This window comes from Bradyrhizobium sp. RDI18 (genome assembly GCF_043203335.1).
Classification (GTDB): domain Bacteria; phylum Pseudomonadota; class Alphaproteobacteria; order Rhizobiales; family Xanthobacteraceae; genus Bradyrhizobium; species Bradyrhizobium retamae.
In genome coordinates, this window is sequence record NZ_JBICRN010000008.1 from 6885685 (window position 1) to 6998183 (window position 112499).

The window sequence follows — 112499 nt, forward strand, 5'->3', positions numbered from 1 at the left end:
AATACGAGATCGGTGACGGTCGCATGAAGCAACAGCTTCAGATCCGAACGGCTCGTCAGCTCGTTTCGAAATAGTCGCGCCAGATTTCTCTCGCGCAGGGAGCGCGTGAGCACGACTTCGATCGCGTCATCAAACACCGGAGCGGCTGCGCGGGCCTGTTTCCAGACATCTCCGTCGCAGTCGATACCAGGCTTGACCCCGAGGAAGTCGGCCGCACGGTCATAGTAGGGCGCTATGTCTTGGAGCTTCAGCGGCCATCCGCTGTTCTCGACCCATTCTCGGTGCGCGAAATCGATCGGAGTGTAAGGCAGTAGCGTTCCGCCCCAGACGATACTGTTTCCGCCGAGTACGCGAATGCGGGCGTGCGAGAGTCCATTGTGAGGATGCCCGTCATTGATTCCGACGTTCAGTTTTTGTGCGACCGGGTCGACCGTTCTTCCGCCGGCTTCGAGCACGACCACCTCGTGCCCGGATCGAGCAAGCTGAACGGCTACAACAATTCCGATCGGGCCGCCTCCGACAACGACGATGTCACAGGCGGGCAGCTCCATGGCCGATATCTGGTCAAGCTCGAAAATCACGCCAACGGTAACCTCCGCAAGCGTGAGCGCTCGGCGCGGCGCCCTCGAACGGCGCGCACGACGGGGACGCTCAAAGGATCTGACCAGCATTCTTGGAGTAGGCCGATTATGCCAGCGTATGAACTAAGCAGCCGGTGCTCACCGACGATCGGGGGGTGCCCAATGGTGGTGAATTCTAGACGGCAGTAGATGCAAGTGATTATCGACACGACTACGCTCCAGGCGAGACTGCATGGTCAGGAGCATTTGGACTATAATTGAACCTTTAGCCGCCAATATAGTTCCACTCATGCAAAAGGGGCGGTCGCCCGTTCAGGCATGAGTGGTCGCAACGGCGGACAGGAATCTGCTCACCACGACTAGCGCCAGCGAGCAGTATCATACCGCGGATGTGCATGGACGTTGCGGTTATTGTTCGACTGTGCGCATCGTCGCCAGACCCGAGCCGGAATGTAAAGATGAACGTTTATACGTATCTGACATTAAAGGCATGGAATACCGGTCTCCAACTCGCGTTTGGAATTCTCACTACGTACGTCTTCCTGCGGATCCTCTCACCCGATGTGTTTGCCGCATATATTTTGGTTTCTGCTATAGGCGCTTATTCGAGTTTGGCCGATCTTGGCTGCTCAAATCTTATCTATGTTAGTATGCGGAAGGCGTATTTGGATGGGGAACATCTGGGGACAGCGTTGGAAGAGGCGTTGGCGGCGCTGCTTACATATGGCGCGGTAGTTCTTCTCGTGCTTTTCGTCGTCGGCGCATTGATTGTAGCGAACGTCATTGATAACCATGGTAGACCGCTGAATCTCATCCTGTACTTGCTGTTTTGGCTGCTGCTGTTGCCGTGGAACATAGTGAGGACCACGGCGAATGCCGTCGACCTTTATGTCCCTTTTGAAGTCCTCGAGTTGACGCGCCACTTGCTGGTGACCGCATTCTTGATAACGCTGTTGGCGGGACTTGAGGTCCGAGAATATCTGATCGCGGTAAACGTTGTTTGGGGGGCTTGCTTCATCATTGCGGCATTCTACGGTCGCCACCTATTTGATAAGTTCGGCGCCGGCAATGGCTCGATCGCCGCGGCCGTCGTTCGTCTATATGGTGATCGGTTGGCCAGCATGAAAGCCGCCGCTGCTTTCAACGTGAGTGCATTCACGATCTATGTCTTCCCATATTTCGTGATTCCCGTCATGTCGTTTCCCAGGGATGCTCTGGTGGTATTTGATACGTTTTACAAGGTCGGTCGCTTTGGCGCAACGACGTACCGAGTGGCCGCGGATGCTTTCCTGCCAATGCAGACACGGGCAGTGCACGAGGGCAGAACACGAGATTTGATGTCGTCGGTCGGGATGGTCTTGGCCTTTCAGTTCGTCATCTTCCTGGTTGGAGCAATTTGCTTGTTAGCCGGGTCGGATCGGATCTTTCCGGTGCTCCTCAACGGAAAAGTGGAGATCAGCCAGGCGATCGTGTTGATGATGGTGGCGATGCTCTTCCTGGAGCTCTTCCAGCTTACGCTCGAAATAATACTCATCAATTCGGGTTTATTCGAACCTATGGCAAAGTTGTACGTGACCGTGATGACCGCACTGGGCACGGTTGCTCTTGTAAGTTACCTATGGGAATTGTCTTTCCCGCTGTTTCTTGGAATGTATGTTCTGGTCTACGGGGTTGGCGCAATACTGCACGTGCCGCTTTTCCTGCACTATTTCGGTCGGCAAAATCGCGTCAGCCAGACTGACTGAACTTCCGAAATCTGCGGAGATTACTCCAGCTAGCAGAGTGGTCGGCCAAAGCTCGCTACGCGTAATCAGAGCGAAAAATCGGTCTGCGGCCGTCTCGGGAGCGGTGCGGGATTCGGTGGTTTGGATGGTGAGGCCGTGAACGGCACAACGCCAGGCTTTGGCCCAGGCCTGAACCGTCTGGGCTGGCCGAGTACAGCGACCGCGCGGTAGCAAGTTCGCGCGCTTGCGTTTTGTGCGCGCTGCCTGGAACTCGTTGGCTTCTAGCGTGTTCCCACTCCTGCATGGAGGAACATGCATTGACCTCTCTTCCGACGAAACGGCCACCGGTTGCGGCTTTTTTTCGGCCATGATGACCCGGTGCGAATTTGCGGGAGAAGATCAACACGGTGACCACCGGACAGCCGGTCGAGCGCGAATTCGTCGGCCAGTTTCACGCATGAAAGTGTATCGCATGTCCCGCGGTCTTCCTGTCGGCGCGCTGTTCGCACGGCAACAGCGGGGGCAGGAGTCATGCTGAAGAAGATGGGCAAGTTGCTGGAAGCGCTATCAAGCCCGAGTTACCGGAGCGGACTGCGACACGGGATAGCTCCGACCATCGAGCACAAGTTGGCGCTGCAGCGGTTGAACGTAAGGACGGTGCTCGACATCGGCGCCAACAGAGGCCAATTTTCGCTGCTTGCCCGATGTCTCTACCCCGCGGCGACCATTTATGCATTCGAGCCGCTTCAGCGTCCTGCTGAACAGTTCCGCGCGCTATTTGCAAATAACGCTAATGTGCATCTTTTCCAGGTGGGCATCGACGAGGCTCTGGGCGACACCAAAATGTTTGTTGCCAACGATCATCATGCCTCGTCGTCGATCCTGAAAGCGCACAAACAGTCACAGATATTCGGCTCGAGAGAAACAGGGGAGGAGACCGTTCATGTCGGCCGACTCAGCGACTTTCTACCGCTCGATAGCATACGTCCGCCATGCCTACTCAAGATTGATGTCCAGGGCTATGAGCTGCAAGTCATAAATGGCTGTCGCGAGGTACTGCCCCTCGTTGATTATCTGTACGTCGAATGCTGCTATGTCGAGTTGTATGCGCGTCAGGCGCTCGCTCACGAAATACTGCGTCGGCTGGGAGAATTTGGCTTCGCTCTCCGGGGCACCTTCAACCAATACTGCGATCCGGAGGAGGGGCCTGTGTTAGCCGATTTCCTTTTCCAATCGTTGAAATCGATGGCCGCGGTCCGGGCGGCTCAGTTGAAGTAACGACGTTTCCTCAAGAGCGCCAGGAGCGGACCCGAAATGCTCAAGAGCGACGTTCGCAGCTTCTGGGATAAAGGCTCCGCTGGCGAATTCTGGGCTGTCGGATCGGAAGCGAAGTTGCGCTTCCTTACTGAGGAAAACTCGCGTTATCAGTTTGAACCTTTCATACCCGTTTTCGCCGACTTCGCCGCCGCGGCGGATCGGGTCGTGCTCGAGATCGGCATTGGCATGGGGTGTGACCATCAACAATGGGCACAAGCGCGCCCGAGACGTCTGCTCGGCACCGACCTGAGCCGGCGTTCCATTGGCTACACGCGCGAGCGGTTCGATTTGTTCAATTTAAAGTCCGATCTAATATTGGCCGATTGTGAATGTCTGCCGCTATCGTCCGGCTGCGTCGACATTGTCTATTCATGGGGGGTAATGCATCACACCCCAGATACCCGGCAGGCGGTTCGAGAGGCCCACCGCGTGCTACGGCCTGGTGGAACCGCAAAGATCATGATCTATCACAAATGGTCGCTGACCGGCTATATGCTCTGGATGCGCTACGGCCTTATGCGAGGGCGACCTTGGTTGGGACTCGAATACATCTACGCGAATTTCCTGGAAAGTCCGGGCACCAAGGCCTACACCGTCGACGAAGCACGCCAACTGTTTGAGCAATTTTCCGACGTTCGCATCGCCATACAAGTGAACTACGGCGACCTGCTCCAGAGTGAGGTCGGCCGACGACACCGCGGTCCGCTGCTCACCATCGCAAAGAAGCTATGGCCTCGCTGGCTGATCCGCAGATTGTTGAAGCGGCATGGCTTATACCTGTTGATCACCGCAGTAAAATAGAGCGCGCTTCGTCTACTCGTTCCCTTTCGCCGATGTCACGCCTCTTCAACTGCAAATCCGGGGTCTGGCGAGTTCGCGACAAATGTGAGTGCCGGCAGCATGCTACCATCCCTTCACTAATGGCGAGGGATGTCATGAAACGCGAAGTAGGGCAGGGAGGCCCAACAGGGGAGACCTGGCTCCGGCTTAAAAGACATGGAGATCAACGCCGCTGTTCTGAATTCCCGAAGGAAAGTGCCTGTTAAGAGCAAGGCTGGCATGAGGTCGGTCGATCTTCAGGGCTGCTTGATTTCGAGCCAGACCGTTATCGTGACCGAGAACGCGCGCGATCGGCTCTTAGGGCGGAGAGCATGACCGAAATGCTCACACAATCATCGGCCGTCAACTCGGGCGCTTCAAGTGGCGTTGTGTCCCGCGGATGATGGGTCGATAGTAGAGTCCTGTCCACGTAGCCGCAGATAGTCGGGGGCAAATCCGGCGAGACGAACCAGCTCATTCCAATTGATTATCGTAATCGTCTTTGATTGCCACTGAAGTATATTGGCGCGGCGCAAGTCCCGGATGACTCGGTTGGCATGAATCGCGGAAATGCCGCAGGCGGCGGCGAGGCCCGATTGCATGAAGGGTGAGGGAATCCGAAAATCCCTGGCTAGACCAACTGCGCGCAAGCGCGCTGTGACCTCGCATAGCAGGTGCGCCACGCGCGCCAGCGCATCCCGGCTTCCCAAGTTGACGATGCAGTTGCGCGAGGCGGCGGCATCGGTGAGCAGCAAGAACAATAACGCGCGCGATATCGACGGCGACAGCGCGGAAACCTCCCGAAAGAATCTGTGCGGCACGGATGCGACCACAGCTGGCCTGAGCGTGACCAGATCGAAGTCGATACGAGGATCGTAGACCGTGTAGAGGTCTGGCACGTCGCCCGGCACGTGAATTGAAGTAATCTGTCCGTGGTGGTTGTCGACATCCTGCCAGCAAAGATAACCCTGCAGCAGTAAACAGCAATGGTTCGGGTGATCGCCCTTCTTAAGGACATGGTGACAAGTGTCATAGTGGCAAATGCTGCTCGGCATATTCGCAAGCAGTTCAAGATCACCGGGCGATAATTCGACGATGCTTGCCAAGCGATCGGCGAATCTTGAGAACGCAAATCCAGTTTGCATACTTCTTACCAAACTGCTTACCAAATTGCGTCAGCACACCGCCCTTGCCTCTACGGATGCAGAGCGGAATTATGTCCTCCACCTGTGACACCCCCAATTTCGCGATTGACCGCCGAGGTGAACGGTACGTCAATGGCCAGTTCGACGCATGGAGTAACAAAAGGTTCCTTTATACATATGAATTGATCTCTTTCAGTCGATTCGAGCGTAACAGCCGCTCTTGCACTGAACGCGGTCAGCAGGGGAACCCGCCGCGCTACAACTTTTCGCTTTCGAGAACGCCTTCTCAAGCTGAAAGCGCTCCTGCACACGGCTGCTGGAGCGCCGTCGAAGTCTTATGGAGCGCCCGAGCGTCCTTCCGGCGGCGGCCGCGTTGCCGGGAAGGCGCGGTATTGAGAATTATGGACGGTGATAAGTGCAGTTCCCAGATCGGGCGGCTCGAAGTTGTGGAGACGGGCCGGGATGCGGATCACCGGCGCGGTCGACGTAGGGAGCCGTCTTGGAATGTTCGTCACAGGCGCACCGCCGGCGCGCGGCGGTGGCGGATGCCGAGCGCATCAAGATTGTTTCGCGCTCGCCACCGCCATTGCAGACCACCGCGGCACGGTATCCTGGAACACGCCAGGCATAGGCGATAGGTTTCCGACGTAGCGGTTGACGGACAAGGAAAGGCCGGTCTTAATTGCCAGCCATGAGCGCAAACTGCTCTTTGACCTCATCCAAGTTGACGAGACAGACTTGGAGTGCATCGGCGTTGTTTTCTAAGAGTTCGTTTCACGCCGGAATCACGATGCGAACTTTGCACTAAGAGTGCCGTCTTGCACGCTTGTGTAGGTCGAATAAAGCCCCAGTTACACAACAAGAAGGAGGGGTACAGTGGTTGGCATTTCAGAGTTCAAGTATAGCGGCGGCTCACTGAACGCTTCCCATCGTTACTTGTTGCCCGCCATTCTGAATATCTTGCACAACACATCTTCAAGCGTTCGGGAGAAATCGCTATTTGACTTGGGCTGCGGTAATGGATCAGTGGCTAATGAAATTCATAAACTCGGATTCCGAGTTGCGGGAGTCGACCCTTCAACTGAAGGCATCGCGATGGCCAAGCGGCACTATCCCCATCTCGATCTAAGAATCGGATCTTCACACGATGACCTTAAGGGACAGTTTGGAACATTCTCGTATGTCATGAGCCTTGAAGTCATCCCGCTTGTTCATGATCCGAGGTCATTTTCCAGAGCCGTTTGCGAGCTTCTTACAGATGATGGCTACGCTATGATCAGCACGCCATATCATGGCTACTTCAAGAATCTGGCCATCGCTGCTGTTGGAAGCTTTGACAATCACGTCAACCCTCTGTTGGACTATGGGTATGCTAAGTTCTGGTCGGTGAATACGCTGAGAACTCTCCTGGAGGAGACGGGACTCAGATCAATCGAATTCGTTCGTGTTGGGCGTATTCCAGCGCTCGCGAAATCGATGATTGCGGTAGCCAAAAAGAAATGAGGACGCACAACATAGGTAAGCGTCGCTTCCCTTAAGCGCGTCCAGTACAGCCCGCTAAGCGAGTGTCCTAAGTTGTTTGGGTGTACGTGCTGAAGGGCGCGGCCGCTGGTGCGATGCCCGCCCGAATATGTACGAATCCGGCGACGGCCCCTGGTTGGGTCCCCTTGGGCCGTTAATGCTTGTTTGCCTTTTAAGCTGTGTGAGCGACGTTCTGAGGACGGCAGTTCCAGGGTTGAGTTCGTGGATGAGCTTGGCCGGATGAGCTGGCAGGCGGCCAAGCACGCCGGCGAGCCAATCCTGGGGATCGATGTCGTTGAGCTTGGCGATGGCGACGAGTAGATTGCGCTGATCATTAAGCGTCGATTATTTTAGACCCGCAACGTGGGAAGCATCGGTCCAGATCACGTCAAAACCGGCCTGCTGTAGAATCTTCTGAATTTCAACCGGAGCAGTTCGCATTCCGCGCCGCGCGAGAGCGAGAAAATGAACTTCTACAAAGACGCCGCGTAATCCGGGGTGCCGCAGCGTTTCTGTCATGCCTCTCAGCACTTCGAGTTCAGCTCCTTCGACATCAATCTTAATAATCGCCGGTGCATGGAGGGAACACATTGAGTCACCACGTTTGACCGAAGATCGAATGGATGCGCTGTTCCCGGAATGAACAACTAAGCTGTCTGCGACGGTTGAGCCTTTCTCAGCCACAAAGAAGTCGGCCTCTCCATCGAAATCAGATAAGGCAATTTCCTGCAAAATCACACCCGGTTCCGTTGCGAACGAGGACTGCAATTGCGCAAAGGCTCGAGGCGACGGTTCGAACGCAATGACCTTACCATCGCGGCCCACGCGATCAACAAAAAGCCTGGTGTACAGGCCTACGTTCGCGCCTACGTCCCAGACAAGATCGCCCTCCCTTATGTTGGTCAGAAGCAGATCGCGAAACTTTTGTTCATAGGCCTCGCTGAAAATCCTTCTGTAGATACTCAGTATTGGGCGAAGAATGTGCAGTTGCTGCGCGAATGCTCGAATTTGGATCAACAGTGGATTTGCGTAATTCACGGCGATCTCCTTAGTCCCTGGTTCGACCCGCCCATAGCGCGGCGGCAGAAGGGGATTTCGTATCGCTCGATGTCAAGCGGGCATCGGCGTCGATCCAAGCGCAATGCCCGGCCGCAGCTTCCGAAGAGACTTTGAGCACTGTGGAAGCGTATGATGACCAGACAAATGCGAGGTGGTTCGCTATGGATCCAATGTCGCTGTCGCGTCGTATATCCAGGCACACCGTCAACTTGCCCGGCGCCTTGATGTCTCCGATCAATAGAAATGAGGCTTGGCCATTCAGATCGATCATGTCCTGCCGAAAATCCCGAAGGCCCACTGCCTCGATCTCGAGCACGTCGCCGGCTGCCAGAATATTCTCGCCGCGCGCAGCGACATGGGCGAACAGGATCGCCATGATCATTAGAGTCGCCGAGCGGATCCCAACAGGCGCAAGCTCATTGCGTTCATCCTGCCCCTCCACCGTGTGGCCCGGGAATGGTACTTGCTACAACGAGGCCCGTCGCCGCAGAGTTCCGGCGTCAGTGTTCCATTGGAAATCTCCCCCCACGGCTCGGTGGACCGCTGATGGAACCCCACATTAAGCCCCCGGCGCCTGTTTTCGATCCCTGGAGTCAAGCGCAAGTCGCCTCTTGACCGCTCGAATTCAAGGAACCGATACCGACCGCTTCCGTTATATGCGGCGGGTTGCGACTGATCCTTTCGGTTTGCGGTGCGTGGCCATCTTGCACCTGTTCGGCCGCCCCGTGATCCGGTGCAACTCAGTGTATGCCGGAAAGGCACATGCACGCTCGAGCGCCATCACGCGCGGCAACCACCGGTCGTCTCCACGGAACGCATCTCCGCGTAGTGTTATGCGTTGCCGCGCTACTCTCGCTCTTCCTATCCATCCATCTTTCGGTCTCGGGAAGTCTTCTGTTCCCCTATGTTGCGGCGTTCGCAATATCTTTCGCTCTGATCTGCCTCGAGTCGCGGCGACTCTCGACGGGGTTGATCATCGCCGCCTTTCTTCTATTGACGGCAACCGTGGCGTTCTTCGCTTTGTCGATCCCGTACGCGGTCGACCCGTCACGTCGCCTGCTCTCGCTAGCCCAACTATACGTGGCCCTCATTACCAACTACGGACTTTTTCTCGGATTATCTTCGTTGCACTCCCGAACGATTTCCCGCCTGTTCTTGTCTGTGGCCGTCTTCATGCTGATAGTCGCGACTTTGGAGGTGTATTTCGGGCTGAGACCGTTTGTCGACGCAGTCCGGTCCGTGATTCATCGGGAGTATTACGACGACACCACACGAGACTTGGCGCTCTACGGTGCCGTGCGACCAAGTGTCTTTGCTTCGGAACCTTCGCTGGTAGGAATTTTCTGGGGCCTGTCGCTGTGTGGATGGCTTCTCGCCGATGTGGACAGGTTTGGGATCAGACGGCTTGTTGTCGCTTCACTGCTGACCGCATCTGCGGTTTTTGTAATTCGCTCGCCCACCATATTCTATGCCGTCACGATCTGCGTGATCGGGTTGATCGTTGACCGATTGAGAAGAAGCCCTAATCCCGGCGTGCGATTGATCAAATCGGTATCACTGTGTGCCTGCTTCATCGTGGTCATCGCCTCGACCTCGCTGCTCATGCATGCCGCCGACGAGTTCGGAGGATTGATCGAGAACATAGTCAACGGAGACAGCTTCTACTCTCGTCAAATTGGACCGTACCGTCTTGCGTCCAGCATGGCCGACACCAGTCCTTTCTTTGGTTTCGGATTGGGAGGTGACGCGGAAATGACGCCTTACGCGATAGACGCGTTCTCGCCCGTCATCGAAAACATGATCGCGGGTATCGACGCAGCGGACGTCGACAGCGTTCGGGGCATGGGCCTCAATTTCAGAGAGGGCAAGGCAAGTCATCTGCTCACAAACTCGTTTTGGCAGTTTTGGATTTCATTTGGCATTCTCGGCGGCGCAATCGTGGTCGCCATCGTGGCATTTGCGCTGGCGGAATTGGGCGTGAGCGAAATTGGCTTTGTGCTGCTCGGGGCGACACTTATGGGGCAAACCATGGGAGCCGTCGTGATTGCTCCGGCGTGGACGCCCCTGTTTGTCATCGCCGCCGTTACGGTTGGCTGGGCGCACGCTTCTCGCGCAACAAAGGCGAGCTAATGTTCGGATATTTCTCCGAGCTTGCTTCACTTGCAAACCGCGACGTCTGCGTTGTGGGCGGTGGACCGGCAGGTATCGCGGTTGCGCTTGCCTGCGAGGAGCGTGGGCTCTCGGTTCTCCTTCTGGAATCAGGAAAGGATAAGGTCGACGCTTTTTTTGCTGGCCTCAGCACCGGACATGACATTGACTTGGAGACGCATGCGGCCCCGCAATTGGCTATCTGCCGTGCTCTTGGTGGCGCCTCGAAATGGTGGGGCGGCAGGTGCACTCCCCTCGACGAAATTGATTTTGCTAAACGGTCTTTCGTACAAGCGAGCTGGCCTATTTCATACGCAGAATTGGCAATCTGCTATGATAGTGCCGCCGCGTTCTTTGGTGTTGCGCCCGCGGACTTTATTGCGCCGGTTCCGCCATGGGGGCGATTGGAAGGAGTACGATTTGAAGATCTAGAGCGATGGACGCCTGAAAGGGATGTAAGCAAGCGCCATCGCGAGCGCCTCGCCACCTCGAAAGACATTGTATTAGTTGCCGAAACTACCGTAACCGAAATTCACGTCTCGGAGGATGCTCGACACGTCAGCCGCTTGACCGTTCGCAGTCGGGAGAAATCGATCGCCATCTCGCCTAGATACATCGTTCTCGCCTGCGGCGGTCTGGAAACGACACGTCTTCTGCTGTGGACGCAATGCAAGTTCCCGAAGCTCTTTGGAGGACCCGACGGCCCGTTGGGGCGGTATTATTCAGGCCATATTTCCGGCAAGATAGCCAACTTGGTCCTAGGCGACCCCGCCCATTTTGCCGCCCACGACTATTTCCTCGATTCAGGCGTCTTCGTGCGCAGGCGGTTTACGTTTCCTCCGGAGGTCCAACGACGCGAGGAGCTTCTTAATATAGCCCTTTATGCAGACAACCCACCATTCCATTCTGCCGACCATCGCGACGGCGTACTTTCACTTGCCTGGCTCGCGTTGGCAACTCCGATCTTAGGACGCTTACTTGCATCGGAAGGCGTACGGATCAGTCACCTAGGCCCAGCACCTTATCAGTGGTTTCAACACCTTAGAAATGTCTTGTTGCAGCCTGTAGCAACGTGGGCGAGCATTGTAAGCATTCTGAATCAGAGATACTTTAGCTTTCCCAGGAAGCCAGGCTTTTTATTGTTCAACGAGCGCGGGCGATACGCTCTTCACTACCATGCCGAGCAATCGCCAAATCCGAAGTCGCGAGTAACGTTGAGCTCCAAATTTGACGCATTTGGCTTGCCATACTTGCGCGTCCGTCTTCGGTTTCGCGACGCGGATGCACAAAGCGTCGTCAGAGCTCATTCAATTCTTGACACGGCCTTGAGGCAATCAGGATTGGGCTATCTCGAATTTGGTGAACCCGGCGCGGAGTCTCGCGTCAAGCATGTGCTTCGCCAGGCAAAGGATGGCTTTCATCAAATCGGAGGCACGCGCATGGGCTTTGATCCTCAGCAAAGTGTCGTGAACACTGATTGCCGCACGCACGACCTTGAAAATTTGTACATTGCGTCCAGTTCGGTGTTTTCTTCAACCGGCCAAGCCAATCCAACGTTTCCCATGGTGGCTCTGGGTTTCAGATTGTCGGCTCATCTCGCAAGCCAAATGGCCAGGGAAAGGGTTGCGGGAAGCAGCAAACATCGTCTTGCTCCATGAGGCAGGTCTATTCAAAAGCGCTGGGGCGCAACGTGTCGGCAATAGGCTTCGGGTGTGCGTCCCTTGGCTCTCGGATTTCGCCAAGTGGCGGTCGCCGAGCCGTAGAAATGGCTCTCGAACACGGCGTGAGGTGGTTTGACGTTGCCCCTTCATACGGGGATGGACAGGCTGAGGAGCTACTTGGCAGTTGCCTGCAAGGTCAGCGCGATAGAGTTGTTATTTGCACCAAAGTTGGAATTGCACGTCCTAGCCTTTCTTTGTCACAGCGCCTCTTCCGGCCTTTAGCGCGAACTGTCGTATCTTGCATTCCGGCTGCACGTTCGGTGGTAAGGCACGCTCGTAAGTTTCCCCGCCGTACAGCCATTCATCCAGACCTGATCGAAGCGTCCCTTCTGCAGAGCCTACGATCATTGCGGACCGATCATGTGGATGTCTTGGCACTTCACGAGCCAACGCCAGAGGAGGCAGCAGATAAGCGCATTTTTGATGTGCTCGAGCGGTTACTGGACCGCGGACTTATCCGAGCAATTTCTGTCGCCGGACAGCCCAACAGCATCATCGCGTCAGTATCCAGACGCCTCCGCGTCGACTTCGCGCAGTTTCAGGATGCACCGCATAATGGTGTAGCCGCTAGATTGCGTTCTGAGCTGCCAAGCGATAGGCGACCTCAGTTTGTCACGCATGGCGTATTCGGGACAGAGAATTCGAACGAAATATCTATGCTGTCGTCCCGAGCATCAGAAACTCTCAAGTTCTGGCTTCAGGAGTACGATCCCAATGCAACGGAGATTGTAGCGGATCTCTTGTTGCATTTTGCGTTCTCTAATAATCCGGATGGGGTGGTAATAAGCTCGATGTTTAGCGCGCGGCATATCGAACACAATTGTTCACTTGCGGCGAAAAGCCCGACACCAGAACTCGCAGCCAAGGTCCATTCACTTCTAGGAAACAGATAGAGGAGCTATCGTAGATCTCGCCGTGGTCGCGGACCTTAAATGAGCAACGTCCCCATTGGGCCCCCGATTCTATTTCGTCCACCCTGCGAGGTATTTGTAATAGACGGCTTTTCTACCGATAGGACGGATTGAGCTGGCACGCGAGGCACGGCGCTTAAGGTCCAAAACGGAAATGCAAATACCGCATCAAATCATCTATCAAATTCGATATATCTCTTGTTGGCTTAAGTCCAACCAAGAGGCTGATCAAGCTTTTCAATTTAGACTGAATTCTCTGTTGGGCGCCGCAAGCGCCATAATACCGTTAGGGCGAGCCCGCTCCGGAATCTTTCTATTGGTCAAGCAGGTCATTACAGAAACGCGGCGCAACGTAATTATGTCGCCGTACACTATACCTGACGTCGTTAACATGGTGAAGTTTGGAGGGGGCCAACCAGTTTTTGTGGACTTTCGTCCAAATTCGACCAACGTTGATTTTGGCCATCTCAGGTCACTCATCGATGAGCGGACCGCGTGTGTTCTGGTCACTCACTATCACGTCCCCCAAGCGGAAACGAATGCGATAGCTGACTTCTGTCGCTCCAGAGACGTGAAGTTCTTCGATGACTGCGCCATATCTTTGGGCGCTAGTATCGAAGGCAAGCCAATCGGTACCGTCAGCGAAGCAAGCGTGTTCAGCTTCTCAGGATTTAAGATACTAAACTTTTTTTGGGGTGGAGCGATAGTCATGCCTCCTGGAGAGATTGCAACTGCTATCGAAGCTGAAGTTGAAACTTGGCCGCGGCTGAGGTTTTGGCAATATCGATTCCAAGCAAAAAAATTCTAACATACCGCTTTGTCACAAGTCGCTTGGTGTTTCCGCTATTTTTTGCGCTGCGGCGCTCAATAATTGAATCCGGCGAGATTGTCGACGTCCTTCCTTTGTCACGCATCGAGACGGCTCGTCTGGACGACACAATTGCCAGCCGCCCGGCCCTCGCTGTCTTAGGTGAGTGGAGCCGAAAATTTAGCGATATCGCAGACATACTCAACCACCGTCGCTCGATCGCCGCGGTTTATGATCGGTATTTTCGCCAGATTAGTGTATCGGCTGAGACACCTGAAGAATGTCGCGCGGAGGCTGGATTCGTCAATTATCCGATCATCGTCGGTCGCAATTCGCGAGATAAGATCTACAGGGCGTTGCTAGCCAATAACTACGACGTAGCTTTGTCACTTTACCCGAATGTCCATGAAATGGAGAAGTTTACCGATATACCGGGCTGTACAACTAATGTTTCGGAATTGGTGCGGTCCATTATTACCCTGCCGACGCACACGCGTGTGACGCCCGCATATGCTGAAAGACTGAGCCGGTTTCTGTTGGCATTGATCCCGAGCCACTGAATTCGAGTCTTTTGATCGATAGTGTGGATCCAATGGAAGATCGCATCGGACCTGACCGCTCGGTCTTCAACGACGTGATCTGGACCAGGATCGACATGGCCCCGTTGCAGAGCTGCGCGCCACGCGACCACAGGCTCTTCGCCAAGGTTCCGCACGGCCGTTGGCACCATGACCTTCTGACCTTCCTGGCGGCATTGCATCACAACTGGACCATCGCACGCTGCCTCGACCGCTTCACCCGCGCGAATGCGCCAACTACTTCGAATCCGGTGGATTACGAGCCACCCTGTGATCGGGAGCTACTCGAATTGCGGAACCGCACAACGTTTGTTGCTATAGCTCGCTAGGAGCACGGGACAGCAACAGGGTGCAGCCGGCACTTCAGACAGTTTCGAAGCGCACAGCTTAAGGGCGATGCACACGCCTCCAGGCGCCCCCGCTGCAATGCACGTTTTGGTTAATAAAAGACCTGTCTTGTCGTCGTGCTCACACCTTCTATCATCGAACTGCATCGCGAATTGCGAATCATCCTAGTTCCGGAGCCCTCAGTGGTCGGCTTAATGATCGTCAGCTTCGTCTTGGGTGTGTACGTGGCGCGCTTTAATATTCTGGCCGCAACCTTGGCGAGCATAGTCTGTGCCGCGGTTTCGTTACTTTACGATTTGAGTAGCGAGTCAACTCTCATGCACTCTCTTCTGGCTAGCGTCGGTACGGCATGTGCGCTGCAGATCGGCTATCTCGTTGGTCAGCTACTGCGGCTCCCGAGAAGATAGTGTTGCCGCCATCCGCAGCGCCCCTGGCGTTGCTAGTAGGCATTTTCATAGCTTTTCTTTGAAAATATCGTCATCAGGACAATTTTTAGATCGAAGCCAAAAGACCAATTATCAATGTAGTACAGATCGTGTTCCACACGGGCGCGCATTTTCTCGAAAGTGTCGGTCTCACCACGGAGCCCGTTTACCTGAGCCCAGCCCGTAATGCCTGGCTTGACGTTATGACGTCGAGATAGGCGGGCGATCTGACCTTCAAACATTTGATTGTGCCAGACGGCGTGCGGACGCGGTCCGACAATCGACATGTCCCCCCGGATGACATTGAAGAGCTGAGGGAGTTCGTCGATATTCGTTCGCCGCAATATCCGTCCTATGCGCGTGACTCTAGGATCATCCCGGGTTGCCTGACGTGCACTCGCTGTGCCCGCTACCATCGTGCGAAACTTTAGAACCATTATGGGCTTATTGTTATAACCATGGCGAGTTTGTTTGAACAGAACGGGACCTCGCGAACTCAATTTTATCAACGCGGCCACCATCAGCATCAGCGGCATGAGTAAGAGGCCGGCGGCTGCAGCAACGAACAGATCAAAACTCCGCTTGAGGAAGCGATCCATCACCCAATCGGGTCCTGACGCGCTCTCCAACACGGAGGCATGTCCGAAGCATCCAATTCGGCTACAGCGCATGAAATTCAGCATGCCAACAGGTAGAAGTTGAATCCGAACCGGCATTTCGGAGAGCATATCCACTGCGCGAGTAACCGCGTCCATGTTATCTGAATGGAAGAGCAGCAACACCGCATCACATCGGTGGGTCCGAGTGTCGCGCAGGATCGTTTGAAGCTGAAGCCAAATATTGGTCGAGTCTCAGACGATAAACTTGGCGTATCTCGTCCTGCGTGGATGATAATTGCTCGAGGAGTAGGGTCGGTTTCTCGACGTCCGGGAAAACTAGGACTACGACGCCCGGTGAGGTCCAACGGCCGCTTTTTCGGCCGACTTCGATAGCGTGCAACAATAGTGCTCGAATCATGATCTGCGTTGGTAAGGCGATGGCCAACTGCGCGAGGAACGTTCCCCTAGAGTAGCTCAAGACCGTCCCACTAATGAACATGAGAGCGAGAAGGAAAACAAAGGCTAAGGCCAATGCGAGCACTCCTCGGTGAAGCGCTTGCCGATTCCATTCCGCACCATGAAGATCGTATTGTCTGTCGGCCAGACAGATTATGCCGTACATCAGCGCCAATTGTGTGCAGATCAATCCGTACGAAATCGTGTCGGGCAGTCCGTCCCAAACAGTTAGATGATATGCAACAAAGGCCAGGTAGGTTGATACTGCGACGGCCGCCATTTCGGTTAGGGCCAGCATTGCAGCGAGCACCAGGCGATCGTCGTGGCTCTGAGCAATTTCCTTCGAACTCGCCACCGGTCCAGAAAAAGTTGGCTGTAGCATCGCTGGCCTCCGGCGAAAATCAAGCTCGTTCTGGCACTATTGTTCCAATTCTACCGGATCTCGCCTCTTGCTTCGGACCACCACAGCGCAATGCTCCCAAGAAAAACAGAGAGTCGCCTCCCTGACAGCGCGAAGCCAAACGCCGAGGCTCCAACCTGAGCCGGTAGACCCATTCCAAATGAGCCGAGCGAATCCACAATGGAGCGCAGAAGTTCGCCGGCCCATTCAAGCAATCCTCCGAGAGTGTTGCCCAGCGTGCAGCCGGTCGCGTCGATATTTCTCGTAAGGCGAAGCTCTTGGGCCGGAAAGGCAATAAGCAGCAGGTACGGCCTTGCGGATCGAATGCGCTGGAGTGGAGCGGGCGAATTGAGATCGGCGCATCCGTGTTGAACGCCCACGAGTTGGTGCTGCGAAAGGTTCTCTACCAGCGCGGACACCACCATCCACTCGTCGAACGCAAGTCATTGCCTTCGTGGCGAACGCATTGGCCGCATTCGCGAGCTTGTGAATGTTCGCCCCGTTCTCGATCCAGAATGCACCATTAAGGCGAATACGGCTGAAGAGCTCGTGGTCGGTTTGGCTCATAGCGGCGATCGAAGCGTAAACTCTCATCGACATCGGTGTGATTTCACTAAACCGGTTCGGTTCCAAGGAAGAACCAAAACAGGCATGGAAGAGGCCGCCGTGCGTCGATACAAGCAATCTGCGGCGATGAGATGCTTTCGTTACGGCAAGAAGGTTGGCGAATAAAACGGTTGCTTGGACGTGGACAATGTCAGCGCCACTGGCAGGATATCGGGGTCGTTGCCAACACAGAATCCTTATCAGCTTGACCTGATGAATGGCCTCATAGACAGGCAAACGCGCACTGGTCGTGGCGGTGTAAGAGATGCGGTCAAGCATCGGTGCCAGTGCCGCAAAAACCGACTTCATTTGACGCGCGGGAAGCTCTCGAACGACGTATTCAAACGCACCGACCGAGGCTGCAAACCGTCCAACTACGTGGACTACCGACATGGGCCGCTCCGGACTTAAGCGGCGTCCCTATTTCCCTGAGCAGTCATGAACTGCACCGGTATTCCCCACACCGTTCAACTTTAACTTAAGTTGATCGCTAGCCTTAGGCTTTTATCAGAAACCCCACGGTTGGTCGGATCCCTCGTCGGCGATTTTCAAAACGATTGACGTGGATTTATATCGGTTCCCCGTGGAAAAACGGTCTACGAAAACTGCTGTAAACCAGCAACGTCGGCCGCAAGAACGCCGATGAGACACCGCACCAGGCATTCGCGAGATGAGGATTCTCCTTGCTGCGACGCGACGCATGGCAACGCGACCGGGCTGCAGATAGGCAGGCGCAATAACAGCCATTGGTGGTAGGGGTGCCAAGTCGCAGCATGGCAGTTGGGAACCGCCGCCTCCAGTTGACAATCATGATGAGGCGACGACTTGCGACGAATTTCAGGTGCAACCGTTATTGGGCGCTCGTAGAGCGCTTCTGGCCCGTTCATCTATGTCCGCCGCGTATCGACCGGCGAATTCGGTAGTAGTCGGTCGGACTGAAGCTGGCTGGTCGAGCGCTGTTTCTAGCAAGGAACCACTTTATATTTTGTGCCGTTTCCTTGCATTCCTCGCATCGCACAGCGACTGCAGTCGCATTCACTCTTATTCTCGCATCGCCGGCGCTTGCTGATTGCAACCAGGAACTGAAAATACTGGAACAGAAAATCGTTTCGGCGGAGACGGCGCGAGCACGAGCGAAACCGAAATGGCGGCGACCAAGCACCAAGAGGAGCTTCTAACGGGAAAGCAAAAGAGCGGTGCGCCGGAAGCCACAGGAACAACGGCGCGTGCTGTGGAGCCCGCTTCACCTCATCAGGAAAAAAGACACTGGCAAACGTAGCGTCGAGGGCGGGGATCATACCGCCCAAATGATCGCCGAAGCCCGCAAGATATCCGAGGCTGGCGACGAGCAGGGGTGTATGAAGAAGGCAGCGGAACTGAAAGACGGTGCTGGGTCCAAGTAAGCGTCATTCGCGCGGCCCATCAGGAAGGGCCATCCAACGTGAAGGTTCCCGGAGCACAAGCCAGCCGCTCTCGATCGCGAGCTTGATGTCCCGCCATGAATTCAGAATCGGTGGTGCGATTCCTTCATGCGATATTGCGCGCTTAATTGGCCTTGAGCTCCAGCGCCAGCTTCACGCCAGCGCTTTATTGCCTTTTCAAATCTATCTCGAACGTGAACTTTGCCTGCAGTACGGGGCCATCTTCATCACGGACTTCGATTTCCATACCACGGCCGAAGCCGCTGAAGCGCCTGCCTCGTACCGCATCCTTTGCCATATCAACCAACGAGCGAGCCGCCTCTTCCTGCACAGCTTCAATATCGGGCAGTTCGAGCCCTTTCTCATCCACGGAAACGGCGTCGCCGTCGCGTAAGTCAAAGTAATAGCGCTTCATCGGCCAATCCCGGGCGCGTCACCTCTCAAGCTAAAACCTGGAGAACAGATATTGCGTTCCAACGCGGTCGCATTTTTCGCGGTCTTGGAATGAGACGCCCTAGGAGAGAGGACCGGTGCCAGCCCAAGAGGCCTGGAACGTTTTCTTGGGAACTATGATGCACTCGAGGATTCGCTCTCAAGCTTGCAGTTTGTGCGCTAAATGGCTCCAGCCAGAAGACAACATGGCTCCAGCCAGAAGAGCCTCGTAAGGCCAAGGACGAGGGATGCCCATTTATCGTCTGCTGCAAAATGTGCCGATGGGCCAACAGGCGACATGCCACTTCAATCACCTCATTCGCACGACACAAGCGAGAGCGGCACGGCAAGGTCGAGCGCCTTGCTTGCACGTGGGGCGCGAAAATGACCTTCACTTTTCCAAAACCCGGCTATCGCGGAACGTCATGAAGGCGAGCCGCTCGAAGAGGTCATGTCGGCCCTCAGCAGGCGTTCACTCATCCTTCTCTATCTTGAGAAGAATGGCGTCGATGCGCGGGTTCGCCTTCGCATCGAAGCTAAAGCGCTCATTGGGCGACTTGCTGACACCCATGGGCACTAGCGTAACGGTCATCTCATTCTTGAGATCGCGGCGCTCGACGAGTCGTTTCAGCGGCTCGGTCACGTCGAGGGTGATCGACGTACCAAAGTCCCCGTGACCGGCGTGACCACCCCTCGCAGAACGGCGCGATTCCTCGTCGGTACCGAAGAACGTGAGGTTGCCAACATAATATGGACTATCGGGGTCTGGTTTGCTGTCGCGTGGCAACCCCAGATAGACCTCAAAGTAGCCGTCAAGTTGGGCTTCAGTCTGCACACCCTCAAACGTTAGCGTATAGCGGGCTCCGTTCTCAATCGTCTTAGAGAGCATGTCAAAGGACAGCACCTTGGCAAGCCGTTCGCGCGTGTCGCTGTCTTCAGGTCGCAGGTCGATCCGCGCCTGGTCCGGGGTCGGTTTGACGTTGCGAGCGAGGATAAATGAGGCCATCACACGCGCCCTCTCGCTAGCCAGCATGAAGTTCGCTGATGCTATGAGATAATACCACCAGGGGGGACGCAGGTGCGTGGATCCTCATACTGGTAATTGAGCTGATTGATGGTATAGAGCACGTCTGCACCGCTCATCTGCACGAAGTTCTTGTTCTCATCAACGAAGGTAAAGTTGGTGTTCATCCATGTTGTATTCGCGGTCGGGTTGACCCGGCCCCCTCCCTGCGCGAGCCACTTTTCCCACAGGCGATCGATATTGCAGTGATGTAGCCAGAAGATCGGGTCCTGGCCAGCAGTGTTGAAGCCTCCCATGTTGCCGCCGATCGTACCATGCACAACGTTGTGCGGCGTTCCTTGGACGGCTCCCTGGAACTGCCCGCCGCCGAGGAAGGCGAGTGGCACCAGACATGTGGTCGAGTCGACCGCCGAAGCCGGCAGCGCCCCGCCCCCATTCATCCCAGGGCGAGTTCCATCCCATAGCGGATTGGTCGCGTTGTTCGGATTGCGGAACGGTGGTGGCAGCGTCCTATTCGCTGCCGGCGCATAGTCCCAATAGGGCAGTGCAAAGTCGGGATCACCGCAGGCCGCGCGCACGATCCGCTCGAAGAAATACAGATACATGCGGTGCCAGGACAGGAAGTGGAAGCCATGATCACACGTGGACCAGGGAGCCCCAGGGGGCCAGCTTCCAGCGGGCGTGTTCGTTCCGTGAATGTTGGCTTGATACAGCCAGCTCGTCGGATCAGATGCGGGCCGACCTTTCATCACCGAGACGGCCTGCCGGTATGCCTGGATGATTGGATGGTTTGGATTACTATTATATAGCGAGTAAACGTTCTGGCGGAGTTTCGGTCGGCCGTAGCACCAATGGATCTTGAGAAATTCTAAATTTCTAGGATTGTTCAGTTCCTGCGCCGATACCGGACCCGAGCCCGCGGCGGCTATCAAACCTGCAGCGCCTTTCAGAAAGTCACGCCGTTGCATCGTTACCTCCTTCATCACCTTTGATGAGCCATCGAAGAGAAAAACGGCGAGCAAAGAGTGAGCGTAGTGAGCTGAGTAGTGGCCTTGCGCTCCACGGCTCGACCACCACTTTCGTCTGGCTTCTCATCCGCGGTTGGTCGCCAGGCGGCTACTTGTGAGGTATTGTAGGTCCGTTCTGCTATAGGTGGCTCCTTGTCCCATTTGTTCGCCAATCATCGCTCTCGATTTGGTTGATCATTGGCGGCCGATTAATGCACGCGAGAACTAACGACGCTCGCTCGCGGGGAAGGCATTCTGCCCGGCTCGTTTGTACGGGCCCGCCAAGTTACCGCTCGAACGGCAGTTTGAATGCAAGATCAGCTTATTCGAAACAGAGCTCTCCAACTATGAAGTGGACCACATCTCAATGCTGCGAGCGAAGGGCACGGAACAGCCCGGCTGTTGGCCGGTTCCCGCGGAATGCCTCCGTTGGCTTGATCTCGGCTCTCAAAGGCTAGACCCGGCTTCTCAAACCTGAACCGGGCCGGTAGTCTGCTGCGCATGGACATTCGGCGCTGCCAATGCAAGCAGCGCGCAGCGGCGAGTATCCCACGGAGGGCGTTTCGCAAGTGCTTTTCGATCATGAACTCCTCCATACTCCATTGGAGGGTCACCTCTCGATGGTCGTCACCTTGGACTGATTTCCTCCACCCTCGGCATCTGCATCCTAAGGCTGGTGAACACGGATGATCGGACCGACCGCATGATAATGGTCGGGCCCCTCTGATACCCTGTGCCAAAGGTGGCCGACGTACCACAGCACGTTATCTTTCGAGATGACGTTCTCACCGTTGTTATAGCCGAGTTCTCCGCTGGCCCCGAACTGCCACGGCCCCGCTTCGTTGCCGGAATAGCGGCGGATGGCGGCATTTATGCTCGAGAAGCCGTCGTTCGGCCCATCGTCACTGCTTGGCTGAATGAATGCGCCGAACAGGGTCTGTGCGTCCCGCACGAACCAAGTCGGCCTTTCGGCTGGGTTACGCCGGCTGTCAAATTCATTCGAATAGCGGAACCAGCCCGGTCCAAAGCCTGAATTAGGGAAGCTCGGTAGGTGCAGGAAGGCTTGATCGTTGGGCGAGCCATCCATGTCAAAGTCGAGCTGCCAATAGGCATGGTGACCATGATCGATATTGCATTGCAGCCCGCGACTAAACATGCGTGGCTGCATTTCTCCGCCCCGGGTGAAAAACCAAGCCTGAACAATGTCGTACGAACCGATGAAGGCGCGGCCCGAGATTTCAAGCCACTCGCGGCCAGCGAAGGTAAAGGTCCGCTGGCAAATCTTCTGATTGTTGTGGCAACTGTTATCGGTGCTCAGATTTGACCAATTGATCCGATCCGCATAGGGCCCGCAGCCGTCTCCGTCGTACTTGACCCGGATGACCGGGATATTAGCGCGATAGAGCAGTGTCCGGTTGTTAAACCGCACGTCTCTCAGTCCAATGCCGGCATCATCGGCCACTTCCCAGCGTATCTGCCAGGGCCCCCAATTCACCTGGCCAGATTGCGCGAATGCTGGCGTATCAAGGGAGCCAATGCCGAGACATCCAGCAGTGAGCATATAAATAAGATGCCGATAAATTAGCATAGAATGATCTCCGACCAAGATTGTGAGCCCTAATTACTAGAGTCCGGCCGGACGTCCTGCTTCAAGGACGCGACCGTCAGTCAAATCAACGAGCGCCATAAACTCTGTTCTCGCTGAACCAGGTGCGAGGAAACTGACGTAGAGTACGCGGTGGCCAGCCCCCAGTTGTCCCTCACCCCGTTCGGTTACCAAGGCTCGTCCTTCGAGATCGCGCACAGCATCACGGAGATTTGGATCCCCTCGCGCCAGACGGACTGCTTGCTCGACCTCGCCGGGACTCTCCGGGGGCTGATAACCCTCAATATCCTTGACCTCTACAACCTCGCCCCCGCGCACCAGCGCGCGAACAGCGACGTTGCGCGAATAGCTGTAGAATGTGGTTTGCGCCAGTTGCTGCTCCAGCGGACGCAGCTCTTGGATCTTATCTCGCTCAACGAGATCGGCTCCGAGGAACGCGAAACGCTCGCCGAGCGCGCGATGAACGATAGGTGAGGACGCAGCGACTTCGCCGAGTCGCTCGGCGAAAGCAGACGTCAGTCCTGTGGGTGCCCTCTCGAACGGAATGATGCGCGGATCCGTGAGACCTTTAACCTGCGGCGGCCAGCCCGCTTCTGGACCGGTGAACTCCAGTGAACGCGCTGGAGGAGGAGGCGATGGCAGCGGTTGCTGCTGCGCCAGCGTCGAGCTCGCTACAAAGAAGATTGCAGTAACCGCACAGATCAAACGTGATTTACACATGTTCGATCCTCCACTGCAGTATTTCTGGCCGTAGTGGGTATCGACTAAAAACGCCGACCGATACCTCTTCGCCGCCTTTAGTATAGCACCATCTAGAGTGGAGAGAAATCTAATCTGAGGCGATTAGTTGAGGAACTCGTCGATGTAGATGTGCCCGACAAGAACGTGAGCCAGCTGCAGACTGAGGGTGAGTACTGGTTTCCAGCTTCAACGGTGGGAACGCCGAGGCCGCACAACGGTTCTTCAAGATCCATCGGAAGCCCACACGTGAGTTCGGATGGGCGTGAGCCTTGTCGTTTCATCTACGTCTTGGGATGAGTCCCCATGACGGGGGCAGGCGGCGGGATGGGAATAGCATCAAGGTAGAAAGAGGCTGCCCACATGGCAGCCTCCCTTACTCTATCGCGGAGCACCAGTGTTGACGTGGTGAGTCCTCAAAGCAAGGCTCTTCGTCGAACACGCGGGCTTCAATGTCGACTCTTCACGAACCGGACCTGACCGACTGATCTGACGATGTCTGCTTACGCGGGCAAAGCAGATCTCCCCGTTGCACCTCCGGACTTCCGAGTTTGACCCAATTGCGACATTAGCTCGTATGGGCATCCCATGTGACCTGTTGTACAAGATCGCGTCTAGGTTGGATCGCAGGCATGGTGCAAGAGCGCCAGACCGGGTCGAGCGCAGGTTGTCGGCGATATTAGTCGCCGATTGGACTGGCTATTCGCGCCTCATGCACCAAGACGAAGAGGCCACGCATGCCAAATTGACCACTCTTCTAATGGAGGCTGTCCACCCCGCAATTGCCGAACACGGCGGGCGCATCGTGAAGAACACCGGCGACGGATTGTAGTGCAGTCGAAGCGGTTCGAGGGGCTGTACAGTTCCAGACCCGCGTTGACGAACTGACAATCGGAGATGCTGAAGATAGGCGCATTGCTTTCCGTGTGGGCATAAATATTGGCGACGTAATCGTCGAGCCCCACGACATCTTTGGAGACGGCGTTAACATTGCGGCGCGGTTGGAGGGTATCGCAGAACCGGGCGGCATCTGCGTCTCGGCTTCTGCCTACGATCAAGTCCAGGGCGGCGTTGAGTTCGCCGATCTGGGCGAGCAGAATCTCAAGAATATCGACCGCCCGGTGCGGGCCTATACCGTGGTCAGGGATGGATCTGGCCCGGCCACCCAGACTGAACGCGCAAGACAAGGCGCGCTTTCAACGCCTCGTCGTTCTATGGGTCGGATCCGAGCGCGTTTGACGCCTGTCGGCGGCGCGCTTGCCTCAATTGCAGTCGTCGGTGCGGTGGTCGGCGGCCTCGTCGTCTTGAAGACGCTCCGCACTGACGTTTTGCGGGAAGGGCAAAAGATACAAAAAGAAGCAGCGGTCCGGCCCGATATCGCTCCCCGCTTGTCTCTTGTCGTCCCGCCGTTCGTGAACCTCACCAACGATCCCGAGCAGGACTATTTCGCCGACGGTATTACAACTGACCTGACTACCGACATTGCGCAAATTCCCGGCGCATTTGTGATCGGGCGCGGAACGGCCTTTACCTACAAGAACAAGCAGGTCAATCTTAAGACGCTCGGCAAGGAGCTTGGCATTCGCTGGGCCGTACAGGGCGCGGTGCAGCGGGCCGGAGGTCAGGTCCGTATGAATGTGTCACTTTCCGACCTGTCGAATGGTCGAGACGTCTGGTCGGACCGCTTTGACGGTGATCGGACAAATCTTGCGGCCTTGCAGGAGCAGGTCACGGCGCGGCTCGCCCGCTCTCTCAACGTCCAACTCGTCCAGGCCGAAAGCCGGCGCAGCCAAATGGACAGGCCAACGAATCCAGACGCTGTGGATTTCAGCATGCGCGGCTGGGCAAAACTCTATGAACCTTGGATCAGGTCAACGAACGCGCAGGCAAAGGACTTGTTCGATAGCGCGCTGCGCCTCGATCCGGACAACATTGACGCAATGCTCGGGAAAGCGTGGTGCATAGCCCATGACGTGATCTACGGATGGTCAACATCCGTCGTGGAGAACAAAAAGACGGCGATCAAACTAATTGATCAAGTTCTTGCAAAACGCCCGGCGACCGCAAACGCGCACATAGGCAAGGGAAACATTTTGAACTACGGAAATCCTGAGCAAGCCTTGCCTGAATACGACGCAGCTTTGGAAATCGATCCTAATTCGCCCGTCGCGTATGCATCCAAGGGGATCGTACTTATTACGGCGGGACGCGCGCGCGAAGCGTTTTCCCCGGTTCAGATCGCTTTGCGCCTAAGCCCCAAAGATCCGGCCGCAGCCACTTGGCGCTTCTTCCTCTGCCATGCTCATGTCCATCTGCGCCAATATAACGAAGGCATTGAGGAATCTAGGCGCTCGATCAATTTGAACAAATTGGATTGGTTTCCGTATGCGGATCTGATTTCAGCTGATGGAGCCACTGGCCAATTGGAAATGGCCCAGCAAATGTTGGCCGAATTGAATGCAATCCGACCGAACTTGACGGTCCAGTGGTTCCAGCAAATAGGCTACGCACGTTCGAGCAATCCGCAGTTTCCTCGTGAGTACGACGAAATCGTTGAGGGACTCAGAAAAGCTGGCATTCGCGAGCAATGAGACGACAAGAAGATAGCTGAAACTTCATTGCGCCCATAAGGACCGTTGCGTCGGAATGGTGCTTGCAGCGGTGGGAGCCACGTAGCGCGGTTGGCTACACTGAGGAGCCATTGGGATGTCTCATCATTCCCCTTCAGCGACCTGCAGAGACGTTCGCTATTGCGCCGGTATTGGCGGACAACGCGACATCCAGCGCGCCTTACTCAAGTGCCCCGACTCATGAGTACGCCGGCCCGAAAAGCACCTTTAGCCGCGCACCTGGCGCCTTTGCCCACCTGAACAAGATATTGAAATTGCTAACATCTTCTCCGCCCTCGGAGCGCACCACAATTACGTCCAGCGCTGAAATCGGGTTGGGTTGCGGCTTCCACGATAGTGAGTTTCGCGATGCACGAAACCCTGACTCGAGACACTGAAGTCTGATCGCTCGGCGATCGAGACTGTCATTCCGACAAAGGGAAAACCCACTGCCAATTCAATACGGGTTGGACGACCCATTTGTCGGAATAGATATTGATTTTCCAACAAGATCATACGCCTCTTGATCAGCGGGTCCCAGGTTCGAGCCCTGGTGCGCCCACCAAGCTTTTCAATAGCTTGGGGACCTCTCGTGAGAGCCGTTCCGACAGGCGGTCAGCGGCTATTCCGACAAACCGGCTGCCTTTGTTCGCTCCCCGCGTCGCTTCTTCGTGCCCGAAATCAGCTGTTTGCGCGTGCGCTTGGCATATGTCGGGAGCTGCCTCAAGGAGCGGTGCCGCCCGGCTGCGCGCAATTCAGCGTCCGTGAGGTCGCTGTCGGCTCCCTCTGTAAAGCCACCATGGCGGAACGAGGTGAACGACAGTTCTTCTCGGAGACCGGCGGACCGGATGATTTCCTTCACCACGTCACGCAGATAGCGAAGATCTTTCTTTTCGGTGATCCAGGGCAGTGGCGTGCGAGATCTACGGTGCGCGTGATCCCGCCGGAAAACGAGACCTGAGACCGTCGTCTTCTTGATTTCGTCGAGTTCGGCTATCAGCTCCGGAAAGAGCGCTTCGCCGTCCTCATCGAACAACGGCCACCACGCTTCCTCGCCGTTCTTGGGGTGCACGATCCTTACGCTGTTCGGGCGCTCCTTCGGTCGATAATGAGCGACCTCGAAGGCGCCGAAGACGTGCTCTTCCCGCTGCAGCCATTCCCAGGTTACAAGCGAGGCTGTCGCGACCTAGTTATACCCAAGGCCCTTCGCGGCGGCCCGGAATGCGACGAGCTCTTCCCAGGTCGCTGTCGGCGTGTCGCGCACCGCTTGATCGGGCGCCCGCGCCTTCAGCCCCATGCGCGAGAATGGATTGATAGCTGGGACCTTCTTCTCTTCGGCGCGCTGACCGACGAACCACGCCCGCCGGCAGGCGACCATCGCGGCGTTCGCGAAGCGGCGGCGCTCTCGCCTTACGATGTTGCCATCTGCGTCCTTTTCCTCGACGACGAGCAACTTCGCATACACCGCGTCCACGAAACCCCTCGTGAAATCCGAGATCTGCTTCGAGCCAGCTCGTGTGCCATCCTTCAGCCTGTGGTTGGCGAACAGCGACAAGCCTTGCTCGTAGAGACGCCGTGTCTTGTGGTCGATCTCCTTCCACTTCTGGTGCGCCTTGAACACACCCGCTAACCAGTCAAACGAACCCGGCGCCACGCCTGCCGGGACCATGTCCGTTAGTCCGCGAGACCGCCAGCTATCGAAGGCTGGCAAGAGGACGTTCTCCGCCCGGTCGACCGCGGCCGCGTAATCCTGCCCCAATGCTTCAGCTTCAATTTGGCAACCCTGCGTGCGGGCCCAAGTCGGCGGCTCAAAAAAGTATGCCCATCGACCATTCTTCAACGGCTTGCGCCGGCATAGCGCGGGAGCTTCAATGCAGTGCGGGGCGGTTTCATACGAGGGACGCCAAGTCTTGTTTTGCTGGACCATCCGAATCCGGCTCGATGAAGTTGTCAATGGCGGCCTTAGACCAGATTGGTTCTCTCGCGCGTCCAATTCCGTGATGGCCGATCGGTGGGGGCGCCTCACCCCGCCGCACCCCGCGTGCCAACTCACTTGTATCACGATAATCAAGGTATGCGGCGGCCATATCGGCACGCATAACCGCAGGCCATGCGCCGGTCGAAGGATAGCGGGCGGGAAGGGGAGAGCGTGGCGACATCGCGCTTCTCGGACCCGTCACGCGTCAATCGAACCCGAGGTACATGATTCTATTCTTGACGGCCTCGCTCCGCAATGCCGCGTCACTTCCCGCCTCCGCGCTCTGTCACTCGATCAATAGGGAACAGACAACAGCGTCCGTGAACAGCAACACGGGCGAGCGTGCGGGGATTAGGCTAGCGTGGAGTACTAATCGGATGGCGGCGCGAGCAGTGGCGCGTTATCGCTTGTGCGATGCAGTTGGCTGTCTGAGTACTGTACTCAATGATAAGCCCGGCGCGCAAACTGGTGCGGCTAGGTAATCTTCGCCACGATGAGCGCAGTCCTCGAACCTGCAACCAGACCGTTATGAGCGGCGGAATATCGATCAGGTTCGTTGATTACTTGCATTTTCATTCCGATTCGATCGTGTTCGTTGTGTTTCGTTCGCACCGTTTCGGGTTGCGAATCTGGTGCGGTCCGCCGGCAGCCGTGGAGCCTGCAGTCCCGCATAGTGTGGCCCAAACAGCTCGTCGGACGCTATGCGGAAATCGTTTACTCAAGTTGGGACTTCCGCTTTGAATCTTCGATTGGGAGTACTGTTGCCAACCCGGGAATGTACGACTACGCTTTCCCCCTAAATCCGCCCAAACGGTCTTTCGATTGGCCGCACGTTCATGCCCAAGTTCCTTCGCATCGGAGTCCATCAGTCGAACGTTTCCGGATACACGTCAAAGGCATGGTGTGTTCGACGGGTTGGCTCGGCGGTTTTCCTGAAGTGGGGCGCCGTGGAGGTCCATGGCGCCGGAGATGGACGAAAGGTTTACTGGACGCTTCCACCGAGGGTGAAAACAGTTCGTTGCGGCACGGCGCAGCGTGCCAAGGACTATGCAAAAGCCGCGATCGCGCGGCGACGCAGCCATCGCTACGAACCGCTGCCGGGACCTATTGCGACCCGACGCCGATCTGCCGGCCGTGGCGCCGAACTCGAACAAGCGCTCGCCACGATCCTTTTTGTCGACATCGTCCGCTCCACGGAGAGCGCTGCGCGGCTTGGCGATGTCCGCTGGACAAAGGTGATGAGTCACTACTACGCCGCCGTCCGCAGAGAGCTGAAGACCTTGCGCGGAAAGGAGGTCGTGACGACAGGGGATGGACTGCTCGCGACATTCAAGGCGCCGGCCGCCGCGGTCGGTTGCGCGACCGCGATCCGCGAGGCCGTGCGCACGCTGGGGCTGGAGATCAGGGTGGGGCTGCATGCGGGCGAATACAAAGTGAGCGGGGCTGAGGTGGTCGGTCTCGCGTTTCATATCGGCGCGCGTGTCGCGGCGAAAGCGCGTGCCGGTGAGGTCCTGGTCTCGAGCGCGGTCAAGGAGTTGATGTCGCAATCGGGAATCCGCTTCAAGCCTCGCGGCGTTCACCGACTGAAAGGCGTGCCGGAGCGATGGCGCCTGTATCGGGTCGAACATTAAGGTGTTCTGCAAGAGGCCCGGCGGGACTCGAACCTGTGTGCGAGTATTATTTGAGTGCGTTCGATAACCAGAGCGCGATCTGCGGCCACATGATCAAGGCGAGCAGGCACCGGATCTGATCACCATGTAATCGGCCATGCCCCGGTAGGTACGCCAGACGGGTAACTCACTACCCTGTCTGGCTGTTTGAAAATGGGAATACTTGTATGGCCTCGGCGCGGACCCCGCGCTGGGGCCATTTTTATTCACGATAGACAGGCTTATGACGGGCTACGCGGTCAGGATCGTCCGCCATCCTCATTAAATTTTCTTCAGTGCATTGAGGCTGAGCCTCTCTCCCATATCTCTGAAGTTTCTTCGTGAGCGATAATTCAAATGGTTTCATGATCGCCGGGGTGCGTCATGCGGAGTGAGTGGGAGCAAATGTCGATTGAGGAACTGTTCGAACTGCACCAACAGATGCAGTCAGTTCTCCGCGAAAAACTGCTCGCCAAAAGGGCAGCGCTGGAAGATCGATTTCATCAGCTCAACCAGCCGCGGAGCGATGCAGCAAGCGCGAAGCCCACTCGACGGGTGAAGCCGTCGACCTAACTAAACCGCCAATCGAGATTCGGTGTACGAGGCGGTGTCGCTCGGTGAAGGTCGGGGACGCCTTTGCGCCGTTGACGCTTGCAGCGCCTCTGCAATACGGACCGCTTCTCTGAGCTTTTGAAGTTTGGCCATGCGGTGGGAAAGATCGAGGTCTATCTGCGAGAGACGCTGCTCCGTTGAAATAAACTCATCCATCTTTTAATCCTCCTACCAACGCACCACTCAGAACTTTGCAGGTTATAGGTCTGCCCGCCTTGTTGGCGGGACATGTTCAGTCAGAAGATTTGTGGACAGGGAGGAGTAGGCGTCAATACGTGGCTGAAGAGAAGGCATTTTGAAAAACCCCTCACTAACCATTACTCATACTTCATTGTGAAGAGGGGGGACGGCGGCTTCAACAGGATTCGTCTAATTTGAGAGCCGCATCCGGAGTCTTACGGGCGCTTCAATTTGTGGGCAGAGCCTTTGCTACCTGACGCCGGACCTGAGGTAGTGGGGCACGTTATGTCGCTGTCCGTACCCTCGCTGGCGATCCTGGACGGCAATGTGCCGGCGCCGGGGCGCTCGTGTTCGGGGCAGGAAGGCCGGACTACTCGGGTGAAGTCCCAAGCGGGGAGATGGACAAGGCGGGGGTGCCACTTCAAGAACCTCAGGACCCTGCACGGACCTCCGGGACCGGCCGGACCGGGCGGGGACTCCCTTGGCGTGGCACCGCCTCGCCGACGGGCGGTGCCCGCAACCATAGGGCGAACGCAAGCTCAATGTCGTCCAAATCCCGTAGGATTAGGCCCGCGGCTTCACGCTGGCGGGCCCGCCCTTTGTCAGCGGCCGTACAGACCGCGCCGCCAGTGGCGGTTATTCTGTAAGCTCCCGGCTCCATGCCCCAAAGCCCCTAGCTGGGGGTATCTCCAGTGTCGGCGGCCCCGGTGCGTTGAGTATTGCCGGGGCCGATCGATTCAGCGCGGTACGCACAGTTGGATGTTTCCAGGGACGGGCCGGCACAGGGGCTGGCGAGCTTTCCGCGCTATGTTCACTATTGGGCAGACATTGCCACCTTTTTCCCGCTTCTATTGGCCCGCCAGATGGTTACCCACTATTTCCATCTGGCAATTTCAAATGGGAATACTTTGGAGGGCCTCAGCGCACCGCCGCGCGCTGGGGCCATTTTTATTCTGTGCCGATCACCTCGCTCAAGCGCCACGCCCTCCGGCTCAGTGCCGGTATCCATCCTTATCGAGCACCGTCTTGAAGCCGGGCGGCAGCCGAGGCCGCTCGCCCTCGGCCGGCGAATTGCAGGTCGGGCAGCGGGCACCAGCACCGCCGCAGCCGCAGGTGTGCTCACCTTCCCATGGTTGGTCCGGATGGTTCTCACAGACCCAGCCGCTACCCTCGCAGAGCAAGCATTTCATCAGGCAATCCTGTACGCCTTCGCTCTCTTCACCCTTGGCGTGACATCTGGATTCGGCTTGCCGGCGTTCAATGCGCGCAGCATTCCGATCCGCGCGTGGATCAGGAAATCCCGGCCTTCAGACGGCGCCGATCAGGCGATGAATAGCCGATTGCCATTCGGGCCGGTTCTGTTCGTCCTCTGGCAGCTTCGTGATGTAGTCGGCGGCATCCTTCAGCGTGAGCAGCTTCCGGCTGTCGGGCAATGGGACAGGATCCTCAAACGGGGTCGACCAGGGCACTACGCTACTCAGGCAATGATCTTGGGTGTTCCGCGCCAGAACACTCTATTGCTAGCGACTTGCTAAGTCGTTCACGATTTGTTCTATTTGGCCCCATGAAGAGAGCCCGCGAAATCGAGATCCTTTTCAGGCGGCTTCGCCTTTACGACCAGCTCGGGCGCCGGGGCGAAGGGCTTTGCCGAACAATCCAAAGAGAATTGAAGGAGCGCTATGGGCCTAGATCACGTCCGTTCCGAAATCGACCACATGCGCGTCCAAGTCGGAAGGCAGCGCAGGGAGATCCTGCAGCTTCAGCGCGCCGGCATCGCCACAGCGGCGGCTGAGCTCTTGCTCGGCAGGATGCTGGCGAAGATTGAAAGTCTTTGCGCAGAGCGGGACCGGCTCAGGAAGGAGCAGGGCGGACCGACGATAGGTCGCGTGCTCGGTGGCCGGAGCTGGTGATGCCAGAGCCGCTCAAATGGTACGACGAGAAGGCGGACAACTCGCCATGGATCAGGGCGCTTGCTGAAGTGCGCCAGCGGGCTGCGCGTGAAGGCTACTGTTATCAGCACGTCCAGGCGATCACAGTCGCGATCGACCAGTACGCGGAGAAGCCGCTCGGCAACCGCGACTACTTTCTCAAAAAGCCCTACGGCGTCGGCTAGCTTGGAAAAATCAAGCCGACGGCGCCACCTGAGCGGATGACCCCGACGACAAGGGAGGGTGTGCTGGCATTGCTTGCGCGCCCCATAGGTCCATAAGGGTGGGCAGATGAAATATCGGGGTAAGCAGTACGGCGTCGTCCTGAGCATCGGCGGGAAGTGGAAGTGCAGTCGCGCAATCTCAGCTATATTTAATGCCGATCGGTACACAAAGGCATGCACATGAGCGCCATGGCGGGCGCCCGCCTTACTGCGGCAAATCCTTGCAGAGCTTAATCGCGACCATGACCGTCGAGCCGATTGCGACTACCACCGGGCAGACAAACGGCAACTCCTCCAGCAGGCCGACAAGGACCACTCGGACACGGAGAGTTCTCTTCACATTCGCGAAGCGCCAGCCTGCCACACCCATCGGACATCTCCGGTTTGGCCCCCAGCAGCAGCGGTCTGATTTTCAATGCGAAGCGAGCCCCGTCTATTGCCAATTCGGGTGTTCCCAAGATCAAGGTGAAGGAACCCTTTAGTCATAGGGATGCGTTGCCAAGGCAGGCTCAAGAATGACGCGAGCAGATTGTGCCAGTCGTGACAGCCACGCGGCTTTGATTGGACACCGCACACACCGTGGTCGCTGATGTGATCCGAAAGCTGGTCGCCTGCTAGGAATATCGCAGCATGTGGAACTGGATGATGCTGGGCTAGAAGGCAATCGCGTGATCGGACTGCGCATGGCGAAACTTATGCGCGGCGGCAAAGCGGCTCAACGAGAACCTCGGCGAATGGTGAGCGAAAAAAATGCTTGCTGCGGCGAAGACCGGTACAAGCCTGATGGCTGGCGCATCCGGAGACAAGATTATTGAGCAGTATCGAAGAAAGGTGGCGGCAAACGCCAAGCGGCTCAGCCGCAAACGAACACGGCGCAAACGAAAATCACGCTGATCCTTCTGCAGGGCTTACTTGCTCTGCTGCTTGACAACCGATAAGCCTCGTCCTCGAACGGGTCCGGCTCTGTCGGCGGCGGCACCAGCTTCGCGCCTTCGCTGCCGAAATGATCGAGGCCACGGCCCATCTTTTTCCCGGCGGTGATGTGTTGATCGAGGGCGAAATCGGGAATGGTCGGCACGAAGTACTCAAGCAGCGACCGCATGCCGATCGCGGCAGCGAAGTGGCAGCCCGCGCGAGACTTCGGCGCGCGGCACATCAGGTGGATGCAGTTGCCAACCATCAGCCGGGCTTCGCCGACCGATCTCGAATAGCGCTCGCTTGATGCCGCGAGCGACGCGGCGACGAACGGGAACACGTGCGGCGCGGCCAGCGTGTCGAGGTCTTCATGGCAACTGACCTCCAATCGATTGCAGACCATCGTGTGGAAGGCTTTCGACGTGTGCAGCAGCTTGCACGCGAACTCCATCGCTTCCTTTTTCATGCCGCGTCGGATGCACTTTGAAGGCAACGATTGGGACGGCATCTACGTCGGCCGCCGCAAAGGCAACGACCTGATTTACGCTGGCAAGGTGGATCATGGGTTTGACAAGAAATCCGCCACCGACCTGCGTGAGCGGCTGACGCCGCTTATTCGGAAAACCCAGCCCTACAGCAAGCGCATCGCCCACAAGGGCATTTGGGTAGAGCCGGAGCTGACGGCTGAGATCGAATATCGGACGAAGTCGGCCGAGGGCAAGGTGCGGCATCCCTTCTTCAAAGGGGTCCGTGAAGACATATGAGTAGACATATGAGTAATGCCGTTGCACGCGCTGAGCCAGCGAAGCGATCCAGAAAGATCAATTTTGGTGAACTGCGTAGCTCGGGCGTTCGGGGCGTCGTCGTGTTCTGTTCGGATTTCAAGTGCAGCCATTCGACAGGATCCGCGCCGATCAATGGTCCGATGATATAGAAAGCCAGTTTGTGTGCACAGCATGCGGCAAGCGCGGGCCGACGTCCGGCCGGCCTTCGCACGGTCCTTTGTAGAGCGGGTTGGGTCTCTCGACAGCGGTGATGTGCAGCGGTGCCAGACCGTTTTCAGCGTCCTACAGATTGGTTTTTTCGCACGAGGTGGTTCAATCGCCCGGGGCGTCTACCATTGCAGCCGTTTTCTGGCGTGTTGGTTTTGTCGGCGGTCGAGCCCGCATAGAGTTATTGGCTGCTGGTCTCGGCGGCGAACGCGAGGACAACGAGCGCGACCACAATCTCCGAGATTAGCGGTAAATAACCCATAGCGATGGTGCGCCTAGCGTCAGAATATTCGCTTCGCTACAAACAAGCACAGCAGCACTGAGCCTGATGTGGCCGCAGTCAGGGTCATGTTGATTAAGCTGCCCACTGCGATTGAAATTACCGGCATCGGCCGATCTGGCTGCCGTAGCGATTTCGGCTTACGCTTCTTAGCTGCCATGGTGATCCTTGGACGGGTCAGGCTGCTTGGCAGCCTGACCCTGACGCTTCCCTGTCGGGCTGATCGCCCGATCATGAACACACCATCGCACCGTTGCTCGATGAAATGCTTAAGCTGAGTGGTCGATCAGACGTTACCAAGGGGGATGGTTTACAGAAAAGGCGGATACGGACCGGAAGCTCCGGGGAAGGGTCCTGACGATTGCCAAGACTTTTCAAGTCAGGGAGGGACAGTATTCGGAGAACGGCTAGATCGCTTCCCACTGCTCAATCGGAAGCGGGCCTTTGTAATTGGTCAACATATCGGTCGGATTGATTGACGTTGCGGTGCCTGCTTGGGAAGGCGCGAGCACAGTGTGCGACCAGGAAAATGCCAACATGAAAGCAATTGCGATTGCTCCCATTGAAAAGACTAGCTTGCGCATCGTTGGCTCCTTCGTGTTGCAAAATCGATGCGGAGATACTGCACGCATCGTGTTTCAATAGTGTGCCACCGCAAGCCAAGAATGGTGTCGTCACAGGATTTGCCGGTGGCGGTGGGGAGCCGCGCGCGAAACGACTTCACCAACTCGCGAGGAGAATGTGAGTTGATCACCCGAACGCCAGCAACCAACTGCAACCGGGAAACGTCACTTTGCCTGTCCCTTTATTGGAGCAAAGCGGATTTCCCCGGTACGGGTCATTAATACGCCAAGGTGTCAAAAGCAAAGTCAGTCAATCAACAACCTGTTGCGAGAACGCCCATGCAGCCGCCGCCGCGTGATCCCGATATCGCCGATACTGCGCCCTCGTGTAGCGTGTTGACCTCTTACGACAAGGAGCACCTCGTCACGCATCTGCGCTTACTCGACGCGCATGCGGAAGATGCGGACTGGCGCGAAGTCGCACGAGCGGTGCAGCATCTTGATCTGGAACATGATTGTGATCGGGGCCGGAAGGTGTTCGAGAGCCACCTCTCGCGTACCAGATGGATGACCGAGCAGGGTTATCTTCACCTGCTACGTGGTGGCGCGTCGGCTTGAAGCGACGCTGCCATTGGCCACAGCGCCATAGGAAGAGCACGACGCACCCTCGGAGGCCGGCTTGGCACGGCGTCTATTGCACTTTTGAGACATGCCCCGCCTGTACCGAATGTCCGTTCACAGGGGCCGGAAGTCGCCGCGGTCCCGCCAAACCGACGCGATTGACCCTAACCAGACCTACGGACGGTCGTCCAATGATCGCTCCATGATGATCGTGCGCTCTTCACCATAGTAGCTATCGCGCACAGCCTTGAACCCGAGCTGCACGTAGAATGTTTCGGCGCTGAGTGAAGAAGGGACAGCCAACTTAGGGATATTTCTCTCGCGTGCCGTGCGCTCAACCTCGGCCATCAACAGCTTGCCTATACCCCGGGCCTGAACGTCAGGGGACACGAAGACCGTACGGACTACGCTTCCATCGAGGCTTGCTGTTCCAACGACACGACTACCAATCGCGGCAACAAAGACGGTGCGCTTGGCGATTAGCTGCAGAACGGCGCTCGGACTAAAGCTGTGCTCGATCCTCTCGATGATCTCACTTGCATAATCCTTCGCATTGGTTTCGCGCAATGTACGCAAAATGACCGCGCTTATTTCGTCGGCGTCATCTTCACGCGCCGGCCGGATCGTGCATTCCATCGGTCGCCTCCGCTCGCCCAAGGGTCGCATTAAGTCCACAATCACTACTGTCGCTTTTGACCCAAAGCGGAAGCTGCTCCAAGCGCGTATGAAGCATTCGCTTCGCTGTCACTCAACGGGAAAATTGAGCAGAGAGGAAACTCTGCATCTCCTGGACTGCCCTCCTGGCCGCTTTCGCATCGTACTTGAGCCAGTGCCCGTGCATTTCCCTGCCGTCGGCGAAAGCCGGGACGTTAAAGGCGTGATAGGCACCGGGATAGACGACCAGCTTAACGGGTGCGCCCCTGTCGGCCCGCCGCTTCATCCAAAGTTCGCAGTCCCTCGCAGGCGTCCAATCGTCGAGTTCGCCGATCAGGATCAATGTGGGAACGATGAGTTCCTCGGAAGCAACGCCGCACAGCGGATAATAGGCCACCGCGGCCTTGAACTTCAGATCCCGAGGAGCGTCGAATGTTTCCACGTGGTGGGTCGATGCTAATTGCAGCGCAACCATTGCACCCATCGATCCTCCCAGGACAGCGATACGTTGAGGATCGACAAAAGGAAGTTTGGAAAGATAGGATAGAGCGCCTAAGGCATCACCTTGGCGGGCAAGCATCAGGGCAGGCATCGGTTTGGTGCAGGCGTCCTTGATGCCACGGGTCGCAAAGCTATCGACTGCAAGTGACACATACCCCAGACCGGTCACGAATTGAGCGATGAACTTTGGGGCATCTTTCGAAAGTCCATCGCATCCATGGAGATACACAATGGCCGCGAATGGGCCGTCGCCGTCAGGTTTCGCGAGGTAGCCCTTGATCGTATCCCCCGCCTTCGGCGCTTCGCCACGCTCGCGCGCCAAGCGCTGCTGGAGCTGGCCAAGGCGGACTGGAGCACTGTCGAACCTGACCAACTCTTGTGCCATGGTGACGGCGTTGGTGCAAACGCACGTAACCAATACTGCTAAACCAAGACATGCTCCGGGTCGTGTGCCCATTTTACCTCGCCCCGTCTTCGTAACAGGGTCAACGTAGCAGGTTATGTCAGTCCATCCATAGCGTAAGTTCAGGACTGCAGACATCCCTCGCTTGAGCCATTGTTAAGCTTGGTACCGCGAAGTCCGTTTTTGGCACGAAACCGACATGCTGAAGTAGTCGCTGCGTGTCCGTTGTCCGAGGGTGAGCGGACCTAGCTCAGATGCCGCCCGAGGACCGTTGATGACCCGCAGGCGACATTCGCCTAATCGAAATTCGTGGCCCAGGAGTCTCGTGCTGAAGCTTCGTGTGCTATCGCTCCGGCCGAGACCAAGGATAGGCTAGTTTCGCCAAGTGCCTGTAGGCCTTGTCCGTGAGGGACAGACTTACAGTCCGCGAGTCATCGCTCACCGCGGTTCGCCGAACAAAGCCCTTCCTTTCTAGAAGTCTCGACTGCGTCATGACGAAGGTCGGATTAACGTGTAGCATTGTAGCAACTGCCATCACGGGCGCTCCCTCGCCGTGGTCGAGCTCTTGCAGAGCTACAATGATCATCCACTGCGGGCCACGGATGCCTAGAACCTTAGCCCAGTAGTTACGAACCTCTTCCAAGTTCATAGTGATGATCCCCGAATTAGATCGCCATGCTATTTCTCATCCGTCCCAATCGATGTGGTTCGCCTTCCGATCATAGTCGCTTTCTGCAACGATAGACCGACCGGCGATGGGCGACAACCGCTCTAGGGGCATGCAGAGGACGATCTAAGTGCGACCCGCCTCACTCCCTGACTATGCGCTCCGATCGTTGCCGAGCTGCCACCAAATTTGAAACCGCTGGCACGCCAAGAATGAAGATGCCACCGAATGTCGCTCTGCAATGGCGGGTGACTGCTGGTAAAGCGCATAGGCGCATGCATCTCAAGCAATGGTGTCACTACATCGAATCCCTGATGATATAACGCAGCATTGCTGATTAGGAAATTGCGTTCGTGTCGTATTGGGAGTTGGCGAAATTGATTGCGACGGCGCTAGGAATCTCGACTGCCACCACAGCCATAGGTTTCTCGCTCTGGTGGTGGCTGATCAAATAAGGACATCGCCACTACGGCGCTGCGCGAAACGTGGAGTGGGCCCCGAGGCTGGCCAAATGCCTCCATCTCCTGCGGCGTTTGCTGGAACAACAGTGACGCGGCGACAAAGCCGAAAAGAGTCCGTTGCGCACAGGTCGCCTATTGGCACCTTTGAGACATGGCGACCGACCCTGACGATGTCCGTTTCCAGGGGGAAGACCGGAAGTAGTCGGCCGACGACCAAAACGACGCTTTTGACCCAATTCGAACATCGGAAGCGAAAAATGTAACGCCGCGTAATGAGAGTGACAGTGAACCCTCACGTCAAGGGCACTTCCCTTTCACACAATAGCCGCACCGATGTAATGAAAGCCTGGGCAAACAAAGCGTAGAATGCGCGGCCAGAGGGGGCAGTGTTCCGGTTTGTATCAGGGGCGCAGTTGATCCAACTACGACATAAGGCGCAAGCGTAGATAAATCTAAATGGGCGTAACAGCGGATTTCCGGCTAGGCCCCGACGCCGAATTTTTCTTGTGCGATATTGAACATCGGGCGTCACACGCGGATGGTTATTTTATTGGTCTCTATAAGACTCATGGGGCAGGTCAACTCAAACGGAGAATGACCATGAGCGATAACGTGACGTTATTTCCGAACATCTTGCAGCCAGCAGCTGCTTTGAAGGCCTATGCGCCGATAGGCGTCAAGTTCTGGGAGAACCAAGAAACCGCGCTCGAAGGCTTGAAGGAATTTGCGGACGGTTGGTTTGCCCGGCGTCATAAGGGCATGCAAGCGGCGCTTGAAACGGCCAAACATATTGGCGATGCCGAGACGCCCTCCGATATACTCCGGGAATATCAGAACTGGGTCACGCGAGAGATGGAACTGTTAGCGGAGGATGGGAAGGCCTATCAGCAACAAGTACTGAGGGCCGGAGTTCAGCTGAGCGCACCGCCGGAAGCGCCACAGGCCGACGAGCGTCGGACCGGCTAACGTCCCCCTTGTCATAAAAGCGGCCGTCCCGCGCGGCTCCGGACCTTCGCCGATCTCAATCTCGGCGTCGTGAACATGCGCCAGCACTTTGAGTCAGGTCGCGCATGTCGAGCAACGCTCCGCAGATCGGGCAATTGCCGAAATGATCGGCCTCGGTTTCGGCAACGCCGTCGGGGTCGATGCCTCGATAGCCGCCTGCTTTCGTCATTGATCCCGCGCGAGCTTCCGGCGTCCCCAATGCTTGTCCTTCCGGACGAGTCGAACACACGTTCGACGCGGCGGTTCAAGGCTCTCATGACGCAAATTCGTCCAAACATCGTTGGCCCTCCCAATTCCGCGACCAGCATCAGGCCCTCAATCGCGGCTGGCCATTCAGGGGTGAATAGCAAACGGCTAAGGCATATTCGTTTCCCCCTTGGGTGGCACAAGTCGCACCTTTTTTAGAGCGAGTGCCCGGTCAATCGCTTTCTCGGCTTCGACCACTGCCGCCGATTTACTGTGCGCTTGGCCCGTGATCACCACGTCCGCAACCGACGCGGACCATTTCCACAAGTCCCGTCCGATGCCTTGAACGACCGTATATTCGATGTCTCGATATTTCATCATTGTCCGCACCTAAGCTGGTTAGCTGCGTCTCTGGTATAGCTTGGGATTCAAATAGGAACTCGAGCAGGCAACCCTCAAGAACTCGGTCAACTGTAACGGGAATTGCGTAGGCGCCTGTCCCTACTATCGGTTCTTGGCGGATGCTGCGGGACCGATCATCGGCACGTCGTGGCCATCTGTAATGCATGCACATGAAGGTTGTGGCCACTTCCGTTCCTGGCACAAAACGGACATGCGGCCATAACGCGCGATGTCCGCACCTGAGGATAAAACGGGCATCCACAATTAGGCCATGACGCCTTCCAGCCGAGTGTCTTCCCCTTGATAGCAAGGTAGTGGCAGAAGCGATCACGTCCCCTGATTGTTCGAGTTTTCTGAGAACTGCGTAAGAATGCCCGCTTTCCGGCGGGCTTTTTTGTGAGTTGAGTTATTGCCAAAGCGTATTCAGATGCCGGGCTTCATTAAGCCCCAGCTCGCCACCCTGAAGACCAAGGCCCCGAAGGGTGACCAGTGGCTCCATGAGATCAAGTACGACAGCTACCGCGTGCAGGTTCACGTAAACAGTGGACGGAAGAAGGTCTACACCCGCACCGGGCTGGACTGGACCAAACGGTTCTCTGTCATTGCTGGTGCCCTCGATATTCCGGGCCAAGCCATCATCGATGGGGAGGTCGTCGTAGTTCGTGAAGGCCGCACCAACTTCTCCGAACTCCAAGCCGAACTTGCAGCCGGTCGGCAAGATCGACTGATCTTTTATGCGTTCGACCTCCTCTGGCGCGACGGAGACCTTCGGAGGCGACCGCAGATCGAACGCAAGCAGCTCTTGTTAGACCTGCTCCGCGAAAACGACATCGAGCTGCCAGTGCTGTTTTCCGAACATCTCGTCGGAGACGGGCAGAAGATGTTTAAGCATGCCGCCAAGCTGGGCTGGGAGGGCATCATTTCCAAGCGAGCGGATGCGCCGTACCGATCGGAGCGAAGTGAAGCGTGGCTGAAAATCAAAGCCGTGCAGAAGGGCAAGTTTCCGGTCGTCGGGTTTGTGAAAGATCCTAGCGGCGTCGCGGCCCTTTACCTTGGCAAGCAGGAGGGCAACGAACTCGTTTACATGGGTAAAGTGGGGACGGGCTGGTCGCGCACTGTCTCCAGCCAAATCCGCCGGCAGCTCGATACCGTGGTGAGCCCGAAGTCGAAGCTCACCAAGCCTATCCGCAAGCCCAAGGCCACATGGGTTGAGCCGACCTTCGTCGCTGACGTCGAATACCGCGACATCACCTCAGAAGGTCTTTTGCGGGCGAGTTCGTTTAAGGGGCTGTTTCGGAAACAGGATTGAGAAAGGGGATCGGGTGGCAACCGAACGGATCGTCACTTGTCCGTAACGTCGTCCGCTTGAGCTGCCGTATAGGATATTGCCATTGTGAGTAGGTGCACAGCCGCAGTCCCTAGCTGCTGCATCTCCTCATCAACCGTATAGGCTGTGGAGGCACGGCGGTATGCGATGGCTACCGTTGCGTACGCATCAGTGATCAATGCCGCCAATTGATCGTTGTCATCGATAGCTTGGGGCTCACGCCCTTTAACAACCTTGAGGGCAGCTTCCGCGGCTGCTTCAGCGAGTTGCACATTTTCTAAGGTCGGGTCAGAAACATCAGGCTGACACGCTGCAGCTGCTCCAGCGATCACTTCGTAGTACTGTTGCTTTCGCGGGCCATCCGCAGACAGGTAACTTTTCAATAGGCGCCGGGCCCTTGCTTCAAGGTGCTTGCGATCCTCTCGGATCTTCTCTCGCCGCCTATCGGGCTTGAACCAACTAAACACCGTTGTCTCTTTGCACGGTTTCGAGCCGTTCAGCAGGAGTGGACAAAAGAACGGCCCCAGCCGGGTGGGGAGGCGATGGCTAGGACCGTCCAGGTCGGTGAATGCCTCGGCGGGGAGACACCCACCCGACTATCCAAAGAGTTCTATCGCGCAAAGGTTCCGGAAAGCGTCACCGGTCGGTATCAGGTTTGGCGTTTGGAGTGCCGTCCCCACCACCATTGCCGCGACCATTGTTTCCCGATCCGGCAATCGCATCTGATGTGAGAGACGTCGACAGCAACAGCGTAATCGCTGGAGGCGTTACAGCCGCAAACCTGCCAGCCGAGATCAGAAATTTCCGGCGGTCTTCGATCTCTTGTTGCTGGCGGTCATGCATGGACTGTCTCCGGTATTTAGACGGGGGATTTTTCCTCAATTAATTGAAGGATTGAATAATATTTAATTCGCTCGGTCTGCCCGATAGGCGACATATTGTACAGATTTTGCCAGTTTTTCCCGCTTCGCTGAGTAGGCCGGATAGGTACCCACTACACTGTCTGGCTGTTTGAAATAGGAATACTTTGATGGCCTCGGCGCACGGCTCGCGCTGGGGCCATTTTTACGATCGAACAATCAGGTTAAGCTCCGCCGACTATTTAAGTTACCCAGCTTATCTCTGTTCTCAATTGCCCGGTCGACGCTCGCGAACATTCCCAATACACATCTTCGTGCAGCCTCGTGGTACTTGCCCTCGCTGCGTACCACGCTCTTGGCGATCTCATTCCTAGTTTCTTGAGTTTTGAAAATCTTGGGAAGCCGGGCGAAAACCGCATCAACTGCAGCCTGCATTTCGTCTGCTTTCTTACTATCGAGCAACATGCGCCATCTCCTTGCCTGCATGGCCTGCTTACAAAGTAAGAGGGCCTGCCAATATATCAGGACGCCCTGAACCCTCGATGAATGCCCTCGAATTCAAAAAATGGCCGTACAAAAATTAATCGTTCTGTCGGGTCCACGACAGAGAGGAGAGCCCGCCAGCATGGTTCAACGACCGCGCGCTAACCCCTCGGGCACTTCGCCTGAGCATGCTTTCAACATCATCGGCGCGCGGCGGTGACAGATCGTGCTGCCGGGGCTGCTGCCTGCATCTTCCCCGGCATTGTGCGAGGCGCGAGGGCGTTTCGAGCATTGTCCGCCCTCGCGCCACCTCTATTCACAGAACACGCCCAGCCGGGAAACCTGATGCCCGGCAGCACGTCAGGGCGGCCACCTCGCTGGCGCAGGGTGTGCCGCCGTCCCAACCGCGACGGTCACGATGGCTGATGAACGCCGCGCCGGACGGGGGTGAGCAGGCCGCCCTCGTCCGTGCAAATGTTCGCACTTCCTCAAGTCGATGACATCGCTGGGTTATTGACCGTTGCGAGGGGTGCCAGAATGGTTGATCCATATCAACGCCATCGCTCGTCTGCCGCCAACGATGGGGCATGGCATTTCACCTAAGACGGACTTCCATTATCGAAGTAGCCGGGATCGTGACGGTCATTTTGAGCGTGGCTCTGGTCGCCTGCGTTCTGATTTCCATTTTGGCGACATCATGAAGGGCTAACGCCAATCCTCTTCACGCTCCCGGCCAGTTCGGCTGGACCGCATTAGGAACGATGTCAATTATCCTGCGTAGGGGCGGCGACGAAGCGCTGCCCCGTCAACGCCAAGGGAGGGGACTATGCCGATTTCGATTTCTGCGATTGTCGTGGGAACTCATCTTGTCGTCGCAGTGGCCGATGGAGTACCTGCGTTCGACATCTCCCGAAGCTGCAAACTTGACGTGGCGGCAACGACCGGCCTTTCAGTCGATCAGTCCCTCAAGAACTGTGTGAGCGATGAAAACAGGGCTCGGCAAGAATTGGTGAGCCAGTGGCCCAAATTCTCGGCCTCCAGCAAGGCGCAATGCATTCCGCTGGAGGGTATCGGCGGCGATCCGAGCTATGTGAGCCTTTTGACCTGCCTGCAAATGTATTTATGGGACCGATGACGGCGATGTTCGGACGTGTCATGCTGCCGCCGCGCGATCCTCCTTGTCCGCCCCACGCATGACGACCCTGAGCGCATCGTCCGGCAATGGCCGCTGTAACGACTTAGCTTCATCCCATGGGGCGCGCATCCAGACGTCGCGCTCTTCATCGGTCGTCAGGATCACCGGCATCGCCTTGGGATGGATCGGCTCAACGATAGCGTTAGGCGATGTTGTGAGAAATTGTGCGGTCCCGGTACCGGCTTCGATTTCGTACCACGATCACCCTTGAACTCCGTCCAGATGCCCGCCAAGCAAGTTAGCGGCCGATCATCATTGATTGCGAACCAGACGACGTCCTTTTTCTTGGTGTCAGGGTTCGGTTCCGGTCCGTACTCAGCGAAGCTGTTGAACGGCACTAGGCAACGGTTTTCCGGCTTCAGCCATCCGCGCCAGTGCGGCGAGGAGGTGTTGCGGATGTTCGTGACCGGCGGGCCGCCAGTGCGCGGCGGTGGCGGCATGCCCCAGCGCATCAGGACTAGCTCGCGTTCGGTGCCCGCATTGCGGACGATCGGCGCGGGATAGTCCGGGAAGACGCCCGACATAGGTGCTAGGTTGCCCACGTATCGGTTCATGACGCGGAACAGCGCGCGGATGGCTTCTTGGTTGGTGGTGATGCTGTAGAGATTGCACATTTATCGAAAGCCGTCGCGATACATCGTCCAACCGCTAATCTCTACCACGATGCACTTCTCTTACCTTGCGCATGTAGTAGCCCTGCATCTGAAGAGCTGACCTAATCTCCTCGCTGACTTTGGCAACCCTCTTCTTGCTCTTGCGCCATTTTCCCAGCGTCGGAACAGGCGGTATCGGGCATCCCTTCTTCACAACGAGCAGATCACGTCTGGTGTTCAAATACACATCCATATGTCTTCTCCCAAAAACGACTGAACTTAGCGTTTGTGAGCGGAGCATGGGTTACCGAAACGCAACACCAAGCCATTGTTGTGTGCCTTCCTACTTTATCGCTGGCAGGGAGCGCAGCGAAGCGCTTGACCAAGTCAAAGCGGCACAGGCCCGATAAGCAGCTAAATCTCGTGGATTGCTCAGAGGCTTCGGTGACGCTGTAATTGCCGCCCATGAGCACCAAAAAGCGCGAAGTCATCTGGGGCGGCCGGATCATGGGCGCCGACATGCGCGCCCAGACAGCCCGCCAAAACGCTAAGAAGGCCGCCCGTGCCGCTGATCGAGCCGAGGCAGAAGCATGGTCGGTCCGCATGGAAGGCTATGGCGGCCCGGCCCAGCCATCCCCAACGATCGGCCAATGCCTGAACGGCGGATACGGCTGGCTAGAGATCGAATGCTGCCGATGCAAGACACGGGCAAGCCTGCCGCTTGATGCTATCCGCAGGGCGCGTGATACGCCGATCTGGAAGCTAGAGCCGTCCTTTCGATGCCGGTCCTGCGGGACGCGTCGATACAAGCCGCCTGTCCGCATGATCAAGTTGACCGAGCAGCGGGAGATTTCGCCTTATAAGTGGGTGCATCCTGATGAGGAGCGGTGAGACCGCAGTGCAGGCAGAAGCGAACCTCGGCGTCAGTGCTTTGCATGTCCGCTCCCTAAATCATAAAAATGCGAATGGATCAGGAGTTGGTTGCTTAACAATTTTAGATGAAATTCCGATTTGCAAGGCGACCAAAATGAAACCTCGCCTCGCCCGAGGATCGAGGAGAGAACGCGACGATGCATGTGCTCACGATGCTCCTTCCCGTCTTCCTCGCGTTCGCGTTGATGTTGTGCAAGCTGTTCAACAGTTTGAGGACGATGGAAGTACAAATGGGCATGGGCGTAGTGCTGTTGAGATACGAGAGCCCATCGCTGTTCTGGTTCGTGATTGCGTTTCAGTGTTTGGTGATAGGCGCGCTACTCGCGATCATCTATTGCGCATTTTTTATTCTTTCGAACCAAGTCATGAGCTGAAAGCGCCATGCAAACGATGTCCGCCCTAAAGCGCACCAACCCAGCGGTACACCCCATGATCCCAATGATGATCGGATTGGCAGCCGTCAGCGGCATCATCGCTGCGACGGAGTTCGGGCCAATCCTCGTCGGCTGTTCCATCAAGGGCAACATCAGCAAGAACACGGGCGAGCGCATCTATCACACACCGGGGCAGGAGTATTACGCTCAAACGCGGATTAACTGGTTCTCAGGCGAGCGATGGTTTTGCTCCGAGGCAGATGCGCGCGCGGCAGGATGGCGGAAGTCCCGCAGTTAGGTGTGAAGTCTGTGTCCGCTTTGGGGGCGAAAGCAGACACGCGCTGATCACGAAGAAACTTCGCCTTTTGACCCGGAGCAGAAGTCGCAGATCTCCGTACTTTTTCTAGGCCAACTCGGCGAGTAGGGCGGCGGCCTCTTTGACGTCGGTGATATCGAACCTCTGCGTGAAACAGCCGTAGATTGGCGCCAGCAGGTTACGAGCTTCGGTGCGCATGCCTTGATCGCGCCAGAGTCGGGCAGCGCTGGTGGCGGCGCGCAATTCCCAGAACCTCGCGCCCTGCTTCTGCGCTGTTTGAAGCGCGCGGCGCAGCCATCGTTCCGCATTGTGTCGATCGGACCTAGCGATCATCGCCTCCGCCATGAGGCGATAGAGCTCTGCCTCGTACCATCGTTCATCGGTCCGCTCGACCAGCTCCAGCGCTTCATTTAACAGACTCGTGCCGTCAGCAATCCGGTTCGCTCTCCGGTGCGCTTCCGCCAGAAGACCGTAATAGTAAGGCACCATGAGCTCTTCACCGGTCGCCCGCTTGGCCGCCAAGCCCCACTGTATCGTGCTGATGGCCTCCTCGATGGATCCTCCCATCTCGAGTATGGCCCATGCTCGGAAACACGTCCCTGATCCCACGAAGAGGGGAAAGCCATGCTCGGTAGCGATCGCCACCAGTTCCTCGGCTCGTTCCTGAAGAATAGCCGCGTCGCGGCGAAGTTGGTGAAAGATAGAGTTGTTGTGCAGGGCGACCGCCAATGTATAAGGATGCGACAGCTCGCGTGCCCAAGCGAGCGCGCATCGGCTCTCGGCCAGCGCTTGATCCGGCTCTCCCAGCAGCAGATGTGTCCAGGCGACGAAGCACTCGCAGACAACGCGCCCATCGTGAGGCGTCAGGTTTGGAGGTCGGTGCGCCGCTGGGTCATAGAGCTCGAGCGACCGTCGCAGATGGGGGAGCGCACGGCTGAATTCGCCACACCACACAAGGCTGACACCAAGGTACCGGTGCGCTATCAGCTTAGTGTCGCTGTCATTTCGGCTTTGAGAAAGCCGAAGCAGTTCGTTTGCCAGTTCATGACTGGCACGGATCTCCGCGCTATTGAGTAGGTATGCGAGGGCGCCGGCCCAGGCGCTCGCAACCTGTGCTCCCTCCGGCGCATCGCGGCACAATTCGCGGGCACGGGCATAGGCTTCACCGGCCTCCAGCGAGGCCCATCCCTTGGCTGCCGTGATAGCCCCGGCGAGCGCAAGCTGAAGTGAGCGTTCATTGGATCGACGCTCCGGACTTGTCGGCAGGCTGCCGAGCAGCTTGAGTGCCTTGCCAAAGTGGGCGGCGGCCTCGACCATTGTCGAACGCTGGATGGCCAAATGCCCAGCCTTCTCCCAATACTCGATGGCCTTTTCAGTCAATCCAGCGCTGGCGCAATGATGGGCCATAAGCTCAGGCTGAGCCACTGCGATCTCCGGGAACTGGCGTTCCAGCGTGCTTGCAATGCGGCCATGCAGTTGCTGCCGCCTCATGCGCAGCAAGGTGCTGTAGGCGGCGTCCTGCACCAGCGCGTGCTTGAAGGTGTAGTTCGCATCAGGCGGCGTACCGCGTCGGAATAACAGCTCCGCGCGGATGAGCTGCTCCAAAGCGTCCTCCAGCCGTGGTGGCGACATGTCGGCTACTGCGCTGATCAGTTCGTGGGAAAACTGACGCCCGAGCGTCGCAGCGATCTGCGCCACTTCTCGCGTTGGCGCCAATCGATCGAGCCGGGCTAGAAGTGAGGCCTGCAGCGTCGTTGGGATCGCGACATGCTGTCCGGCATCGGTCATCCCTTCGCTCTCGATCACCGACTTGGTCAGCTCCTCGATGAATAACGGCACGCCATCGGTGCGATCGATGATCTGATCGGCAATCTCCTTGGGCAATGTCTTGCCGCCGGTTACGTGCGCGATCATCTCGGCACGGTGCCACGGCGGCAAGCGGTTGAGGCTGAGCAATGTGACGTGAGAGCGCCCGATCCAGACCGGCGCGAATTCTGGCCGGAAAGTGATGATCAACAAGACCGGGAGGGTGGCCACTTGTTCGACGATGAGGTCCAACAGGTCGAGCGAGGTGGGGTCGATCCAGTGCACATCCTCGAACACCATCAGCACGGGCTGGCGCGCCGCCAGTCCCTTGAGCTGGGCCAGGAGGGCCCGAAGCGTCTCCTCCTTGCGCTTCTGCGGAGAGAGGCTGAGCGGTGGATAGCGATTGCCGATCGGCACGGACAGCAGGTCCGCGATCAGCGGGACCGCCTCGCCGAGGTCCGCGCTTGCCTCGCCGAGCAACGCCTCGAGCTTGTCCAACCGTTGCTGGTCCGTATCGTCACGCCGGAATCCCGCTGCCCGCTCGAGCTGTGAGATGGTCGGGAAAAGCGCGCTGTCCTGATGGTGCGGCGAGCAGAAACGGCGCAAGCGGATGTGTGGATCATCGCTCAGCCGCTCCACCACGGTCTCGGCGAGGCGCGATTTGCCGATGCCGGGTTCACCCGATATCAGCACGACCGAGCCATCGCCGCGTTTTATCTGCTGCCATCGGCGCATCAACAGCTCGATCTCCTCGTCGCGGCCGAGCAGGGGCGTCCTGGCTACGTGCAAGGCCTCGAAGCGGCTATCGATCGCGCTCGCACCGATGACTCGCCAGACCGGCACCAGGGCGCTGAAGCCTGTGATGAGCACGCTCCCGAGAGCGAGATACTCGAAGAGTCCACCGACGAGGCGGCGGGTGCTGCCGTCGATGACCACCGTATCCGGCTCGGCCAGCGCCTGAAGCCGCGAGGCCAGATTCGGAGTCTCACCGACGACATCGTGCTCCTGCGACTCGCCCTCCCCGATGACCACCAAACCGGTGGCAATGCCAACTCGCACTCGCAATCTTGCCTGCGGACCGGCATCGAGTCCCGCCACGGCCGCGACCAATGCCAGCCCGGCATATATCGCGCGCTCAGCATCGTCTTCATCCGCCCGCGGATAGCCGAAATATGCGAGCACGCCGTCGCCCATGTATCTGGCAACGAAACCGCCAAACTTCTCGATTTGCTCGGCACAGCAGCGGTGGTACGCGCCAATGATTTCCCGCAAGTCCTCAGGGTCGAGCCTTGTCGAGAGCGCAGTCGAGCCAACAAGATCAGCGAACATCACCGTGAGCTGACGTCTCTCGGCCTCGGCCCGAGGAGCAGGCGCGGGTCTCGATCCGACCTCATCGAGTTCCGCAATCGCGCGCAATATCTTCCTGCGATGGCCGAGCGAGACACCGATTTTTTCGAGGTCGTGGTCGGTCAGATCGCGCAGAACGTTTGGATCAATGTCGTTCTCGGCGAAGCGCTGCGCGTATTGCCCCAGGCCAAGCTTCTCGAGCCACTCCGCAACCTGCTGCATTGGCTCCACCGACATCTGGTTGGCGGTTGGCCGAATTTTAGACCCACGGCGAAGAAAGAACAACTGTATACGCCCGATTTCGGCAACAGGCAGCGTTGCGTAACGAGACCAAAGTGCTGGCGGCTAATTGGGCGGATCCATGAGCCGGCGACAGAGGATTGCGCGACGTCCGGTTCTGGCACGAAACGGACATGCTGCTGCAGCCCACGCGTGTCTGCTGTCGGTGGATGAGCGGACTCTGCCCGGATGTCCACAACGGTTATGGTGTGACAAGTGCGGATATCGCCCGAGGAGGACGTTCTAACGCTGCACCTTGCTGCCCCGCGGATTCGCCAAGGAAGCGCTGCTGGAGGCTGGATGCTCCATCGTTGCAGACGATCTCCCCGAGCTTCTAACGAGCCTGGAAAGTATGCGCGATGAAGATTCTTTGGACCGCTCAGGAAGCCCAGTTTGCTTTCCATAGAGCAGGCATCCGATGACTTACTGTTTCGCGGCATCGCGTGGCTCGCGTTGGAAAGGTCGGCGCCGCATCCATGCCGTGCGCCTATGCGAGAGGCAGCCCCCGTCCGCCGGTCACGTTTTCATTGCGGACGTGGCGGTGGTATGGCCGGCTTACCGGGCGCGGGCCTAGCAGCGTCTGTCGTTCCGGATAGAGAGGTACCGCCCGGATCGAAACCTGCTCGTCGGCGTTTATTGGCCATGAGAACGGTCGGCGAAAGAGTGCATATCCGAAACATCGAGACGCTCGTGCAAAGCAAAAAAGGCAAGCTGATGAGCGTCAGTTATATCCAGCGCAGGCGCGATGGCGAACAGCAGCAGCGCAAGCGCGAGATTTACGATAGTGGAAATCCTGCTGTCGTTCTTCCCTATGATCCGGCTCGCAAGACGGTATTGCTGACCCGGCAATTGAGACTGCCCATATTCCTTCAAGGTGGACAGGAGATCATGCTGGAAGCGTGCGCCGGGAAGCTCGACGGTGCAACAGCTGAAGAGCGAATCCGGAAAGAGATTGAAGAGGAGCTTGGTTACAGAATTGTCGAGGTCGAACGATTGTTCGAACTCTACGTCAGTCCTGCATCGATCATGGAGAAGATTTTCTTCTTCACTTGCTCCTATTCGCCCGCACAAAGAGTTTGCGGAGGCGGCGGAATCAAGGAGGAGGGGAAGATATCGAGGTGGTCGAGACGACCCTGGAGAACGCTGCGAACAGGGTTGCGATTGGCGAGATCATTGATGAAAAACAGTCGTGCTCATTCAGTATCTGAGCGCCCGCGTGCAGGCCCCGAGGAGCGTATAGCACAACGTCGGGTGTCTACCCGTGGATCTAGGTTAGGCGATTGAGACTACCGAACGGATTGAGGTTCCTAGGTTCACTGTGCAGCTTTTCGTCACCGCGTTGTTCTGCCCCGATGCTTACCTCAGCCAACGAGCCGATGGCGGGACCGTTGAGCGGTGTTCCATCGATCGCGAAGTGAGATCCGTGGCAGGGGCAATCCCAGCAGATCTCGAAGGAATTCCAATGCAGGTGGCAGCCCACATGCGTACAGGCTGCGGAGCGGGCGTACAGCGCGCCGGAAGGGTCACGATAGGCTGCGATCTTGCTTGTACCCTGCCGGATGATGGCGCCGTGCCCGGCTTTCAGGTCGCTGACATCGGCCAGCTCGCCCGGCGCGAGGTACTCGGCGAAGTTCTTGACGGCGGTTACGTTCTCTCTCAGGAAGTTGCTGATCGCGGGCGTTTTGCGCGAGGGCTCATACACGTCGGCCCATTTGGTTTCCCGCCCCACGATCAGCGCTGAGTTGATCATGGCGCCCGCCACGCCGTGCGTTATGCCTTGGCCAGAGTCGCCGGTATGCACGTAGATTTTGTTGCTTCCCGGATTTCTGCCGATGAAGCCAGCGTAATCGATGGTCTCGAGGACCTGTCCCGACCACCGGTGGGTGACGTCTTGCGCGGTTGGAATGAGATTGCGCGTCCAGGCTTCAATGGCCCGAAAGCGGACCTCGGCGTCATCGGCTTCGCCGCTCTTGTGGTCGCCACCGCCGACGATGAGGAAATCGGTTCGATCATCACCGGGCTGCAGCCGTACGTAGTGGTAGGGATCCAGCGTGTCCCAATACAGCGCATCCGGGATAGCTCCCTTCCTGATCGAAAATGCCATCGCGTAGGTGCGATAGGGAGCCATTTTGGTATGCAGCGCGAATCGATCGACGATCGGAGCATTTGTAGCCACGACCGCAGCTTGGGCAGTGACTGTACCGCCGCTGGCCGTCACAACAACCTCGCCGTCGTGCTCCTCGATCCGTTCGACGACTGTGTCACAGTGGAAGCTGCCACCCTTTGTCTCGACGACCGCGACAAGACCCCTGAGATATTTCAGAGGATGAAACGTGCCTTGGCGCGGATAGCGCAGTACGTGCTGCTGCGCGCAATGGGCGAGGGGAACGCCGACCAGCCGATGGACGGGCGCGCCGATCGCGCGGACCGCATCCAATTCATCCTCGATGACCTTCGCATCGGTGTCGCGCGCCTGAAACAGAAAGCCGTCCAAGCGTCGGAAATCGCAGTCGATGGATTCCCGCTGCTGGATTTCCTCGATGCGATCCACCGCTGCGGCCTGACTCTCGTAGAACAGGCGGGATGTGTCCTCCCCGCGCAGACCGATCATCGCGGACGTCAGATCATCGCAGAGCGGCGCCAGATGCGCAGTGGTGCGTGCCGTTATGCCGCCCGCGATCTTCCCACGATCGAGCACGATGACGCGCGAGCCTCCGAGGGCAACTTCATAGGCCGTAGAAATCCCGGCAATACCCGCGCCAATGATTACAACATCGCATTTCTTGTTGCCCTGGAGCCGTGTCGCGTTTGGGGCAACTGCAATGTCCATCCAAAGCGATTGGCTACGCCGATCGATGAAAGGATCCATCCTGAAAACCCGATCAGTCGACAATGACCATGAATGTCAAAACGGCCGATCGGGCGACTGGTTCCTATTAGTTCCGCCGTCATGGGCCCGGCCGCCATCTCGCTCAAGCGTCTGGCATGGGCCGGCGCCACGCTTTTCTGGTCGTCGTCGAAATAGACGAACACGTCGCAGCCTTGCCGTTTCCATTCCGAAAGGGTTCGCGGACGATAGCCCGTGGGGCCATCGTAACCGGCGCTTCCAACGGAAATCGCGTTGGAGCTTGCAAAGTGCAGCGTCCAGAACAATTTCAATCTGTTGATCGTAACGGATGAACTTCAGATCGAAGCCGCGAGGCAACATACGGGGTTTTGAGCAGGCATGCCCCCATGCGAAAGGCGGGCATTTCTGCCCGCCTTGGACTCGCAGTTAACCGTCGGATTTAGGCCTCCAGAACCGCCACGATCTCGTAGGTGTTCGGATCGACGATCACGATCTGCTCCTTGACGAGGATGTACTTGTACCTGCGCCATTCCGGATAGATCGTCACCACTCGTTCCGGCAGCGTGTGGAAGGTCACGTCGCGCGGTACCTTAGTGCCGACCGAAATCGAGAAGTTCACGTTCGTCACCGGCTGAACGCGGGTCTCCTTGATCGCGCTGGTGATCTGGGTGCGCTGCTCGGTCGAGAGCTTCGCGGCGGCGCCAGCCTGGCCCGTCGTGGTAGCGGCTCCGCCCTGCGTCTCAGTCTGCATGCGGTCTTCCTTGCCCTGGGCCTTCTGGTCCTTCTGCGTCGCAGGCTGGTCCTTCTGCGTCGTAGGTTGGTCCTTCTGGGTCGTGGTCTGATCACGGCCTTGGTCACGTTGCTGGCCAGTCGTCTGCTCACGATCACCCTTTTGTTCGGCCTTCATGCCGCCGCGGTCTTCCTTGCCCTGGGCCTTCTGGTCCTTCTGGGGCGTGGTCTGCTCGCGGCCTTGTGTCGTGCTCTGATCACGGCCTTGGTCACGTTGGGTCGTGCCCTGGCCGGTCGTCTGCTCGCGATCACCCTTTTGTTCGGCCTTCATGCCGCCGCGGTCTTCCTTGCCCTCGGCTTTCATGCCCTTCTGCTCGGACTTCATGTCGGACTTCTGATCTGTCGCGCCACCCTGCTGGGTTGCGGCACCGCCCGACGGCGATTCCCGGCCCATCCCTGCTCCCTGCGCATTGGCGAAACCGGTTCCAGCGATCAGGGTCGCCGCAGCAACCGAGATCAAAAAGCGTTTAGTCATGGAATCCTCTCCTCCACAGTTTGCACTGCCCTCGGCAATTAACGAAAAGGAGATTATGACGTTCCGGGTGCGTCCCCATGACCGCCTCATGTGTTGGAACAACAGTTCCAACCTTGGCTTGTCTTTCTACTCTGCGCACATGCGGAATGGAGAGGATCCATGTCGATCAGTACAATCATCCTGATTATTTTGGTGATTGCCTTGTTGGGTGGCTTTAGCGGTATTGGCGGCGGCCCATTTTATGGGACCGGCTACTATGGCGGCGGTGGATTGGGCCTCGTAATTATTATCCTGCTGATTTTAATTCTGATGGGCAGAATCTGAATCGTTTTCGGGCAAACTCTTTTGCAGTTTGCCGGCACGAACAGGTTGCACGGTTAGGGACTATAGAGGACCGCTGCGGTCGTTCCTGGAGTATGCGCCTGCCAAATCCGGTTGCAGCAAAAAACCGCCTCGCAGGGTGGCAAGGCGGTTTAAGTTTAAGAAGAGCGACCGGTTTGAGTTTGTCCTAAACGTGAGGTTCAGGGCAATGTCGAAAACCAATCGTCCACGTCCTTACGGGCTTGATCCTTGGCGTAGCCGTAGCGCTTTTGCAGCCGACCTTCGAGCTCATCGCGCCGGCCGTTGATGGCGGTCAGGTCATCATCCGTCAGTTTGGCCCAGTTCTGTTTGACCTTGCCCTTGACCTCGTTCCAATTCCCTTCAATTCGGTTCCAGTCCATGATGGATCCTCCGGCTTGCCTGAATCCGCAAACGCTTGGACCAGCGTCTCGTTCCTACTCGTCGCAGCCGCGGAGTGGCGTGCAAGCGGGAAATGGGTGCGTCCGGAGAAGCCCTGAATTTAGCACAGAGCTTTCCGAACTCCGAACTAAAGCGCGAGAGCACATGCAGCCCTACATGCGTAGCTAATGGAACGATGCTGTGGTGGGACTGCTCAAATCTTCTCAAGTATTTTCCCTGTCGTGCGAACAGGTGTCTGGGAACGATTCTCCGTTCCAGGCGTCGATCTTCCGCGTTGCCGTGGAGAGCTCAGATGATCGGTGAAAGTATCGATGGCGCAAACAAGCTCGACCAGGCCAAAGAGGCCGTTCAGGCGGCTACCCAGAGGGTCAAGGAAACCACTCAGTCCGTCGCCGACGCCGTCGAAGCAGGCCGGCACCCAGGTGCGCCTCTCGACCGCTTGGCGCGTTGGACTCAAGAAGCGCCCCTACACGCAGTCACTATAGCGTTCTTGGTCGGTTTTCTGGTCGGGCGCAGGTAACCAGCCAATACATTCAAACGGTCGGCCCCCGACCCCCTGCAGGCGCGATCTTCACTCACACGGTTGCACAGCGGCCGCGAACTGCTCTCATAGGCTCGCGCCATCCGATGCGGTGAAAAGAGCTCTTCGAAACGCTGGCGCACTTCCTTCTGTGCAATCGCGCGAGTTGGTGACCGCGTCGGCCTATTCCTCGCTCTTCACGATGAAGCCCGTGAGCTGCCTAATTCGCACACGGAAACTCGCGAGCGAAGGCTTCATCTACTAATGGATTGCATTGCCAGGACCAGCGTCGCTGATAGCAGCGACGAAAGGGCGAGCAATGTCCAATCCGGTCTCGCGCTTCCTGCTGCTATCTGTCCGAGCAGCAATTCTAACCGCTTTATCATTCGTCGCTGGGAAGCCGGTCAAGATAGGCGAGTCCAGAACACGTGAGTTCTTCAGTCTCGCTTTGGCTGGCCTCCAAACTCCCTCGCAAATGGCGCTCCAATAGGCATCGTCGACCGTCCGCAACGTCGACATCGCGATGCGTCGCCAGATAGACGGTCCAAGCCGTGTCGACCGCCTTTCGAAGAACTTCATCTACCATCCTCCAACTCCAACAAGTGTGACCGCTGGGAACCCTCGGCGTGCTGCGGCTTCGCCGCGTGCATCTGGCCCACCGCCGCGTGACCTGCAGCGATCCGTTGGAAAGCCGGATGCCGAAAATCGGCACGTCCGATTTGACAGCAACTCACGTTGTCTTTGGAAGTTTCCCATTTTTTCCGGTACGTCCAAGGTTCAGCGGCAACAGATATCGCACGTTGGAACCTGTCGGGGGCGGTGCTCGCGCGACCCGGGATCGACTGAAAACAAACGTCAGGGTCGCCCGCAGAATTCAACTAAGGACTGCCCGTCGAGCGGTCGCGGAAAATCCTCTGCCTGCTCGTTCTCGCCGTGCAATTCAGGATCGCGGTGGCACGACTTCGATCGAGTCGTGCCCAATCGCATTTGAGCATGCGCATTGTTTCGCCGAGCGGCATGCACCCCACGGCAGAGCTCGATTTGGTCGGGTCGCACCTCAGTCGCCACAGTAGCTGAGAGCGCCAAGGTATCATGCGATCGGGATCAACACGTTTCGAGCAGCTCCATTACTCGTCCAATAAGCGCGATGAACAAATGTTCATCTAGTTCAACTTCTCGACCAACCTCCAGCCGGAGAAACTTCTTGGCGCTTCCAGACTTATTGCAAGGGAAAAAATGGAAGAAGCGTCCTGGAGGGGCGCTGATTAACTTTTCCTGTGCCGTTGCAAGTTTGCGGAGTTTGTAAAATCCGACGAGGCCGCGTTCCCGCGCTCGAGAACTGTAAGGGCGACCCTTCGATGTCTATGCTCAGCTCCGCCGTTCAACGGTCCACTCTCGGGCTTCATACGCTCGAACAGTACGAACCGCTCATCGGCGCTGCGACGGTCGAGCGCATCGCGGCGAAGGCGGATCGGGTGCGCACGATGCGCGTCGCCCATATCAGTTCGACATTCTACGGCGGAGGCGTCACCGAACTTCTCACGCCGCTCACGCTTATGATGAATGCGACCGGCATCGAAACCGACTGGCATTTGATTCAGGGAACGCCGGGCTTCTTTGGCTGCACGAAGAAACTGCACAATACGCTACAGGGCACCAGCCTGGAGTTTTCCGACGCTGAAAAGACGATCTACGAAGAGGTCGTGTTCGAAAATGCCACGCGGCTTCATCTTGACGACTGCGACGCAGTCATCGTGCATGATCCTCAGCCTCTGCCGCTCATCACGCATTTTTCCGATCGGGAAATGCCGTGGCTCTGGCAATGTCACGTCGATCTGTCGTCGCCACACGCCTCGGTATGGACCTATCTACGCCAGTTCATCGAGCAATATAACGCAACGATCTTTTCGCTGCCCGAATACGGCCAGGATCTCCAGGTCGGTCAGCATTTCGTCACCCCGGCGATTGATCCGTTCTCGGCGAAGAACCGGGAGATGTCCCACCGCGAGAGACGGGAATTCCTCGGCAACTACAAAATTCCGACAGATCGTCCCTTGGTAACGCAGATTTCCAGGTTCGATCGGTGGAAAGACCCGATGGGCGTGATTGAGGCTTTTCGCAAGGCGAGAGAGCAGGTCGACTGCACGCTCGTGCTCGTCGGCAATAATGCCTCTGACGATCCCGAGGGCGGACAAATCCTCGAGACGATCGAGAGCGTCGCCGATGAAGGCATCATTGTTCTCAGCGTCGACGATCCAACCTTGGTGAATGCACTGCAGCGCTCTGCCGCCGTGGTCCTGCAGAAGTCGATCCGCGAAGGCTTTGGTCTCACGGTCGCCGAGGCAATGTGGAAGGGCGCCGCCGTCATCGGCGGCGACGTCGGAGGCATCCGGCACCAGATCAAGGACGGATGGAACGGATTTCTGGTGAGCACGCCCGATCAGGCGGCGGCGAGAATGGTCGAGCTCTTGAAGAATCCGAACTTGCGGGAGGAGCTCGGTGCGCGTGCGAAAGAAAGCGTGCGGCAGAACTTCTTGATGAGCCGACTATTAGAGGATTGGCTCGACCTGCTGTCCAAATACGAACGGCCGGTGGTTTGACGGTTCGGTTCGATCTCGATGGTAGAAAGGCCCATGCGGATTGCCCAGATAGCGCCTCTGGCCGAAAGCGTCCCTCCCAAGCTTTACGGCGGCACCGAGCGCGTGGTGGCGTGGCTGATCGATGAGCTGGTGAGCCTCGGACATGAGGTGACATTGTTTGCCAGCGGGGACTCGGCAACGTCCGCCCGGCTTCAAGCGGTTTGGCCTCGGGCGCTTCGCCTTGGCCGCCCGCGGACCGACCCGATGGTTGCCCAGACGGCGTTATTGGAAGCGGTAGCCCGCAATGCGACCGAATTCGATATCATTCACGCGCATATCGATTGGCTGCACCTGCCACTCCTGAGCCGGCTCGGCGTTCCGTTTCTAACCACCTGCCACGGGCGCATGGACTTGCCTGGCTTTCCGGACGTGGTCCGCAGCTTTCCCGACGCGCCGTTCGTTTCGATATCGGACAATCAGCGCGTTCCCCTAAGCGAGGCCAACTGGATCGGCACCATTTACCATGGCTTGCCGGCCGACCTGTTTCGACCTTCGTTCGAGGCCGGCTCCTACCTTGCCTTCCTGGGCCGGCTGACGGCGGAGAAAGGACCGGAAGCCGCCATCCGGATCGCGCGCGCTGCCAGAATGCCGCTTCGTATCGCCGCAAAGGTCCCGCGCGGCGACAGAAGCTACTTCAAGGAACAGCTCGAGCCGCAGATCGATGGCGAGCAGGTGCAGCTCACCGGTGAGGTCAATGATGACGCGAAGCGGCAATTTCTGGCAGGCGCTGCGGCGCTGTTGTTTCCCATCGATTGGCCGGAGCCGTTCGGGCTCGTCATGATCGAGGCCATGGCGTGCGGCACGCCCGTCATCGCGTTCAGGTCAGGCTCGGTGCCCGAAGTCATCGACAACGGCATTACCGGGTTTGTCGTAGCCGATGAAACAGAAGCGGTCGAAGCGATCGGAAGGCTCGCCGAACTCGATCGAAGCCAGGTGCGCGGGCATTTCGAGAAGAGGTTCACCGCCAGGCGCATGGCGGAAGAATATCTTCGCCACTACAAGGCACTGATTCATCCTGATGTGAGCGAAGTTCATCCCGGCATCAGGCCCGCCTTGGTTCCCTCAGTGCCCGATCGCCGTCCGGCCCCGTAACAGGCAAGCGGCCGCTAGTCTCCGCGTGCGTGCCGACCATTCCGGCCCCGCGGAAGCAAAAACGGCCATGTCGCTCTGACGTCCGGCAGAATCACGAAACCGTCGCGGTAGTCCATCAACGACTTGAGGATACGCGAGGTCCGCGCGCCGTTCGCCTGCTTCGGTGCAGGAACCAATCTGCAAAACGGGGGTTGGAAGGCAATTGCGATCAGAGAGAGGGGCAGCCATGCTGAATTTTCCCCGCCCTCCGTTTCCAAACCAACACCAGCCGATGCCCGGCAAGACTGCCGCGATGAAGCCGGCGCCGGATCATGGCGAAACGTCCTACAAGGGCAGCGGTCGCCTCAACGGCAAGAAGGCCGTCATCACCGGCGGCGACAGCGGGATCGGCCGCGCGGTTGCCATCGCCTACGCCAGAGAGGGAGCTGACGTCTTGATCTCCTATCTCGACGAGCACGACGATGCCCGGGAGACCGAGCGGCTGGTGACGGAAGCCGGCAGAAAGGCCGTCCTGCTTCCCGGCGATCTACAGACCTCCAGTCAATGCCGCGCCGTCATCGCGAAGGCCGTATCGGAGCTGGGCGGTATAGATATCCTCGTCAACAACGCGGCGCATCAGGCGAGCTTCAACTCGATCGACAACATTAGTGACGAGGAATGGGAACTGACGTTTAAGGTGAACATCCACGCGATGTTCTATCTTACCAAGGCCGCGATAAGCCACATGAAGCCGGGTAGCTGCATCATCAACACGGCGTCGATCAATTCGGATGTCCCCAACCCGACGCTTCTGGCCTATGCAACGACCAAGGGCGCGATCCACAATTTTACGGCCGGACTGGCGCAGCTTCTGGCGAGAAGGGCATTCGTGCCAATGCGGTTGCTCCGGGGCCGATCTGGACGCCGCTCATCACATCCACCTTGCCTGGGGACTCCGTAAAGAACTTCGGCAAACAGGTCCCGATGAAGCGTCCCGGTCAGCCCGTCGAACTGGCGACCGCTTATGTCATGCTGGCCGATCTTTCAAGCTACGTATCCGGCGCGACGATTGCCGTCACCGGCGGTAAGCCCTTCCTGTAAAAAAGGCGTCCCGCCGGTTCCTTGAGGCGTGCCAAGTCCCCATTCTCCCCGGACCGGCACCCGTGCTGAGTCAAGCGGCGTTCGACGCCTTGATTGTTGACGCCCTTCCGAAACGCGATGGTATTGAGCTTCGTGTTCGCCGCCTTTTCCTCATTGAGGTTAGTGGTCAGGAAACGCACGATCTCGTCATGGCCGAGTTCCTCGTCCTAGGTTATCAACGTCCCATATCGGCAGCTCTCATAGTGATCGACGGCCCAAGCGGCGGCGACGATCGCAGATCAAGTACGGCCCTGTCCTTCGATTCGCCCGCGTCCATTCGAGGCCTGTCCGCTAATCAGCTCGCTTGCACGCTGATGTCCATGATGGCTCGGAGCACCACACGCTCCAATCAGAGGCCGGATACATTGATGCAAGACCGCATCTGCCAGGTTGACGAAACCTCTTGCAACGCGCGGCCGGACCAGACATTGGGATCATTCGCGTCGGTTTGGCCGCATCACGGCGACTTCCGGGCTACCCCGGTGAACGTACAGTCTCAGGATAGGCTGGCATGTCTCAAAGGTGCCAGGTCCGGACGCGAGCAGCGCGCCCGTCACGATGGAGTCGATACCGGACTCGTGCGCCGCTAAAAGTGGCTTCGTTAGCTCGGTCAGATGTTTATCTGCTGATCATGTAACCACCGACGAGCATGAGGCAAATTCCCAAGCCCTTTTGTAGCATCTTCGTGCGATCTAGCGATTCCTTGGCCACGCGAGGGAAAAACAGGGTCAACAAGATACCGAATGCAAAGACGAAAAGTGGCTGGAACGAGTTCACGAGAAGAACCAATGCGACGGGCGCCAGGAGAGTCGCGTAAAGCGTGACGGCTTCGCTGACACTGAACAATGTTTTGCTCAGTGCGATGAGGCCAACAGCGGCGACTTTCGATTGCTGGAATAGGTCGAGAAAATCTCTGCGGTAACTTGGAACGATGACCAGGAAAGCCAAACCGGTCATCGTTTGGCCGACGAATCCCCAGGAAAGCGAAACCCAAAAACCCTTGTCCACGGCGATCAGCTTGAAAATGACGCCATTGACCGCACTCAAGAAAGAAGCCCCCAACATCAGTGCCACAACGTTTCGCTTGAACCGCATTCCCCGCCGACCAGACTCAAACGACAATGCAAGCGCACCAACAATAATAACGAACGAACCCAATCCTTGAGCAAGCGTGATCGTTTCACCGAGGATAAAATAGCCGAGGAAGTAAGCAAAGATGGGCACCGTCTGATAAAAAGGTGTGACGAAAGATGCCTCATCGATGTCGAGTGCGTAGAGATAGCAAACACCGGCGAAGACGCTCGACACCCCGGTCGCTACAAGCGCAGTTCCTTGAACGACGCTGACGTCGTCCACGTCCGGCTGAATGAACAACAAGATCGGGATCACCACGCCGCTGAACAGCGAAGAGAGTATGACAATCGATCCGATACTTTTCTGCTCGAGGTATCTCGACAGCAAAAACTTGTCGTTGTGATTGGCGCAAGCAAGTAGGAATGGCGCACACAGGGCGATGAAAAACCAACTCATAATCGACACTCCGCCAGAAATTGCCTTCAGTTCTGCCATGGCGGAGACTGTGGCTGATCCCGATTGACGGCCCACTCGTGCGTTCTACCGCGTCAGAACCGAACCCCAAGAATTCTGCGATGTTGATCCTATTCCTTTTCCGGACTCTCAAGCCTAGCATTTGCTGCCCTGCCAGGCGATGCGGCCTGGCATTCAGCGTCTGCGAAAACTCGGGCTGGGTAGCGACTCTGCAAACCGATCGCATCGACGCGCCAGGTTCCGAACGAGAGGCAAATGCGGCGCGCCCCACCTCGATCCGGGGAACCTAAGCGAAGCAATTAAATTGTTTTGTCGTCTAGAGTCGGTAGCTGCCATGCCGATGATACAGAAGCGGAATTCGATTAGTCCTGCCGATCTCGCAGGCCGCCCACTGCGGGAACAGACGCTTGGCACCAAAGGACGAAGGCCTTGGTCAACGTTTCGCGGTGTCAGGACCACGCCCTCATGCAACACCGCGGATATCAGGTCCTTCTTTGATCGATGTGCATCAACAGGATCTCCTGAGCAGCACGGTGATCCGCAACGACTGCTCGAATACCGAATCGCGCTTGTGCGAAACTTGGCTCGAATCCGGCCCTCTGATGTGGTGCTGGACCTCGGTTGCGGCAACGGCCATCACCTGTTCGCCCTTGCCCCTGAAGTAGCTCGTGGCATCGGGATCGATGTCTCGCCGGGCATGATCGCATTGGCGCGCGCTCGTCTTCGGAACTCAGCCTGTGCCAACCTTACGTTTGAGGTGGGCAACGCCGAGGAGCTGAACGCAATCCCGGACCAGTCGGTCGATCTGGCGATTTGTATCGGTGCCTTCGAGCATATGCTGGACAAGCGAGCGGTGTTGGCCAGCGTCTACAGGGTGCTGAAGATTGGTGGCCGTTTTTTCTGCCTGACACCGGATGCCGATTACGTTTGGTATCGAACGATAGCACCTGTGTTGGGGTTTGGCACCAAGCACCTTTCCAGTGACCGAACACTGACTCGCGAAGAATTTTCCGTGCTGCTGGACCAAGCGGGGTTTCGCTGCAGTCGCTCTGGTCCCTGGACGTTCGTTCCCAAAGGGGACGTGCCCGCCCTCGTTGCGCTACTGCTCACAATGCTTGATGTCATCGGGCGGCACGCTCGATTAGATTCCTTTCGCGGCGGCCTCTCGCTGTGCGCCTGGAAAGAGGCGAAACCTACCTAGCAGTGAAAGGAATAGCCGTCATGGGGAGGTATATTGTTGAGCTTGCGGCTCACGCAAATCCGTCTCACTTGGCGCAACCATCGCTGGATCCGCACCGTGCGCACGTCTCCATGCAATGAACCGCACCTTGCGTTCGCCGTGCCGGGTGATCTTGCCACGCCGACTGGAGGTTATCGCTATGATCTACGGATCATCCAGGAGCTTCGGCGGCTCGGTTGGCACGTCAATGTCGTCAACATAGGCGACAGCTTTCCATTCCCGAGCATCGCGCAGCGCGCGACCGCGCTGGCGATACTGTCCACGGTGCCGGCCGGCTGTCCGATGGTCCTGGATGGGCTTGCGTTCGGGGCGCTGCCCGAGGCCGGCGCGCTCAATCCCGCACACCGCTCATCGCGCTGGTGCACCAACCGCTTGCTCTGCACTCCGGTCTAGACAGAACGCAGGCAGACGTATTCCGCGAAAGCGAGCGCGCTGCGCTCGCTGCTGCCGCGCACGTCGTGGTCACGAGTGAGGCAACCGCCCGGATCGTGATCGCTGATTACGACGTCCCGGCTCAGCGCGTCAGCGTGGTCCGACCGGGTAATGATCCTGTTCCGTCAGCGCCCGGCAGCAACGATGGCGTCGTCCGGCTTCTCTCGATTGGTTCGGTGGTGCCGGGCAAAGGATACGATCTGCTGATTGCTGCTCTGGTCACACTTACCGACATGCCATGGCGGCTGACGATCGCGGGTGACCGGACCCGCAACCCGGCCGCCGCCGCGCAGCTTGACGCCGACATCCAGGCCTCCGGCCTCGGCAACAGCGTCGCGGTGCTCGGCGCCGTGCCGGCTGAGCGAATCATCGAACTCTATTTGGCATCCGACATATTTGTTCTCGCGTCGCGTTTCGAAGGGTATGGGATGGCGCTCGCCGAAGCGATCGGGCACGGGCTTCCAATCGTGTCTACCACGGCGGGCGCAATCCCAGAAACAGTGCCGGCAGAGGCCAGCCTGCTGGTGCCTCCGGAGGATACGATCGCATTGGCGCAGGCACTGCGCCGTCTGATCGGCGATCCGACTGAACGACGGCGGCTTGCCACTAATGCTCGCGCGGCAGCGGCTCAGCTGCCCACTTGGCAAGATTCCGCCCGACTGTTTGCCAGCGCAATCGAGACGATCGGCTAATGAGTTGGAAGCACGTAGATCCAGCTTGCTCGGTGAGCGCGCGCACGTCGCAGTAGCAAGGAGGGTTATGGCTTCTCATTCGCCGGCGGGCGGTGCAGACTATCGCTTGTCAAGCCGCCGAGAATTCCAGTTTGAGATCTTAGAAAATGGCTGTTAGTGCGAATGCCGATATCGCTTCGGCCCTATGGTATCGTGGTCCCGGACAGGTCGAAATTCGCCGGGAAGAGATGGCTCCGCCCGGCGCGGGCGAAGTACGCGTGAAAACCATCTATAGCGCAATCAGTCGGGGCACTGAATCACTCGTGTTTGGCGGGCGCGTTCCCGTCAGCGAATTCGAGAGGATGCGCGCGCCGTTCATGGCGGGTGATTTTCCCTTTCCCGTCAAGTACGGCTACGCCGCCGTCGGAAGAGTCGAGGGCGGCGAAGGCGGCTTGCAGGGTAAGAACGTCTTCGCGCTCTTCCCACACCAGACCGCTTTCAACATCCCTGCGAGCGCAGCGGTCGCGCTTCCGGAGGACGTGCCGCCGCGACGCGCGGTGCTGGCGGCCAACATGGAAACCGCGCTCAACGGCGTGTGGGACGCTGCACCTGCACCAGCCGACCGCATCGCTGTCATAGGGGCTGGCGTAGTAGGTTCTCTCGTCGCGTATCTGTGCGGGCGGATTCCTGGTACGGACGTCACGCTTGTCGATATCAATCCAGGCCGGGCGAAATTAGCAGGAACGCTCGGGGTTAGTTTCGCTGAACCCGGGAAAGCAAGGGGTGACTGCGACCTCATCGTTCACGCCAGCGGTTCGCCGGATGGACTACGGACGGCGCTCGAACTGGGCGGAGACGAGGCTACTGTGCTCGAGATGAGTTGGTATGGTGACGCGGCAGTGACCGCGATGCTTGGCGGCTCCTTCCATAGCCGCCGGCTTCGGCTGATATCGAGCCAGGTCGGGCGCGTTGCCCCATCGCACCGTCCGCGCTGGACGTGCGTCCGCCGTCTTACGTCCGCCGTCGCACTGCTCAACGATCAACGGCTCGACGCATTGCTGGCACCGGTGGTTGCGTTTGGCGATTTGCCGCATCGACTTCCGGGAATTCTCGACGCCAAGACCGGCATACTCTGTCAACCCGTCGTTTACTCGTAAGGAGCCGCCTTGTTCACCGTCGAAGTTCGCGATCACATCATGATCGCTCATTCTTTCCGGGGCGCGGTTTTCGGACCCGCGCAGACGTTGCACGGGGCGACCTTCGTGGTCGATGCAGCCTTCATCGCGGATACCCTCGATAACAATGGAATTGTCATCGACATCGGCCGCGCCCACAATGCGCTTAAGGTGGTGCTGGTGCCACTTAACTACCGCAATCTCGACGACATACCCGAGTTCAAGGGCACCAACACCACTACGGAATTTCTGTCCAAGTATATTTTCGACGGGCTGGCGAAGCCGACCCGAGCTGGCGAACTCGGGCGTCCCGGCCGGGAGCTCAAGGCGCTGCGCATCACACTCTCGGAGTCACACGTCGCCCGCGCGCAGTACGAGGCGCCCTTGTGGTGATTACGTCGTCTTCGCCGTGCCCCGACAGCTTCGTGTGCGAGATCGAACCGCTATCACGCCCGAAATCCACCGCTGGCTGGTCAGACGAAATGCCGCAATCAGCAAAACCGTTTCAGCGGTGCGCGTAGTTCACGTCGACTTCTTTGGCACACCGAGTGCCACGCGTTGAGCTGAGAGGTCGCAATCAAACAGAACATCATCCTCGATCATGTGCACGCGCACGGGCATACGGTGGGCCTGATCGGCCCGCTCGAGCGGCGGCAACTGGATGCCAGGACCTCCGGCGCCCAACATGACGGGTGAGACAGTTACGTGTAGGCGATCGAGACATCGGGCCGCGATAAAGCGCGAAACAGTGTCAGCGCCGCCCTCGATCAGCATGCGACGCATACCTGCCCGCGTCAGCGAGGCTACGATGGTGGACGGAGCTATACTTCCATGTTCGGCCGGCAAGGTCACAACTTCAACCCCGGGACGCGGCGTACAACGTGTGCCCTCTGCCGTGATTAGCAGTCGGCGAACGCCATCATCGGCGAACAATCTCGCATTGGCCCCGAGGCGGCCTCTTGGATCAATCACGGCACGCGCCGGCTGAGGGCCAGCTACTTGTCTGACCGTCAATTGCGGGTCGTCAGCGACGGCAGTGCGAACGCCAACGACGACAATGTCGACGAGCGCACGCAGCCGGTGAAGGTGCTCAATGCCAGCCGGGCAATTGATATATTTTGAATGGCCAGTAGCCGTCGCGATGCGTCCATCGAGCGATTGGCCGACTTGCCCTACGATCATGAGATCGTCCACTTCCCCGTTGCGCAACGGACCAAACAGATCCGCCCAGGCTCGAGGAAGGGGCTGCTGCCCTCTACGAAAACGCTGGACAAAGCTCTCCCATGCATCAGGAGACGCGAATTCACGGGTGCGTAATTTGCCAAACTGCACGGCAGAGATCAAAATTCGGAACCTGTGAACGATCAACGCTACTATCGACCACTCGGCCGCAAAAATCCATCTGATTCCTAGCGGAATGAGTCAGGACTTTCCGTGTTCTACGAACGCGCCCGATAAAGAAGGTCACCCGCGAATGAGCGCCGCGCATTCGTCTGCAAATTCAGCCCTGCTTGGCAACAAGGAATGCCTCAATGTCAGCCGCGCATTAAGCGAGCTGCAGGCGCGAAGACCGATTCGTATTAGCGCATCTGGCGAATCCTTGCTCGCGTTGCCCGTCGACGGGCTTGACGAACAACGCCTGGATGATTTTGCGGTCCTGTGCAGTCCGAACGCGCCGAAACTCGTCGTCACGCAACAGCGAGCGCGCTCGATCGGCATCAAGACATCGACCGCAATGGCGTTACCACTTTCCCGAGCAGTCGGCGTGAGCACCATCTTCAACCTCGCTGCCAGCGCCAAAAACGAGGGGCATTTTGCAGGAACGGCGGAGGCTGCAAGTCATGCCGCCATGGCGGCAATCCGGCTCGCTAAATTGAGCCGCAGCCTTCCGGCGGCTCTCGTAGCGGACGTGCTGCCGAATCTCGACGACGACCTGATGCAGTTGATCGCTACGGTCGAAGCGGACGCGGTCAATCGGTTTGCCGCGGACGCGACAAATACTCTTGCGCTCGCGAGCGAAGCAACGATTCCACTGGCGTCGGGCAGAACGGCGCGCTTTGTCGTGTTTCGGGATGCTCTCGGCGTGGACCAGGTCGCCATCATAGTTGGAAAGCCAGATTTTACCCAACCGGTGCCGGTTCGGCTTCATTCGGCATGCTTGACCGGAGACGTGTTCGGCTCGAGGCGATGCGACTGTGGCGACCAGGTTCGGCTGGCCCTCGCTCATCTAGAAAGCCTCGGCGGCGGCGTCATTCTCTATATGGCGCAGGAAGGCCGCGGTATCGGCCTTGCGAACAAGATGAGAGCCTATCGACTGCAGGACGGCGGGCTCGACACGCGTGATGCCAACACGACGCTCGGCTTCGAAGACGACGAGCGCGACTATGGCGTTGCTGCGCTGATGCTACGAACCCTGAATTGCACGCGGATCGTCCTGCTCACCAACAATCCAGCCAAGCTCGATGGGCTCACAAAAGCCGGAATCGAGATCGCTGCCCGCGTCGCGCTGGAAGCGCCGGTCACCCCCCACAACAAGCGGTACCTAACGACGAAGGCGGTACGCTCCGGTCACCATCTCAGGGGCGATCTCCAGCCGGACCGCCGGATTGAGCGCGGAGATTGACCGGCTGACGAGGTAATCGAGAGAGCGGCTGTCTGCATAATCGAGAGAGCGGCTGTCTGCATGTCGCGGATGGGTCAACGGACTAAACCGCTCGCGCGGTAGGGCACACGGCTGGCAGCGGAGCCCAGGCGATAGCGCAACGGGGGGGCCGGTCTTGAGATGAGGGGTTCGCGACCTTCACCCAAGACAGGAGCATCCCATGACCGACGAGGCAATGAGCCCGTTGCGCCGGCGCATGATCGAAGACATGACGATCCGCAAGTTCGCGCCGAAGACTCAACATGACTACGTGCAAAGGGTCAAGAATTTCGCTGCATTCCGGTCATCTCGTCGGGCGCAGCAACACTTCCCGCCCAGCTCTGGCTGGGCGGGACCGCATGGACTGAGCAGCACGGCAGCTTCAGCCGCGCTTAGCGGCCGCGACGTAGCCGGCCGTGACCTCGTCCTTGTGGGCGGCGAAGGCTGTCAGTACCTCAGCCTTCTCGCGTCGGGGGACCTTCGCGAAGTCCAGCGTCCGTCCAAGTTCGGCTGCGACCTCATCGAATTCGGCCGGAGAGATCCTGAGATTCCGGTGGGCCTCCTCTAGGCCAACAGGCGTCTTGCCGGGCTTGGTGGCGGTGAACTGGAAAGGCCCACCGGAAACGTTGCAGACCCACAGCGTCCGCATGAACTTGAGACCGGGTAACCTATTTAGGTTCTTGGTGTGCCATTCCCGCAGTTGCGGGTTCTTGGACTTCTGGCCGACGATGGGATTCTTCACGACGGCGTCGCTGAAGTGATCGATCACCGCCGCGATGGCGAATGCGCCCCCAAGCCGATCATACAGACTTTTCTCAGACGTGGGTTCCTTCGTGGTTTGCTTTGCTTGCGCGTAGGCGTTATCAGCCCCCGCTAAAGCGACTGGGGCGGCGCTCAGCGCCAGACCAGCGACCAAGCAGCTTCGTCTTGTGACGGAATTCGAAAGGTCCCGTACCATTGGTTGTCCTCCTTGGTTATGTTCGAAGGCATTCCCATCTCGCGCCGCGTGCGCGCCGCACGAACTCGGTATTGTCCGGTGCCAACGGGTTCATCCGCAGTCGCTGAACCTGTCGCTTGGCGCTTGTGCCTCGCTGCCCACCTTGGATGGTATTGAAAGGAAAAGGTTCCCGTCAAAAACTGGAGGAGTGTCTCACCCAGAGGACTGCAGGACGCAATGGCGAAACGTTCGAGAACGTCTGCATTGGTCCAAATTCGGAAGTGTCCCTGCTTGAACAGCAGGTCCGTTATACTCTCACGAACGTCAGGCCGCCCCCGGCTGGTCCGTGCCGTACGGCCTTGAAAAGGGATGGCACCTATTATTGCTGCGACTACTGCGGGCTGGAGGTTGTTAGAGTCAGTGTCGGCGACGATAGATCGGTGATGAGCGCTACGGCGGGCGCTTTCGTTGTAAATGTCCTTCGGAGCGCTAGGAACGACCACGTAGTGGCCGAGTTAAGTCGCCAAAACCCACTGAGGGAGGAAGCCATGGCCCGCGCTACAGCCCATCCGGATCATCAATGCATCTCAAGCGAAGACATTCATGGAACCGAGGTTTATGGGGCAGATGGAAAGAACATCGGTGAGATTGATCACCTCATTATCGACAAGGTGTCAGGTCGCGTGGCCTATGCCGTCATGAGCTTTGGCGGATTTGTTGGGTTAGGCCACAGCCATTACCCCATCCCGTGGGGCGCTCTAACATATGATACGTCGCTCGGTGGTTTTCGAACCAGTATCACCGAGCAACAGCTGAAGGATGCGCCCGAGTTCAGTGATGACTCCTGGCAGGATAGAGACTGGGAAACGCGTACCCACCGGTACTACGGGATGCCTACGTACTGGGAGGGGCGCGGTGGCCTATAACGCTAGGCAGCGCTCATTCCCAGTTGCCAATTGAGTCGTTGAAGAACTGGTCGACCGGCCCCGGGGAATCGCTGAGAAGCGGGAAGTAGCCTAGCCCCAATCGGGCAGACCCGCCGGGCGTGTATCGCCAATCGAGTCAAGGACGTCCTTGACCGGTACAAGAGCTTCGTTCGGTGAAACGCCAGAGGGCCGATCCTGGCACGCGACGATGAGCGCCATCTCGCGGGAATGCGGATCTGCATGGTCCGTGCTCCTCGCGCGCCCGTCTCCTGCACCACCGAGATTGCCTAGCCGCGTAGCGTCTGGAGGGCCGGCCGCCGTTCGTTCTTCATCATCAGCATCGAGATCATTCCTGCCGGACGAGTCCCTTGGCCCATCGCCCGCTCCGGCTGCTAACACAGGGCAGGGCTTCGAATTAGCCGGTCAGCGGCTTCCCACATGTTCCGCCGCCCTGGGCGCAACGGCAATCAGGGACGGTCGCCATTTTCTTCGCTCGCTGGGTCGGCGGCTTGAGGAGGAAAGACGGTTGGGGTTCTTCAACGGAAGGCTTTGCATGCATCGCCGCTCTTGCTCTCGATCTTCGGCATGGCGCGTGGCCCGTGGTTGTGGAGTGCCTCCCGCCTGCCAGACAACACTTTGGGATCGGCGCTCTTCGGCTGCTCGGCTACTTTGGCGAGCCGGGCGCGCAGTAACGCGAGCACGGCGGCTTCCTCCGGCTTCAGATTTTCGACAGCGCTCCGAAGCTCGCTCTCGGCTTGTAACTTGGTCTCGAGGACAACGTTTCCGTCCATGTAGACGTTCAGCACCTCCGGATGGATGTAGCACTTCCTGCAGATCGTCGGCGTATTGCCGAGCCGTGCGGAGACTTTTTCGATCGCGCTGCGAAGATTGCGCTTGGCCTGAGCGGCACTGTCGAAGCTCTCAAGTTCGCTCAAGGCCATGGCCGCCAGCACCGTCCCCGCCCAGGTTCGGAAATCCTTTGCCGTAATGTCTTTACCGGTAATTGCCTTGAGATACTCATTCACGTCGGTCGATGTGACATTCTGGCAATTGCCTTGTTCATCGATGTACTGAAGGAGCTCCTGCCCGGGGAGCTCCTGACAGGCCCTAATGATCTTGGCGAGCCGCCGGTCTCGTACGTGCAGCGACCATTGTTTGCCGCCTTTACCAGTGAATCGGAAACGGACCTCGTTTCCCTCGATGGCCACGTGCCGGTTCTTCAACGTGGTCAGGCCATAGCTGTTGTTCTGCCTGGCGTAATCGTCATTCCCTACACGTATCAACGTGGTCTCCAAGAGATGTACGACGGTTGCCATAACTTTTTCGCGCGGCAGACCGCGCAATGCCATGTGCTCGCGTACTGTTTCCCGAATGGAAGGCAGGGCGTCTGCAAATGCGACCACATGCTCGTATTTCGTGCTTTCCCCGCACCTCGCGGAAGCGCGCATGGTAGCGATATTGCTTGCGACCCTTTGCGTCACGCCCGGTTGCTTGGATGTGGCCATCCGGAAACGGGCAGATCCACACGTCAGTCCAGGCGGGCGGGATCGCGAGTGCTCGTATCCGCTTCAGCGCGTCAGGCTCGAGCCTCGAGCCGTCGGGTCGTGCGTAACTGAATCCCGTCCCCGCCTTCTTGCGCCGAATACCGGGCCGTTCGTCGGAAACATAACTCAGGCCCGCAGATTCGGCGGCATCCCGCGGGTCGACGATCGCCTGCGCGCTATTCGGTGGCTCGACCAGCGACACACCGCCTCCTATCCTGCCTCCAAATGAACCTTTCTGATGAAAGGGGTTCCCTGAGGGGCATAAGCTGTCAGACAACGCCACCCTTTGCACTGGCTCGAAGAGCGGGCGCCGCTGAAGCTATGGGTCAATCGGCTCTGCGGTAGCGCCCGCCGCGCCTTCCCGTGGCCGGTTTCACCCCGCCACTCCGGCGGGTAGGCTTTGCCGGGCGCTCGGCGGCGACGCTTCGCCGGAGCGCGTCCATGAGGTTGACGACGTTCTCGCGTAACGGCTTGACTGGAGGGGCCTGTGCGGGACGCTTCGCCTGTTTCCTGCGCAGGATGCGCACCAGCGCGCTGCGATAGTGATCCTCCAGCATAGCAGGATCGAAATCGGCCGACTTCGTCTGGATGATGTGCTGCGCGAGCTTCATCATTTCGGGCGGCAGCTTCATCTCGGGAATCTCGCTGAAATATTCCGACTCATTTCGAATCTCGTGCGCGAAGCGCAGCGTTGCGCCGCGGAGGCCGCGGCCCGTCGGCTCGAGTAGAAACGGCCGCTCGCGTGAGGACAGCACTACGCGCGCAAGGCCGATAACGGCCTCTCGGCTCATCGCATCTCGGATCACCGCAAACGATTCTTGACTGATCTCCTCGCGGGGCATGATGTAGTACGGCTTCTCGAAATATCGCGAGTCGATCTGCCCGGCGGGAAGGAAGCGCTCGATTTGAATTATGCGCGTGTTCTGCGGCCGCGGGAAAGTGACGGCTTCCTCCTCCTCCTCTTCTTCACCATCATAGTCGGCGGTGCCCTCTTTGGCGGCCTCGTCGTGAAGGCTGCCGGGAACGGTTGGCGGCCTTTCACGGCGGGGCGGGGCGGCAAGCTCCACCTCACCAGCCGCCGGGCGCTCGCGTCGCGCCTGTTCAAAGGTCTCGGTCCTCGACCAGTATAAATTCCTTCTCGCCGACCTCATAGCCGCGCGCCTTGTCCGCTGCGTCTATGGCTTGGCCGGTAACGGAATCGATGAGTTTCTGTTTGAGGCGATGGCCTGTTCGCCGGTTGACCTGCCGGAAGGAGATCCGCTCGACGGCCGAGCTTGCGGGATAGAGCGCGATAGGACACGAGACGAAGGACAGCTTCAGATAGCCCTTCCAGTAGGGTCGGGATGCCGGCATCGGAAACCCCAACGCACAAAGGGTACAATAGCCGATGGCCAAGCCCGCGGTGTCAACGGACGGAAGGGTCAGGAGTTTCAGGGTGGCCCGTGTTCCACGTCTCTTACAGGAATGTTCCGATGGTCCTGCGGAGATTCGAGCCCGCCGCTGCTACGTCCTGCGTCAAGCAGGCTCGATGCTCAAACGTCGAGTTTCAACGGCATCGGACAAACACGAGCTCAGGGCAGGACCGCTTTTGAATCAAGGCAGACGCGCTCAATAGCGCACCAAACAGCTCTTTAAACCGTCGGACTCCGCGCTTCAGCCGCGTTACCTGAGAGCGTGGGGCCCGCGCTCAGGGACAACGTCTCCACCGAACCGTAGCGAAGACTTGTTCTCGTTCAGAAGCTGGCTTCCTCGCTCGAGGAACTAATTCGGGCGCGATCACGCAACTATCGGCGGCCGTTCAACTGCGGCGATTCGGCAGGCGCGAGCGGAAACGAAATCGTGATCTTGGCCGTTGTCGGGTGTGGCGCGTCCTTGCCACGTTGAAACCACGAATCGGCAAAACCCCATGCGCCACAGTTCCGACTTGCAGGATGGTTCTGGAGAGATTGTGCGGCATGCGGCCAACGCGAACGCCAGCGACGCCGATTCGGAACAGCGCCGGCCGGCGGGGGTTTCCGAGCGTAACAGGTCCGATGGGCCCCCGTCTCCCGAGGCCGCCGGCGCGCGGCAGGACCAAGCGGGAAGCTTACGCAGTGCGACGGCTGGGCGGGCCTTATTCAGTGCCATCAAGTCGGACCTGATGACGTTTGGGCAATATCTCACGCAATTGCGGGGCGCAGCCCTGGCTAAGTGGCGGCGGAAGGCGGACCAGTGCGGCAAGCGCACAGCGATGAAAGGTGAGGGGGAAGTGAAGCGCCGCAGTATCGCCATCGTGGCGTTCATCCAGGGCATGGTCATGGCGACGCTGGTTGTGGCCATCGTGATCACCGCTGGCATACTGTGGGCGCTGTACAGCGCGCCCTCCGCTGACACGCCGGTGCGCTTCGACCGGCATTCCCTTCTGCTGAAAGCGGCGGACGGCCGCCCGATCGGACGCGCCGGACCTCTCGCCGACGCAGCTGCCCGCAACGCCTTCCCGGACCTGCTCGTCAAGGCGGTGCTGAGCATCGAAGATCGCCGCTTCTACCAGCATGTCGGGATCGATCCCCTCGCAATGCTGCGCGCGGCGACGGTGAACCTCGATTCCGGCGGGGTCATCCAGGGCGGGAGCACAATCACCCAGCAGCTCGTGAGGCTGCGCGGTCTAGTCGGGCGCGAACAGTCGATCAACCGCAAACTGCGCGAGGCATTCGCAGCGCTATGGCTCGACTTTCACATGGATAAGGACGCGATCCTCACCGAATACCTGAACCGCGTCTATCTTGGCGGCGGAGCCTACGGAGTATCGTCCGCCGCGAGCGTGTATTTCGGCAGGAGCTTGGCCGGGCTTTCCTTGGCTGAAGCCGCCATGCTCGCCGGTCTTATTCAGGCGCCTTCGGGGTACAATCCAATCCGCAATCCTGAAGCCGCGCGTCAGCGGGCCGCGCAGGTGCTCGATGCCATGGTCGCAACCGGAGCCGTCGACGAAAGGACCGCCTCGGAAGCCAAACGCGCGCCGGCCGAGGCAAAGACCGTTGCTGAGTTTGCGCCCGCCACCTCCTGGTTTGGCGACTGGATCGCCAGGCACGAGTATCCAAAAGTGGCCGGCAAAGATGCGCGCACCGTCACAGTGCGAACGACGCTGGTGCCCGAACTGCAACAAACGGCGGAACGGATCATCGCAGACGCGCTGAAGACGCCGGGGCGCGGCGGGCCATCACAGGCCGCGCTTGTCGCCATGCGGCCCGACGGTGCCGTTGTCGCCATGGTTGGCGGGCGCGATTACGATGAAAGTCAGTTCAATCGTGCCGCGGACGCGCGGCGCCAACCCGGCTCCGCGTTCAAGCTGTTCGTCTACTATGCTGCCCTGCGTAACGGGTTTTCGCTTGGCGACGTCGTTGATGCCTCGCCGCTCCGGGTCAAGCGCTGGGAGCCGCAGAATTTCGGCGGCCGCCACTACGGCAGGATGACTCTGGAGCAGGCTTTCGCGCAGTCCGTCAACACGGCGGCGGTGCGGCTCGCGACCGATATCGGACTCGACAAGGTGATTGCTGCGGCGCGGGATCTTGGCATTGACGCGCCGCTGCCCTCAGTCCCCAGTCTCGCCCTTGGCACCGCCGAGCTGACGCTCGTCGACCTTGCCGGCGCGTTTGCATCAGTGCGTGCAGGCCGGCGGGTCGACCCGTTCGGAATAACGGCATTCGGCCCGGAGAACGAGGGACTACGCACACTCGGCGCGCCTACGGGCGCTGAGTTGGCGCTTCGCGAAGAGCTGGTGACACTCCTGCGCGGCGTGGTGACGGGCGGCACCGGCCGAAGCGCTGATACCGGCGGCTTCGTTGCCGGCAAGACGGGTACCAGTCAGGATCATCGCGATGCCTGGTTCATCGGTTTCAACGAAGCGCTTGTCGTTGGCGTGTGGGTCGGCAACGACGACCAGTCTCCGATGCGGGGCGTCACGGGAGGATCCTTACCGGTGCAAATCTGGAGCCGTTTTGTGGAGGCGGCGGGCGCGGTCGCGCAGAAAACCGGACCGCGCGTTGCCGCCGTGGAGCCTGCGCCGGTTACCGCACCGGAGGGGAGCTCGGCTACGGAACGCCAAGGCAGCGCGGATCCGGTTCAATGCGATGTCGAGATGTGCGCGAATGCCTACGACGGCTTCCGCGAGTCCGATTGCACGTACCAACCGCGCCGGGGCCCGCGAAAAGTGTGCGCGATCCCGCCGCAGTCGGCGGCGATAACCGCGGAGACCAGGGCCCAACTTACGAGCAACCCCTCCTGCAACGTGGATGTGTGCTCCCGCCGGTACCGATCGTTCGACCAGACGGACTGCAGCTATCAGCCGTATGGCGGCGGCTCGCGTCGTTTCTGTGACGCAGAGCGATGAGGAATCCACGTGGAGACATCAAGAGTCGGCGCTAACTTTCGTGCGCTACTAACCTGTTTCGGAGGTTCGCTCGATGACTCGCCGCAACAAAAGCGGAGCGCTGAACGGCCAGCTCACATAGCCGGCAAATTGTCATGGCATCTGAAAGTCTGCGTATTATTCGTAAGGGCTACTCGTCCGCTACATTGCAAGCACGGCGTCGAGAGGCGGTCGAAGCCTGCCATGGCATCCACGCCTTCACGCGCTCGCTCCCTACCCACCTGATCCCGAAGAGCATTCGCGTCAATGCGGTTGCGCCCGGGCCGGTGTGAACCCCCTTCAATCCCGCAGACAAGGATGCAGACAGCATCGCCAAGTTCGGCGGAGACACGCCCATCCGGGATGTGCAATAGGCCCCAGCGACGCGCGAGGTAGGTCCGGCCCAGAGATGAAGGGTGCCGGAGCCATCACCTCAGCGAATCGTATCGTGTTCTGGCTCATGAACATCGTCTTGCAGCCGTGTGGTGCACCGCGTGGCGGCCGCCTCGATTCACGGGATACCTTGTTCTCTCGCTGTCAAAGGACGATTTGTCAGCCAGCCCGGCCCCGCGCCATCGCGATGGCGACCGCCCTCGCAGGCCGTGAACCACGCCACCACGGCTCCAAGCAATATTGAAGCCGCGACCGAAAATGCCGCGATGATGGCGCTGCGCCGCGAACGGGCAATGGCGCTCTTGGCGCTGGCGATGATATTGTCGACGCGGCGTTCGACGTCGGGGCCAGCCAGTCCGGTAACGCCGTTCACCAGCTGCACCAGATAGGTGCGGTCCTCGGCCGCGACGCCGCTGTGGCTGGAGGAGGCGAGCAGGATTCGTCCGGCTTCGGCACGCTCCATCGCCGTCTCAGCATTGGGCGTTCGTCGCGCCGGACGGAACAGCCGGTCGAGTTCGTAACTCAACATCGGCTCCGCCGCGCTGGCGGCGGGCACGGTTTGGGTGGAAGGCGCACGCGCGAGGGTCGCGCTTCCGACCAGAGCGGTGATGAGCACGGTCATGACGACGGCGATGGCCCAGGCAGCCAGGCCGTGGAGGCCGTTCCTGAACTCGAGATCACCATCAGCGGCAGGCATGGTCGTTCGGATGCGGCCGGCGACGTAGCCGCCGACGCCGAAACTGACCAGCGACACTAATATCAGATAGACGCCCGATAGCAGCCAAAGCGCCACCGAGGCGTCGCGCCAGGTCGGCGCGGAGGATGCCACGCCCAGTCCGATGGCCGTTCCGAAGGCGATCAGAACGGCGGAAAGCGCCGTTGCGATCAACGCTCCTGCGATGGCAGGCGTCCAGCCTAGATATCTTGGAGCTGCGATATGGCCGGGATCGATCCGTTCCTCTTCGATCGTGTTCATAGCAATCGGCTCAACGAAGCCCAAAGAAGGAAAGGATGGCGAGGATTACTACGATCAGTCCAACAAGATAGATAAGCTGGTGCATGTCCCGCTCCTGGTTAATGAATTGGCTGGAATGCAGGCGCGGCACATCGTGGGCCACGCCTTCAGCGCAGTCTCCATACGCTTCCTCTAACGTGCACAATTCGGGAGAGCGAACCCTGTTCCAAGCCGGTAAGGGGACGGGGCTTCTCCATCGGCCGCCGGCCGGATCGATTGGCTAAATAGGAAGGTGCTTAGCGCAAGCCGCCGCAGAAGCAGTTGTCAGCGCTTGACCTTCGCCAGCGGGCCGATGGCCCGAGGACTGATCGGCTGGCCGCCGACATCGAACGTCGACCCGTGGCACGGGCAATCCTAGCAGGTCTCAAAACTGTTCCAGTGCAGGTCGTAACCAACATGGGCGAGCCGGGCAGACCGATGTCGCCGCAGTTTTTTGTGGCGCTTATCATGGAATCGCTCTGTCGCTGGACGTCGGCGCAGGGCTGATGATGCTGCTCTTCCACAGTCACCGGAAGGGCTAGGGCGATGCTGTATAAGTGGACCGGCTCGTTGTGGCCCAGCAGTTGCCGGGAGAGGGTGCCCCAACGACGGGGTGGCGGAGCGACGCGCCGTGCGCGGTCTCGGCCTGCAACCTTTCTAGGAACATCGCCGGTCCTTTCGCGTTTGGCCCGCTGGAGAAACAGGTGGACAATGCGCTCGCTCGAACCGCAAAGGCTTGAGCGCAGAGGGAGGAATTCGCATGCAAGCAGCAGACGCAATCGCCGAAGCCGAACAGGCTGCCGAGCGGAAAAAGCAGACCGGCGCGAACCACGTCGATGAGATGGCCAAAGCCGTCCATGGCGCGGCCGACGAGCTCGGGCAGCAATTGCCGAAGGCCGCCGAGTTCGTCCACGCCGCGGCTTCGCGGCTCGAAGAAGGAGCCGGTGCGCTTCGACGGCGCAGCGTCGAGGATCTCATGAGGACCCTCAACGATTTCGGGCGCAAGGAGCCTCTGGCCATCTTCGGCGGCGCGGTGCTCGCGGGATTCGCGATCTCCCGCTTTCTCAAGAGCTCCGCCGACAATCGACAGAGCTCGGCCGACAATCGACGCTGAGGAGAGACGTCATGCCCGTTTCGAACCATCCGAGGTCGGTACCTGAAATCATCGGCGATCTCTTCTCCCAACTGACGACGCTCCTTCGCAAAGAGACCCAGCTCGCCCGCACTGAGATGTCGGAGAACATGCTCAGCATCGGTCGAGGTCTCGGCCTGATCGTCGGAGGCGCCGCGCTCCTGATTCCTGCCCTGGTCATCCTGCTTCAGGCGGCAGTCGCCGCGCTCACCGACCGCTACGACATGGCGTCCTACTGGTCCGCTCTCCTAGTCGGAGGAGCGGTCTTGATCGTCGGGATCGTTCTCCTACTGGTCGGCGTCAGCCGACTGAAAATCGAAAATATCGTGCCGAACAAAACCGTCCACCAGCTCCAGCGTGATGCATCGGTGGCAAAGGAACAAGTGAGACGGGACCATGAGCCACGCCGAGCAGCTTGAACGAGAGACTGAACAGACCCGAGCCGAGATATCGAGCACCCTGGACGAGTTGCGCGCGTGCATGACTCCCGGACACGTGCTCGACCAAATGGTCGACCGCGTCAGCGAGGGCGCCGGCGCAGCCTTCACGCGGAACTTGAAGGACCAGACCGTCAATAATCCGCTTCCGGTGATGCTGATCGGTGCCGGCTTGGCGTGGCTCATGCTGGGCTCGCGCGGGACTTCGGCCGGCGGCTTGATGCGCGGCACCGCAGACCGTCTGCGCAATGCAGCGGGGGACGCGGCGGACAGCATGCGCGAAGCGACCGATGCCGCCAGCAGGACGGCATCCGACAAGAGAAGCGAATGGGGCAACGCGGCGTCCCGGCTCGGCAAGGAGGCGAGCGCGAACCTTAGCTCGACCGCCGAGCGCGCCAGAGAGTCCGCCACCGAGGCGGGGAGTAGCGTGCGGGAAGCTGCCGGCTCGGTGGCTGAGTCGGCGCAGCAGGCCACCTCCGATGCCGCCGGCGCAATGCGAGATACTGCCGGCTCCATGACAGACGCCGCGCAGCGCTCCGCAGCCGCAGGATACGAAGCGGCCGCCGACAGTGCACGCCGAACGGCCTCCACCCTTTCGGAATCAACGAAAGCCGTAGGGCAACGGACGTGGCAAACGGGCAGTACGTTTCTCAATCTCTGCCGCGAACAGCCGCTGATGCTGACCGGGCTTGGAGTTGCGGTCGGGGCAATGATCGGGGCTTTGCTGCCACCGACCGAAACCGAAGATCAGCTCATGGGGCAGACGAGCGATCGCGTGAAGGAACGCGCCCAGGATGTTGCGTCGGAGCAATACCAAGGCGTAAAGGAGGCCGGCGAGCGCGTCGTTGAGGCGGTCCAGGACGAAGCCCAACAGATGGCGGGGAAGGAGGAGGACGGATCGAAGGACGAGATGGCCGGACACGCCAAAGCCCATGAAGCCAGCTTGGCGCCCGAGCAACAGGAACAGGCCGACCCCGAACGGAAAGGACAGCCCTGGAAAGCCGAAAATGCGCCCCTCTGACCAAGGGCAACTTCCTCGGATAGACGACCGCCCGCCGATTTGGGCCACCGTGACCACCGTAGCCCTGTTAGTAGCCGGCTTTCGGCCGCGGCGGTTTTCGTCGATACCAGTCGATCACACGCGAAGGCGCCCGGCATCGGATGAAGGGCGCGGCCGCCTCGCAAGCGCGCCCTCGGAGATTTCGGCGCGCGGATGGAAGGACATTTTGTTCCGGGTTTTGCACAATATCTCCGAACACCGGATCATTGCTCTGGCCGCCGGCGTGACGTTCTACACTCTGCTGGCCATATTTCCTGCCATCGCGGCTCTGGTTGCCGTCTATGGGCTGTTCTCGGACCCCGCAACGCTCACCGTTCATCTGGAGAAACTGTCGGGTTTGCTGCCAAGCGGTGCGATCGACGTCATCCGGGACGAACTCACCCGGGTCACATCCCAGCGTGGCAGCACGCTCGGGCTGGCCTTCATCGTCGGGCTTGCCGTATCCCTGTGGAGCGCGAACGCGGCGATGAAGTCGGTCTTCGATACCCTCAACATCGTCTACGCCGAAACAGAGGCGCGAAGCCTCATCAAGCTGAACGCCATCTCGCTTGCGTTAACCGCGGCCGGCATCGTCTTCATGCTCGTGGCCATCGCCGCATTGGTCGTTCTGCCGTCCGCACTCAATTATCTAGGCTTGTCGGAGTTGACAGAATTTCTTGTGAGGGTCGGCAGCTGGCCGGTGCTGCTCGCTGTTCTCACGTTCGCGCTTGCGATCGTGTATCGCTACGCACCATCCCGCGAGAAACCGCGATGGCAGTGGATCACGTGGGGGAGCGCCTTCGCCGCTTTCGCGTGGATTGCGGCGTCCATGCTGTTCTCGTGGTACGCTGCGAATTTCGGGAGCTTCAATCGGACCTACGGTTCCCTTGGCGCGGTCATCGGCTTCATGACCTGGATCTGGTTGTCGGCGATCGTGATCCTGATCGGGGCAGAACTCAACGCCGAAATGGAGCACCAGACCGCACGCGACACGACGACGGGAGCGGCCGAACCAATGGGAGCTCGTGGTGCTCGCATGGCCGATACCGTTGGACCGGCGCAGAATTGGCGGGCAGATGACATGCCGCGGCGTGTCAGTTGAGCTTTGATATCGCCGCTCCCATCCGAGCACCCGGTGAAGTGCTCACAGTCCGATGTCCTGATTGTCAATATGTGCCATCACCAGGCCGAGGTCCCGCAGATCGACCAGAGGTCGGGGCGATGGTGGTGACAAGACGCCGAGGCGGCGGTCACGTCGGTCTCGTTTTAGGCTTTTCACGCCTGCCGGCGACCCGGTCGTGTTTCAGCGAACAACGGCGGGTGGTCGGGGAGGGCGCTCTGAATGAGAAACGGTCCCAGCACGGAGGTGGCTGGGACCGCCACTTTCTCCCGGCTTGTCTCAACGATCCCCCGGGAGCGATGGGTTCGACTCTCAGCAACGCTGCAGCTTCCTAAGAATGGCCCCGACGCAGGGCTGCTGGCTCAATGATCTTCCGCGTTCGGTTCACTATTGGGCAGACGTTGCCATCTTTTCCGCTTCTATCGGAACGCATGATGGTACCCACTACCCTATCCGGCTGTTAGGAAGGTAATACTTGGATGGCCTCGGCGCATGCCTCGCGCTGGGGCCATTTTTATCAACCTTTACTGTTTGCTGCGATCGACTTCCGTACCTGTGGGGTTCGGAGATGGCGGCGTCGGACGGTTGGTCGTCGCCGCTCCCGTGGTCGTGCCGAGCTCGGTGTTGGTCTTGCCCGAGGGCCCCGCAGGCTTGGCCGGCTGGGTCTGCTGCGCGGTGTCGCTGGGCGGCGTGATGCCCGCCTGGTCCGCGCTGTTGTTATTCAAGCCGTAGAACACGATACCCAGCACAGCTGCGATGGCGATGGCGTAGATTGCGACCTTGGTGCCGCTGGCGGGACCTTCGGCGAGCTGGGGATCGGCTTGCAGCTCATTATCGCGACGCCGCATTTCCTCTTCACTCCGGCCCGCACGATGGGGATCGTCCGGATTAGGTTGGTATGCCATGAATCCGTTCCTCCGGTAGCGCCCCAGTTAAATGGTCGGCGCTCGCGGATGTTCCTCGCCAATGTTGCGACCACCGGCCACACCACTCGTCCCCAGTGGTCCGACGGCGGGCTGAGGCGCACTCGTCTGTCCGAGTTACGGCCGGTGTAGCGCGGAATTTCCGCCGGCGGTCTCTTGTACCATTCGCAGCCTCATTGAACTTGGCACGGTCGTGCCGCGCTTCCGGCGGTAGCGACGTGACCGTGTGACGAATGTCGGCCGGGATCGTCAGCCCGCTGTCGAGCGGGTTGTTTGCCCATTCCCAGAAGCGATCGAAAATCGTCCATCAAAGGTCCCCCCGAAGGCCTCTCAAGAATGGATGGCGCACCTTGCCTTCACCCGATTTGGCTCGAGACTCGATTTCCGCGAGCAATTCCGGCTCAATCTGCCGCGCCCCGATGGGCAGCAGCTATCGCGGACCTGGAGACGACGCCTTCCAGTCCGACGTTGCAGGCGTGCGCGAACATCTCTTTGCCATCAACCTCGAAGCTTTCGCTGAATTGGATCGCCGTCTTCTCGATTAACTTTCTAAGATGCGCCTTGCGCTCGATCAGCGGCAGCTTCCGCAGGTCCTGGCCGCTGAGATAGATCAGGTCGAAAGCAACCAAGACTATCCTTGTTGACTTGCCGCGCAGCTCGTTCTGTAGCACCGAGAAGTCCCGTGGTGCCATCGGCGCCGGGTGCCACCACCTCGCCGTCGATGATCGCCCTGCCTGCGTTGATCAGGTAGGCATCGGCCGCGCCTTTGCTGAAACGCCTGGTCCAATCATTGCCGCGCCGGGTGAAAACCTTGATCGCGTCATTGTGGATATGGATCTGGACGCGGCAGCCGTCGAACTTGATCTCATGGATCCAGCGATCGCCGGATGGCACCTTCTCGATCGACGTAGCCAGCGCGGGCTCGACGAATCCGGGGGAGGGCGCCTTCACGCCGATCGCCGCCACGTTTTTGCGCTGAAACGCCACGCCCAAAACTCCAACTCAACAAATTAGATCGTTTCAATTCTCCGGGCCGTATCGTTCCTGAATTGCTGTGCTGCTCCAGCCTGGGAACATTCGGAAGCAACAAGGATTCTCCCTTCGTCACCGGATGAAACGCAACGGGAGGGTGAGCGTAGCAGTCAGTAAACCGGTAGGCGACAACGCGAGGAAGGCGCGGTTAAGAAGCGATCGCAAGTGAAGGTCCGGTTGGGCGGCGCGACGGCTGGACCAAACGGAGCAAGAAGTCCGGGGAATTCATGGCGCTGAAAAACAAGTGAAGAAGAAAAGCGGCGCGAGAAATTTCAAGGGCGTCCGGGTCGAGAAGAAGGCCGGAAAAAAGACGAAGGCGCGAGCCGGCGGCCGGCGTTAAACCTGACGAACCGAAACGGCCCCGGCGGGGGGACCGAGGCCGCTGTCACGGGAATGTGCCGGGGGTGAACCAGCACGGTGATTAAATGCGCAAGTGCTAAGCTCGTTCCGCCTTCTTCCGACTCCAAATTCAACTGTTAGAGTCGGATACCAGACGGAACGCTGGATCCGTTCGTCAATCTCGGCGTTCTCAGTTGAACAACGGTCTTGGACCATTAATCGAAGGACCCCTAATCGAGAGAGGTAGTCATGCAGCGCCGCGTCCGCTCCAAAGCTCACTCTTTTGAAGATCGAATCGCAGCCGAAAAAGCCAGAATAGAAGAGAAGCTGGCTGCCACTCCGCAAGGGCCTGAGCATGAAGCGCTTGCTACGAAGGTCAGGCAATTAGACACAGCGAGCCGTATCAACGATTGGCTGCGGTCGCCTGGACTGCAATCGCCGAGGTAAGAAAGACGTACCAATGCGCGCCTATCGAGCTTATATGATCGGCTGGGACGGCCATCTCGTCTATCGCGTGGACATTGAATGCGACGATGACGAAGCAGCCGAAGCGCGCGCCATATTACTCGTGGACGGTCACGACATAGAGCTGCGGGACGGCGGGCGGAAGATCGCGGAATTCAAGACGGCGCCCTGCAAGACGGCGCACTAGGGCGGTCAGGAACGTCGGCAGCAGCCGCAAGAGGCGCGAGCGTCGGATCGGCGTTAGGGTCGTGACTGAGGGTGGTGCGTTGAAGCGAATGGCTGGTGGGTTGAAGCGAGCGATGTCGTACCGTGTCCCCCAGGGTGCGATACCTCAGCCCAAGAAGGGTCTCACCGCCGTCGCTGGGGCCCTTCTCGCGCTCAAGCAAACAACTCAGCACCGGTCGGCGTGTAGGTGACGAAAGTCCTAACACATTCAGCTTGGGCCAACCGCGCTCGATCGCGAGTCGCCTACTTGTCAGCTCGAGGCGGGCTGCTGGGCTCGGCGAGCGTCCGGTTTGCGCTAAGAGCCGCCCTCCCGCCAGGTCGCGTTTTGACCCACCGCGCCCGCTCCGAACCCGCTGGACCACGGTGCTGGACTGATTGAACGTTTCGAGCAGCAATCGATTTATGCTCTTGGTAGATCAGACGCTCCGATCGCGCGTTGGTCTTGGTCGTTAACGGAAAGGCCGTCGGCTATGGCGGACTTTGCTCCAGTCTCGCCTCGATCTTCGGCAGTCAGTCAGCCCACAGGCTCGCCGATCCTGACGGCCGGCGGCATCGTCCTTGCAATCGGAGGACTCTATTTCGGCCGGGATATCTTTGTTCCCTTCGCCCTCGCCATCCTCTTAAGCTTCGTTCTCACACCGTTAGTAAACTTTCTAGGGCGCTGGAGGTTGCCCCGCATTGCCGCGGTGCTGATTGCCGTTACGCTTGCCTTCATCCTGATTACAGGCGTCACCTTCGTGGTCGGGCGCCAGCTCGTCCAACTCGCCAACAACCTTCCAAGCTACCAGACTACAATCACTCAGAAAATCCGGTCCTTGCAGGAGTCCGTCCCTGGCGGCGGCGTCCTCGACAATATCACCAGAACGATAGAGGATCTCGGCAAGGACATCTCGGGCGACGAGAAGAAGCCTGAAGAAGCACAGCCCCGGCTCGGAGCCGGTCCTAAGTCTCCGGAGCCGGTCACCGTGCGCTTAGAGGCGCCGCGACCAAAACCCCTTGAGATTATCCGATCCGTAGTCGGTCCGCTGTTAGCGCCGCTTGCCACTGCCGGGCTGGTCGTCATCTTCGTGATCTTCGTGCTGCTCGAGCGGGAGGACCTGCGCGATCGCTTCATCAAACTCGCAGGGGCCGGAGACCTACAGAAAAGTACGCAGGCCATCAACGACGCCACCGCCCGGGTCAGTCGTTACCTCCTGATGCAGCTCGTCGTGAATCTGACCTACGGCATTCCGATTGGCATTGCCCTTTACCTCATTGGTGTGCCCAACGCCCCGCTGTGGGGGCTGCTAGCCGCCGTCCTCCGATTCATCCCGTATCTCGGTCCCTTTCTGGCCGCCCTGTTTCCTATTGCCCTTGCAGTCGCCGTCGATCCTGGCTGGACCATGCTATTCTGGGTGGTCGGGGTGTTCCTCGTGGCTGAACTGATCAGCAACAACGTCGTCGAGCCATGGCTTTACGGCGCCAGCACAGGCCTGTCCTCTCTGGCCATCATCATTGCGGCGATCTTCTGGACCATGCTGTGGGGCCCTGTCGGCCTGTTCTTGGCGACGCCCCTGACCGTCTGCGCGGTCGTCATCGGGCGCTACGTCCCGCAGCTCGAGTTCCTGGGCGTGCTTCTTGGCAGCGATCCGGTGCTTGCGCCGGAGGAGCAGCTTTATCAACGCCTGCTAGCCGGCAACCTGGAAGAGGCGGTGGAGATTGCTGAGGACTATATCGACAAATACTCCTCGCACGACTTCTATGATAACGTGGCCATTCCGGCACTGCGCCTCGCGGAAAACGATCGCCAGCGCAGCACGACGGATACCAATTACCGGCGGCTCGTTGCCGATACGGCGATCTCTGTTGTGCGGGAGGTCGAGGACCATGTCAGGGAAAAGGCCTCCTCAGCTGCCGAGCGAGGCGAAGATCGCACAGCTGAGTGGCCACCGTGCGTTCTCTGCATCGCCGGCCGCACTGAGCTAGATCACGCGGCGGCGGAGATGATGGCGCAGGCGCTCAAGGAGCGGAGCATCAGCACCAAGGTCCTGCCGCCGATCGCAGTCAGCCAGGGAGCGCTGGGGCAGCTTGGTCTCGAAGGCGTCGACGTGGTGTGCCTGTCCTATCTGCATCCCCAGCCGCAGGTCTATGCCCGGTACGTCCTCCGTCGTCTGCGTCGCCGAGCGCCCCACGTGAAGCTCATCGTCTGCTCCTGGAATCTGGCGCAGGGTACGCAACAGACGGAAGAGCTCAACAAGCAGATGGCGGCCGATGCGGTATTCGCCTCGCTTCAGGGCTGTATCAAGCAAGTTGACGAATGGATGCGCCGCCCAGCATCCGGCAGCGGTACGCGTCCGGTGGTTCCTGACGTTGGGCAAGAGCAGGTTGCAGCGCTGCAGAGCCTCGGTTTGGGCGCCGCGAAAGGACGGGAGTTCGATGAGGCGTCCAAGAAGATCGCGCAGGCGTTCAATGTCCCGATCGCACTCGTTTCTCTGGCTGACGATATTAACCCGACTCAGCCAGACGCAATAGACCTGTCGCAGGAAAATCAGGCCATCAATCAGGCTCCTCATGAGGAGCCGCTCGGCGCATACGTGATCGCGGCAAACGAAGTGCTGGTTTCTCAAGACGTGACCGAGGACCCACGCTTTGCCGACGATCCACGCGTGTTGGAGAAGGGCATCCGCTTCTACGCAGGCGTCCCCTTGCGAACCTCAGCTGGACACGTCGTAGGCTCCCTTTGCATCGTTGACACGCAGCCTCGCGAGTTTATGGATCGCGATCGCCAACGCCTCGAGCAGATGGCCAACGATTTGATGGGTCATATCGAGAGCCGCGCTACGGAACCTGCAGTGGCCCTTTCGGACTCAAGGGGACCAAGCGCCGCATCCAGGCCTTGATTGTTCAATGCTTGTGATGGGAATTACCGAACCGACTTCGCGTCAAGAATCAAGGATTGCAGGGCCCCTTGTCACCTGACCGAGACACCAGCTCGGCCAGCCCTGCAGGAAGCCAGCTCTGCATCATGTATTCGCGATGGCTGCTCCGCCGGAGCGATTAGCGGAAAGAAAAGGCCGCCCGGAGGCGGCTAGTTCTTATATCCCTCTTGCTTATTATTTCCTGATGGCGTCAGCGGCGTCTCGCGCTGCATCCTTCACATTGCCCGCGGCTTTGTGCGCGGATCCCTTGGCCTTATCGATCTTGCCTTCGCCTTCCATGTCCTTGTCGCCACTAAGCTTACCAGCACCTTCTTTGATGGCGCCTTTTGCCTTATCGGCAGTGCCCTTCACATGTTCGCGGTCCATAATCGTGTTCCTTTGCTGTCTGGGAAGCGTGACAACGAAAGAGCTGCGCACTAGTTCCTCGGAGAACAGGCGCCGATCTTACACACGACGACGTCTGAGTTTGGCACTAAGTGGAGTGTGCGGTTCGAACCAAGCGATGTCCGCTGCTAAGGGGGCAAAGCGGAGGCTGTTCCATAATGCCTATTTGCGAATCCGCTGGTCTTCTCACGCTCGCGTCGCCCTAATTCGTCACGGTCCCCTGCAATAGCTTGATGCCATGCGCGAGCGCGTTTTGCATTAACAGCGTGTCGACGCCGTAAGCGATCATGCGAAAACCCTTGGCGCGAAAATTGCGCGCCCATTGCTCGTTTCCGGCGAGAAAGCCAGGCGTTTTGCCGTGCTTCTTGCACGCCTCGACCAGGCCATCGACGGCTGCATGGAATTTCGGATTGTCGAACTCCCCGGGGATACCGATGAAGTTCGTCAGATCGTAGTGACCAAGCCAGACCACGTCGACGCCGTCGACTGCCGCAATCGCATCGACATTCGCGATGCCTTTTGCAGTCTCCACCAGCGCGATGACCATCGTGCGTGCGTTCGCTTGGGCGATCTTATCGGTCTCGCGCCCACTCGAATAGTCATCGTGGGCCGCTACATTGAAAGCCGCGCCGCGCCGCCCTGCCGGCGGATACCTGGTGCAGACGACGACCGCCTTTGCCTGCTCGGGTGTTTCGACCATCGGCACCATGATTCCCATCGCACCAATGTCGAGCGCACGCGCAATGTAGTGATAGTGATCCGACGGAACGCGCACGAGAGGCACTAGATCAAGTCCACGGCAGAATGCGAACTGTGCCTTCATCGTCTCGAAGCCGACGCCTGAGTGCTCCATATCGTAGAGGATGAACTCAGCGCCTGCTTCTCGGCAAATCGTCGGATAGCCGGGCGTGAAGAATTCAAACGTCATCGTTCCGAACGCACAGCCGCCGGCCGCAAGGCGGGGTTTCAATGGATTTGGGCGCAGCGCATTTCTCCCGAAGTGCTCCATGATCGTCGGAGTATGGCGAATACGGTGACGATCGCCTTTGATGCAAACATACGTAGGATCCTATCTTTGATCAATCTCGCTCTGGTTGCGGTCGAGTCAATAGATGCGCGCCCCTCCGGCAATGCCGTTATGGCCATACCGGCCCGATTTCTGAAGATCAGATTTTCGAGCGCATCCTGGACGACATCGAAGCGAGCGCGCCCTGCATGTCACTCCGAACGACCTGGACCATGCGAGCCGAAACCACCATGTGAGAAGTCGAACTTGGCCAGCGCTTCACCCGGGTTACGATAGGTGTCTCCCTTGCCGCAGTCGTCGGACGGCTTGGGGTCGCAATACTCCTTCTGCGGCTGGCAATAGTCCTTGTGCGGCTGACAGTCCTCGTTCTTGCCGTCCTTCCAGCCACCATCTTGCTTGGAGTACCCGCCCTTGCCGTCTTTCGAGCAGTCGACCTTCCCGGCATGATTCGAATAATCGCCCTTGCGGCCGTCGTCGGAGCAGTCGCCGTGGCCCTGCGCGGCCTTGGTCGATTGCGCACCTTCGGCGGCAACCCCGGTGAGACCAGCATCGCGCGCAGGCGCCGCTGCTGGTCTGCGGCCTGTAACTCCTACCTGCAGCGGCTGGGCCGCCGGTGCAAGATGGATGATCATATCCGCTCCGTGGGTGATTTCGGGTCGATGTGCTATACTTACACGAGTCATATTTAAATGCCGGAGATTGGCATTGATTTCTTGTTCCTTGTCGGTGTCCAGATGTGCTGTGCCCTCGTCCAGAAACAGGATCTTTGGTCGGCGATAGAGCGCGCGCGCGAGCAACACTCGCTGTTTCTGCCCGCTAGATAATGAGCTTCCCATGTCACCGATGAGGCTATTGTAGCTCATCGGCATTGCCATGATGTCGTCGTGGATGCCGGCGATCTGCGCACACTCGATCATCCATTGCCGATCGAATGTTGTCTCAAAAAAGCAGATGTTGTCGGCAATTGATCCTGACAGCAATTGATCCTCCTGCATCACCGCGCCGATGTGTTCGCGATAAACGCGCGGTCCGATCTGGCCTAGCGGAAGGCCGTCGATCAGGACCTCCCCGCTCGTTGGCTCGAGCAGCCCAAGCATAATCTTGACTAGAGTTGTCTTGCCGCAGCCGGAAGGTCCCATGATCGTCACGAATTGTCCCGGAGCAACGCACAGATTGACGTTGTTAAGAATCAGAGGCTCAGCTTCTGCATAGCGGAAGCACACGTTGCGCAGTTCGATCGAGCCGCAGATCGGTCGCACATACGACAGATCCTGGTCGTGCCCCCGCTCTAGGGGGTGAGCGCAATATCAGCGAGGCGCTCCAGGTGCAGTCCGAGAATGCGCAGGTCCACCAGCTTCTCGATTAGCAGCGCTGTCCGTTCGGCAAACTGCAGCTTGTAGCTGACGAACGCGAATATCATGCCAACCGTGATAAGGTTGTCGAGTGCGAGGCGAGCGGCGAGGTAGATTGTGATTACGTTCTCCAGGCCGTATATCGTGTCGTTGATGGCTTTGAAGCTAATCCTCGCCCGGCCTAGCCGCACGTTGGCGTTTACGTACTCAGCATAGCGGTTCAGCCACTGGCTCTCCCGCTCGTTCTCTCGGTTGAGCAGCTTAAGGCTCTGCACGGCCCGCACGGTTTCGATGAAGTTGGAGTCTTCCTGTGCCTTGCTGTGAATGGCCGCTTCGCTCCGTTGTCGGAAGACCCTGAAGAGAGCTAGTCGCAAAGCGGCGTACAGCGCGAACGCGAACAGAACTACGAATCCGAGCTGAACGCTGTATGCGAACATCAACGCCAGCATCAACACCGACATGAGACCGTCGATCAAGCCCGTGATCAGTCCCTCCGCGAGCATGTTGCGGATGGGCTCGATCGAGCCGAAGCGCGACAGGATGTCGCCGATGTGCCGCTTTTCGAAAAATGAGAGAGGCAAACGCACCAGATGATGAAACAGCCGGGCGCCGATCTGAAAGCTCAGCGTGTTCTGCAGAAGAAGAACAATGAACGAGCGGGTCGCGGTCGACGCGACTTTGATCAGGACGAGTAGCGCGAATCCAAGCCCGAGTACGAGCAGAAGATCGACGTCGCCTCTGGCGATGACCTCGTCAACCGTGAGCTGGATGTAGAAGGGAGCGGCGAGGATAAGGATCTCGCTGACCACCGAGAGAACCAATATCTGCGCTAAGACATGAGAGTTTCCCCTCATTCCGCTCCAGAATGCTGAGAACGGTAGTCGCACTCTCTGGTCTGTGCGGCAGAACTCTTCGGTCGGTGAGAGTTCAAGTACGACTCCGGTGAGATGTCTCGATGCTTCGGTGATGGGAAACCATTTCTCGCCGGCGGCCGGATCGTGAACCACGATCCCGTGTTTCTTGCACGCCTTCAGGACAACGAAATGATCCATGTCCCAGTGCAGGATAGCCGGGAGACGCAGTTGGCACAGATGGTCAACCTCGATTCGCAGCGGCCGGCATGCCAGGCCCAGGTGAGCCGCTATCTCCATGAGGTCGCGGAGAGTGACACCCTTCAGCGAGACTGCGTACCGCCGCCGCAGGCTATTCATGTCAGTTCGATGGCCATGATAGAACGCTACCATGGCAAGGCATGCCAGCCCGCATTCCGCTGCCTCTGTCTGCCTGATGACCGGGAGGAACCCGCGTCCGCTGAAGTTCAACAGTCCCTGCATGTGGCTACATCCTTGCGCTCAACATCGGGTCAAGCAGCCACCACATCAGCGAGCGCTGCTCGAGGATCACGTCGGCCTTGAGCAGCATGCCTGGCTGAAGCGGCATCTTGCGCCCATAGGCATCGATATCGGGCCGCTCGGGAAGCACAGTCACGCGGTACGCCGGCTCTTTGAGGGTGATCGGCCCGGTAGCATCATTGCCCGTAAGGATCGTGTGAGAGACTTTTGCCACGGTTCCGCGATAGGTGCCGAATTTCTGATAGGGAAATGCATCGTAGAGAATCCTGACCTGCTGGCCGGGGCGCACGAATCCGGACGCGCGCGTCGGAAAGAACAGCTCCGCCTGCAAGGTCGAATCAAGTGGGACGATTTCGAGCTGCATATGCTTTGGATCAGCGACCTTGCCGACCGTCGCCTGCAGCGTGGACACGCGCCCACTCGTCGGCGCCTTGATAACGTAGGCCCGTCGTCCGTCTACCTCGGCGCTGCGCTGTTCGATCCAGGAGAGATCGCTGCGCAGTACGCGAAGCCTTTCTGCGGCAACGGTCGGGAGTTGCTCGAGCGTATGCCGAGCGTCACTCAACTGGGTGCGTCGTACAGTGATCTGCTGGTCGAGCGACGCCAAGCTCTGCGCTTGCTCGAGCGCCGCCTGCTCGCGGCGCTTCAGCTCGACGGCTGGCAACGCCCCCTTCGCGATTAGCGTAGCGCCCGTCGCTACAAAACTCTCGGAAAGCTTCAGCCGTTCGTTCTGGATGTTGCGCTGGTCCTCGAGTTGGGCAATCTCCCCCTCGATCCCCTTGGTCGTAGAAGCGAGGCGCTCGTGTTCGGAGGCGGTCCGGCGCTCTTCCGCAGCGATCTGTCGCTCGACCACCTCGCGTTGCCGCGTCAGCGCTTCGAGAACGGCGGCATTGACGTCATCGCCGTTGGCGCTGATTTGGGAAGTGACTATCGTCAGGAGCGGGGCGCCCTCGGCAACCTCCTGACCCTCCTTGACGTGGAGTTCTTTGATGAAGCCCTGTTGCGGCACCAAAATTTTGGCCGTTCCGAAGGTGGGAGTTAGATAGCCCGTGACGGTTTCTTTGCGGGCGTATTGAGCGATGGAGATAAAAACCAAAATGAATGCAACAAGGCCCGCGAGAGTCCAGCTGAGGATCATGCTCGATATCGGCTGCAGCGATACGACCTCGCCCCAGCTGTGGCGCTGATGCAGAAAGTCGATTGCTTCCTGGCGAAATAGAGCTGGCCGTGTCGCCATGGTCGCACCTTGTTGTTACGCTCTCATTCGTCAATTCAAGGGCTGCGCGTAGTATCTCTCCGCCGCGGCACGGCTGCGGATGGGTACCGCACAATGCGGTCGAGAACCGCTCCCCGCTACGGAGAAGCGGCTCTCGCGCCAATTCATTGCATTAGCCGATGTTGAAGTTCGTTTGCTTGTTGTCACCCACAACGATTCCAGCGACGTTGGCCTGCACAACGTTATCGCTGACATTGATGAGTGAGCCATTGTGGCAGCGGCAGCCGGAGCCAGCAGCTACGAGCTCGAGTTCCTCGTCGCGCAGTTCAACAGGGTGGGTAAGTTCATGCATGTTACTCTCCTTGTACTCTCTCGTGATGTTGATGGCGCCGTTACTAACGGCTACCACTATCCTCTAGTCGGAAGCCGCCAATCTGGATGCACCGTCGCGTAAATTTTGCGCGGCATAACGTTTGCCGTTCATTAATGCCGCTTGACGTCGAGGAGATCGCAATCAAGCTCGCTGCTAGCGCTCGCGTCACTCTCGATCAAGCGCGCACTCCGAACTCAGCAGCCAAAACACTGGCCGTTCAAGCGGGACAACGGTCCTCAATTCACGTTTCGAAATCCGGATCGACGATCGGTTGCTGCCATTGCCGTGTCCGGAGCTAACCAGCTACAAGTCCAGGCGGGGCTAATGAGGCGTATCTAAATCGTTCTGATGGGAGTCCGGCGATGGCTTGGATGGAGTCCTTGCCCGCCCTTGAAGCAGGCGAAAACACTGTTCACCGGATGTCAGCGTTGTCGACGATGACGATATGACTCACCAATTCCGTTCGGCTTCGGAGCGGATCTAAGCGCGGCCCTCAGACACCCAATTCAGGACTCGAGGGCATCGCGCCGTGCCCTGCATTTTTCTGTCGGACCATAATCCGCGAGAGCTTTCACCCATCGATCGCCCGTCGCGCCGCCTTCGCATTGGAGCGTTACGACAGGACCATCCTGCAGCACCAACTTCGGACCACTCGAGTTCATGACCTTCCTCATGAACTCCTCGGGCCCAGTGATGGAACCTTCCGCGACGACAGGTCCTGCTACCGGCACAATCGTGAGCCAGTAGTAGACAGCGTCCGCTTCCTCTCCGCCGATGATGATCGTACCCTCGCCGCTCAGTTCGTCGATGGTATTGTCGTGCCGGTCCATGTGCTCAGCCCTCAAGGAGGGGAAGGTCGCTGCCAACGGGTTGTGCCTGCATGTTACACTCCTTGAGTGTTGATGACGCCGTAGTAACAGCTGCCATCTACCTCTAGTCGGAAGCGGCCAATCTGGATGCAACGTCGCTTGAATTTTGCCGATAAGGAGTAACGCGTGTCGTCCATTGATGCCGTGCGACCCTGAGGAGATCGCAATCAAGATCACTGCGGGTGCTCACGCTACTCCTCCTCGATTAAGCGAGATGGCGTGGCCAAGCCCCCTTAAGGTTCCGAGCGACGTCCAATTCCTGGCGCACACTCCGAACTAAGAAAACATTGGACCTTCATGCGCCATCACGGGCTCTCAAATTTCGCGTTTTGAAATCCGTCGACGAGATCGTCGATCAGTGCTGCGAGGTTGGAAGCCTCGCCGAGACGCAATCAAAATTAAAATCATGTCCATCGCGTGCCGCGATTGGGCAGGTCACCGCGGCTCGCGTGGCAAGCGGGCATCACTCGCGTGTCGAGCGAGCATGAAGTGTTAAGCGCCGGCCTGCGCCGAGGCAAAATACAAATGCAAAATCAAAATCATGTCTATCGCGTGCCTCGATTGGGCAGGTCACCGCGGCTCGCGTGGCAAGCGAGCATCACTCGCCCGGCAAGCGAGCATGAACTGTTAAGCGCCTGCCTGCGCCCTGATATCGACGTCACGAGCTTGTGATGAGCGCAGATCGAAACAATTTTTAATGCGTGAAGTAGTCCGCTGACTAAGTTTTCACCAGCAGCTTATTGTGCACTCGGGAAGTGCAAGTCATCGGTATTGCCTTGCACGGAAAAGGGGTTGCGTACCGTGCCCCATCAACGCGCGTGCTTCACAAATGAAGCGTCTCTCCCCAGCGCGGCGCAGGATCACACATCTCGCTATTCTGAGACAGCTCTCAATTACGAAACGGCGCTAATCGAGTGCGCCGCCGGGGCGCAGTCTGCCGTCGGCGAGATCTACGCCCGGGAGAAGGACCAGTTGCGCGCGGTGGCGCACCGGATCGTCCACGACAGGTCGCGTGCGGAGGACGTCATCCACGATGCGTTCGCGCAAATTCTCCGATGTTCCAAAGATTTCGATCCTGCACGCGGATCGGCGCGGGGCTGGATCTACGCGATCGTCCGCCACACAGCACTCAGGATGCAGAAGAACGCCAAGCGGGAACTCGCGCTCGAGGACCACACTCTGAACGCCGTCTGCGAGCGGGAACAGACGGTCTCGAACCCCGCGTCTCGCATCCCGGACAGCATGACCCTACGGACCATGCTCGATCAACTCGAGCCAAAGCGTCGCGCGAGCCTGCTTCTGGCGATCATCGATGGGCGTACGCACGAGGAGATCGCCGAATACCTCCGGGTTCCGGTGGGAACGGTCAAGGCGTGGATCCGGAGAGAACTCGTGGCCATGCGGCGGCAGCTCGAATGAGGCGTGAATTTATTTGCGCGCTGCATCCATCGGGGCGCGTCGACGACAGTAGGGTGAGGGCGCCGGGATCCGGAGCAGGCATGGGCCCGCCGCAACCGCGAAGTTAGGAGCGAAACCATGTCCATCCTGAGCTGGGTTACGAGCATTCTCGGACTGGCAAAGCTTCCGGAAATCGGCGTCCCCCGCGAGGAATACAAGACAACCACGCTCGACGACGGTGGCAACGGCGAGCACTTCAAGTGGAATGACGATCACAAGGCTCGCGAGGACTACTCCAAGCACGATGGTGGCTGGAAGGACGCCAAGAACGATGACGGCCCGCCGCAGAAGGACTATTGCGACCCCGAGCCATCCGACGACTGCGGCAAGGGCGACACTTATCCTAACCCGGGTGATGCGTTGGCCAAGTTCGACTTCTCACATGGTGATTTCGGCTCGCATGGTCCGGATCATTCGGGTGACATGCAGGTCGCGCTCGCTTCGATGTCGTCCGACGACGCGCTCGAATACGCCATCGCCCAAATGGGCTCCGCGGATCACTTTGATGGAGCGCATTTCCATATGCCGGCGGACATGTCGCACGACACTGACGCCTGATGCGCCGAACGACCCGCCCGGCATGGATTGCGCGAGAGTAGTTTCTGATTCGAACGAGAAGAAGGGCGGCAGTCATGTACGAAGTGGAAAAACGCGAACTGTTCGAACAAGAGCGGAAGATCTTCGAAGCTGGGGTGCAGCGCGCGGACAAGCGATCCGGCTCTTTCAATTTCTTGACCTGGTCGTTCTTCATTGCCCCGCTGATTGCCCGCGACGAGGTTCTTGACGGCCTTTTCAAATCCGCGGCAGCCGAGCAGGAGGTCGCAAAAACGGCTCAGGCAGGCGCCGCGCCGCAGGAGACGAATGACAGTCTGCCGGCGATTGATCCTTCGAAAACGCGCGCAGAGGATGAGGCGGCCAAAAGGCCCGCCGCCTCGTCGGAGGCGCGTGCGGCCCAGCTCGATCCGACGGGGCTTTTGGCGCAGCCGCATGACGATGCGCTCAAGCCGAGCCCCGCACGCAGCCAAGCTGTCGCCACCGAGGGGACGGGGGCGGCGATGATGCCGAGTCCCGCCATCTTAACGCTCACATCTCAATCGAAGATAGTTCCGTCAACCCGCTATCAGCGGATTCCCACCTCGGAGGCACTCAAATGCAGGGTGGGTCAACGCTCGAATCCGCTCAGTCCAACGTCCTACTCTTTCAGCCCGTCGATCAGCCCGTCGATGATCGGGTTCGTTCCCCTGCTTGGAGCTGTCGGCGGTCTTAGCAATGACGTGGTGGGAGGGATCATGCCGGTCGAGGTGCCGCCGCCGGTGCTCGCGACGGTGACCAACACCCTAAGCGCGCTGACCCATGACGTGGGCGGCCCGATCGCGCCGGCCGAGGCGACGGCGCAGCCGGTGCTCGCGACGGTGAGCGACACCGTAAGCACGTTGACCGACGACGTGATCGCCACGATTGCGCCGGTCGAGACGGCGGTGCAGCCGGTGCTCGCGACCGTGACCGACAGCGTGGGCACGCTGACCAACGACGTGGGCGGCACGATGGCACCGGTCGAGGCGCAGCCGAGGCTCACGACCGCAAGCGACACCGTAAGCACGTTGACCGACGACGTGATCGCCACGATTGCGCCGGTCGAGGCGGCGGTGCAGCCGGTGCTCGCGACCGTGACCGACAGCGTGGGCACGCTGACCAACGACGTGGGCGGCACGATCGCGCCGGTCGAGGCGCAGCCGATGCTCACGACCGCAACCGACACCGTAAGCACGTTGACCGACGACGTGATCGCCACGGTTGCGCCGTTCGAGGCGGCGGCGCAGCCGGTGCTGGCGACGGTGACCGACAGCGCGGGTACGCTGACTGAGGACGTCGGCGCCACGGTTGCGCCGGTCGAGGCGGCGGCGCAGCCGGTGCTGGCGGCGGTGACCGATGCTGTGGGCACGTTGACCGAGGACGTCGGCGCCACGGTTGCGCCGTTCGAGGCGGCGGCGCAGCCGGTGCTGGCGGCGGTGACCGATACTGTGGGCACGCTGACCGAGGACGTCGGTGCCACGATCGCGTCGGTCGAGGCGGTGCAGCCGGTGCTCACGACGGTGACCGACAGCGCGGGCACGCTGACCGAGGACGTCGGTGCCACGATCGCGCCGGTCGAGGCGGCGGCGCAGCCGGTGCTGGCGACCGTAACCGATACCGTCGGCACGCTGACCGAGGACGTCGGCGGCTCGATCGCGCCGGTCGAGGCGGTGCAGCCGGTGCTCACGACGGTGACCGACAGCGCGGGCACGCTGACCGAGGACGTCGGCGCCACGATCGCGCCGGTCGAGGCGGTGCAGCCGGTGCTCACGACGGTGACCGACAGCGCGGGCACGCTGACCGAGGACGTCGGCGCCACGATCGCGCCGGTCGAGGCGGCGGTGCAGCCGGTGCTGGCGACGGTGAGCGACAGCGCGGGTGTGCCGACCGATGACGTCGGCGCCACGATCGCGCCGGTCGAGGCGGCGGCACAGCCGGTGCTGGCGACGGTGACCGACACCGTGGGTACGCTGACCGAGGACGTCGGAGGCTCGATTGCGCCGGTCGAGGCGGTGCAGCCGGTGCTGGCGACGGTGACCGACACCGCGGCTACGCTGACCGAGGATCTCGGCGCCACGATCGCGCCGGTCGAGGCGGCGGCACAGCCGGTGCTGGCGACGGTGACCGACACCGTGGGTACGCTGACCGAGGACGTCGGAGGCTCGATTGCGCCGGTCGAGGCGGTGCAGCCGGTGCTGGCGACGGTGACCGACACCGCGGCTACGCTGACCGAGGATCTCGGCGCCACGATCGCGCCGGTCGAGGCGGCGGCGCAGCCGGTGCTGGCGACGGTAACCGACAGCGCGGCCACGCTGACCGAGGACGTCGGCGCCACGATCGCGCCGGTGGCCGGTGACCTCGCACAACCGGAAAGTGCAGTCAGCGACACTCTTGCGGATGCGGCGCCGGTCGTTGAGACGACCGAGCCGGTGCTCACGACAACAGCTGCAGCCGTGAGCGATCCGACCAGCGACGTGTCAGATCCGGCCGACGCCGGGACCGTGGCCAGCGACGCTCTCGCGGATGCGGCGCCGGTCGTTGAGACGACCGAGCCGGTGCTCACGACAACAGCTGCCACCCTGAGCGATCCGACCAGCGACGTGTCAGATCTGGCCGACACCGGGACCGTGGCCAGCGGCGCTCTTGCGGATGCGGCGCCGGTCGTTGAGACGACCGAGCCTGTGCTCACGACAGCAGCTGCCGCCGTGAGCGATCCGACCAGCGACGTGTCAGATCCGGCCGAGGCCGGGACCGCGGCCAGCGACGCTCTCGCGGATGCGGCGCCAGTCGTTGAAACGACCGAGCCGGCGCCGACGGCAACAGCTGCCGTCGTGAGCGATCCGACCAGCGACGTGTCAGATCCGGCCGACGCCGGGACCGTGGCCAGCGATACTCTTGCGGATGCGGCGCCAGTTGAGACGAGCGAGCCGACGCCGACAACAACAGCTGCCACCATGAGCGATCCGACCAGCGACGTGTCGGATCCGGCCGACACCGGAACCGCGGCCAGCGACGCTGTTGCGGATGCGGCGCCGGTCGTTGAGACGACCGAGCCGGTGCCGACGACAACAGCTGCCGCCGTGAGCGATCCGACCAGCGACGTGTCGGATCCGGCCGACACCGGAACCGCGGCCAGCGACGCTGTTGCGGATGCGGCGCCGGTTGAGACGAGCGAGCCGGCGCCGACGACAACAGCTGCCGCCGTGAGCGATCCGACCAGCGACGTGTCGGATCCGGCCGACACGGGGACCGTGGCCAGCGACGCTGTTGCGGATGCGGCGCCGGTCGATGAGGCCGCAGGCGACGTGATCGCCTTGAACGATGAGCCACCGCCACCAGAAAATGCTCTGCACACGGGAACCGAGTACACCGATTACGGCGTTAACCTTAGCAGCGACAGCGCAGTTCCCCCGCAGGATACCGGCTCTTCGGCCGACGCCGCGTCGGCGTCTGATACTGCGCCGCCGCCTCCCGAGATCGTGGATACGAATCAGCCAACAGAACCTGAACTTGCTGTCCTATAGCGGGGACGAACATGGCGGCCGTCGAGATACTGGACAATCCGCCGCGCAGACGTTCTGCAGATCACCTTCGCGTCGCACCCGGCGGCGAGGCCCGCGACTATGTTGGACCTGTAAACCCGCTGGCCACCTGGCGTTCGGTCGCGCGCACGAACCTGATTGCGGTCGCTGCATTTTCGGTTGTCGTGAATCTGCTGATGCTCACGCTGCCGATCTACCTGTTCCAGATTTCCGATCGCGTGCTGACGAGCCGCAGTCTCGAAACGCTGCTGATGCTCTCGGCTCTCGCGCTGGCGTTCATCGGCATCCTCTCGATCATCGACATTCTGCGTCGGCAGGTGCTGGGGCGTTTTGCGACCAAGATGGAGGCGGTGCTCGGCGGTGCAGTGCTGGCGAGCAGCATCAACAACGCCAGGGCCGGCGAGGGCGGGACCATCCAGGCGATTCGTAGCCTTCACCAGGTGCGGGGATTCATCTCGAGCCCCGTCATGCTGATGCTGATGGACGCGCCGCTCTCGCCCCTCTACTTCGGAGTCATATTTCTCATTCACCGAGATCTCGGCTTAATCGCTGTCGTGTCGGGCTTGGCACTGGTGCTGATTGCGGTGCTCAACCAGAAAGTGACCTCGGAGCGTCTGAGCGAGGCAGGCCTGCATGCTGCTGAGGCCGATGCGGCGGCCGAGTCGCTGGCGCGAAATTCGCAGGTGATCAATGCGATGGGAATGCTGAGCGAGAGCATTCTTCATTGGGGTCGCCGGCAGGCGCCGGCCCTGACGGTGCAGAGCCAGGCCCTTGACCGGAATTTCTGGATCAGCGGTGCGTCGAAGTTCGTCCGGCTTGTGACCCAGATCACGATCCTCGGCGTGGGCGCCTATCTGGCCCTCAACGCCGAGATCACCGGCGGCATGATGATCGCGGCCGCAATCATCGTCGGCCGCGCGCTGCAGCCGCTCGAGGGCCTGATCGAGGGATGGCGCAGCTGCGTTCAGGCGCGATCGGCCTATGCGCGTGTAAAGCAGGCGGTCGAGTCATTCCAGCGCGAGACGCCGAAGCTGCGCCTGCCCAAGCCGCAAGGGCGCCTGACCGTGGATCGGGTCTTGTATTTGCCGCCCGGCTCGAAGGAACCGGTGCTCAATAGCGTGTCGCTCGAGCTCGCGCCCGGAGAGTCTCTTGCCATTGTCGGACCGTCTGGGTCGGGCAAGTCGACCCTCGCGCGCATTCTGGTGGGCTGTCTGGTGCCGACCGCCGGCAAGGTCAGGCTGGACGGAACGGAGCTGCGCAACTGGGATCGCCGCCAGTTTGGCGAATATACCGGCTACCTGCCCCAGGAGGTCGAGCTATTTCCCGGGACGATCAAGCAGAACATCTGCCGAATGCGGGACGACCTGCCCGATGCGAGCATCTATGAGGCGGCAATATTCTCGGGCATCCACGACATGGTCTGTCAGCTGCCGCAAGGATACGAGACCGTGCTCGACCGCGGCGGCGGGCCGCTCTCCGGTGGACAGAAGCAGCGCATCGCGCTCGCCCGGGCATTCTTCGGTGATCCGTGCCTCGTCGTCCTCGACGAGCCCAACTCGAATCTCGACGCGGCGGGGGAGCTGGCTCTGACCGAGACCCTGCAGCGCGCCAAGAAGCGGGGGTCACCGCGGTGGTGGTAACCCTGCGCCCTGCGCTGCTGAACAGCGTGGACAAAGTGCTCATCCTGCGGGCCGGACGGGCCGAAGCATTCGGATCTCCGAGCGACGTGCTGCACCGCCTGGTTCGGTCGCCCGGCGGGGCCGCCGCAAGTAAGCCGGAGCAGCCGCAACGCATCGAATCCTCTGGCCCGTGAGGTGACCGCGCGGGAGGACAGCATGAAAGCAAAAAAGGACAGCACCGGTGAGTGGTACCGCGGCGTTCCGCTTAGCGCCAAATGGCCCATCTTCACCGGCCTCGCTATGCTGGTCGTTTGGCTCGGGTGTTTCGGTGTTTGGGCCGGAGTCGCTCCACTGAACAGTGCGGTCGTCACCTCGGGCACGTTCGTGGCTACCGGACAGAACAAGCTGGTCCAGCACCTCGAGGGCGGCATCATACGCGAGATTGCGGTAAAGGACGGTGATGCCGTGGAGGCGAACCAGGTGCTGGTTCGCATGGACGACACCGCTGCCAACTCCAAGCTGAGGCGGTTGGTCTTAAAAAAGTATCGGCTGCTCGCCATGAAGGCGCGTCTCGAAGCTGAAATGAGCTCGTCAGAGACAATCGAAACTCCCGCAGCATTCAGCGAGAGCGCACGTGATCCGGAAATCAAAGCGGTTCTTGAGCGGCAACGTACCGAACTGAGGGCACGCCGGACTAGTCTCGTGACCCAGGAAAGCGTACTCATGAAGCAAATCGCCGGGCTGGAGGAAAGCATCCGCGGATATCAGGCTCAAGTGCAGTCTGCCCAACAGCGTATTGCGCTGTTCGCCGAAGAGCTGAAGGACAAGAATTCGCTTCTTCGCCAGCAGTTGGTCCGCAAGTCGGACGTGCTGGCGCTGCAACGCTCCGAGGCGAGTCTCGAGGGAGAGCTCGGCGAGTATCTTGGCCGCATCGCCGACTCGAAGGAGAGGATCGCTCAGGCGAACGAAAGAATAGCCCAGCTGCACTCGACGGCGCTCCGGGATGCGATCAAGGAGCTGCGCGAGACCGAAGCGGACCTGGATGACGTGGAGGAGCAGATTCGCGCCGCGCAGGATGTCGTCGATCGCGTCGACGTGCGCTCGCCGGTCCGGGGTATCGTGGTGAAGAGGAACTTCCATACACCGGGCGGCGTCGTCTCTCCTGGCGCCGTGCTGCTTGAGCTGCTACCGATAGGCGAAGAGCGCGTCATCGAGGCACATGTGAGTCCCAAGGACATTTCGCACGTGAGCGTAGGTCAGGAGGCGCTGGTGCGGCTGTCGGCGCTCAACCAGCGCGTCACGCCCATGGTCGGCGCGAGCGTCATCTACGTGTCAGCGGACGTGTTGGCGGAGCAAGTACAGGTCAAGGCCGAAACACGCCCTGCGAGTGACACGCGTCGGGAATTCTATGTGGTTCGGGTGCGCCTGGACCAAGACGATATTCTCAAGCGCATGCCTGAATTCATCCCGACACCCGGCATGCCGGCCGACATTTACATCAAGACCGGAGAGCGTACGTTTTTCGAGTACATCATGAAGCCGGCCTTCGATAGCTTCTCCCGCGCTTTCCGCGAAACCTGAATGAAACGAGCAATCTGGTCGTCAATCCCGAGCACCGCGAGTCGCTGAATGGCGACGATTATCTGGATGCGCTTCCGCGCCTCTTACCGAAGCTGTTGATGTTTTCAGTTACGGACAAGCCGATGCAGAGAAACGATTCAGGGCGTGTTTGGCGCCGAACGTCGGCTTCATATCGCGACGGCGTGCGACTCGGCAATCATGCCCGGGCTGCGTGGCGATGAAAGGCGGCCATCAAATGCCGTACGAAAATTTGCGCAACAGTGCATCCAGATTGTCGGCTTCCGACTAGAAGTACTATGACAGATGTCACAGTAACTTCCATCGGAAGGAGAGCAACGTGGCGGTGCATATGCCAAATTGTTTGCTGACGGGAGTGCCCTACGGCGCTGATCAGACCGTCTACCTTGTGTTCGATAGTTTCGGCGCGTCACGCATTGATTGCCCTGGGATCGAGCGGGACGACCTCGAAACGATCATCTCCGATCTCCTAACCGGTCAATTCAACGCTCCGGTTCGCGTCATGGCCTTCAACACACTTGAGCACTGGATCGAGGATGTTTCCAACCAAGTGGTCGAAGAAATTAAAGCCCGCTGCGATATCGATGGCGTACCAGTACCCGAACACGTCAGGGACTTTGTTGCAAGCCACACCGGCTTTGCGACAAGCGGGTGCTGATGTGAAGCCGGACTTCAATTGGGGACAGGCAGGCGGTTGCGAGCAGCACAGCTGAATTGCCTGTGGCACCTTCCAGTTTCGAAATCAGTCACGTTGAACCGCAGCGCGCGACCTGAAATCCTATGTTGCTCGCAGAGCTGTCTGGCGTGTTCGAGCTGCGCGCGGCCACGCGGTAGCGATTGCAGTAGGAGTCGTGGCAGAGGAATGAGCCGCCGCGCAGCGACCGGTTGGGGGCCGGGCGCCCCGTGGAATTTTCAGTAACCGTGACCTGATGGTAGCGTGGCGAGAAGTGTCGTCGCACCATTCCCAGACGGTGCCTGCAACGTTGAACAGGCCGTAGCCGTTCGCCCGAAGGCATGAACCGGCGCCGTGCCGAGATAGCCATCTTCGCTTGTATTGAGGTCAGGGAAGTTTCCCTGCCAGATATTGCAACGGTGCTCGCCCGCGGGCGTCAGCTCGTCGCCCCGCGGGTAGGCGGCTTGTTCCAGCGCGCCGCGTGCGGCCATTTCCCACTCGGCTTCCGTCGGCAGCCGCGTTCGCGACCACAATCTGCGCTACTCGCAATCTAAAACACGGCCCGTTGCAGCCCGTCCCGCGCTTCGCTGTTGACCGGGCTGCGTCCGCGTCAAACCGGGCGGCTGTAATGCCGCCGCCCTGCCGATTGCTGAAACGGAATTTGCATGTGGCGTGCCTCAAACATTTACCAACGCCGATCCTGCCGTATGTAACGTTGTGTACAGACGGTGCGACGAGAAGGAAATAAACTAGTGGGTCCGGTGTTGTGTAGGCGTGAGAGGTTAACATGGAACAGTCTGTGCAAGTGCGGGAGCGCCGACTTTTGCAGATCTCGACCGATCTTCACAACTTAATGGCCGAAGTTCAGGCGCTCAGAGAGGCGATACGATCCGCAGAGGCCGCACAGCGCTGTCGCGGCCAAGAGCCGGTCCATGCGGCGGTCGTGGCTCCGGCCGCCGGTAATGAGCTTCGCGTCTGACTTGCCGCATTAAGGACGGCGAGACGTGGTCGGCCGGCCATCGCTCGGTGGATTGAGTTCCTGCAAGCGACGCTCGAGCTCGACCTTCTTGGCCTTCAGCCTTTCGCTAAGGACATCGTGCATCAGTTCGCGGAGCGCAAGCAGCTCATCGATCGTCATCGATTCCCACTGAGACTTCCAGTCGCTCTTCATGATGCGCTGCCACGATCATGAGTCTTATCGGATCAATAATGTACCGAATAATTCTAATTCAAAGACGTGGCTCACGAATCCGGCCGAGAAATTTTGAAATGTATTGCCGAGATTTTGAACTGGACCTAGCCCAAGGCGCAGCATGGCCGTGGAACTAGATTTTGTCATCAAACATATCGGAGCAACGTCCGGACGAAACCGTTTTCCTGGGACGACGAAACCGTCCTGAAACAGGTAGCTGGGTATCCTCATTCCATTAAAGAGGGGATGGCTACGTGCAGTTTATTTTCGATCTCATTTGGAACGGGTCACGCAGCAAATATCTCGCCGCAATGGGTCAGCCGGTGGCTGAGCAATGATCGAGTCTCAACAGCTATTCTGGCGCTTGTTAGCGTCGCAATTTTTGCAGCTCACGCCCTGGACGCCTATCGCTGCGGCTAACCGACGCGTAGGGCTTGTTGAGAAAGTAATCTCGATTGCCTAGAGCCTTCTCTGCGAACTGATCGATCGCAATGATGATCGCCTGGACGTGCTGATAGCTGTGGCCCTCTCGTGTTGCCCGCTGCCGCCGGACCGCATACGCGATGCTTGTGATCCTGGTGCTGGCAATTGTTGGCAGGCGCTGGGGTCGCTGTAGGACCGCCAACTAAGGCCAGCCTTACTTCTCGTGATCCGGCAGCAAGTTTCCCAATGAGGTAGGGGTTGCAGTCCGGGCGATCTCAGCCACTCATTGACGTGAGCGGCCGTCTCAGCCTGGCACCGCCGTAGAAGTAGTTCCCGGGCCGTGCCGTGAGGGAGCTTATCTGCTGCCTCTTTAAAACGTCGGGCCTCTTCCGCCAGTCGCTCTCCAAACGTCTTTTCGTGTTTGATGCGTCCCCGTTTTCCCATGGCGCTGCCTCGCTATGAGGCCATTTAAATTCCGCGCCCTTCATCCGTCTATCCGGTACCAGACTCTACATCGAGTTTCGGGAAAAACCGAACGAGAGCATCCGAAATGCGTTTTAGGTACGCGCCGGCTCTGCCGCCTGGCGCATTGGAATGACGGCCCAGTCATCAGCCCCCTGCTGGGGCCGTTCTTTTCTCAAACGAAAGCCCGGCTTTGGGCCGGGCGATTCGCAACATTCCGAACGTGATGAAACGCGAACATCTTAGATCAGAATAAACACAAACGTCGGCTCGCCTTGTTACCTAGGAATCGTAATTTGGTCCCGTAAGAGTACGGATCAGGCGCAGATTTAGCCGCCCACGCGCGCCCAAAGGAACGGCCCCAGCGGGGAAGGGCTGGGGCCGTCAGTGTGTGCCTTCGGGGCAACGGTGGGATCAAAGGCACACACGCCATAATTGGGGAATAAGTGGCAATGTTCCCGCAGATCAGGCGCACGCGTTACTTCCTTCTACTCGCGCTAGTCAGAGCGCGGGGCCCAGGAAGGGCGGGGGACTAGGTAACAACAGCGCGCGCTGCCTGAAGTCTGCAATTGGCCGATTCCGTTGAAAAAGTTGCCGCTTGCGCCAGTTGATCCTCGCTGATTCAGTCGGAGCGAGAGGACTGAGTCATGATGGGACGTCACCTGAGTGAGCAGGTCGCATTGTCAGAATTATTGACCGCTTTCTTTTGTCGCGTTTGGACGCCCCTTCGACGATGTGGCTTTCGGACTGGGAGCGGATCTTCATCGCGCCTCACGCCGCGTTCAAGTCGCGCAGCTGGTGCTGCGGGCCTCCAATTCAGCGTGAGGTCGCGACGATGTTCAAGTGGCTGCCGGACGTATCCGTCGGCTGGCGCGACGTCTGGCTGGGCGCGCTCCTGACCGCCTTGTTCTTCGAGGTGGGAAAGGCGGCGATGGGTTTCTACATCGGCAAGCAAGGCCTGGAATCGACCTACGGAGCGGCGGCTTCAATCGTCGTCGTGCTCATCTGGGTCTACTATACCTCCCAGATTATTCTAATGGGCGCGGAGATTACCCACGCCTATGCAAAGCACAAAGGTTCGACAAGACAGCGTAGCTCGCAGAGCGGACGCGAAAATGTGCGGTCGCTGTCGACGGCCCGATGACGGTCCTGAAGGCGGGCTCGCGGGGCAGGGCGATGTTACGTGACGCCATCGTCGCGCTGCGGCAACATGCACGCGATGTGGCATCGCAGCCCGCCCTGTTGAATTCGAGGATGGCCGTGCCGCCAAACTGTCGCGCCAATCCTCTTTCAATGAGGTCCGAGCCGAACCCTCGTCGCGTCGGCTCGACCACGGGGGCCCGCCCGTTTCCGCCCAGTCAATCGTCAGGGAGTCGGGTGCGGGGTTCCGCAGAGAGCGCGCCGTACTTCGCGGCGTTGGTGGTGAGCTCATGCAGCGCCATGGCGAGCGTCACCGCCACCTCAGAACCGAGCCGAATCGCGGGGCCCCTCAGCCGGAAGCGTTCTCCCGCAGCGGCCTGATAGGGCGCCACCGTCTCGAGGAGCAGGTCACGCAGCAGCACGCCGCTCCCGATCTCTCACGTCAGCAGTTCATGGGCGCGATTGAGCGCCATGAGACGCCCTTCGAACGCCCGCGTAAAGCCATGGAGATCTGTTGCCCGCGCCGGGTCTGCATGGCGACGGATTGGACCGTCGCCAGCATGTTCTTGACGCGGTGGTTCAATTCGTCGAGCAGCAATTTCTGGCGGGTCTGCGCCCGTTTGAGTTCGGTGATGTCCTGCACAACGCGAATGCCGTAAAGCGGCTGACCGTGATCATCCCGAGGGATCGAGGCGGAGACGGCCACCCAGATCGTTGTCCCATCTTTTCTGAGGAAACGTTTCTCAGTCCGGTACGTGTCAATCTGGCCGGAGACGAGGGCTGCAAATTTATCCATGTCTGAACCGGAATCCTTCGGATGGGTAATCGAGCCAATGCTCAGGCACGGCAACTCGTCGGCGGAGTACCCCGTGATTTCGCAGAACCGGGCGTTAGCCCTAAGGAACCGGCCCTGAAGATCGACTTCGGCAATCCCCGCGAAAGCGCGCTCATGCGTAGCACGCAGGCGCTGCTCGCTTTCTCGCAGCGCGGTTTCCGCTTTCTTCAGGTCGGTGACATCGAGGGTGAAGCAGCGGGTGTTAATGAAGCGGCCGTCGTGGAAATGCACGTTGGAGCTGATCAGCACGTGCTTGATCGAGCCATCCTTCGCCTTGAGCCTCGCTTCATACTTGTCGAGCTTTTCGCCCTGGTCAGGCGGGCGAGAATGTCGTCGATCGCGGACTTGTCGGCATGGAATTCCGCGATATGGCGGGCCAATATGTCGTCATATCGGTCATCGATGCCGGCGTCGGCATGGACCGACACACTGTGGCGCAAGCATTTGAGTCCTTCTTCACGACCAAACCCATCGGCAAAGGCACGGGACTTGGGCTGAGTCAAGTCTATGGCTTCGTCAAGCAGTCGGGTGGTCATGTGAAGATCTATTCGGAGCCTGGTTAGGGCACCACCGTCAGACTTTACCCGCCTCGCCTTGCGGGTGAGTCATCGAACGGCTCTGCATCTGATGAGACGCTCAATCCGCAGGCGACGCAGGAAGAGACCATGACCATTCTCGTGGTCGAGGATGACGAGGACGTCAGGGCCTACTCGGTCGAAAGCCTCCGCGAGCTCGGCTATCGTGTGCTGGAGGCCCATGATGGGCCGGCGAACCACGACAAGGCGCGACACCCTATGTGACGCCTCTTCAATTTTGCATTGCTCTCGGCCTCACTGCATGCGCGATATCTGCTGTTTGGCACCCAGCGGACCTGAGGACGATCCTCAGCGACGAAGCGGTAATGAAAAATTTGGCCCTAGGTCGGCGTCATTGGTTAGCGCCCGCCCATCCAATCAATTACCTTCGGCCAGATTTCCCGATGCGCGTGCCTGCTCACAAGTGGTCCCACGTGCTGAAGCGCCACTCCGATTTCTGGCTCATACAGAAAAATCGAAGGGTCCTTCAACGCTCCTGAAACGGACGAGGATGGGACCACTCGGCTTGCATGGTCGACAATTGCCGCGACGGGTATTTTGCCCAGCGTGTCCGATCGGGCAACCCGCCCAAGCACATGAAGCTCGTTTCGGGCGAATCGGTCTTCACGATAGAGCAACTGGATTATCTTGGATCAGTTGGCCGCTGGGCGCGAACTCGTCCAGACTCCAACGAATGACGGCAAGATGGATTGCTAGCGCTTCCGGATCCAGCAAGCTTGTGCAGCTATCGGTATAACGCCCGATAACGAATTCTTCCGGAGCCGCGACAACGCTCGCCAGATCGAGCAGACTTCCCGGAACAAGATCGAGCGGCACTGTTGGCGAAGATCGAATATATATGCCCGCTTGATCGGGGCGGGCACAATCAACGCGGGCAAAGGGTCTGCCACTAGGTGTGCGTAGCGGCGCAGTCGAAAATCGGGATGCTCAAGGCGATCCCATGCTGTTTCATGCGGCCCGTAACCCGCACTTTCCATGAAGCCGCCAGCTGACCTTCTAAAGGCGTCGGTAATCGAAAAAATCGGAAACATCGTTCGCCCCCAGTTGCACGTCAAAGAGGGGAGGACCCCTGCGTTCCTTCGCGCGCCCTGACAAACGCCATTTACATCCATACACCATCCAACTAGATGGTACACGGATGGATCATCATAATGGCGAGCAACGTCCGCGAACTCCGGCCAAAGCCCCCGGAAAGCGAAAAAATCACGATTAATCTCGGCTATGTCGATCTTGGTCAGGTCGACCTGATGGTTCAGGAAGGTTTCTACTCGAACCGTACCGATTTCATTCGAACGGCAATCCGCAACCAGCTGGAACGTCACGCGGACGTCGTCAAACAGTCAACGACCCGAAAAAGTCTGGATCTGGGTCTGAGGCACTTCAGCCGAGCGGATCTCGAAGCGGCGCAGCGAGTGGGGGAAATGCTGCACATCAACGTTTTGGGACTTGCCAGCATCGCTCAAGATGTCACGCCCGAGCTTGCTCGCGCCGCGATTGCATCGGTCTGCGTGCTGGGCGCTTTGCAGGCCAGTCCGGCGGTCAAGGCCGCCCTCGCCGATAGAACGCGGTGAACGCGATGCTGAGACAGGACATGGTTGGAGAAGCCACACGCCTCACGCGCGCTGGCCGACTCGTCGAGGCCACCACGCTGCTGCAACGGATGCTGCGCGGCGAAAGCGCGCCAGAGCCAACATCGCGCACCGGTCAGCCCGCACTTATTGGACAAGAGCCGTCAATCATTGACGCGAAGGCCAATGCTGTTGAGGAGAACAATAGCCCAGACCTCGCGCGGGCGGAGCCTCGCATGCTCCGCGAGCTGCTCGACCGCACGAAGCAGCGCCGTGGGTTCTGTCTGCGAGCTGCGACTGAGCGCAAGCGGCTGTCCACGTCAGATATCGTGCCTGACGGCACAAGGTTCATCGAAGGTACCTACAGCAATGCGGCGGGAAGCCGTGCCTACAAGCTCTTCATCCCCAGCCGCGATCAGGACCGACCGCTTCCCTTGATCGTGATGCTACACGGCTGCACCCAATCTCCAGACGATTTCGCCGCTGGTACGAGGATGAACTTCATCGCTGAAGAAAAATCCTGTTTTGTGGTCTATCCGGCACAGCGCAGCGAGGCAAACCACGCGAAATGCTGGAACTGGTTTCGCGCGGCCGATCAGCAGCGGGGCAGAGGTGAACCCTCGCTTATCGCGGGAATCACTCGCCAAGTCATGCGCGATTTTCCGATTGATCCAGATCGTGTCTATGTTGGTGGACTATCGGCCGGAGCTGCCGCTGCTGCGATCATGGGTAATACCTACAAGGATCTGTACGCAGCGATCGGCGTACATTCAGGCCTTGCCTGCGGGGCCGCTATTGACCTTCCATCTGCGTTGGTCGCCATGCGACAAGGTGGCGGATCCAGTCACAGGGTCACTTTAGGTGACGGGCCACGTGTCCCAACCATTCTTTTTCACGGCGATTGCGACACTATCGTACATCCCAGTAACGGCGATCAAATTCTTGAGCAGTCTGTGAGAGCGATGGGCCTACTAAAGCGGGTTGATCGCGGCCAGGTACCTGGAGGGCACGCCTATACCCGCACGATCCTTAGCGACGCGAGTGGGCGCGGAAGGTTGGAGCACTGGAATATTCACGGAGCTGGACACGCATGGTCCGGAGGCAACCCGGCCGGCTCCTACACGGATCCGAAAGGGCCAGACGCAACAAGGGAAATGCTGCGTTTTTACCTCGAGCATTCGCTACCACAGCGATGAGGTTAGAGTCGCCCATTCGTGGCAGTCCGGGCTACAAGCCGGGCGAGCCTTCAGAAGGGCTGCGTCAGGCAGCCCGCGGACGTAGTGGCGGCGACGTAGCCGTGAATGGAAGCCGGCGCAGCTTGGGCCGCGGCGTGGACTTTTGGCAAAGCGCATAATCCGCTTGCCAATGCTCGCTCAGCCGCCAAACCTCACTTCGTATCTTTGGAGATTGATGGAAGTTGAACTCCCCGGAGGCGACGAAGATGAGAACAACTGAATCGCAGGATGCTGCCAGGCATCTGAAGTCTTGGGCTCCGACCTTGTTCGTCGCCGTTCTTTTGTTCGTTTTTGCGTTCATCGCACTGGAAGTGACCGAAGGAGAGCCTATTGCGTTCGATCGTTGGTTGATGGTCGCCTTTCGTCATGCGTCCGACTTCTCGCGGCCAATCGGGCCGCCATGGTTGCTTGACGTTGTGCGAGACATCACCGCACTGGGCAGTACCGCGGTACTTGCACTGCTGGTCACGGTTGTGACCACGTTCCTTTTTGCCATAGGCAAACATCGCGCCGGTTTGTTCGTCCTGACGACGGTCCTGAGCGGCGCCATTCTCAATACCCTTCTCAAGCTTGCCTTTGCGCGAGCGCGCCCCGATCTGGTCGCTCAACTCACTGAGGTCTCTACGCTGAGCTTTCCGAGCGGGCACGCAGCGATTTCGGCTGTCTGCTATCTGACGCTCGGCTTGATGCTTGCTCAAACGCAAGCTTCCCGCTCTGTTCGCATCCATCTTATAATGACCGCCGCGATCCTTACCCTGCTGGTCGGAGTCAGCCGCATATATCTCGGAGTTCATTATCCAAGCGATGTGTTGGCGGGCTGGTGCTTCGGCACTTCGTGGGCCCTAATTTGCCAGATGCTCATGTCGTATTTTCAGCGCACCGGAAGGATTGAGCAGCCGAGCGACTAGTTCGCGTTGCGCCGATCAGGCGGCAACTTTGCTCGCCTGCACCGACGAAGTGATCAAATGAGAACATCGAACTTCCGCTATTGGGCGCAAAACGGAAGTCGATCGAAAGCTTGCGGCCGCCTGAGGTCATTTGCGTGGTTTTTTCGGTCGGCCGGCTACTTCCGATCTACCTCCAACTTCAGACTTGTCGCCCGACCTGCGCTAACCGAGGCGATTGGGCACACGAGTGGACTAGCTATAATCTAGCTTCCGTGGGCGCGAATGCTCAGGCAAGCAGCATTTCACTGGTGGCATCCGGTCCTCCGGAACAGTGTAAGAGCCAGCAGGCTGCCTCCCGAGGATCAGACCCCGGATAGGACCGCGATTGCACGATTGAGTTGAGGATCACTACGATCCATGGAGTCCGGGTCAGCTTGGACTTCGATCGTGGGTGCGACGCCAACACCTTCCAACCGCTCGCCGTCGACATGCACGTCCTGGACCGCGAGCAACAGCAAGCCGCCGCCAATGAGGAATGCCGTCGCAGCGAGGACAGCTCCCTCGGTACGGGTACCGATGACCTCGCCAAGCCGGTATTTCTTGAAGCCATAGGCAAGGATCTCCTTGCCGCTGCGGGTGCCACCGTTGACAAGCATGGCGACAGGCTTGCGCCACTTCACGTTCCGGAGTTCGCTGGCGCCATTGCGATCAGTGACTTGCATCGTTGGCGCTCGCGTGTTGAACAAATCAAGATACTCGGGAATCGCGCCGCCCCAGCCATCGCGCAGGTCCCAGATCAGCGCGTCGGCGTCCTTCAGCGGACTTTGGGATAGAAGATGCTCGAGGGTCCGCTGATACACGGAGCCAGCGTAGGACCAGACATGAACATAGCCGATGCTTCGGCCGTTGGCCTGTATTATACGGGCACTCGCCTTCAGGCCGTCCAAGAACATTTTGTTGGGTTCAATATCGACGGGGGTAACCGATATTTGCATAAACGCGCCGGCACGACGCAGGCCCAGCACGACCTCCTTATCGACCTTGCCACGGAATGACTGTACCGGCTGAAACGGTCCACCGTCGGCGAAGACGATTACATCGCCAGCGAGCAAGCCGGCCTGTTGAGCCGGCGTACCTTCTGTAACACCGGTAATTACGCTGTGGCCCTGCATGTCCAGACGCGAGAGGACGCCGACGCCGGGATAGGCGATGCGGCCACTTGGAAAAGCGCGTTCGAGGCCGCGTCGCCTAAGCGCACCAGCAAAGATATCGCAAAGCTGGTAGTACTCTGGTTCGTACGGTGTGTAATAGCGGGTATGTGAAGCATGCAACTCGGAGAGCATGCTATTAATGACGCTCGCCAGCGCCTCTTCAGAGCTCGCCCGTGTGGCGTCAGGCAAGTAACGTTCCCGGACCACCGACCAATCGAGCCCGTGTAGGCGCGGATCGTAGAACCGGTCTCGCGCCGTCCGCCATACCTCCTCGAACGTGGCGATGCGTGCAGACACGGCCTGGGATGTGGTCGAATCCGCTGGTTCTCGCTGCTCGGCCCACAAAGCCGCTGGAGCCATGGCCGATGCCGCAGCCATTGATGCTAGCCGCAAAAAGTGGCGGCGCGACGGTGCTGAGTTGATTGCCTCCTTCATCGT

The 112499-nt window shown here is 59.0% G+C and carries 101 protein-coding genes and 11 pseudogenes (1 of these 112 running past the window's edge); 54 read left to right on the forward strand and 58 right to left on the reverse strand.

The genetic code is table 11. The annotated features are described in order from the left end of the window. Positions 1-671: pseudogene (locus tag ACFXS9_RS42220) on the reverse strand (GMC oxidoreductase) (it extends 1002 nt beyond the left edge of the window). Between the two features lie 368 nt (positions 672-1039). Here ACFXS9_RS42220 and ACFXS9_RS42225 point away from each other — a divergent pair. The 3 genes from ACFXS9_RS42225 (at position 1040) to ACFXS9_RS42235 (ending at position 4423) form a co-directional block, all read left to right on the forward strand. Next, positions 1040-2326: a hypothetical protein gene (locus tag ACFXS9_RS42225; protein ID WP_392699461.1), complete on the forward strand. Its 1287-nt coding sequence runs from the start codon at positions 1040-1042 to the stop codon at positions 2324-2326. A gap of 510 nt (positions 2327-2836) precedes the next feature. After that, positions 2837-3583, forward strand: a complete 747-nt coding sequence (locus ACFXS9_RS42230) for an FkbM family methyltransferase (protein ID WP_392699463.1) — start codon at positions 2837-2839, stop codon at positions 3581-3583. Positions 3584-3619: 36 nt separating this feature from the next. Further along, the gene (locus ACFXS9_RS42235) at positions 3620-4423 is read left to right on the forward strand and encodes a class I SAM-dependent methyltransferase (RefSeq protein WP_392699465.1); all 804 of its coding nucleotides are present in this window, start codon (positions 3620-3622) and stop codon (positions 4421-4423) included. A gap of 395 nt (positions 4424-4818) precedes the next feature. Here the strand turns inward: ACFXS9_RS42235 and ACFXS9_RS42240 are convergent, their stop codons facing one another. After that, complete coding sequence (locus ACFXS9_RS42240; RefSeq protein ID WP_392699467.1) at positions 4819-5547, reverse strand: Crp/Fnr family transcriptional regulator; 729 nt, start codon at positions 5545-5547, stop codon at positions 4819-4821. 915 nt (positions 5548-6462) lie between these two features. Here ACFXS9_RS42240 and ACFXS9_RS42245 point away from each other — a divergent pair. Beyond that, on the forward strand, positions 6463-7089 hold the full coding sequence (locus ACFXS9_RS42245) for a class I SAM-dependent methyltransferase (RefSeq protein WP_392699469.1): 627 nt from the start codon (positions 6463-6465) through the stop codon (positions 7087-7089). Between the two features lie 54 nt (positions 7090-7143). Here the strand turns inward: ACFXS9_RS42245 and ACFXS9_RS42250 are convergent, their stop codons facing one another. Genes ACFXS9_RS42250 through ACFXS9_RS42260 form a run of 3 tightly spaced genes read right to left on the reverse strand, consistent with a single transcriptional unit; the run spans position 7144 to position 8548 of the window. Beyond that, positions 7144-7416 carry a transposase domain-containing protein gene (locus ACFXS9_RS42250; protein ID WP_392700312.1) on the reverse strand — a complete coding sequence of 91 codons (273 nt, stop codon included), beginning with the start codon at positions 7414-7416 and terminating at the stop codon, positions 7144-7146. Positions 7417-7452: 36 nt separating this feature from the next. After that, positions 7453-8145 carry an FkbM family methyltransferase gene (locus ACFXS9_RS42255; RefSeq protein WP_392699471.1) on the reverse strand — a complete coding sequence of 231 codons (693 nt, stop codon included), beginning with the start codon at positions 8143-8145 and terminating at the stop codon, positions 7453-7455. 10 nt (positions 8146-8155) lie between these two features. Next, positions 8156-8548: a hypothetical protein gene (locus tag ACFXS9_RS42260; RefSeq protein WP_392699473.1), complete on the reverse strand. Its 393-nt coding sequence runs from the start codon at positions 8546-8548 to the stop codon at positions 8156-8158. A gap of 587 nt (positions 8549-9135) precedes the next feature. Here ACFXS9_RS42260 and ACFXS9_RS42265 point away from each other — a divergent pair. The 6 genes from ACFXS9_RS42265 (at position 9136) to ACFXS9_RS42290 (ending at position 14661) form a co-directional block, all read left to right on the forward strand. Continuing rightward, positions 9136-10296, forward strand: coding sequence for a hypothetical protein (locus tag ACFXS9_RS42265; protein ID WP_392699475.1), 1161 nt, complete (start codon positions 9136-9138; stop codon positions 10294-10296). Then, positions 10296-11972, forward strand: coding sequence for a GMC oxidoreductase (locus ACFXS9_RS42270; protein ID WP_392699477.1), 1677 nt, complete (start codon positions 10296-10298; stop codon positions 11970-11972). The genes ACFXS9_RS42265 and ACFXS9_RS42270 overlap by 1 nt, the downstream gene beginning before the upstream one ends. Continuing rightward, a complete protein-coding gene (locus ACFXS9_RS42275) occupies positions 11969-12928 on the forward strand; it encodes an aldo/keto reductase (protein ID WP_392699479.1) in 960 nt (319 codons plus the stop codon). The genes ACFXS9_RS42270 and ACFXS9_RS42275 overlap by 4 nt, the downstream gene beginning before the upstream one ends. A 172-nt stretch (positions 12929-13100) precedes the next feature. Continuing rightward, entirely contained in the window at positions 13101-13754 is a 654-nt protein-coding gene (locus ACFXS9_RS42280) for a DegT/DnrJ/EryC1/StrS family aminotransferase (RefSeq protein WP_392699481.1), read from the forward strand. After that, positions 13703-14314: a DegT/DnrJ/EryC1/StrS family aminotransferase gene (locus ACFXS9_RS42285; RefSeq protein WP_392699483.1), complete on the forward strand. Its 612-nt coding sequence runs from the start codon at positions 13703-13705 to the stop codon at positions 14312-14314. The genes ACFXS9_RS42280 and ACFXS9_RS42285 overlap by 52 nt, the downstream gene beginning before the upstream one ends. 32 nt (positions 14315-14346) lie before the next feature. Further along, entirely contained in the window at positions 14347-14661 is a 315-nt protein-coding gene (locus tag ACFXS9_RS42290; RefSeq protein WP_392699485.1) for a hypothetical protein, read from the forward strand. 458 nt (positions 14662-15119) lie between these two features. Here the strand turns inward: ACFXS9_RS42290 and ACFXS9_RS42295 are convergent, their stop codons facing one another. The 8 genes from ACFXS9_RS42295 to ACFXS9_RS42330 all read right to left on the reverse strand — a co-directional run bounded on the left by ACFXS9_RS42295 (position 15120) and on the right by ACFXS9_RS42330 (position 23376). Further along, the gene (locus ACFXS9_RS42295) at positions 15120-15887 is read right to left on the reverse strand and encodes an exopolysaccharide biosynthesis polyprenyl glycosylphosphotransferase (protein ID WP_392699487.1); all 768 of its coding nucleotides are present in this window, start codon (positions 15885-15887) and stop codon (positions 15120-15122) included. A 4-nt stretch (positions 15888-15891) separates the two neighbouring features. Then, positions 15892-16542 carry a hypothetical protein gene (locus ACFXS9_RS42300; protein WP_392699489.1) on the reverse strand — a complete coding sequence of 217 codons (651 nt, stop codon included), beginning with the start codon at positions 16540-16542 and terminating at the stop codon, positions 15892-15894. A 225-nt stretch (positions 16543-16767) separates the two neighbouring features. Then, the gene (locus ACFXS9_RS42305; RefSeq protein ID WP_392699491.1) at positions 16768-17559 is read right to left on the reverse strand and encodes a hypothetical protein; all 792 of its coding nucleotides are present in this window, start codon (positions 17557-17559) and stop codon (positions 16768-16770) included. Positions 17560-18753: 1194 nt separating this feature from the next. Further along, a complete protein-coding gene (locus tag ACFXS9_RS42310; RefSeq protein WP_392699493.1) occupies positions 18754-19002 on the reverse strand; it encodes a DUF6894 family protein in 249 nt (82 codons plus the stop codon). A 489-nt stretch (positions 19003-19491) separates the two neighbouring features. Continuing rightward, positions 19492-20025 carry a hypothetical protein gene (locus ACFXS9_RS42315; protein WP_392699495.1) on the reverse strand — a complete coding sequence of 178 codons (534 nt, stop codon included), beginning with the start codon at positions 20023-20025 and terminating at the stop codon, positions 19492-19494. Positions 20026-20066: 41 nt separating this feature from the next. Continuing rightward, complete coding sequence (locus ACFXS9_RS42320; protein ID WP_392699497.1) at positions 20067-21011, reverse strand: tyrosinase family protein; 945 nt, start codon at positions 21009-21011, stop codon at positions 20067-20069. A 706-nt stretch (positions 21012-21717) separates the two neighbouring features. Further along, positions 21718-22638 (reverse strand): hypothetical protein, encoded by a 921-nt coding sequence (locus tag ACFXS9_RS42325; protein WP_392699499.1) that lies wholly within the window; start codon positions 22636-22638, stop codon positions 21718-21720. A gap of 36 nt (positions 22639-22674) precedes the next feature. Next, positions 22675-23376: a hypothetical protein gene (locus tag ACFXS9_RS42330; protein WP_392699501.1), complete on the reverse strand. Its 702-nt coding sequence runs from the start codon at positions 23374-23376 to the stop codon at positions 22675-22677. Positions 23377-24026: 650 nt separating this feature from the next. Here ACFXS9_RS42330 and ACFXS9_RS42335 point away from each other — a divergent pair. Next, a pseudogene (locus ACFXS9_RS42335) lies at positions 24027-25985 on the forward strand (adenylate/guanylate cyclase domain-containing protein). A gap of 640 nt (positions 25986-26625) precedes the next feature. Here the strand turns inward: ACFXS9_RS42335 and ACFXS9_RS42340 are convergent. Both ACFXS9_RS42340 and ACFXS9_RS42345 read right to left on the reverse strand, forming a co-directional pair. Further along, positions 26626-27075 carry a hypothetical protein gene (locus tag ACFXS9_RS42340; protein ID WP_392699503.1) on the reverse strand — a complete coding sequence of 150 codons (450 nt, stop codon included), beginning with the start codon at positions 27073-27075 and terminating at the stop codon, positions 26626-26628. A gap of 114 nt (positions 27076-27189) precedes the next feature. Next, entirely contained in the window at positions 27190-27762 is a 573-nt protein-coding gene (locus ACFXS9_RS42345; RefSeq protein WP_392699505.1) for a hypothetical protein, read from the reverse strand. A gap of 1055 nt (positions 27763-28817) precedes the next feature. Between ACFXS9_RS42345 and ACFXS9_RS42350 the strand changes: the two genes are divergently transcribed. Next, positions 28818-29612, forward strand: coding sequence for an adenylate/guanylate cyclase domain-containing protein (locus ACFXS9_RS42350; RefSeq protein WP_392699507.1), 795 nt, complete (start codon positions 28818-28820; stop codon positions 29610-29612). A 423-nt stretch (positions 29613-30035) separates the two neighbouring features. Continuing rightward, complete coding sequence (locus ACFXS9_RS42355) at positions 30036-30203, forward strand: hypothetical protein (RefSeq protein ID WP_392699509.1); 168 nt, start codon at positions 30036-30038, stop codon at positions 30201-30203. Here ACFXS9_RS42355 and ACFXS9_RS42360 read toward each other — a convergent pair whose 3' ends face one another. The 3 genes from ACFXS9_RS42360 to ACFXS9_RS42370 form a co-directional block, all read right to left on the reverse strand. After that, a complete protein-coding gene (locus ACFXS9_RS42360) occupies positions 30204-30398 on the reverse strand; it encodes a hypothetical protein (protein WP_392699511.1) in 195 nt (64 codons plus the stop codon). Between the two features lie 1016 nt (positions 30399-31414). Next, complete coding sequence (locus tag ACFXS9_RS42365; RefSeq protein WP_392699513.1) at positions 31415-31612, reverse strand: hypothetical protein; 198 nt, start codon at positions 31610-31612, stop codon at positions 31415-31417. Between the two features lie 117 nt (positions 31613-31729). After that, entirely contained in the window at positions 31730-31855 is a 126-nt protein-coding gene (locus ACFXS9_RS42370) for a hypothetical protein (protein ID WP_392699515.1), read from the reverse strand. Between the two features lie 282 nt (positions 31856-32137). Between ACFXS9_RS42370 and ACFXS9_RS42375 the strand changes: the two genes are divergently transcribed. After that, positions 32138-32332, forward strand: coding sequence for a hypothetical protein (locus tag ACFXS9_RS42375; protein ID WP_392699517.1), 195 nt, complete (start codon positions 32138-32140; stop codon positions 32330-32332). Beyond that, the gene (locus ACFXS9_RS42380; protein WP_392699519.1) at positions 32332-32535 is read left to right on the forward strand and encodes a hypothetical protein; all 204 of its coding nucleotides are present in this window, start codon (positions 32332-32334) and stop codon (positions 32533-32535) included. Before ACFXS9_RS42375 ends, ACFXS9_RS42380 begins: the two co-directional genes overlap by 1 nt. 244 nt (positions 32536-32779) lie before the next feature. Here the strand turns inward: ACFXS9_RS42380 and ACFXS9_RS42385 are convergent, their stop codons facing one another. Both ACFXS9_RS42385 and ACFXS9_RS42390 read right to left on the reverse strand, forming a co-directional pair. Continuing rightward, positions 32780-32944 carry a hypothetical protein gene (locus ACFXS9_RS42385; RefSeq protein ID WP_392699521.1) on the reverse strand — a complete coding sequence of 55 codons (165 nt, stop codon included), beginning with the start codon at positions 32942-32944 and terminating at the stop codon, positions 32780-32782. 483 nt (positions 32945-33427) lie between these two features. Then, complete coding sequence (locus tag ACFXS9_RS42390; protein ID WP_392699523.1) at positions 33428-33955, reverse strand: hypothetical protein; 528 nt, start codon at positions 33953-33955, stop codon at positions 33428-33430. A 22-nt stretch (positions 33956-33977) separates the two neighbouring features. Between ACFXS9_RS42390 and ACFXS9_RS42395 the strand changes: the two are divergent. Beyond that, positions 33978-34253: pseudogene (locus ACFXS9_RS42395) on the forward strand (DNA ligase); the annotation flags it as partial. 915 nt (positions 34254-35168) lie between these two features. Here the strand turns inward: ACFXS9_RS42395 and ACFXS9_RS42400 are convergent. Next, positions 35169-35345, reverse strand: a complete 177-nt coding sequence (locus ACFXS9_RS42400; protein ID WP_392699525.1) for a hypothetical protein — start codon at positions 35343-35345, stop codon at positions 35169-35171. A 318-nt stretch (positions 35346-35663) separates the two neighbouring features. Between ACFXS9_RS42400 and ACFXS9_RS42405 the strand changes: the two genes are divergently transcribed. After that, positions 35664-35942, forward strand: coding sequence for a DNA -binding domain-containing protein (locus ACFXS9_RS42405; RefSeq protein ID WP_392699526.1), 279 nt, complete (start codon positions 35664-35666; stop codon positions 35940-35942). A gap of 177 nt (positions 35943-36119) precedes the next feature. Here the strand turns inward: ACFXS9_RS42405 and ACFXS9_RS42410 are convergent, their stop codons facing one another. The 3 genes from ACFXS9_RS42410 to ACFXS9_RS42420 all read right to left on the reverse strand — a co-directional run bounded on the left by ACFXS9_RS42410 (position 36120) and on the right by ACFXS9_RS42420 (position 38152). Further along, entirely contained in the window at positions 36120-36581 is a 462-nt protein-coding gene (locus ACFXS9_RS42410) for a GNAT family N-acetyltransferase (RefSeq protein WP_392699528.1), read from the reverse strand. A gap of 112 nt (positions 36582-36693) precedes the next feature. Next, a complete protein-coding gene (locus ACFXS9_RS42415) occupies positions 36694-37485 on the reverse strand; it encodes a dienelactone hydrolase family protein (protein ID WP_392699530.1) in 792 nt (263 codons plus the stop codon). Positions 37486-37846: 361 nt separating this feature from the next. After that, positions 37847-38152 (reverse strand): MarR family transcriptional regulator, encoded by a 306-nt coding sequence (locus ACFXS9_RS42420; protein WP_392699532.1) that lies wholly within the window; start codon positions 38150-38152, stop codon positions 37847-37849. Between the two features lie 1079 nt (positions 38153-39231). Between ACFXS9_RS42420 and ACFXS9_RS42425 the strand changes: the two genes are divergently transcribed. Continuing rightward, positions 39232-39597 carry a hypothetical protein gene (locus ACFXS9_RS42425; RefSeq protein ID WP_392699534.1) on the forward strand — a complete coding sequence of 122 codons (366 nt, stop codon included), beginning with the start codon at positions 39232-39234 and terminating at the stop codon, positions 39595-39597. Between the two features lie 393 nt (positions 39598-39990). Here the strand turns inward: ACFXS9_RS42425 and ACFXS9_RS42430 are convergent, their stop codons facing one another. After that, positions 39991-40203 carry a hypothetical protein gene (locus tag ACFXS9_RS42430; protein ID WP_392699536.1) on the reverse strand — a complete coding sequence of 71 codons (213 nt, stop codon included), beginning with the start codon at positions 40201-40203 and terminating at the stop codon, positions 39991-39993. A 96-nt stretch (positions 40204-40299) separates the two neighbouring features. Between ACFXS9_RS42430 and ACFXS9_RS42435 the strand changes: the two are divergent. Next, positions 40300-40398 (forward strand): annotated as a pseudogene (locus ACFXS9_RS42435) (homocysteine methyltransferase); the annotation flags it as partial. 253 nt (positions 40399-40651) lie between these two features. Then, positions 40652-41533 (forward strand): non-homologous end-joining DNA ligase, encoded by an 882-nt coding sequence (gene ligD, locus ACFXS9_RS42440; RefSeq protein WP_392699538.1) that lies wholly within the window; start codon positions 40652-40654, stop codon positions 41531-41533. Positions 41534-41565: 32 nt separating this feature from the next. On the opposite strand, the gene ACFXS9_RS42445 is transcribed toward ligD, so the two are convergent. The 3 genes from ACFXS9_RS42445 to ACFXS9_RS42455 form a co-directional block, all read right to left on the reverse strand. Further along, a complete protein-coding gene (locus ACFXS9_RS42445; protein WP_392699540.1) occupies positions 41566-42018 on the reverse strand; it encodes a hypothetical protein in 453 nt (150 codons plus the stop codon). Positions 42019-42187: 169 nt separating this feature from the next. Further along, on the reverse strand, positions 42188-42394 hold the full coding sequence (locus tag ACFXS9_RS42450) for a hypothetical protein (protein WP_392699542.1): 207 nt from the start codon (positions 42392-42394) through the stop codon (positions 42188-42190). A 236-nt stretch (positions 42395-42630) separates the two neighbouring features. Then, the gene (locus tag ACFXS9_RS42455) at positions 42631-42876 is read right to left on the reverse strand and encodes a hypothetical protein (protein ID WP_392699544.1); all 246 of its coding nucleotides are present in this window, start codon (positions 42874-42876) and stop codon (positions 42631-42633) included. A gap of 844 nt (positions 42877-43720) precedes the next feature. Here ACFXS9_RS42455 and ACFXS9_RS42460 point away from each other — a divergent pair. After that, positions 43721-44029, forward strand: coding sequence for a hypothetical protein (locus ACFXS9_RS42460; protein WP_392699546.1), 309 nt, complete (start codon positions 43721-43723; stop codon positions 44027-44029). 18 nt (positions 44030-44047) lie between these two features. Here the strand turns inward: ACFXS9_RS42460 and ACFXS9_RS42465 are convergent. After that, positions 44048-44703 (reverse strand): annotated as a pseudogene (locus ACFXS9_RS42465) (SOS response-associated peptidase). Between the two features lie 34 nt (positions 44704-44737). After that, on the reverse strand, positions 44738-44935 hold the full coding sequence (locus ACFXS9_RS42470) for a hypothetical protein (RefSeq protein WP_392699547.1): 198 nt from the start codon (positions 44933-44935) through the stop codon (positions 44738-44740). A gap of 212 nt (positions 44936-45147) precedes the next feature. On the opposite strand from ACFXS9_RS42470, the gene ACFXS9_RS42475 reads away from it, so the two are divergent. The 3 genes from ACFXS9_RS42475 to ACFXS9_RS42485 all read left to right on the forward strand — a co-directional run bounded on the left by ACFXS9_RS42475 (position 45148) and on the right by ACFXS9_RS42485 (position 46287). Then, the gene (locus ACFXS9_RS42475) at positions 45148-45573 is read left to right on the forward strand and encodes a hypothetical protein (protein WP_392699549.1); all 426 of its coding nucleotides are present in this window, start codon (positions 45148-45150) and stop codon (positions 45571-45573) included. Positions 45574-45752: 179 nt separating this feature from the next. Further along, entirely contained in the window at positions 45753-45989 is a 237-nt protein-coding gene (locus ACFXS9_RS42480) for a hypothetical protein (RefSeq protein WP_392699551.1), read from the forward strand. A gap of 7 nt (positions 45990-45996) precedes the next feature. Next, a complete protein-coding gene (locus tag ACFXS9_RS42485) occupies positions 45997-46287 on the forward strand; it encodes a hypothetical protein (protein ID WP_392699553.1) in 291 nt (96 codons plus the stop codon). Positions 46288-46392: 105 nt separating this feature from the next. Here the strand turns inward: ACFXS9_RS42485 and ACFXS9_RS42490 are convergent, their stop codons facing one another. After that, the gene (locus tag ACFXS9_RS42490) at positions 46393-49695 is read right to left on the reverse strand and encodes an AAA family ATPase (protein WP_392699555.1); all 3303 of its coding nucleotides are present in this window, start codon (positions 49693-49695) and stop codon (positions 46393-46395) included. Positions 49696-50379: 684 nt separating this feature from the next. Here ACFXS9_RS42490 and ACFXS9_RS42495 point away from each other — a divergent pair. Then, positions 50380-51021, forward strand: coding sequence for an NUDIX domain-containing protein (locus ACFXS9_RS42495; RefSeq protein WP_392699556.1), 642 nt, complete (start codon positions 50380-50382; stop codon positions 51019-51021). On the opposite strand, the gene ACFXS9_RS42500 is transcribed toward ACFXS9_RS42495, so the two are convergent. Further along, on the reverse strand, positions 51005-52606 hold the full coding sequence (locus ACFXS9_RS42500; RefSeq protein ID WP_392699558.1) for an FAD-dependent oxidoreductase: 1602 nt from the start codon (positions 52604-52606) through the stop codon (positions 51005-51007). The two genes, ACFXS9_RS42495 and ACFXS9_RS42500, sit on opposite strands and share 17 nt — an antisense overlap. Positions 52607-53024: 418 nt before the next feature. Beyond that, positions 53025-53849 (reverse strand): DUF1236 domain-containing protein, encoded by an 825-nt coding sequence (locus tag ACFXS9_RS42505; RefSeq protein WP_392699560.1) that lies wholly within the window; start codon positions 53847-53849, stop codon positions 53025-53027. A gap of 159 nt (positions 53850-54008) precedes the next feature. Between ACFXS9_RS42505 and ACFXS9_RS42510 the strand changes: the two genes are divergently transcribed. Beyond that, positions 54009-54173: a DUF3309 family protein gene (locus ACFXS9_RS42510; RefSeq protein ID WP_275186479.1), complete on the forward strand. Its 165-nt coding sequence runs from the start codon at positions 54009-54011 to the stop codon at positions 54171-54173. A 197-nt stretch (positions 54174-54370) separates the two neighbouring features. On the opposite strand, the gene ACFXS9_RS42515 is transcribed toward ACFXS9_RS42510, so the two are convergent. Beyond that, positions 54371-54571: a CsbD family protein gene (locus ACFXS9_RS42515; protein WP_108522348.1), complete on the reverse strand. Its 201-nt coding sequence runs from the start codon at positions 54569-54571 to the stop codon at positions 54371-54373. A 1897-nt stretch (positions 54572-56468) separates the two neighbouring features. Here ACFXS9_RS42515 and ACFXS9_RS42520 point away from each other — a divergent pair. The 3 genes and pseudogenes from ACFXS9_RS42520 to ACFXS9_RS42530 all read left to right on the forward strand — a co-directional run bounded on the left by ACFXS9_RS42520 (position 56469) and on the right by ACFXS9_RS42530 (position 59921). Further along, positions 56469-57710 (forward strand): glycosyltransferase, encoded by a 1242-nt coding sequence (locus ACFXS9_RS42520; RefSeq protein WP_392699562.1) that lies wholly within the window; start codon positions 56469-56471, stop codon positions 57708-57710. 33 nt (positions 57711-57743) lie between these two features. Further along, the gene (locus ACFXS9_RS42525) at positions 57744-58841 is read left to right on the forward strand and encodes a glycosyltransferase family 4 protein (protein ID WP_392699564.1); all 1098 of its coding nucleotides are present in this window, start codon (positions 57744-57746) and stop codon (positions 58839-58841) included. A 226-nt stretch (positions 58842-59067) separates the two neighbouring features. Further along, positions 59068-59921: pseudogene (locus ACFXS9_RS42530) on the forward strand (SDR family oxidoreductase). 89 nt (positions 59922-60010) lie between these two features. On the opposite strand, the pseudogene ACFXS9_RS42535 reads toward ACFXS9_RS42530, so the two are convergent. Together ACFXS9_RS42535 and ACFXS9_RS42540 are read right to left on the reverse strand one after the other, a co-directional pair. After that, positions 60011-60231 (reverse strand): annotated as a pseudogene (locus ACFXS9_RS42535) (DUF892 family protein); the annotation flags it as partial. 347 nt (positions 60232-60578) lie between these two features. Then, the gene (locus ACFXS9_RS42540; protein ID WP_392699566.1) at positions 60579-61529 is read right to left on the reverse strand and encodes an EamA family transporter; all 951 of its coding nucleotides are present in this window, start codon (positions 61527-61529) and stop codon (positions 60579-60581) included. A gap of 319 nt (positions 61530-61848) precedes the next feature. Here ACFXS9_RS42540 and ACFXS9_RS42545 point away from each other — a divergent pair, with 319 nt between their 5' ends. From ACFXS9_RS42545 to ACFXS9_RS42560, 4 genes are all read left to right on the forward strand, one after another. Then, positions 61849-62709, forward strand: coding sequence for a class I SAM-dependent methyltransferase (locus ACFXS9_RS42545; protein WP_392700313.1), 861 nt, complete (start codon positions 61849-61851; stop codon positions 62707-62709). Positions 62710-62924: 215 nt separating this feature from the next. Then, the gene (locus ACFXS9_RS42550; protein WP_392699567.1) at positions 62925-63872 is read left to right on the forward strand and encodes a glycosyltransferase family 4 protein; all 948 of its coding nucleotides are present in this window, start codon (positions 62925-62927) and stop codon (positions 63870-63872) included. Positions 63873-64099: 227 nt separating this feature from the next. Then, a complete protein-coding gene (locus ACFXS9_RS42555; RefSeq protein ID WP_392699569.1) occupies positions 64100-65008 on the forward strand; it encodes a zinc-binding alcohol dehydrogenase in 909 nt (302 codons plus the stop codon). A gap of 9 nt (positions 65009-65017) precedes the next feature. Beyond that, a complete protein-coding gene (locus tag ACFXS9_RS42560) occupies positions 65018-65419 on the forward strand; it encodes a 6-pyruvoyl tetrahydropterin synthase family protein (protein ID WP_392699571.1) in 402 nt (133 codons plus the stop codon). A gap of 129 nt (positions 65420-65548) precedes the next feature. Here ACFXS9_RS42560 and ACFXS9_RS42565 read toward each other — a convergent pair whose 3' ends face one another. After that, positions 65549-66370 (reverse strand): RibD family protein, encoded by an 822-nt coding sequence (locus tag ACFXS9_RS42565; protein WP_392699573.1) that lies wholly within the window; start codon positions 66368-66370, stop codon positions 65549-65551. A gap of 256 nt (positions 66371-66626) precedes the next feature. Here ACFXS9_RS42565 and ACFXS9_RS42570 point away from each other — a divergent pair, with 256 nt between their 5' ends. Continuing rightward, positions 66627-67649: a GTP cyclohydrolase II gene (locus ACFXS9_RS42570; protein WP_392699575.1), complete on the forward strand. Its 1023-nt coding sequence runs from the start codon at positions 66627-66629 to the stop codon at positions 67647-67649. 400 nt (positions 67650-68049) lie between these two features. Here the strand turns inward: ACFXS9_RS42570 and ACFXS9_RS42575 are convergent, their stop codons facing one another. After that, a complete protein-coding gene (locus ACFXS9_RS42575; protein WP_392699577.1) occupies positions 68050-68583 on the reverse strand; it encodes a group 1 truncated hemoglobin in 534 nt (177 codons plus the stop codon). A gap of 569 nt (positions 68584-69152) precedes the next feature. Between ACFXS9_RS42575 and ACFXS9_RS42580 the strand changes: the two genes are divergently transcribed. Then, complete coding sequence (locus tag ACFXS9_RS42580) at positions 69153-69530, forward strand: PRC-barrel domain-containing protein (protein ID WP_171580195.1); 378 nt, start codon at positions 69153-69155, stop codon at positions 69528-69530. A gap of 536 nt (positions 69531-70066) precedes the next feature. Here ACFXS9_RS42580 and ACFXS9_RS42585 read toward each other — a convergent pair. The 3 genes and pseudogenes from ACFXS9_RS42585 to ACFXS9_RS42595 all read right to left on the reverse strand — a co-directional run bounded on the left by ACFXS9_RS42585 (position 70067) and on the right by ACFXS9_RS42595 (position 72427). Further along, positions 70067-71270: pseudogene (locus ACFXS9_RS42585) on the reverse strand (DNA topoisomerase IB). 130 nt (positions 71271-71400) lie between these two features. Further along, a complete protein-coding gene (locus ACFXS9_RS42590; RefSeq protein ID WP_392699579.1) occupies positions 71401-72141 on the reverse strand; it encodes a Ku protein in 741 nt (246 codons plus the stop codon). A 34-nt stretch (positions 72142-72175) separates the two neighbouring features. Continuing rightward, on the reverse strand, positions 72176-72427 hold the full coding sequence (locus ACFXS9_RS42595) for a Ku protein (protein WP_392699581.1): 252 nt from the start codon (positions 72425-72427) through the stop codon (positions 72176-72178). Positions 72428-73322: 895 nt separating this feature from the next. On the opposite strand from ACFXS9_RS42595, the gene ACFXS9_RS42600 reads away from it, so the two are divergent. After that, positions 73323-75440, forward strand: a complete 2118-nt coding sequence (locus ACFXS9_RS42600) for a PBP1A family penicillin-binding protein (protein ID WP_392699583.1) — start codon at positions 73323-73325, stop codon at positions 75438-75440. Between the two features lie 134 nt (positions 75441-75574). Then, positions 75575-75820, forward strand: a pseudogene (locus tag ACFXS9_RS42605) (SDR family oxidoreductase); the annotation flags it as partial. Between the two features lie 149 nt (positions 75821-75969). Here the strand turns inward: ACFXS9_RS42605 and ACFXS9_RS42610 are convergent. Further along, complete coding sequence (locus tag ACFXS9_RS42610; protein WP_392699585.1) at positions 75970-76827, reverse strand: hypothetical protein; 858 nt, start codon at positions 76825-76827, stop codon at positions 75970-75972. A gap of 778 nt (positions 76828-77605) precedes the next feature. Here ACFXS9_RS42610 and ACFXS9_RS42615 point away from each other — a divergent pair. The 4 genes from ACFXS9_RS42615 to ACFXS9_RS42630 are packed head-to-tail and all read left to right on the forward strand — an operon-like array spanning position 77606 to position 80555. Then, the gene (locus ACFXS9_RS42615; RefSeq protein ID WP_392699587.1) at positions 77606-77959 is read left to right on the forward strand and encodes a hypothetical protein; all 354 of its coding nucleotides are present in this window, start codon (positions 77606-77608) and stop codon (positions 77957-77959) included. 11 nt (positions 77960-77970) lie between these two features. Next, positions 77971-78396 carry a phage holin family protein gene (locus tag ACFXS9_RS42620; RefSeq protein ID WP_392699589.1) on the forward strand — a complete coding sequence of 142 codons (426 nt, stop codon included), beginning with the start codon at positions 77971-77973 and terminating at the stop codon, positions 78394-78396. Next, complete coding sequence (locus tag ACFXS9_RS42625) at positions 78374-79435, forward strand: DUF3618 domain-containing protein (RefSeq protein WP_392699591.1); 1062 nt, start codon at positions 78374-78376, stop codon at positions 79433-79435. The genes ACFXS9_RS42620 and ACFXS9_RS42625 overlap by 23 nt, the downstream gene beginning before the upstream one ends. Beyond that, entirely contained in the window at positions 79422-80555 is a 1134-nt protein-coding gene (locus ACFXS9_RS42630; protein WP_392699593.1) for a YihY/virulence factor BrkB family protein, read from the forward strand. Before ACFXS9_RS42625 ends, ACFXS9_RS42630 begins: the two co-directional genes overlap by 14 nt. 542 nt (positions 80556-81097) lie before the next feature. Here ACFXS9_RS42630 and ACFXS9_RS42635 read toward each other — a convergent pair. Beyond that, the gene (locus ACFXS9_RS42635; RefSeq protein WP_392699595.1) at positions 81098-81478 is read right to left on the reverse strand and encodes a hypothetical protein; all 381 of its coding nucleotides are present in this window, start codon (positions 81476-81478) and stop codon (positions 81098-81100) included. Positions 81479-81803: 325 nt separating this feature from the next. Further along, a pseudogene (locus ACFXS9_RS42640) lies at positions 81804-82483 on the reverse strand (DNA ligase). An 865-nt stretch (positions 82484-83348) separates the two neighbouring features. Here ACFXS9_RS42640 and ACFXS9_RS42645 point away from each other — a divergent pair. Together ACFXS9_RS42645 and ACFXS9_RS42650 are read left to right on the forward strand one after the other, a co-directional pair. After that, a complete protein-coding gene (locus ACFXS9_RS42645) occupies positions 83349-83519 on the forward strand; it encodes a hypothetical protein (RefSeq protein WP_392699597.1) in 171 nt (56 codons plus the stop codon). 508 nt (positions 83520-84027) lie between these two features. Then, positions 84028-86436: an AI-2E family transporter gene (locus ACFXS9_RS42650; RefSeq protein WP_392699599.1), complete on the forward strand. Its 2409-nt coding sequence runs from the start codon at positions 84028-84030 to the stop codon at positions 86434-86436. A 213-nt stretch (positions 86437-86649) separates the two neighbouring features. Here ACFXS9_RS42650 and ACFXS9_RS42655 read toward each other — a convergent pair whose 3' ends face one another. The 7 genes from ACFXS9_RS42655 to ACFXS9_RS42685 form a co-directional block, all read right to left on the reverse strand. Next, positions 86650-86841, reverse strand: a complete 192-nt coding sequence (locus ACFXS9_RS42655) for a CsbD family protein (RefSeq protein ID WP_392699601.1) — start codon at positions 86839-86841, stop codon at positions 86650-86652. A 220-nt stretch (positions 86842-87061) separates the two neighbouring features. Beyond that, complete coding sequence (locus ACFXS9_RS42660; protein ID WP_392699602.1) at positions 87062-87787, reverse strand: HpcH/HpaI aldolase/citrate lyase family protein; 726 nt, start codon at positions 87785-87787, stop codon at positions 87062-87064. 290 nt (positions 87788-88077) lie between these two features. Beyond that, positions 88078-89145: an ATP-binding cassette domain-containing protein gene (locus tag ACFXS9_RS42665; RefSeq protein WP_392699604.1), complete on the reverse strand. Its 1068-nt coding sequence runs from the start codon at positions 89143-89145 to the stop codon at positions 88078-88080. 29 nt (positions 89146-89174) lie between these two features. After that, positions 89175-90572: a peptidase domain-containing ABC transporter gene (locus tag ACFXS9_RS42670; protein ID WP_392699606.1), complete on the reverse strand. Its 1398-nt coding sequence runs from the start codon at positions 90570-90572 to the stop codon at positions 89175-89177. 4 nt (positions 90573-90576) lie between these two features. Beyond that, the gene (locus ACFXS9_RS42675) at positions 90577-91827 is read right to left on the reverse strand and encodes an HlyD family efflux transporter periplasmic adaptor subunit (protein WP_392699608.1); all 1251 of its coding nucleotides are present in this window, start codon (positions 91825-91827) and stop codon (positions 90577-90579) included. A 151-nt stretch (positions 91828-91978) separates the two neighbouring features. Beyond that, positions 91979-92158: a hypothetical protein gene (locus tag ACFXS9_RS42680; RefSeq protein ID WP_334381738.1), complete on the reverse strand. Its 180-nt coding sequence runs from the start codon at positions 92156-92158 to the stop codon at positions 91979-91981. Between the two features lie 527 nt (positions 92159-92685). Beyond that, positions 92686-93009, reverse strand: a complete 324-nt coding sequence (locus tag ACFXS9_RS42685; protein ID WP_392699611.1) for a hypothetical protein — start codon at positions 93007-93009, stop codon at positions 92686-92688. A gap of 840 nt (positions 93010-93849) precedes the next feature. Between ACFXS9_RS42685 and ACFXS9_RS42690 the strand changes: the two genes are divergently transcribed. From ACFXS9_RS42690 to ACFXS9_RS42715, 6 genes are all read left to right on the forward strand, one after another. Then, positions 93850-94467: a sigma-70 family RNA polymerase sigma factor gene (locus ACFXS9_RS42690; protein WP_392700314.1), complete on the forward strand. Its 618-nt coding sequence runs from the start codon at positions 93850-93852 to the stop codon at positions 94465-94467. A 117-nt stretch (positions 94468-94584) separates the two neighbouring features. After that, the gene (locus ACFXS9_RS42695; RefSeq protein ID WP_392699613.1) at positions 94585-95064 is read left to right on the forward strand and encodes a hypothetical protein; all 480 of its coding nucleotides are present in this window, start codon (positions 94585-94587) and stop codon (positions 95062-95064) included. 74 nt (positions 95065-95138) lie between these two features. Continuing rightward, positions 95139-98603: a hypothetical protein gene (locus ACFXS9_RS42700; RefSeq protein ID WP_392699615.1), complete on the forward strand. Its 3465-nt coding sequence runs from the start codon at positions 95139-95141 to the stop codon at positions 98601-98603. Positions 98604-98614: 11 nt separating this feature from the next. Further along, positions 98615-100261, forward strand: coding sequence for a type I secretion system permease/ATPase (locus tag ACFXS9_RS42705; RefSeq protein ID WP_392699617.1), 1647 nt, complete (start codon positions 98615-98617; stop codon positions 100259-100261). Positions 100262-100456: 195 nt separating this feature from the next. Further along, positions 100457-101821, forward strand: a complete 1365-nt coding sequence (locus ACFXS9_RS42710) for an HlyD family type I secretion periplasmic adaptor subunit (RefSeq protein ID WP_392699618.1) — start codon at positions 100457-100459, stop codon at positions 101819-101821. A 337-nt stretch (positions 101822-102158) separates the two neighbouring features. Next, positions 102159-102497, forward strand: a complete 339-nt coding sequence (locus tag ACFXS9_RS42715; protein ID WP_392699620.1) for a hypothetical protein — start codon at positions 102159-102161, stop codon at positions 102495-102497. Positions 102498-102585: 88 nt separating this feature from the next. On the opposite strand, the gene ACFXS9_RS42720 is transcribed toward ACFXS9_RS42715, so the two are convergent. From ACFXS9_RS42720 to ACFXS9_RS42730, 3 genes are all read right to left on the reverse strand, one after another. Beyond that, entirely contained in the window at positions 102586-102855 is a 270-nt protein-coding gene (locus tag ACFXS9_RS42720; protein ID WP_392700315.1) for an SUMF1/EgtB/PvdO family nonheme iron enzyme, read from the reverse strand. Beyond that, positions 102752-103003 carry an SUMF1/EgtB/PvdO family nonheme iron enzyme gene (locus tag ACFXS9_RS42725; protein WP_392699622.1) on the reverse strand — a complete coding sequence of 84 codons (252 nt, stop codon included), beginning with the start codon at positions 103001-103003 and terminating at the stop codon, positions 102752-102754. The genes ACFXS9_RS42720 and ACFXS9_RS42725 overlap by 104 nt, the downstream gene beginning before the upstream one ends. A gap of 497 nt (positions 103004-103500) precedes the next feature. After that, positions 103501-103650 carry a hypothetical protein gene (locus ACFXS9_RS42730; RefSeq protein ID WP_392699624.1) on the reverse strand — a complete coding sequence of 50 codons (150 nt, stop codon included), beginning with the start codon at positions 103648-103650 and terminating at the stop codon, positions 103501-103503. Positions 103651-105424: 1774 nt separating this feature from the next. Between ACFXS9_RS42730 and ACFXS9_RS42735 the strand changes: the two genes are divergently transcribed. After that, positions 105425-105733 carry a YihY/virulence factor BrkB family protein gene (locus ACFXS9_RS42735; RefSeq protein ID WP_392699626.1) on the forward strand — a complete coding sequence of 103 codons (309 nt, stop codon included), beginning with the start codon at positions 105425-105427 and terminating at the stop codon, positions 105731-105733. Positions 105734-105947: 214 nt separating this feature from the next. Here ACFXS9_RS42735 and ACFXS9_RS42740 read toward each other — a convergent pair whose 3' ends face one another. Together ACFXS9_RS42740 and ACFXS9_RS42745 are read right to left on the reverse strand one after the other, a co-directional pair. Then, the gene (locus ACFXS9_RS42740) at positions 105948-106151 is read right to left on the reverse strand and encodes a hypothetical protein (RefSeq protein WP_392699628.1); all 204 of its coding nucleotides are present in this window, start codon (positions 106149-106151) and stop codon (positions 105948-105950) included. Positions 106152-106171: 20 nt separating this feature from the next. Then, positions 106172-106813, reverse strand: a complete 642-nt coding sequence (locus ACFXS9_RS42745; RefSeq protein WP_392699630.1) for a PAS domain S-box protein — start codon at positions 106811-106813, stop codon at positions 106172-106174. Positions 106814-106935: 122 nt separating this feature from the next. Between ACFXS9_RS42745 and ACFXS9_RS42750 the strand changes: the two are divergent. Next, positions 106936-107334 (forward strand): annotated as a pseudogene (locus ACFXS9_RS42750) (ATP-binding protein); the annotation flags it as partial. Between the two features lie 429 nt (positions 107335-107763). Here ACFXS9_RS42750 and ACFXS9_RS42755 read toward each other — a convergent pair. Beyond that, positions 107764-107976: a hypothetical protein gene (locus ACFXS9_RS42755; protein WP_392699632.1), complete on the reverse strand. Its 213-nt coding sequence runs from the start codon at positions 107974-107976 to the stop codon at positions 107764-107766. A gap of 335 nt (positions 107977-108311) precedes the next feature. On the opposite strand from ACFXS9_RS42755, the gene ACFXS9_RS42760 reads away from it, so the two are divergent. From ACFXS9_RS42760 to ACFXS9_RS42770, 3 genes are all read left to right on the forward strand, one after another. Then, complete coding sequence (locus ACFXS9_RS42760; RefSeq protein WP_392699634.1) at positions 108312-108731, forward strand: CopG family transcriptional regulator; 420 nt, start codon at positions 108312-108314, stop codon at positions 108729-108731. A 5-nt stretch (positions 108732-108736) separates the two neighbouring features. After that, entirely contained in the window at positions 108737-109924 is a 1188-nt protein-coding gene (locus ACFXS9_RS42765) for an alpha/beta hydrolase family esterase (protein WP_392700317.1), read from the forward strand. Positions 109925-110169: 245 nt separating this feature from the next. Beyond that, the gene (locus tag ACFXS9_RS42770; protein WP_392699636.1) at positions 110170-110871 is read left to right on the forward strand and encodes a phosphatase PAP2 family protein; all 702 of its coding nucleotides are present in this window, start codon (positions 110170-110172) and stop codon (positions 110869-110871) included. 341 nt (positions 110872-111212) lie between these two features. On the opposite strand, the gene ACFXS9_RS42775 is transcribed toward ACFXS9_RS42770, so the two are convergent. Next, positions 111213-112496 (reverse strand): S41 family peptidase, encoded by a 1284-nt coding sequence (locus tag ACFXS9_RS42775; protein ID WP_392699638.1) that lies wholly within the window; start codon positions 112494-112496, stop codon positions 111213-111215. Positions 112497-112499: the final 3 nt, after the last annotated feature.

What these genes read in the sequence shown, in the direction of transcription:
- ACFXS9_RS42225 (WP_392699461.1), top strand. Translation starts at nt 1,040, where the DNA reads ATGAACGTTTATACGTATCTGACATTAAAGGCATGGAATACCGGTCTC.
- ACFXS9_RS42230 (WP_392699463.1), top strand. Translation starts at nt 2,837, where the DNA reads ATGCTGAAGAAGATGGGCAAGTTGCTGGAAGCGCTATCAAGCCCGAGT.
- ACFXS9_RS42235 (WP_392699465.1), top strand. Translation starts at nt 3,620, where the DNA reads ATGCTCAAGAGCGACGTTCGCAGCTTCTGGGATAAAGGCTCCGCTGGC.
- ACFXS9_RS42260 (WP_392699473.1), bottom strand. Translation starts at nt 8,548, where the DNA reads ATGATCATGGCGATCCTGTTCGCCCATGTCGCTGCGCGCGGCGAGAAT.
- ACFXS9_RS42270 (WP_392699477.1), top strand. Translation starts at nt 10,296, where the DNA reads ATGTTCGGATATTTCTCCGAGCTTGCTTCACTTGCAAACCGCGACGTC.
- ACFXS9_RS42275 (WP_392699479.1), top strand. Translation starts at nt 11,969, where the DNA reads ATGAGGCAGGTCTATTCAAAAGCGCTGGGGCGCAACGTGTCGGCAATA.
- ACFXS9_RS42280 (WP_392699481.1), top strand. Translation starts at nt 13,101, where the DNA reads ATGCAAATACCGCATCAAATCATCTATCAAATTCGATATATCTCTTGT.
- ACFXS9_RS42290 (WP_392699485.1), top strand. Translation starts at nt 14,347, where the DNA reads ATGGAAGATCGCATCGGACCTGACCGCTCGGTCTTCAACGACGTGATC.
- ACFXS9_RS42300 (WP_392699489.1), bottom strand. Translation starts at nt 16,542, where the DNA reads ATGCTACAGCCAACTTTTTCTGGACCGGTGGCGAGTTCGAAGGAAATT.
- ACFXS9_RS42305 (WP_392699491.1), bottom strand. Translation starts at nt 17,559, where the DNA reads ATGTCGGTAGTCCACGTAGTTGGACGGTTTGCAGCCTCGGTCGGTGCG.
- ACFXS9_RS42310 (WP_392699493.1), bottom strand. Translation starts at nt 19,002, where the DNA reads ATGAAGCGCTATTACTTTGACTTACGCGACGGCGACGCCGTTTCCGTG.
- ACFXS9_RS42315 (WP_392699495.1), bottom strand. Translation starts at nt 20,025, where the DNA reads ATGGCCTCATTTATCCTCGCTCGCAACGTCAAACCGACCCCGGACCAG.
- ACFXS9_RS42320 (WP_392699497.1), bottom strand. Translation starts at nt 21,011, where the DNA reads ATGCAACGGCGTGACTTTCTGAAAGGCGCTGCAGGTTTGATAGCCGCC.
- ACFXS9_RS42325 (WP_392699499.1), bottom strand. Translation starts at nt 22,638, where the DNA reads ATGCTAATTTATCGGCATCTTATTTATATGCTCACTGCTGGATGTCTC.
- ACFXS9_RS42330 (WP_392699501.1), bottom strand. Translation starts at nt 23,376, where the DNA reads ATGTGTAAATCACGTTTGATCTGTGCGGTTACTGCAATCTTCTTTGTA.
- ACFXS9_RS42350 (WP_392699507.1), top strand. Translation starts at nt 28,818, where the DNA reads ATGCCCAAGTTCCTTCGCATCGGAGTCCATCAGTCGAACGTTTCCGGA.
- ACFXS9_RS42355 (WP_392699509.1), top strand. Translation starts at nt 30,036, where the DNA reads ATGTCGATTGAGGAACTGTTCGAACTGCACCAACAGATGCAGTCAGTT.
- ACFXS9_RS42360 (WP_392699511.1), bottom strand. Translation starts at nt 30,398, where the DNA reads ATGGATGAGTTTATTTCAACGGAGCAGCGTCTCTCGCAGATAGACCTC.
- ACFXS9_RS42365 (WP_392699513.1), bottom strand. Translation starts at nt 31,612, where the DNA reads ATGAAATGCTTGCTCTGCGAGGGTAGCGGCTGGGTCTGTGAGAACCAT.
- ACFXS9_RS42375 (WP_392699517.1), top strand. Translation starts at nt 32,138, where the DNA reads ATGCGCGTCCAAGTCGGAAGGCAGCGCAGGGAGATCCTGCAGCTTCAG.
- ACFXS9_RS42380 (WP_392699519.1), top strand. Translation starts at nt 32,332, where the DNA reads ATGCCAGAGCCGCTCAAATGGTACGACGAGAAGGCGGACAACTCGCCA.
- ACFXS9_RS42385 (WP_392699521.1), bottom strand. Translation starts at nt 32,944, where the DNA reads ATGGGTGTGGCAGGCTGGCGCTTCGCGAATGTGAAGAGAACTCTCCGT.
- ACFXS9_RS42390 (WP_392699523.1), bottom strand. Translation starts at nt 33,955, where the DNA reads ATGAAAAAGGAAGCGATGGAGTTCGCGTGCAAGCTGCTGCACACGTCG.
- ACFXS9_RS42400 (WP_392699525.1), bottom strand. Translation starts at nt 35,345, where the DNA reads ATGCGCAAGCTAGTCTTTTCAATGGGAGCAATCGCAATTGCTTTCATG.
- ACFXS9_RS42405 (WP_392699526.1), top strand. Translation starts at nt 35,664, where the DNA reads ATGCAGCCGCCGCCGCGTGATCCCGATATCGCCGATACTGCGCCCTCG.
- ACFXS9_RS42410 (WP_392699528.1), bottom strand. Translation starts at nt 36,581, where the DNA reads ATGGAATGCACGATCCGGCCGGCGCGTGAAGATGACGCCGACGAAATA.
- ACFXS9_RS42415 (WP_392699530.1), bottom strand. Translation starts at nt 37,485, where the DNA reads ATGGCACAAGAGTTGGTCAGGTTCGACAGTGCTCCAGTCCGCCTTGGC.
- ACFXS9_RS42420 (WP_392699532.1), bottom strand. Translation starts at nt 38,152, where the DNA reads ATGAACTTGGAAGAGGTTCGTAACTACTGGGCTAAGGTTCTAGGCATC.
- ACFXS9_RS42425 (WP_392699534.1), top strand. Translation starts at nt 39,232, where the DNA reads ATGAGCGATAACGTGACGTTATTTCCGAACATCTTGCAGCCAGCAGCT.
- ACFXS9_RS42430 (WP_392699536.1), bottom strand. Translation starts at nt 40,203, where the DNA reads ATGATGAAATATCGAGACATCGAATATACGGTCGTTCAAGGCATCGGA.
- ligD (WP_392699538.1), top strand. Translation starts at nt 40,652, where the DNA reads ATGCCGGGCTTCATTAAGCCCCAGCTCGCCACCCTGAAGACCAAGGCC.
- ACFXS9_RS42450 (WP_392699542.1), bottom strand. Translation starts at nt 42,394, where the DNA reads ATGCATGACCGCCAGCAACAAGAGATCGAAGACCGCCGGAAATTTCTG.
- ACFXS9_RS42455 (WP_392699544.1), bottom strand. Translation starts at nt 42,876, where the DNA reads ATGTTGCTCGATAGTAAGAAAGCAGACGAAATGCAGGCTGCAGTTGAT.
- ACFXS9_RS42460 (WP_392699546.1), top strand. Translation starts at nt 43,721, where the DNA reads ATGCCGATTTCGATTTCTGCGATTGTCGTGGGAACTCATCTTGTCGTC.
- ACFXS9_RS42470 (WP_392699547.1), bottom strand. Translation starts at nt 44,935, where the DNA reads ATGGATGTGTATTTGAACACCAGACGTGATCTGCTCGTTGTGAAGAAG.
- ACFXS9_RS42475 (WP_392699549.1), top strand. Translation starts at nt 45,148, where the DNA reads ATGAGCACCAAAAAGCGCGAAGTCATCTGGGGCGGCCGGATCATGGGC.
- ACFXS9_RS42480 (WP_392699551.1), top strand. Translation starts at nt 45,753, where the DNA reads ATGCATGTGCTCACGATGCTCCTTCCCGTCTTCCTCGCGTTCGCGTTG.
- ACFXS9_RS42485 (WP_392699553.1), top strand. Translation starts at nt 45,997, where the DNA reads ATGCAAACGATGTCCGCCCTAAAGCGCACCAACCCAGCGGTACACCCC.
- ACFXS9_RS42490 (WP_392699555.1), bottom strand. Translation starts at nt 49,695, where the DNA reads ATGTCGGTGGAGCCAATGCAGCAGGTTGCGGAGTGGCTCGAGAAGCTT.
- ACFXS9_RS42495 (WP_392699556.1), top strand. Translation starts at nt 50,380, where the DNA reads ATGAGAACGGTCGGCGAAAGAGTGCATATCCGAAACATCGAGACGCTC.
- ACFXS9_RS42500 (WP_392699558.1), bottom strand. Translation starts at nt 52,606, where the DNA reads ATGGATCCTTTCATCGATCGGCGTAGCCAATCGCTTTGGATGGACATT.
- ACFXS9_RS42505 (WP_392699560.1), bottom strand. Translation starts at nt 53,849, where the DNA reads ATGACTAAACGCTTTTTGATCTCGGTTGCTGCGGCGACCCTGATCGCT.
- ACFXS9_RS42510 (WP_275186479.1), top strand. Translation starts at nt 54,009, where the DNA reads ATGTCGATCAGTACAATCATCCTGATTATTTTGGTGATTGCCTTGTTG.
- ACFXS9_RS42515 (WP_108522348.1), bottom strand. Translation starts at nt 54,571, where the DNA reads ATGGACTGGAACCGAATTGAAGGGAATTGGAACGAGGTCAAGGGCAAG.
- ACFXS9_RS42520 (WP_392699562.1), top strand. Translation starts at nt 56,469, where the DNA reads ATGTCTATGCTCAGCTCCGCCGTTCAACGGTCCACTCTCGGGCTTCAT.
- ACFXS9_RS42525 (WP_392699564.1), top strand. Translation starts at nt 57,744, where the DNA reads ATGCGGATTGCCCAGATAGCGCCTCTGGCCGAAAGCGTCCCTCCCAAG.
- ACFXS9_RS42540 (WP_392699566.1), bottom strand. Translation starts at nt 61,529, where the DNA reads ATGGCAGAACTGAAGGCAATTTCTGGCGGAGTGTCGATTATGAGTTGG.
- ACFXS9_RS42545 (WP_392700313.1), top strand. Translation starts at nt 61,849, where the DNA reads ATGATACAGAAGCGGAATTCGATTAGTCCTGCCGATCTCGCAGGCCGC.
- ACFXS9_RS42555 (WP_392699569.1), top strand. Translation starts at nt 64,100, where the DNA reads ATGGCTCCGCCCGGCGCGGGCGAAGTACGCGTGAAAACCATCTATAGC.
- ACFXS9_RS42580 (WP_171580195.1), top strand. Translation starts at nt 69,153, where the DNA reads ATGGCCCGCGCTACAGCCCATCCGGATCATCAATGCATCTCAAGCGAA.
- ACFXS9_RS42595 (WP_392699581.1), bottom strand. Translation starts at nt 72,427, where the DNA reads ATGCCGGCATCCCGACCCTACTGGAAGGGCTATCTGAAGCTGTCCTTC.
- ACFXS9_RS42610 (WP_392699585.1), bottom strand. Translation starts at nt 76,827, where the DNA reads ATGAACACGATCGAAGAGGAACGGATCGATCCCGGCCATATCGCAGCT.
- ACFXS9_RS42615 (WP_392699587.1), top strand. Translation starts at nt 77,606, where the DNA reads ATGCAAGCAGCAGACGCAATCGCCGAAGCCGAACAGGCTGCCGAGCGG.
- ACFXS9_RS42620 (WP_392699589.1), top strand. Translation starts at nt 77,971, where the DNA reads ATGCCCGTTTCGAACCATCCGAGGTCGGTACCTGAAATCATCGGCGAT.
- ACFXS9_RS42625 (WP_392699591.1), top strand. Translation starts at nt 78,374, where the DNA reads ATGAGCCACGCCGAGCAGCTTGAACGAGAGACTGAACAGACCCGAGCC.
- ACFXS9_RS42630 (WP_392699593.1), top strand. Translation starts at nt 79,422, where the DNA reads ATGCGCCCCTCTGACCAAGGGCAACTTCCTCGGATAGACGACCGCCCG.
- ACFXS9_RS42635 (WP_392699595.1), bottom strand. Translation starts at nt 81,478, where the DNA reads ATGGCATACCAACCTAATCCGGACGATCCCCATCGTGCGGGCCGGAGT.
- ACFXS9_RS42645 (WP_392699597.1), top strand. Translation starts at nt 83,349, where the DNA reads ATGATCGGCTGGGACGGCCATCTCGTCTATCGCGTGGACATTGAATGC.
- ACFXS9_RS42650 (WP_392699599.1), top strand. Translation starts at nt 84,028, where the DNA reads ATGGCGGACTTTGCTCCAGTCTCGCCTCGATCTTCGGCAGTCAGTCAG.
- ACFXS9_RS42655 (WP_392699601.1), bottom strand. Translation starts at nt 86,841, where the DNA reads ATGGACCGCGAACATGTGAAGGGCACTGCCGATAAGGCAAAAGGCGCC.
- ACFXS9_RS42660 (WP_392699602.1), bottom strand. Translation starts at nt 87,787, where the DNA reads ATGACGTTTGAATTCTTCACGCCCGGCTATCCGACGATTTGCCGAGAA.
- ACFXS9_RS42670 (WP_392699606.1), bottom strand. Translation starts at nt 90,572, where the DNA reads ATGCAGGGACTGTTGAACTTCAGCGGACGCGGGTTCCTCCCGGTCATC.
- ACFXS9_RS42675 (WP_392699608.1), bottom strand. Translation starts at nt 91,827, where the DNA reads ATGGCGACACGGCCAGCTCTATTTCGCCAGGAAGCAATCGACTTTCTG.
- ACFXS9_RS42680 (WP_334381738.1), bottom strand. Translation starts at nt 92,158, where the DNA reads ATGCATGAACTTACCCACCCTGTTGAACTGCGCGACGAGGAACTCGAG.
- ACFXS9_RS42685 (WP_392699611.1), bottom strand. Translation starts at nt 93,009, where the DNA reads ATGGACCGGCACGACAATACCATCGACGAACTGAGCGGCGAGGGTACG.
- ACFXS9_RS42695 (WP_392699613.1), top strand. Translation starts at nt 94,585, where the DNA reads ATGTCCATCCTGAGCTGGGTTACGAGCATTCTCGGACTGGCAAAGCTT.
- ACFXS9_RS42700 (WP_392699615.1), top strand. Translation starts at nt 95,139, where the DNA reads ATGTACGAAGTGGAAAAACGCGAACTGTTCGAACAAGAGCGGAAGATC.
- ACFXS9_RS42705 (WP_392699617.1), top strand. Translation starts at nt 98,615, where the DNA reads ATGGCGGCCGTCGAGATACTGGACAATCCGCCGCGCAGACGTTCTGCA.
- ACFXS9_RS42710 (WP_392699618.1), top strand. Translation starts at nt 100,457, where the DNA reads ATGAAAGCAAAAAAGGACAGCACCGGTGAGTGGTACCGCGGCGTTCCG.
- ACFXS9_RS42720 (WP_392700315.1), bottom strand. Translation starts at nt 102,855, where the DNA reads ATGCCTTCGGGCGAACGGCTACGGCCTGTTCAACGTTGCAGGCACCGT.
- ACFXS9_RS42725 (WP_392699622.1), bottom strand. Translation starts at nt 103,003, where the DNA reads ATGGCCGCACGCGGCGCGCTGGAACAAGCCGCCTACCCGCGGGGCGAC.
- ACFXS9_RS42730 (WP_392699624.1), bottom strand. Translation starts at nt 103,650, where the DNA reads ATGACGATCGATGAGCTGCTTGCGCTCCGCGAACTGATGCACGATGTC.
- ACFXS9_RS42735 (WP_392699626.1), top strand. Translation starts at nt 105,425, where the DNA reads ATGTTCAAGTGGCTGCCGGACGTATCCGTCGGCTGGCGCGACGTCTGG.
- ACFXS9_RS42760 (WP_392699634.1), top strand. Translation starts at nt 108,312, where the DNA reads ATGGCGAGCAACGTCCGCGAACTCCGGCCAAAGCCCCCGGAAAGCGAA.
- ACFXS9_RS42765 (WP_392700317.1), top strand. Translation starts at nt 108,737, where the DNA reads ATGCTGAGACAGGACATGGTTGGAGAAGCCACACGCCTCACGCGCGCT.
- ACFXS9_RS42770 (WP_392699636.1), top strand. Translation starts at nt 110,170, where the DNA reads ATGAGAACAACTGAATCGCAGGATGCTGCCAGGCATCTGAAGTCTTGG.
- ACFXS9_RS42775 (WP_392699638.1), bottom strand. Translation starts at nt 112,496, where the DNA reads ATGAAGGAGGCAATCAACTCAGCACCGTCGCGCCGCCACTTTTTGCGG.